This is a genomic window from Lysinibacillus sp. KCTC 33748, from assembly GCF_002237755.1.
Classification (GTDB): domain Bacteria; phylum Bacillota; class Bacilli; order Bacillales_A; family Planococcaceae; genus Lysinibacillus.
In genome coordinates, this window is record NZ_MWSJ01000019.1 from 1 (window position 1) to 96,317 (window position 96,317).

The 96,317-nt window shown below is 35.4% G+C and carries 86 protein-coding genes, 8 pseudogenes and 1 riboswitch; of the genes and pseudogenes, 84 read left to right on the forward strand and 10 right to left on the reverse strand.

Annotated features, from left to right (window positions below; all coding sequences use genetic code 11):
* Positions 1–610: 610 nt before the first annotated feature.
* From B1B04_RS18610 to B1B04_RS18710, 21 genes are all read left to right on the forward strand, one after another.
* Positions 611–1,537, forward strand: a complete 927-nt coding sequence (locus B1B04_RS18610) for a serine/threonine protein kinase (protein ID WP_079562897.1) — start codon at positions 611–613, stop codon at positions 1,535–1,537.
* Positions 1,538–2,074: 537 nt separating this feature from the next.
* Positions 2,075–4,243 carry a transcriptional regulator gene (locus B1B04_RS18615; protein WP_079562898.1) on the forward strand — a complete coding sequence of 723 codons (2,169 nt, stop codon included), beginning with the start codon at positions 2,075–2,077 and terminating at the stop codon, positions 4,241–4,243.
* A gap of 229 nt (positions 4,244–4,472) precedes the next feature.
* A complete protein-coding gene (locus tag B1B04_RS18620) occupies positions 4,473–4,898 on the forward strand; it encodes a membrane-associated protease 1 (protein ID WP_079562899.1) in 426 nt (141 codons plus the stop codon).
* A 92-nt stretch (positions 4,899–4,990) separates the two neighbouring features.
* Positions 4,991–5,425 (forward strand): J domain-containing protein, encoded by a 435-nt coding sequence (locus B1B04_RS18625; RefSeq protein ID WP_079562900.1) that lies wholly within the window; start codon positions 4,991–4,993, stop codon positions 5,423–5,425.
* 37 nt (positions 5,426–5,462) lie between these two features.
* Complete coding sequence (locus B1B04_RS18630) at positions 5,463–6,020, forward strand: FHA domain-containing protein (RefSeq protein WP_079562901.1); 558 nt, start codon at positions 5,463–5,465, stop codon at positions 6,018–6,020.
* Positions 6,021–6,060: 40 nt separating this feature from the next.
* Positions 6,061–6,588, forward strand: coding sequence for an FHA domain-containing protein (locus tag B1B04_RS18635; protein WP_079562902.1), 528 nt, complete (start codon positions 6,061–6,063; stop codon positions 6,586–6,588).
* A gap of 6 nt (positions 6,589–6,594) precedes the next feature.
* The gene (locus B1B04_RS18640; RefSeq protein ID WP_079562903.1) at positions 6,595–7,434 is read left to right on the forward strand and encodes a PP2C family protein-serine/threonine phosphatase; all 840 of its coding nucleotides are present in this window, start codon (positions 6,595–6,597) and stop codon (positions 7,432–7,434) included.
* Positions 7,435–7,483: 49 nt separating this feature from the next.
* Positions 7,484–9,130, forward strand: a complete 1,647-nt coding sequence (locus B1B04_RS18645; protein ID WP_094075114.1) for a serine/threonine protein phosphatase — start codon at positions 7,484–7,486, stop codon at positions 9,128–9,130.
* 1 nt (position 9,131) lies between these two features.
* Positions 9,132–10,409, forward strand: coding sequence for a normocyte-binding protein (locus B1B04_RS18650; protein ID WP_346426999.1), 1,278 nt, complete (start codon positions 9,132–9,134; stop codon positions 10,407–10,409).
* Complete coding sequence (locus tag B1B04_RS18655) at positions 10,400–11,095, forward strand: iron-dependent peroxidase (protein WP_079562904.1); 696 nt, start codon at positions 10,400–10,402, stop codon at positions 11,093–11,095. The genes B1B04_RS18650 and B1B04_RS18655 overlap by 10 nt, the downstream gene beginning before the upstream one ends.
* Positions 11,096–11,118: 23 nt before the next feature.
* Positions 11,119–13,767 carry an acetate and sugar kinases/Hsc70/actin family protein gene (locus tag B1B04_RS18660; protein ID WP_079562905.1) on the forward strand — a complete coding sequence of 883 codons (2,649 nt, stop codon included), beginning with the start codon at positions 11,119–11,121 and terminating at the stop codon, positions 13,765–13,767.
* A 34-nt stretch (positions 13,768–13,801) separates the two neighbouring features.
* Positions 13,802–14,575, forward strand: coding sequence for a DNA and RNA helicase (locus B1B04_RS18665; RefSeq protein ID WP_079562906.1), 774 nt, complete (start codon positions 13,802–13,804; stop codon positions 14,573–14,575).
* 292 nt (positions 14,576–14,867) lie between these two features.
* Positions 14,868–15,509: a hypothetical protein gene (locus tag B1B04_RS18670; RefSeq protein WP_079562907.1), complete on the forward strand. Its 642-nt coding sequence runs from the start codon at positions 14,868–14,870 to the stop codon at positions 15,507–15,509.
* Positions 15,509–17,047 (forward strand): phage baseplate assembly protein V, encoded by a 1,539-nt coding sequence (locus B1B04_RS18675; RefSeq protein ID WP_079562908.1) that lies wholly within the window; start codon positions 15,509–15,511, stop codon positions 17,045–17,047. The genes B1B04_RS18670 and B1B04_RS18675 overlap by 1 nt, the downstream gene beginning before the upstream one ends.
* A 15-nt stretch (positions 17,048–17,062) precedes the next feature.
* A complete protein-coding gene (locus B1B04_RS18680; RefSeq protein WP_079562909.1) occupies positions 17,063–18,160 on the forward strand; it encodes a pentapeptide repeat-containing protein in 1,098 nt (365 codons plus the stop codon).
* Positions 18,161–18,194: 34 nt separating this feature from the next.
* Positions 18,195–18,692 (forward strand): hypothetical protein, encoded by a 498-nt coding sequence (locus tag B1B04_RS18685; RefSeq protein WP_079562910.1) that lies wholly within the window; start codon positions 18,195–18,197, stop codon positions 18,690–18,692.
* 77 nt (positions 18,693–18,769) lie between these two features.
* Positions 18,770–19,168, forward strand: a complete 399-nt coding sequence (locus B1B04_RS18690; protein ID WP_053596527.1) for a DUF4280 domain-containing protein — start codon at positions 18,770–18,772, stop codon at positions 19,166–19,168.
* Between the two features lie 30 nt (positions 19,169–19,198).
* Positions 19,199–24,685 carry a DUF6531 domain-containing protein gene (locus tag B1B04_RS18695; protein WP_079562911.1) on the forward strand — a complete coding sequence of 1,829 codons (5,487 nt, stop codon included), beginning with the start codon at positions 19,199–19,201 and terminating at the stop codon, positions 24,683–24,685.
* The gene (locus B1B04_RS18700) at positions 24,682–25,122 is read left to right on the forward strand and encodes an ankyrin repeat domain-containing protein (protein WP_079562912.1); all 441 of its coding nucleotides are present in this window, start codon (positions 24,682–24,684) and stop codon (positions 25,120–25,122) included. Before B1B04_RS18695 ends, B1B04_RS18700 begins: the two co-directional genes overlap by 4 nt.
* A 390-nt stretch (positions 25,123–25,512) precedes the next feature.
* Positions 25,513–26,247: a hypothetical protein gene (locus B1B04_RS18705; protein WP_079562913.1), complete on the forward strand. Its 735-nt coding sequence runs from the start codon at positions 25,513–25,515 to the stop codon at positions 26,245–26,247.
* A 47-nt stretch (positions 26,248–26,294) separates the two neighbouring features.
* On the forward strand, positions 26,295–28,445 hold the full coding sequence (locus tag B1B04_RS18710; protein ID WP_079562914.1) for a DUF6531 domain-containing protein: 2,151 nt from the start codon (positions 26,295–26,297) through the stop codon (positions 28,443–28,445).
* Positions 28,446–28,665: 220 nt separating this feature from the next.
* Here B1B04_RS18710 and B1B04_RS18715 read toward each other — a convergent pair whose 3' ends face one another.
* The 3 genes from B1B04_RS18715 to B1B04_RS18725 form a co-directional block, all read right to left on the reverse strand.
* A complete protein-coding gene (locus B1B04_RS18715) occupies positions 28,666–28,926 on the reverse strand; it encodes a hypothetical protein (protein ID WP_079562915.1) in 261 nt (86 codons plus the stop codon).
* 360 nt (positions 28,927–29,286) lie between these two features.
* Positions 29,287–29,568, reverse strand: a complete 282-nt coding sequence (locus B1B04_RS18720; protein WP_079562916.1) for a hypothetical protein — start codon at positions 29,566–29,568, stop codon at positions 29,287–29,289.
* Positions 29,565–29,837: a hypothetical protein gene (locus tag B1B04_RS18725; RefSeq protein WP_079562917.1), complete on the reverse strand. Its 273-nt coding sequence runs from the start codon at positions 29,835–29,837 to the stop codon at positions 29,565–29,567. Before B1B04_RS18725 ends, B1B04_RS18720 begins: the two co-directional genes overlap by 4 nt.
* A 63-nt stretch (positions 29,838–29,900) precedes the next feature.
* Here B1B04_RS18725 and B1B04_RS18730 point away from each other — a divergent pair, with 63 nt between their 5' ends.
* The 10 genes and pseudogenes from B1B04_RS18730 to B1B04_RS18770 form a co-directional block, all read left to right on the forward strand.
* Positions 29,901–30,308 (forward strand): hypothetical protein, encoded by a 408-nt coding sequence (locus B1B04_RS18730; protein ID WP_079562918.1) that lies wholly within the window; start codon positions 29,901–29,903, stop codon positions 30,306–30,308.
* Between the two features lie 388 nt (positions 30,309–30,696).
* Positions 30,697–30,855, forward strand: coding sequence for a competence pheromone ComX (gene comX, locus B1B04_RS18735; RefSeq protein ID WP_079562919.1), 159 nt, complete (start codon positions 30,697–30,699; stop codon positions 30,853–30,855).
* A gap of 131 nt (positions 30,856–30,986) precedes the next feature.
* Positions 30,987–33,182, forward strand: a complete 2,196-nt coding sequence (locus B1B04_RS18740) for an ATP-binding protein (RefSeq protein ID WP_346427000.1) — start codon at positions 30,987–30,989, stop codon at positions 33,180–33,182.
* A gap of 305 nt (positions 33,183–33,487) precedes the next feature.
* On the forward strand, positions 33,488–33,778 hold the full coding sequence (locus B1B04_RS26490; protein WP_254864986.1) for a serine hydrolase: 291 nt from the start codon (positions 33,488–33,490) through the stop codon (positions 33,776–33,778).
* Between the two features lie 2 nt (positions 33,779–33,780).
* Positions 33,781–34,785 carry a serine hydrolase domain-containing protein gene (locus B1B04_RS18745; protein ID WP_254864987.1) on the forward strand — a complete coding sequence of 335 codons (1,005 nt, stop codon included), beginning with the start codon at positions 33,781–33,783 and terminating at the stop codon, positions 34,783–34,785.
* A gap of 388 nt (positions 34,786–35,173) precedes the next feature.
* Positions 35,174–35,862, forward strand: a pseudogene (locus tag B1B04_RS18750) (endonuclease V).
* Between the two features lie 77 nt (positions 35,863–35,939).
* Positions 35,940–36,419 (forward strand): SMI1/KNR4 family protein, encoded by a 480-nt coding sequence (locus B1B04_RS18755; RefSeq protein WP_427484167.1) that lies wholly within the window; start codon positions 35,940–35,942, stop codon positions 36,417–36,419.
* A gap of 224 nt (positions 36,420–36,643) precedes the next feature.
* A complete protein-coding gene (locus B1B04_RS18760; RefSeq protein ID WP_079562921.1) occupies positions 36,644–39,508 on the forward strand; it encodes a hypothetical protein in 2,865 nt (954 codons plus the stop codon).
* Between the two features lie 525 nt (positions 39,509–40,033).
* On the forward strand, positions 40,034–41,338 hold the full coding sequence (locus B1B04_RS18765) for a hypothetical protein (RefSeq protein ID WP_079562922.1): 1,305 nt from the start codon (positions 40,034–40,036) through the stop codon (positions 41,336–41,338).
* 450 nt (positions 41,339–41,788) lie between these two features.
* A pseudogene (locus B1B04_RS18770) lies at positions 41,789–42,070 on the forward strand (MFS transporter); the annotation flags it as partial.
* A 91-nt stretch (positions 42,071–42,161) separates the two neighbouring features.
* Here the strand turns inward: B1B04_RS18770 and B1B04_RS18775 are convergent.
* From B1B04_RS18775 to B1B04_RS26255, 3 genes are all read right to left on the reverse strand, one after another.
* A complete protein-coding gene (locus B1B04_RS18775) occupies positions 42,162–43,340 on the reverse strand; it encodes a tyrosine-type recombinase/integrase (RefSeq protein ID WP_079562924.1) in 1,179 nt (392 codons plus the stop codon).
* A 98-nt stretch (positions 43,341–43,438) separates the two neighbouring features.
* Positions 43,439–43,924 (reverse strand): ImmA/IrrE family metallo-endopeptidase, encoded by a 486-nt coding sequence (locus B1B04_RS18780; RefSeq protein WP_240518343.1) that lies wholly within the window; start codon positions 43,922–43,924, stop codon positions 43,439–43,441.
* 193 nt (positions 43,925–44,117) lie between these two features.
* The gene (locus B1B04_RS26255) at positions 44,118–44,480 is read right to left on the reverse strand and encodes a helix-turn-helix domain-containing protein (RefSeq protein ID WP_079562925.1); all 363 of its coding nucleotides are present in this window, start codon (positions 44,478–44,480) and stop codon (positions 44,118–44,120) included.
* 165 nt (positions 44,481–44,645) lie between these two features.
* Here B1B04_RS26255 and B1B04_RS18795 point away from each other — a divergent pair, with 165 nt between their 5' ends.
* The 44 genes and pseudogenes from B1B04_RS18795 to B1B04_RS19015 all read left to right on the forward strand — a co-directional run bounded on the left by B1B04_RS18795 (position 44,646) and on the right by B1B04_RS19015 (position 81,149).
* Entirely contained in the window at positions 44,646–44,873 is a 228-nt protein-coding gene (locus B1B04_RS18795) for a helix-turn-helix domain-containing protein (protein ID WP_079562926.1), read from the forward strand.
* A gap of 26 nt (positions 44,874–44,899) precedes the next feature.
* On the forward strand, positions 44,900–45,220 hold the full coding sequence (locus B1B04_RS18800) for a hypothetical protein (protein ID WP_079562927.1): 321 nt from the start codon (positions 44,900–44,902) through the stop codon (positions 45,218–45,220).
* A 169-nt stretch (positions 45,221–45,389) separates the two neighbouring features.
* Positions 45,390–45,659 carry a helix-turn-helix domain-containing protein gene (locus B1B04_RS18805; protein WP_170939017.1) on the forward strand — a complete coding sequence of 90 codons (270 nt, stop codon included), beginning with the start codon at positions 45,390–45,392 and terminating at the stop codon, positions 45,657–45,659.
* A gap of 161 nt (positions 45,660–45,820) precedes the next feature.
* Positions 45,821–46,042, forward strand: a complete 222-nt coding sequence (locus B1B04_RS18810) for a hypothetical protein (RefSeq protein ID WP_079562929.1) — start codon at positions 45,821–45,823, stop codon at positions 46,040–46,042.
* 285 nt (positions 46,043–46,327) lie between these two features.
* Positions 46,328–46,981: an ORF6N domain-containing protein gene (locus B1B04_RS18815; RefSeq protein ID WP_079562930.1), complete on the forward strand. Its 654-nt coding sequence runs from the start codon at positions 46,328–46,330 to the stop codon at positions 46,979–46,981.
* Positions 46,978–47,961 (forward strand): hypothetical protein, encoded by a 984-nt coding sequence (locus B1B04_RS18820; RefSeq protein WP_079562931.1) that lies wholly within the window; start codon positions 46,978–46,980, stop codon positions 47,959–47,961. Before B1B04_RS18815 ends, B1B04_RS18820 begins: the two co-directional genes overlap by 4 nt.
* Positions 47,951–48,088, forward strand: coding sequence for a hypothetical protein (locus B1B04_RS25750; protein WP_170939018.1), 138 nt, complete (start codon positions 47,951–47,953; stop codon positions 48,086–48,088). Before B1B04_RS18820 ends, B1B04_RS25750 begins: the two co-directional genes overlap by 11 nt.
* A 179-nt stretch (positions 48,089–48,267) precedes the next feature.
* Entirely contained in the window at positions 48,268–48,666 is a 399-nt protein-coding gene (locus tag B1B04_RS18830; protein ID WP_079562933.1) for a hypothetical protein, read from the forward strand.
* Complete coding sequence (locus B1B04_RS18835; RefSeq protein WP_079562934.1) at positions 48,654–48,902, forward strand: hypothetical protein; 249 nt, start codon at positions 48,654–48,656, stop codon at positions 48,900–48,902. The genes B1B04_RS18830 and B1B04_RS18835 overlap by 13 nt, the downstream gene beginning before the upstream one ends.
* A gap of 79 nt (positions 48,903–48,981) precedes the next feature.
* Positions 48,982–49,161, forward strand: coding sequence for a hypothetical protein (locus B1B04_RS18840; RefSeq protein WP_079562935.1), 180 nt, complete (start codon positions 48,982–48,984; stop codon positions 49,159–49,161).
* 495 nt (positions 49,162–49,656) lie between these two features.
* Complete coding sequence (locus tag B1B04_RS18845) at positions 49,657–52,212, forward strand: tetratricopeptide repeat protein (RefSeq protein ID WP_139376987.1); 2,556 nt, start codon at positions 49,657–49,659, stop codon at positions 52,210–52,212.
* A 382-nt stretch (positions 52,213–52,594) separates the two neighbouring features.
* Positions 52,595–53,145, forward strand: a pseudogene (locus B1B04_RS18850) (site-specific integrase).
* Positions 53,146–53,304: 159 nt separating this feature from the next.
* Entirely contained in the window at positions 53,305–53,598 is a 294-nt protein-coding gene (locus tag B1B04_RS18855; RefSeq protein ID WP_079562937.1) for a hypothetical protein, read from the forward strand.
* Positions 53,599–54,015, forward strand: a complete 417-nt coding sequence (locus B1B04_RS18860) for a sigma factor-like helix-turn-helix DNA-binding protein (protein WP_079562938.1) — start codon at positions 53,599–53,601, stop codon at positions 54,013–54,015. It abuts the gene before it with no gap.
* 164 nt (positions 54,016–54,179) lie between these two features.
* Positions 54,180–54,920: a VIT1/CCC1 transporter family protein gene (locus tag B1B04_RS18865; protein ID WP_079562939.1), complete on the forward strand. Its 741-nt coding sequence runs from the start codon at positions 54,180–54,182 to the stop codon at positions 54,918–54,920.
* 565 nt (positions 54,921–55,485) lie between these two features.
* The gene (locus tag B1B04_RS18875) at positions 55,486–56,292 is read left to right on the forward strand and encodes a hypothetical protein (RefSeq protein WP_079562941.1); all 807 of its coding nucleotides are present in this window, start codon (positions 55,486–55,488) and stop codon (positions 56,290–56,292) included.
* A 92-nt stretch (positions 56,293–56,384) separates the two neighbouring features.
* Entirely contained in the window at positions 56,385–56,783 is a 399-nt protein-coding gene (locus B1B04_RS18880) for a hypothetical protein (RefSeq protein ID WP_079562942.1), read from the forward strand.
* A gap of 131 nt (positions 56,784–56,914) precedes the next feature.
* Positions 56,915–57,739, forward strand: coding sequence for a TIR domain-containing protein (locus tag B1B04_RS18885; protein WP_079562943.1), 825 nt, complete (start codon positions 56,915–56,917; stop codon positions 57,737–57,739).
* A gap of 210 nt (positions 57,740–57,949) precedes the next feature.
* Positions 57,950–58,282, forward strand: a complete 333-nt coding sequence (locus B1B04_RS18890) for a hypothetical protein (RefSeq protein WP_079562944.1) — start codon at positions 57,950–57,952, stop codon at positions 58,280–58,282.
* Between the two features lie 203 nt (positions 58,283–58,485).
* Positions 58,486–59,268 carry a hypothetical protein gene (locus B1B04_RS18895; RefSeq protein WP_079562945.1) on the forward strand — a complete coding sequence of 261 codons (783 nt, stop codon included), beginning with the start codon at positions 58,486–58,488 and terminating at the stop codon, positions 59,266–59,268.
* Positions 59,269–59,339: 71 nt separating this feature from the next.
* Positions 59,340–59,870 carry a hypothetical protein gene (locus B1B04_RS18900; protein ID WP_079562946.1) on the forward strand — a complete coding sequence of 177 codons (531 nt, stop codon included), beginning with the start codon at positions 59,340–59,342 and terminating at the stop codon, positions 59,868–59,870.
* A 257-nt stretch (positions 59,871–60,127) separates the two neighbouring features.
* Complete coding sequence (locus B1B04_RS18905; protein ID WP_079562978.1) at positions 60,128–60,391, forward strand: HNH endonuclease; 264 nt, start codon at positions 60,128–60,130, stop codon at positions 60,389–60,391.
* 2 nt (positions 60,392–60,393) lie between these two features.
* Complete coding sequence (locus tag B1B04_RS18910) at positions 60,394–60,702, forward strand: hypothetical protein (protein ID WP_079562947.1); 309 nt, start codon at positions 60,394–60,396, stop codon at positions 60,700–60,702.
* Positions 60,703–60,806: 104 nt separating this feature from the next.
* The gene (locus tag B1B04_RS26580; RefSeq protein ID WP_346427002.1) at positions 60,807–60,986 is read left to right on the forward strand and encodes a hypothetical protein; all 180 of its coding nucleotides are present in this window, start codon (positions 60,807–60,809) and stop codon (positions 60,984–60,986) included.
* A gap of 151 nt (positions 60,987–61,137) precedes the next feature.
* On the forward strand, positions 61,138–62,832 hold the full coding sequence (locus B1B04_RS18920) for a terminase TerL endonuclease subunit (protein ID WP_079562948.1): 1,695 nt from the start codon (positions 61,138–61,140) through the stop codon (positions 62,830–62,832).
* Positions 62,833–62,847: 15 nt separating this feature from the next.
* On the forward strand, positions 62,848–63,993 hold the full coding sequence (locus tag B1B04_RS18925) for a phage portal protein (protein ID WP_079562949.1): 1,146 nt from the start codon (positions 62,848–62,850) through the stop codon (positions 63,991–63,993).
* 1 nt (position 63,994) lies between these two features.
* Positions 63,995–64,720 carry a head maturation protease, ClpP-related gene (locus B1B04_RS18930; protein ID WP_079562950.1) on the forward strand — a complete coding sequence of 242 codons (726 nt, stop codon included), beginning with the start codon at positions 63,995–63,997 and terminating at the stop codon, positions 64,718–64,720.
* A 37-nt stretch (positions 64,721–64,757) separates the two neighbouring features.
* Positions 64,758–65,945, forward strand: coding sequence for a phage major capsid protein (locus B1B04_RS18935; RefSeq protein ID WP_079562951.1), 1,188 nt, complete (start codon positions 64,758–64,760; stop codon positions 65,943–65,945).
* Positions 65,946–65,967: 22 nt separating this feature from the next.
* Positions 65,968–66,285, forward strand: coding sequence for a hypothetical protein (locus tag B1B04_RS18940; RefSeq protein WP_079562952.1), 318 nt, complete (start codon positions 65,968–65,970; stop codon positions 66,283–66,285).
* Between the two features lie 2 nt (positions 66,286–66,287).
* A complete protein-coding gene (locus B1B04_RS18945; protein WP_053596116.1) occupies positions 66,288–66,584 on the forward strand; it encodes a phage head-tail connector protein in 297 nt (98 codons plus the stop codon).
* Positions 66,562–66,945 carry a phage head-tail adapter protein gene (locus B1B04_RS18950; RefSeq protein ID WP_079562953.1) on the forward strand — a complete coding sequence of 128 codons (384 nt, stop codon included), beginning with the start codon at positions 66,562–66,564 and terminating at the stop codon, positions 66,943–66,945. Before B1B04_RS18945 ends, B1B04_RS18950 begins: the two co-directional genes overlap by 23 nt.
* Positions 66,908–67,309, forward strand: coding sequence for a hypothetical protein (locus B1B04_RS18955; protein WP_079562954.1), 402 nt, complete (start codon positions 66,908–66,910; stop codon positions 67,307–67,309). The genes B1B04_RS18950 and B1B04_RS18955 overlap by 38 nt, the downstream gene beginning before the upstream one ends.
* The gene (locus B1B04_RS18960; protein ID WP_079562955.1) at positions 67,306–67,719 is read left to right on the forward strand and encodes a hypothetical protein; all 414 of its coding nucleotides are present in this window, start codon (positions 67,306–67,308) and stop codon (positions 67,717–67,719) included. The genes B1B04_RS18955 and B1B04_RS18960 overlap by 4 nt, the downstream gene beginning before the upstream one ends.
* Positions 67,719–68,312, forward strand: a complete 594-nt coding sequence (locus tag B1B04_RS18965; protein WP_079562956.1) for a phage tail protein — start codon at positions 67,719–67,721, stop codon at positions 68,310–68,312. Before B1B04_RS18960 ends, B1B04_RS18965 begins: the two co-directional genes overlap by 1 nt.
* 281 nt (positions 68,313–68,593) lie before the next feature.
* Positions 68,594–69,385, forward strand: coding sequence for an SDR family NAD(P)-dependent oxidoreductase (locus B1B04_RS18970; protein ID WP_170939019.1), 792 nt, complete (start codon positions 68,594–68,596; stop codon positions 69,383–69,385).
* A 404-nt stretch (positions 69,386–69,789) separates the two neighbouring features.
* Entirely contained in the window at positions 69,790–70,260 is a 471-nt protein-coding gene (locus B1B04_RS18975; RefSeq protein ID WP_240518344.1) for a hypothetical protein, read from the forward strand.
* A 159-nt stretch (positions 70,261–70,419) separates the two neighbouring features.
* Positions 70,420–74,397, forward strand: coding sequence for a hypothetical protein (locus tag B1B04_RS18980; protein ID WP_094075115.1), 3,978 nt, complete (start codon positions 70,420–70,422; stop codon positions 74,395–74,397).
* 55 nt (positions 74,398–74,452) lie between these two features.
* Positions 74,453–74,791 (forward strand): hypothetical protein, encoded by a 339-nt coding sequence (locus B1B04_RS18985; protein ID WP_139376988.1) that lies wholly within the window; start codon positions 74,453–74,455, stop codon positions 74,789–74,791.
* Complete coding sequence (locus tag B1B04_RS18990; protein ID WP_079562960.1) at positions 74,788–77,088, forward strand: hypothetical protein; 2,301 nt, start codon at positions 74,788–74,790, stop codon at positions 77,086–77,088. The genes B1B04_RS18985 and B1B04_RS18990 overlap by 4 nt, the downstream gene beginning before the upstream one ends.
* Positions 77,078–78,253: a GLUG motif-containing protein gene (locus tag B1B04_RS18995; protein ID WP_139376989.1), complete on the forward strand. Its 1,176-nt coding sequence runs from the start codon at positions 77,078–77,080 to the stop codon at positions 78,251–78,253. Before B1B04_RS18990 ends, B1B04_RS18995 begins: the two co-directional genes overlap by 11 nt.
* Before the next feature lie 4 nt (positions 78,254–78,257).
* On the forward strand, positions 78,258–79,595 hold the full coding sequence (locus tag B1B04_RS19000) for a polysaccharide deacetylase family protein (protein ID WP_079562962.1): 1,338 nt from the start codon (positions 78,258–78,260) through the stop codon (positions 79,593–79,595).
* 131 nt (positions 79,596–79,726) lie between these two features.
* On the forward strand, positions 79,727–79,957 hold the full coding sequence (locus B1B04_RS19005) for a hypothetical protein (protein WP_079562963.1): 231 nt from the start codon (positions 79,727–79,729) through the stop codon (positions 79,955–79,957).
* 77 nt (positions 79,958–80,034) lie between these two features.
* Positions 80,035–80,487: a phage holin family protein gene (locus B1B04_RS19010; RefSeq protein WP_481817192.1), complete on the forward strand. Its 453-nt coding sequence runs from the start codon at positions 80,035–80,037 to the stop codon at positions 80,485–80,487.
* Complete coding sequence (locus B1B04_RS19015) at positions 80,487–81,149, forward strand: M15 family metallopeptidase (protein WP_079562965.1); 663 nt, start codon at positions 80,487–80,489, stop codon at positions 81,147–81,149. The genes B1B04_RS19010 and B1B04_RS19015 overlap by 1 nt, the downstream gene beginning before the upstream one ends.
* Before the next feature lie 119 nt (positions 81,150–81,268).
* Here B1B04_RS19015 and B1B04_RS19020 read toward each other — a convergent pair whose 3' ends face one another.
* Together B1B04_RS19020 and B1B04_RS19025 are read right to left on the reverse strand one after the other, a co-directional pair.
* Positions 81,269–82,276, reverse strand: a complete 1,008-nt coding sequence (locus B1B04_RS19020; protein WP_079562966.1) for a hypothetical protein — start codon at positions 82,274–82,276, stop codon at positions 81,269–81,271.
* A gap of 186 nt (positions 82,277–82,462) precedes the next feature.
* Positions 82,463–82,966: a hypothetical protein gene (locus B1B04_RS19025; RefSeq protein WP_079562967.1), complete on the reverse strand. Its 504-nt coding sequence runs from the start codon at positions 82,964–82,966 to the stop codon at positions 82,463–82,465.
* Between the two features lie 277 nt (positions 82,967–83,243).
* On the opposite strand from B1B04_RS19025, the gene B1B04_RS19030 reads away from it, so the two are divergent.
* From B1B04_RS19030 to B1B04_RS19045, 4 genes and pseudogenes are all read left to right on the forward strand, one after another.
* Complete coding sequence (locus B1B04_RS19030) at positions 83,244–84,212, forward strand: MFS transporter (protein WP_240518345.1); 969 nt, start codon at positions 83,244–83,246, stop codon at positions 84,210–84,212.
* 16 nt (positions 84,213–84,228) lie between these two features.
* Positions 84,229–84,885: pseudogene (locus B1B04_RS19035) on the forward strand (amidohydrolase); the annotation flags it as partial.
* A gap of 940 nt (positions 84,886–85,825) precedes the next feature.
* Positions 85,826–86,584 (forward strand): annotated as a pseudogene (locus B1B04_RS19040) (zinc-binding metallopeptidase family protein); the annotation flags it as partial.
* Positions 86,585–86,724: 140 nt separating this feature from the next.
* The gene (locus B1B04_RS19045; RefSeq protein ID WP_079562968.1) at positions 86,725–87,696 is read left to right on the forward strand and encodes a glutaminase; all 972 of its coding nucleotides are present in this window, start codon (positions 86,725–86,727) and stop codon (positions 87,694–87,696) included.
* Between the two features lie 166 nt (positions 87,697–87,862).
* Here B1B04_RS19045 and B1B04_RS19050 read toward each other — a convergent pair whose 3' ends face one another.
* Complete coding sequence (locus B1B04_RS19050) at positions 87,863–89,203, reverse strand: amino acid permease (RefSeq protein ID WP_079562969.1); 1,341 nt, start codon at positions 89,201–89,203, stop codon at positions 87,863–87,865.
* A 161-nt stretch (positions 89,204–89,364) separates the two neighbouring features.
* Positions 89,365–89,441: riboswitch (glycine riboswitch) on the reverse strand.
* Between the two features lie 533 nt (positions 89,442–89,974).
* On the reverse strand, positions 89,975–90,361 hold the full coding sequence (locus B1B04_RS19055; protein ID WP_079562970.1) for a rhodanese-like domain-containing protein: 387 nt from the start codon (positions 90,359–90,361) through the stop codon (positions 89,975–89,977).
* A 613-nt stretch (positions 90,362–90,974) separates the two neighbouring features.
* Here B1B04_RS19055 and B1B04_RS19060 point away from each other — a divergent pair.
* The 5 genes and pseudogenes from B1B04_RS19060 to B1B04_RS19080 all read left to right on the forward strand — a co-directional run.
* Positions 90,975–91,805: a lipoate--protein ligase family protein gene (locus B1B04_RS19060; protein WP_170939020.1), complete on the forward strand. Its 831-nt coding sequence runs from the start codon at positions 90,975–90,977 to the stop codon at positions 91,803–91,805.
* A 202-nt stretch (positions 91,806–92,007) separates the two neighbouring features.
* Positions 92,008–92,799: pseudogene (locus B1B04_RS19065) on the forward strand (ribonucleotide reductase N-terminal alpha domain-containing protein); the annotation flags it as partial.
* Between the two features lie 351 nt (positions 92,800–93,150).
* A pseudogene (locus tag B1B04_RS19070) lies at positions 93,151–93,798 on the forward strand (vitamin B12-dependent ribonucleotide reductase); the annotation flags it as partial.
* A 198-nt stretch (positions 93,799–93,996) separates the two neighbouring features.
* Entirely contained in the window at positions 93,997–94,932 is a 936-nt protein-coding gene (locus B1B04_RS19075; protein WP_170939021.1) for a restriction endonuclease, read from the forward strand.
* 61 nt (positions 94,933–94,993) lie between these two features.
* Positions 94,994–96,121: pseudogene (locus B1B04_RS19080) on the forward strand (hypothetical protein); the annotation flags it as partial.
* Positions 96,122–96,317: the final 196 nt, after the last annotated feature.

Below are 96,317 nucleotides of genomic sequence, written 5' to 3' on the forward strand. Positions count from 1 at the left end.
GCTTCTGAATGGAAAAGGGTAATAAATAGGTAATAAATTAGGGCGTTTCCTGTTCAAAATTGAACAAGAAGCGCCCTATCTTTCTCTATAACGAAATTATTTATAAAAAACGCAAGTTTTTCAGTGCCCTCATAATATATCGGGCTCATGCCTCTTCATTTTGCCTTAAAAAGGATAGGACCACAAGAGTGCCACATAGAACCGTCAAAGTGCCGGATAGGATAATCGCCAAAGCGATGAATAGAACCATCAAAGTCCTGAGAAGAAACAAGCATATCGCCGACTTCAAATTTTGCCAAACCTCAGCATTTGATGTAGAACTACTTAAGAGAACTATTTATAATAAAGGTGTATATTGATATACTTACATTTTTTAGTTAAAATAATGGTCATAACCAAAAATTGCGGATGACATTTGTTAAAACTTATGCCATTTATCTTTTATTAGTAGAAGACTCCTATCTCTAAAGTGGTGAGATGTGCGGATGCGGTCCCCTATCAGTGGGTGTCCAAACACCCACTAAATGACAGGCGAAATCAACCACAAGTTATGGTGATGATGTAACAGAGTGTTCGGAGTTTATGTGTTGAAAGGGATGATTGATCGAAAATGCAAGCGACGACTCAAGTTGAATTGAGCTTACCGATAAACAGTGTTTTGAAAGATACATATAAAATTAAAGAAATACTTGCAACTAGTAAATTGTCTTTTGTTTATATCGTGGAGAATATCAATGAAGGAAATCAGCTAATTATTAAAGAGTTCTTTCCAAATGACATAGCTTTACGGGATTTAGATAATCAAACAGTCGTTAATCGTTTGCCTTCAACAAAGCAGAAATTCGAGGATTTAAAAGCTATTTTTCTAAATGAAGCATGTATTTTGCAGCAAATAAATCATCACAATATCGTCAAATACATAGATCATTTTGAGGGAAATGAATCGATTTATATCGTGATGGAGTATTATGAAGGAACTTTATTAGATCAATATTTAAAAGATTTTCCAATTGAAGATAGGGAGCATGTGTACACGAGTATATTCCTTCCTCTAATTGGTGCTTTAAGCTATTTACATAAAAAAGACATACTCCATCGTGATATTAAACCAAGTAATATAATAGTAGATTCTGAAGGTAATCCATATTTACTAGATTTTGGTTCGGCTATTTTTAATAAAACTGCCGAGAATCATCAAATATTCACTAGCCCAGGGTATTCTCCTTTAGAGCAATACTCGAATAAATCTGAGCAAGGTGTATATACAGATATTTATAGTTTAGCAGCAACATTTTATTATTCTTTAACAAATATTATCCCAATGGATAGCTCACAACGCATTATCGAGGACAAAATTGAGAATGTGAGAAAATATAATGAGAAAGTGAGTATTGTTTTATCTCGAACTATTATGTGGGGGCTGGCAGTGCAGGCAAAAAAACGATGCTCTTCACTTAAGTATTTAGAACTTGCTGTTATTATTGAAAATACTGCCAATAGGATAAAAAGCTATTTTAAACACGGTGGTTCGAAATAACTAGCTTATTCAGAATTGTGATTCTATATAACTATTTTTGATTTAAAATTCATATCTTTTCAACAGCTTATAGACTAGGAGTTTCTACTCAATAAGCTGTTTTTTTTAGTAAAAATAAAGAAAAAATACATTTATTCCTATAAAAAATATCATAAATTTTAACATGTTTATTTTTTACTAAATATACATTTATGGAAATTATTTAACATAATATCCTAATGTAAATATTGACAATAAAAATAAATGTTGTATAGTTACTTGTGATACATAATGTCATCAGTGAAGTGCGCATGTAAAAGAATTATCAGTAATTCTAGATATGAGTGCATGTTGTAAATAAATAATTACATACATACTCATATAGAAAAAAACTACTGATTTTTTTGTTCGAAATTACCATTTTATTACTTAATAGTATCATATTGGGTTATTTTGTGAATTACGATCATATTTTATTTGCTAATCACTAATTGACTATGCTTACTCGAAATCTGTTACAAAAAGGAGGGATGGCTGTATAATCATACGGCCGACTGAATGGAGATTATTAGTCAAACGAACAGAACCATGCTCTTTGAGGAAATTAATCCGGAAAAAATGGATTTAATTACGCTTGTTGGAGATGTAAAAGGAATTGACAGTCTTAGTGATGAAAAAATCAAAGAGATTAATGAAAATCTTCTTGTCAAAAGCTTCGACGAGTTTTTAGATAAGTTTTCTCCGACGGTTTACTCATTCTACAATGCTGCTAACCAAAAGGTTATGTATACATTAAAAAAACCTGAAGGAATTCAAGATGACTGTATTTCTGAAATAGCAATTGACCAAAATAATGATTTTTTAAAGATGTTATTTACCCTCATTGATACGAAAAGAAGTCAGGGCATTGCGAACGTTGACTTTAAGTTTGAAAATTTGCTCGATATGATCTCTCCTAAAAAGGTTATGGACGACATTCGACAAGTCCGAAAAGAAATCCATTACCTATATGGTGAATATGACAAATTAGATGAAGGCGATCCAAAAAAATTGGATACAGGGGACAAGCTAAACCTGATGTTTGAAGTGGCAAGTAGAAATTACAACAATGTCATGGCTATGCTTCCTTTAGCAATTGAAGATATTAAAACGAGACTATTGTTAGGTGCTAATCAGGATGAAGACGAGTCTGAAAAATTACAAATTGGGACACTTTCTATTGGCGACAGTGGTGAATTAAAAATCATTGAGGCACCACAAAATAATAGCTCGGAACTGATGGTTATTGAAGAAAATAGTAACTATGGTTTAAGCACAGTTTTTGAAGAGGACTATGAGGCGATTACAGAATCACCATCCTCTTATGTCAAAGATTTAGTCGTAAGAACGTTCTCTCCATTGCCAGCTGTGAGAGCTGAATTGGATGTAGAGACAGAGGTACAAAACTACAATACTTACTTAGAATTCTATAAGGATGCTAAGGATGAATTTGTAAAAACAGTGAAGCCATTAGTTGAAAAACTATTAGGCGTAAAAATGTACTTTGATCAGTATGCAACTAAAAACAAAGGTATGCAGCCCTCGTTACTTGTAACGAACACAAAGTTAGATATGCTCGTTAAAAGTAATAATCTACCACGATTACGCACGTATTTAAACACGGTTAACTCCAAAAATGACTTTACAGATACGGTATGGTATGGAATTGTCCCTGCACTAGAACTAGAAGCTTCCGGAAAAATGAAAGTAAGTAGAGCTAGATTTAAAGGGAACGATAAGGTTGCCAAGCAAGATGGCAATACAATGGAATCGTTATCCATCCTTCTTGATACTGTGAAAGATTATAAAATACAGATTTTCTTCAACTTCATGGCAGAAGAAGAAACGACATTCAATGGAATTGCTACTGCAGGTATTGATCGCTTGATCGATAAATGCTCAGTGCTTATTCGAAAAGATTATAGTGAGTTTGCTATACCATGTTTACCAAACTTCACTATTATTCCTAAAGATAAATCAGGTGTAATCATTGATACAAGAATGCAGACAACAGAAAATGGAGCTCGATTATCTAAAGAAAAAGAGGATATTTTAAAACTTTGGATAGAGGGCGTTTATGTTGGTGCTAGCTATGTAGCGGCAGGTATTGTCTCAGCTTATCAATGTCCGGAATATTTGAAAGACTCTTTCAAAAACGTTCAGAGAAATAATCCTGGTGTACGCTTCGATATTGAAGCTGGTGATAACTCACTAAGAGCCGTTACAACGATGGCAAAAGAAATCTCAGGATTTACTAATAATATTAAAGATGCCATTAACAGCAGAAGTTTTGGCTTTGTATTCTCATCAGAAAATGCACAGCTTCAAGATAAAGACATTAAACGAATTACAGTGTATAAAGCTAGAAGTTTAGCGATGGAGGAAGATGGATTCGATTCAATCTACAAAACTCAAGTGAGTACGTATATTGAGAGAATTTTACGATTCCAATCTGGTGACTTTAAACACGAAAATATCGTTCGATTCTTTAGTAATAATCCAAGTAGTCAAAAAAGTAAATGGATTAATGATAAAGGCTATGTAAACTCCATTATTCACGATGGAGATGACATCGGCTACATTATCGATGAAAAAACAAGCACTTGTCAGATTGACCTAGTGTTTAACGGTAATGTGAAGAATCTTGAAGTTATGATTACAAAGGCAAGTAGTGCTGTTAAGGCCTAACAAGTTTACACATACACTAAAAATTTTTTTAAGTCGTATGTTTAAGATTTTTTCATAAATCTTTTAACATAAATAGAATCCTCCATTAATTGTAAGGTGAAAACATTACATATTTCTCCATGCTTCATGTATTTGCATTAGGCATAGAGGAATGTATACAACAAGTTATACATTTTCACCCAAAACGATTTTTTGAGACGATTCAAACAAATTTCAGGAGGTAATGAGAATGGGTTTTGTATTAAAAGTAGAAGGATCAGAAGCAATTGAATTAGGGTTAGATAGCATTATGACTGTGGAGTATGAAACAGATACACCAAATGACTCTAACGCACGTTCTACAGATGTAGGAGCAACTTTAAAAGTAAAAGGTAAAATTCTTACTGCAACTGATGGTGATAATTCTGATGACACGATGAAATTAGGATTATGGTCATTAGTACCAGCTGAAAAAGCTGACTGTTACCGTAAAGTAACGTTAGAAGTTATTTCTGCTGATCAAGTAGTAAGAAAAATTCACTTCCCAAATGCTTTCGTTGTTGACTATTCAGAAAAGTATGGTGACACAGAAGGTATTGGTGAATTCTACTTATTCATTAAGCAAAAGAAAGACAAAACAGACTTGGCGAAAATCGAAGGCGGCTACGCTGTTTAAGATTGCTGCTTGATAGCTACTCCACATTATCTAAGGGACTTTCATAGTTCCTTAGATAATTTTGAATAATCCTAATATTGGGGATGAAAAATATGAAAACGCATTATGAAACTTTAGGTGTCAGTAGAGACGCCACGCAAGCACAAATAAAACTAGCTTACAGAAAACTATCAAAAAAACATCATCCAGACGTGAGCGGTGGAAATAAAGAATCAGAAAAGATTTTTTTAGAAGTGACAGAGGCATACAAAGTATTAAAGGATCCAGCTTCAAGAGAAGCATATGATGCTCGACTAGATGGAGCTAGTCAAAGTTGGGGCAGTGGACAGACATCTGAAAAACAGTCTTCACGCCCACAGTCTACTGAAAAAAAGCCAGATTTTAATATGAGCAATATTGAAAAGAACTTTGAGCATTTTTTTGGTTTTAATCCTAAAACAAAGGAAACGGGATCGACCCTTAATAAGAATGCAAAGAAGAATCCACTAGATACAACTGATTTATTTGAACGTTTTTTTAACAAGTAAACGAAGCCATAGCTAGTATGGAGGAGTGTGATACCCAATGGATGCATACACTGAAAATGCAAAGAAACAAATGGTTATAAAAATTATCGATATTATTATTGTCATAATCACCTTCTTTTTCATTCTATACGTATTTGTCATGAATCAGGATTTTATTTTAAAAACAATTATTGGACTAATGCTAGGCATACTAGCAATAATTTATGGCTCTATAAAGTATGAAGCTAGAGATGAAAATAACAATGTGACAAACAAGAAAATTCGAAAATTAGTTCTCCTCAATGATCGAGGAGCTGAAATAGATGAATGGGAAATCGGTGATTCAACGTCATTACTTATTGGGAAAAGTTCCGCTGACAATAAGGCAGATATCGATTTAAATGGTACTGAATATGAATCGCTTATCAACTATGAACATGCCGTATTAAATAATGTTTCAGGAGTATGGTACATAGAGGATATTGATTCGGTAAATGGTGTTGGTATAAAAAAAGCTCATAAGCGCGTTAAAAACAGAATAAAACACGAAAATCCTTACCCAATAGGTAATGGAGACACGATATACATAGCCAATACACGGATTTTAGTGAAATAGAGACAAGTAAATTCGTAAAAATAGACGGGGGATAGCGAAAATGAGTTTGATTAGATGCACAAATGGTCACATGTTTAGTTCCAGAAGACATAGAAATGTATGTCCGTATTGCAACGTAATGGTAGAACAGGAGCAAAGGCCAAGTAGCCAGCAAACAGCTGTAGCAGAGTTAGATGATAAAACAATGCCATACCTTGGAGAAATGGATGGAATTGATCCAGTAACAGGATGGCTTGTTTGTATTGAAGGACCTCAAATGGGTCGAGACTATCGAATTTTATCGGAAAAAAACTTTATTGGTAGAGCTGAGGATATGCACATTCGTATTGTTGGAGACAATTCGATTTCTCAACGTAACCATGCTGTGATTGTTTATGATCCTAAAAAAAGGAATTTCTATCTTCTTCCTGGAGATGCATCAGGCTTAGCTTATCTTAACAATGAAGCGGTTTATACGCCAACAGAGCTAGCAGCGTATGATGTAATTCAGTTAGGCGGAAGTATGTTTCTCTTTATTCCCTTATGTGGTGTTCATTTTGAATGGGAAAACAACAACAGTGAGGGATGATGACGGATGGATCAGAAACTACTGCCATACATAATTGCACTTATTTTTATCGTTGTACTCTTTGCATTATTAATTGTTAGAAACATGCTTGCGCAACAAAATGAAAAAACAAAAATAGCAATCGGAAATGGTCAAACGATTGGCAGACGTGATGAGCAGGATGATTATTTCTCTACAGCAGAAACGAAAGATGGAACAATTGCTGTACTAGCAGATGGCATCAGTGGTTTAGCAAACGGTAGGATGGCAAGTACGGTTGCTGTCAATACATTTATTGAAGAATTTAAAAAGCTTAGCGGTCTAAATGCCCTAGAAAAATTTTTTAAGGAGGCCGCTTTTGCAAGTAATCATATGATTGTCGAAAATTTAAATGGCTCGAACGGTGGTACTACATTAGTGGCAGCCGTTATTGATGATAACGGATTTCTTCATTGGGGAGCCGTTGGAGATAGTGTCATTACCATTTTCCGCAATGGAGAATTTAAGGCCATCAATCAAAAGCATATTTTTGAATCAGTGTTAACTGAGCGTTATATATCTGGTGAAATATCTCAGCTTGAGGTGCAGGAAAATCCTTTGAAAAAGAGACTTATCAATTATTTAGGGTATGAAGGCTTTAAAAATATGGATATCGGAAAAAGTCCGATTCAGCTAAATAGAGGGGATAAAGTATGTCTATTTAGTGATGGCGTCTATGATACTTTAACAGAGGTTGAAATGGAGAAAATTCTCTCTCAGCAAGCTACTCCCTATGATATTGCTCAAGACATGATAAAAGCCGTTGAACAAAAACGCTTAAAAAATCAAGATAATGCAACCATCGTTATTTTAGAAAAAACATGGTAATTATTTTACATGTGTCTTTAAATGAGTCAGTAAATGAGGAGGAGTAATCATGAGAAAGGAAAATAGCAACTTTAAAACAAGCTTTTTATCCGAAGCGGGCTCATTTTTGCAAAATAAAGATTACTTTGCCTATACAGAGCTGGACGATGTTGCCTGCTGGGTAGCTGTAAAAGGGTTAGATTCTGATCAGGAAATTAGTAGTGCAGAGCTTGCTGTAAAGGCAATTTTAGAAAAATTCATGGAAAAGCCATCCATGTCCAGACGGAAAATTAAACATTACTTAAAATATGCACAAGATATTCTTCAAGCTCAAAGCTTAAGGGTGAGATTGAAGGCTAGTATTGTCATTGTCGTCTCGGATTACTCAAAGATGATTGTTGCCGTTGCAGGAAATTCGAGATTATATCATTTCCGTAATGGGACTTTAACGTTTAAAAGCACGGATCAAAGCTTAGCACAAGAGCTAGTGAATGATAGGAACCGTTCGCTCGATATTAGCCAGCATGAGGAAAGAACCAATTTACTAAACTATTTGGGCAAACCAAAAGAGTTCCAGCCTTTTGTTTCAAAGAAAATGAAGTTAATGGATGACGATGTACTAGTGCTTTGTACAGCCGGCTTTTGGGAAGATGTCAATGAAATTGAAATGGCAGATGCGTTGGAAGATGCAAAAGAGCCTGAGAAATACATTGATGTATTAGAAGAGGTCCTGTTAAGCAGGCAAAAGAAAGTGGTCAATAATTACACAGTCGCCGCTATATTTGCTAACAAGGTTTACCAGGAAACAAATAAGAAAAAAATGAAATACATCAAAATGATTGTAGCTGCATTAATCCTAGCTTTGGTCGTAGGTGGAGGCACGATTTTTTATCAGGCAAAGCAAGCTAAAAAAATGGCTGAATTAACCGTTGAGATGAAAGATCATGAAAAGAGCGGAAACCAGTATTTTCAAGATGGAACTTATGATAAGGCACTGCTGGAATATAGTGAGGGCAGAAATGCTGCTAAAAAATTGAAAGATCCAATACATAGAAATGTACTAGCGAGAAAATTAAGAGTTACCGATCTGATTATCAGTGGAGATAAAGCAGCAGAAGAAGGTAAATTTAACGATGCCCTTGAGCAATATGAAAAGGCTAAAAAAGAAGGAAAGCTTATAAAAGACTTTGGGAAAGCAGTAGTTGAACAAAGAATCGCTAATATGGATACCATTGTACAAATTGCTGAAGCTGTGAAAGATGGAGATTTTCGATTTGAGGCAGAGGATTACAATGGGGCTCTTGAAACGTATCAAAAGGCAAGAAAAAAAGCGCTGACAATTGCCTTTACTGGCGAACCTGAAATAAAGACAAAAATAGAAGAAACAGAGGCTAAAATTGCTGAATTGAAAAAGGCCCAGAAGGAATTAAAGGCAGAAGGCTTAGAAAAAAGCGGAGATCAAAGCTATGCACGCCAAGAGTTTGGGAAAGCAATTGAATATTATACACTTGCACAGGAAATTTATCAGGAGACAGAGCTGCTGTCCAAGGTTTTAGGTCTTGAGCGAAAGGTTATGAACGCCAATGATAAATTAAATCCGCCTCCTCAAGCACCAGCCGCCGATACAGCGCCACCTGATCAGGCAGCACCGCCTACGAATGAAGGGACAGCTGCTAGTGAGCCATCTGATGCTGAAGTGATGAAAGAGGGAAAATAAATTGATAAAAGAGCTCATGATTGAACGATTACGCAAAATAGAGGATTTAGAGCAACGTCAACTGCTAAAGGATATTGTAAGTGGCGTTTTTGTAAATTTAATCGACTACCAGGATGAAATGAACAAAAGGCTCGAAGACCGCGTATTCAATGAAATAGATGATGCTGAGAATAGGTTTGATATTTATGTGACGTTAAGTTCTAGGGAGGATGTTGACCCTATTCATGAATGCTTATTCCCGATGCGACCAGCTGATTTAGAAAGTAAATCTATCAATAAAAAAAAACTGCTTGAATCATTTAAAAATAATGAACCTGCAGTGCTGTTCACCTTATTTTTAGCGTGTGATTCCATGCAAATTCAACAGTTAATTGCTGAGCAGCGACGCTTTAATGGAAGGCTAGTAACGACAGAAGGACAAGTAGAGATTAAAGTCAGCCTTACTCAAAATCTGGACTATTTGCAAGAGATAAACAAGCTATATCCGCTCTTCCAAATAAACGGCTTACCATGGAAAACTATTAATCATCCATTCGTCTATAAATTTTTTAATGTCAATTTAGTAGATTGCCCACCTTTAGATGAGAATGCTGAAATTACTGAAATAATCGTTGATTTAGAAGAGTATGAGGACAAAAAACGCCTAAATATCGTTCCGCTATGGAATATTGAACGCCATGAGGTCAAAAATGTCGGGTTTCCGGTCCCTGCTATCGATAAGGTGAATTTTGAACATGTACTTTCCGTACGTAAAATCGGAAACGAGCATGGCTATCTTGTTGAGGCCGAAGAGGATAATGTTCGTTACGTTAAACGCTCAGACAATGAATTAACCATTGTTTCACCCCAGGATAAGTCAGGGGTATGGCAGCTTATCAAAATTGCAAAGATGGAAGATGAGAAGATCGGGAAATTAAATTACGAGCTTGTATCAAATCGAAGAATCGAGCATTTTATACACAAATTCGCTAACAAATATACGGCTACTGTTAAAACGAAGGGTGAAATTACTCGTATGATTAACTCCTTTGAGGCAGCTAATCGATTTGAGCTTGTAGATGTCGAAATAGTGGAATCTTTCTCGGGAACAAGCTTTACGCACTCCGCGAACACGTTCTTAACGGAATTGATAGGAGAAAATAATCATAGAAAAACGATGCTATTAAAGTTTAAGGCGAAAGAGGAGAGAAACTTTATCGCAAACGATATTTTAAGCTTCCTCGTATCAGAAGTGCAACGACATTTCTTCGAATATGAATGTGTAGGTGTGTGGCTATGAACTATATTTGGGATTTGCTCATTAAAGCTGAGGATGAAGGACTTTCTAAAAAGGATATTTATTTTCACCTTGCTGAAGCCTATTCACCTTATATGGAACTAAGTCCACAACTATTAAATACACAGTATGTTGACCAGCACGTTGAAGTTAATCCGTATTATCGCTATTACGGAATTTTTAATGGTCTTTTCCATCCTGATAATAATTCAGATATAGAGTTTAGGGATTATCTTTTAGATACAGGATTGCACTTTTTAGCTGAAATTGATCGTATGCAGGGCATGAATAAGAGAGAGTTCTATATTCGCTTTATCTTTCGGGAAATCGAGGCCGATGTATTTGGTAAATTGGTGCGGGACAATATTCATGCCTTTACGAAAAAGGAGCAAGAAATAGTTGCACTCAATATGATAAGACTGTACAGGACTGGTGAAGAGATTTACTTATTAAAGGATACGCTGAAAAGGCTCTTTAAAAATTGCATGATTTATGTAAAATCGGAGGACCAGGATGAGCTGCTTTTATACATCCGTCAAAAGCAGACAGAACAGAATGAGCGAAAGGTACAGCTTGTACAAGAAATTTTTCTGCCAATAGGCTTTCATATGGAGGTTTATTGGCAATATCATTTTGGCATTATTGATGCTGAGGAAACGATGAAGCTAGATCGAATAGCTCTTTACTAAATAGGGGAAGAGGAGGGATTCCAATGACAACTAAATATTCATATAAACTGTATGCCAATAAGCGTAATACAGAAAAGAAATATATGACCTATACACGAGTAGAACTAATGGAAATGACAACCTTCCAGCTTAGAAATATTTGCTATAAGGAAAAGCTGGTGACTGGGCTTATTAATACACTGACAAGAGACGAGTTAATCGACAAAATTTTAAGATACCGTGGCTCTGAAGAAAACCCTCTTATTAGAGAAAAAAAGGATGGGGGCTTTGAACGAGTAGAAGCGGCTATGCAAGAGTATTTAAAAACACCGATGTCTGACAATGGTGACATTAAAATTCCTGCCAAAATGAGCTTATATAGCGGAATGAAGATTGATAAACCCGATCAGTATTTCTTGGAAACAGGCGGTTTTCTTGTTGAATCTAACGTACTGCTAGTCAATGAGCAGCTGGAACTTTGCGGCATTCTAAATATCCTTAAAGACGACGAAGTCCCAAATCAATACTATTTCGCTGCTGACCAAGCAATTGGAATTCGGAAGACAAACAATAAAAACTACAGCTTTATTTTTTTAAGAAAGCAAGATTCTGAGTATATCTATAAGACGTATTATCAGGAGACCCCACTTCCGCCAACAAATCTTCATTATTATAAAGTTCCAATACCAGATTTAGAGATGAAACAGCTGGAAACAACGAATGCCATTCTTGCGATTGACTTTGGTACAACAAATACAACGGCTGGTGTTTATTTAGAGAGTGATTATGTGTCCTCTCCTTGCAGTCATGATTTATTAAATGACAGAATTCAGCTAAATAGCATCAATTTTGTGCAATTTCCAGACCCACTTCATCAAAACGAATGGATCGAAGTAGTGCCGACGGTCATGACTGTCGCAGATTGCTCAAATGCAGACCAAGTAAACTATCACTACGGCTATGAAGCGTTAAAAATGATGAAAAAAAATAGCTATACATCATTGGCTACGAAATTCCAAGGTATTAAGCGATGGGTTAGTAACTATGCCAAGCTGGAAGAGGTGATGGATGCTAACGGGAATACTGCACTTGTTCCACGAAGCCAAATTTTAAGAGAGTTTATGCTTTATATTATTCGAATGGCGGAGCATCAATTTAAATGTCGCTTCAAGCATTTACATATTTCCAGTCCTGTTAAGCTGAAAACACAATTTTTAGATATGTTTCGTGCGATTTTACCCGAATACCAAATCGAAACTGAGCATGCTCTCGATGAAGGGATGTCGGTTCTTTATAATACAATCGCCAATCAAATAGAGAATGATAGTTTTCTCGATGGCAAGGAATATAAAGCGCTTGTGATCGATTGTGGAGGCGGAACAACAGACCTTTCTTCTTGTAAGTTTCGCATAGAGGACGGCCATATTTCTTACAAAATTGATATTCATACTACCTATGAAAATGGAGATACGAATTTTGGTGGCAACAATATTACGTATCGTATTTTCCAATTTATGAAAATCGTTTTTGCCAACTATTATAGTCGAGGAAAAAATGATTATGATATCGATGCATTAATCGATATTCCTGGTAAGGATATTTATCGATATGTAGACGATCATGGCGTAGAAGCGGTGTACGAGCAATTCGAAAAAGCCTTTGTAGATGCTGAAAATATTATCCCTACACGCTTTAAGGAATATGAAAATCGCACACGTGATGAGTACCTACGTGTTCGCAATAATTATTATTTCTTATGGGAAATGGCAGAAGAGATGAAGAAGGAATTTTTCCGCAAAACAGGTATATTAAGAAGTCGTTTCTATGCGGATAACGATATGCAGCACGATAGTGATTTAAATGTCACAGCAGTAGATCGCTGGTGCCTGTCGTTGGTAGAAAACAATCAATTTAAAGAAGTTTATGACTTCCCAAATGTCTTTTTCAACATTAAAGAAATCAATCATCTCATAAAGGCAGATATTTATGATATCGTGCGAGAGTTTTTAGAGGAGTTTTATGAGAGTGGCATACTGAGTGACTATTCCATCATTAAGTTGACGGGACAATCCTGTAAAATAGACGCATTTCGCGAGGCTTTAAAGGAATTTGTACCAGGACGCAGCATTGAGTTTAGACAAAAGGCTGAAAATATCGGTAAAGTTCCAGAGTTAAAGCTTGCTTGTTTAAGGGGAGCGCTTCGTTATTTAAATGCCAAGAAAATCGGCATGATTGAAACAGAAGTGACGAACCATGCACCAGTTGTCCCTTATGCTGTCAGTGCCTTTACACATAATCGTCAGGAAAAATTACTGATTAGTAGCTTAGAAAGATTGAATCAAATTCACGGTACGATTTCTCGTCCATGGGGAGTAAAAGAGGTGGAGTTCTTCCTCACAGGCAACGACGATCACTCATCGTTTAAATACACTTACTTAAATCGTCAGGAAGATTATGCACCTGTTCTTTATGAGAATATTGCAATGCACTATCAAGATAAAATTCCGCAAGACGAGACGGATTCCATCACGAATGGAGAAGTGAAGTTCTTTGTCTTTGCAGGCGAAGATAATTGGGGCTTCCATGTAGTTCCAGTAGCGAGAAAAGACGAACAACTGTTTATCGGAAGCAAGGAATTCTTTGCCTTTGAAACCGATTTGTCTGAGCTGGATTTCTTTGATGGATTAAAGTAAACAGTGAAAAACAAGAAAAGAGGTGGGTGACAGCTTGTTTGCTAATCAATTTCCACATTTTCAAAAGGGCCGCATTTTAAAGCGAGAAATGCTAGAAAATTTGCGAGATTTCCCAAGAGAATTTTTAGATTTATATTTCCAAGATTATTCTAATGGCATTATTGCTGGTGCCAATATTATCGTAGCAGATAAAAGCCTCATAATAGCGAAAGGCATTATCAAGCATAACGGAAAGCTCTATATGCTACATAGTAGCTACGGGCTTCCTTATGAGGCAACAGGAAGTGAAACAATTTTAAAAGTACGATTTGCTGAAGAAGTGAATGAATTAGATTTTAGAAACTTCATAACAGAAATAGTCCTAGATGATTCATTAGAACTTGCAAATAATGAGCTAGAGTTGGCGCGCTTTAAATTAAAATCGGGTGCAAAACTGCGCTCGGAGTATATTGATTTTTCCGATATTGCGACTGAATACAATACGGTTAATTATCTTCACAGTCAGTATGCAGGTTTTCATAAAAGCACTTATCATCCAATCATTTTGCACTATTTTGCACGAGAGCTGTTAAAAAATCGCCCAACGAATCCGTACGATATAGCTTTTGCTTTAGAGTGCATAAATCAGGAACGGGTTCAACGAGATGCAATCGACTTTTATATTTGCAATCGGCTAGAGCTAGACTACCAAACATTTTCTAATAGTCAAATTCATAAATACTTGAACCGTATTTTATTGGAATCAAAACGAGGTGGTCGTATGACAGGTCACAGTCAAGGGCGACCAAAGCGCATGATTGTTGACTAGCTGATAGTCTACTGATGAAGAAACGTTCAAGAATGGACAACGTGAAATAGCTCAAAAGGAAGCGGTTTTATAAGAAAGATAAACATCGTATGAGGAGCATTCCCTAGGACTTTGTAATATAGATGAGCAGGAAATACCGGTCATTGATTCAGCATGTCATGGAAGGAAAGATTTCGTTTCGTATGCCGAAGCTATTTTCAATCATGTCAGCTGAGTTAGCCTTAATAGGAAAGCAAAAAATGACAAGGCTATGAGATAGAGAAAAAAGAATCGAAACAAAGGAGCGAAAAAAATGAATTTCATGGATGAAGAAGTAATCGAGATGACGAAACATGCAAGGCAGAAGAAACGAATGGAGAACATCGAAAACCAATTATTAAATACTGATATTGTGAAAGCGATTAAAGATGGTCAGCTCATAATTGAAGATGAAACGATTGAGTTTAAAGAAATGAGTTTTTATGAGGATCAAATCCGGATGTGCATGCCTGCAACCTTTGATGTGATGGAGCCTGAATTAATGGATATTAAATATCCGTCCAGTCGTAGACCCGATTATATTTATACAAGCGAAAGTACGTCCATCAATGTCACGCTGAAAATCATGGAACAACAGATAAAAGCAGAGGAATTAGAAGACTTCACAGAGGCCATGAGGAACATCCTTCAAAAGACGCAGCCAACTGCAAAAATGTTGGATAACGGTATGAATGAAGTTAACGATGTACAAATTGGTTACTTTGATTTCATTACGCCAGCACTAGATAACAAGATTTATAATTTAATGTTTTTGTTTATAGTAGGCGAGAATGTGACGATGGGCTCGGTTAATTGTTTGAAAAAAGAGATGAATATTTGGAAACCCATTGCTTACGGCATGATGGAATCTATCTCGGTTGAAAACAAATTATTAGATGGAGAAGGTGTTGTTTGATGAAAAAGGAAACTGCCTTAACGTATAAAGATATCATCGTGATGCCCTATAATATTCGCGTCAATAAAATCGAAATTACGCAACAGATGAATGAGCATGCTACATTGCATTTAACGGGCGTGATTCCAGATGAATTCGAAGATTCCTATGTATATATGACGGATGCAGAAACGGCTATTGAAGTCGTGCAAATCGGCAGTGGTGGACAAACTATTCCGATCTTTAATGGGCTGGCATTAGATGTACAAGTAAAATCAGTTTTGGGCACCTATTATTTGGAGGTTAAAGCAGTTTCGCATACGTATTTGTTGGATGTGAAGAAGAAAAATCAAACTTATCAAAATGCGAGTATGCCCTATAGTGAATTAATTAATGCATGTATTGCTGATCAAAAAGGTGCAGATTTCATGGATTATGCCTCAAAGGGCTCTACTATTGGGTGCTTTACGATGCAATATATAGAGACGGATTGGGAGTTTCTTAAACGAATGGCATCGCGATTCCATACAGGCCTGGTGCCAGATACGGTTCATCCGGCCGCAAAGTTTTACTTCGGTGTACCGTTTCAAGCTGGAGGCACGAAAAAAATGGAGGCCATCAATTATCGAGTTAAAAAGGCGATTGGCAATTTCCTTGTGTCCAGTAAAAATCATCTCGACGGTATTACTGATAGTGACTACATGTACTATGAAGTAGAATCGTTCCAACCATTCAAAATAGGTAATGAAGTGACGTTCCAATCAAAGAAATTGTATGTCTATAAAATCTACTCAACTTTAAAAGATGGCTTGTTCAAGCATATCTACACGCTAACACCTCAGAACGGCTTCAGTGTTCATACTACTTATAATCAAGCTATTATTGGTGCCTCCATTCAAGGGAAAGTAATTGATGTTGCGGGAGACAAAATTCGTATTCATGTCGATTTCGATGAGGGTCAAGAAAAAGATACAGCTTATTGGTTTCCATATTCAACGATCTATGCATCAGAAGATAATACAGGATGGTACTTCATGCCGGAGCTATCTGATAACGTTAGAATCTATTTCCCGGGCAATCGTGAGGATGAAGGGATTGCGATTAGTTCCGTATCAAAAGCACCACCACAATCTGGTTCGATGCTAGCAGCGACGAATCCGCCTAGTCCAGGAGGCGGTGGAAGTACCAGTGCTAGTGGCGGTGGTGGAGGTGGCGGTGGGTCAAGACCTGCACCACCAGAGGATAACCGCCAAGACCCAGCGCGGATGGCTGATCCAGATGTCAAAACACTTAGAACGAAGCACGGTAAACAAATTCTACTTGCACCCGATCGTATTGTCATATCTGGTGGAGGATTAATGATTTCGCTTATGGATGATAATGGGATCTCCATCATAAGTGATAAAAATATTACCTTACAAGCAACAGATAAAGTCGCCATCAATGCGAAGCAAATTATGATTAATGCGACCGAGAAAATAGAGATGATTTGTAAAGACAGTTCAATCAAGATGGAAGACAAAATGGAGATTAAAGGAACAGAAGTACGAGCAAATTAGTGAGGATGTGAACGCATGAAACGAGAAGAAGCATTACAGCATTTTATGGATGAATGCGTGTCAGTTCATATCAGCCGATTACAAGAGAAGGTTGATCGACAGTTTCGCCAAGAGAAGGAAAACTTATTAAAACCAATCATTAACTCGCTTGAACAATTGTTTGCAAATATTGGAAATCGGCAGGGGCAAGGGAAGTTGGCACCAGTTGCCTTTATTCATTTTTCATTGCTACGAACATCATTACTAGATAACAAGTGTACGTATTTGCTAGAAGCCTATGGAGAAAAATGGTACTACGACTGGGGAGAATGCACGGCACAATATGAAGCGGATTGGCTTAGTGAGGCGATTATAGATTTACACAAAACGCTTGAAAAAGAAAGAAAGCCATATCTCTCCATCCAAGCAGCTGACGTTCGAGGAATTATTCAACAGACAGTGATTCTGTTTCATCAGTATATTATTCAATTGGTACGCTATCTCTTCCGTTATCAAAAAGAAAGCGTACCTGAAATAGACTTTAATCGAGCCGCGTGTTTACGATTTCGTGTCGGTGAATATAAAGGATTTAGTGAAGATGTTGCGATCATCGACGAACGAGAACGGGTGCAAGAAAATCTTGTCTCATGGTTAGAGAAAAACGAGATGGACAAATCGTATACGTTTGAAAACTTCTCAAGTCTACAATTACAGCAAAAACACTTCAACGAAATGGACTTTTCCTATGCAAACTTCAATGGCAGTGACTTAGAAGGGGCTTCATTGAAACAAAGTGTTTGCGTCGGTACTAGTTTTGTAGATTGTAGCTTAGCGAATGTTGATTTTTCCTATGCAGGCATTCAAGATGCTGATTTTCGAAATGCCAATTTAGCAGGTGCTAATTTTACGCATGCACAGGGAAAAACGCTGCTGCTTCCCGATGACGAAGTTGCCTGTTACCTAGGTACTGATTTCAGTCATGCGAATTTGGAAAATGCAAAATTTGAGTTTGCGCAGATTGCAGGCGCTAATTTTACAGGTGCTAATTTAAAAGGAGCTACCTTTTTTAAACGCGATCAAGAGAAGTGTCTATTTAGCCCAGACCAGATAAAAGACATTCAGTGGATTCATTAAAAATCAACAGAAATGATAGTTACAGGAGGAAAAGATGGAGTATTTTATTGTTCGGCAAGATCAAAGCATTACAAATCCAATTATTCCTTTCAAAACAGACCTCGATGATAACTTTGTTTGTTCATCTGTATTCGGGGAAGTAATAGAAAAAGAAAACGCGGTATATCTGGATTATTTAGAGAAGCCCCGAAGAATCGTGTCGGATGATTTAAAAGGGTTATTGGTGAAATATGAGGATAACTTAGAATTTACAGCGATTGTCTTTACGGATGTGAAGAAAGGAACACAGCGTGTGCATTGGCTTATGGACATTGTCAAGAAGAACTGTATTTCCGATGAGACGGCTTATTATCCAGACGGACAAATAAAGGAGCTCGTAATTGACCCGAAGAAAGTGGAACTGGATTGTATTTTTCAAGTCGACGGCAAAAAGGAATCGTTCACCATCGTCAATTTAGACGTGGCAGAAAGTATGCTACGACGACCATATCTCGGGATTCAGCTGCAGCGAGTAAAACTACAAAGTCGATAGATCATTCTAATAAATCATTCCAAAACACTGTCGTAGTTTGAAACAGTGTTCAAGCGATACGAAAGGAAGGATATTTAATGGCTCAAGTTGTAGAAAGTTTGGAAACAGAAGGTTCGGAACAAGAGCAATTTAGTTATGTCGTACATGGAGCAATCATTTCATGTGAACATGGTAGCCATCTCAATTATTTAAATTTGCCGCAAGACCATGGCGTTTATATTAAAGAAAAAGCCGTCATGAATGTAGGGGATCGAAACCCTGACAACATCCCAACCTTTGGTGTTTGTTTACAGTTGCAAAAACCATGTACGCCAACATGTTCCATTGATTGGATGGAAGGAATGGAAAATGTCAATATCGAGGGGAAGCAAGCGTTATTAAGCCGCTGCCATACCCAATGCTCAGCAGGTGGAGGCAAAATCGAAATTATTCATGACGGACAAGAGGAAGTAGAAATACCGAAACAAGGTTTTTAAAAGACGAGGTTGATTGAAAGGAGGTAAGTAATGAAATCGCTAGAAGAAAAGGAAGTACACATGGTTAGTACGTATGAGGATCTTGTGCTCGAATGGCCTTATCCACTTATTCATTTAGATAAACTAACTATCAAACATAAGGGCAATGACCATGCGAGGCTGTACTTTACGGGAATGATCGCTGAAGAGCAAGCGCAAAAGTATATTCAGCGGGTCAATCATACAGATGAAGTGGTTGTGAAATTTGGAAAAGAAAGTGCCATATTGTTCTCAGGAAGAATTGAAAATGCAGAGTTGCAGGCATCACAAGGAGTGCACTATGTCTCCGTTGAGGCTGTATCATTTACTGCAGATATGGATATTGCGAAGCGCTCACGTTCTTTTCAAGATGCGAATATGACGTATGTGCAATTAATAAATCACATCGTGAAAGCCTATCCTAACGGGGATTACATCGACCAAGCTTCTAATGGTCAAGCCATTGGTAGTATCGCGATTCAATACTTAGAAACAGATTGGGAATTTATTAAAAGAATGGCCTCTCATTTGCACGCAGTTGTTTTTCCAGATTTAAAAGGAAAAGGTGCTCGATTTTGGCTTGGTACACCTCAAAGTAGGAAAAGTATAACGATCGACCATCTGCCATCTATATTACGTATGGACGTCGATGCGTATCGGTTGATTACTGAAAACGATGGTACGGATGTGAGTGAAGCCGATTATACTTTTTGTGAGTTTGAAAGCACGGAGCCCCATGAGTTGGGCACGTTGGTGCAATTCAAGGGAAGTTCCTATGTTGTAACGGTTAGGGAAACCCATCTTGATGGGGGTGTGCTGAAGTTTCAATATACTGCCCAACCAGAGAAAAGTATTCGTCAACGATTAGCACGCAATTTAGACCTCATTGGCGCAGCATTTACAGGAAAGATCATTGATGTTACACAAAACACCGTTAAAATTCATTTAGATATAGATAAAAGCCAGGACCAAGCAAAAGCACATTGGTTTGCCTATTCAGCAGATGCCAATGGTGTTATGTATTTAATGCCTCAAAAAGGTGCACGTGCTCAATTGCATTTTCCAAGTGCAGTTGAAGAAGAAGCCATCGTTATCAGCTCGGTGCGTGTGAATCCAGCCACACCAGAGGGCGGGCAAAAGCAGACGAAGAAAATGGCGGACACTACCGTTAAATCATTGGCGACCAATGTCGGGAAAGATGTGACATTAGGTGTTGGTGATATTACTTTTAGTGCAGTAGATGGCGTATTGGACTTAAAGATGGATGATGGAGACGGCGTAACATTTCAAAGTAACAGCACCATCATTCTTGCGGCGGATGAAACTCTCGAAATTAGTGGAATGAAAGAGCTAGCCGTAGAGGCGGAAGAATGGATTGCTATATCAGCGAAGGAACAAAGTCATGTGATTATGGCCGCTGACACACAATTAATTAGTACGCTTATTGAACAAGAAGGAATAGAGAAGAAGAGTCAACCACCGAAGTTAAATGAAGAAGCCATCGAAGCAATGAGTAAAGTTGACTTAATTTTCCCGCAAAAGGCAGAAGAGAAAAAAGAGAAAAAAGGCTGGTTTAGTAGTTTAGTAGATGGCGTAAGTGCAGCATTGGATGTTGCTGGATTTATTCCTGTCATAGGTACATTTGCAGATATTGCGAATGCAGGAATTAGCTTGGCAAGAGGGAATTACATGGATGCAGCCATGAACATTGTAGGTGCAGTCCCAGTAGTTGGTGATGCCGCGAAAGCAGCTTACAAGGTCAAAAAAGGGGCAAAACTCTTAGATAAAGCTGCTGATGCTGCAAAAGGTGCTGATAAGGCAATAGATGCTTCAAAAGCTTTAGCAAAAGGGATGAAGGCAGCTTATCCGAAAGTATCTAAAACGTTAGATGCAGTAAAGGGACTAGCGGAACTAGCTAACAAAGCATCTAAGGCTGTGAAGACGGCTGCAGATAAAGTCATTTCTTCGATGGATGAATTGCTCGGTGTGTCGAAGGCAATAGATGGTATGAAGGATATAGCTACAAAAGGGTTAACGAAATTTAATCGTAAAGTATTAATGGATAGTAAATTTAAATGTACACAAGGATTAAGTGAAAAATTTTGTCAATGGGGTTTTGAACCCGTTGATTTAATCACAGGACGTATGGTTTATGAAGATGTCGATTTTGAACTCCCTGGACCTATCCCCCTTTCATGGGAGCGTGCTTGGTACAGTGATAGTAGTCGGGTTGGCTTGTCAGGTCATGGTATGCACTTTACATACGATCTAGCCTTAGAGATATTTGAAGAAGATGACCTGATTGGGATTGTTGTGACGGATGGTCGTGCAGTTGGGTTTCCAATTTTACCAATAAACTTGCCGTATTTTAACAAACGAGAAAGAATGACTTTAACAAATACAGGCGAGGAGTATCATTTGTTTGAGCATGATACACGATTGATTTATGTATTTGAACAAACAACAGAAACAAAATACCGATTAAAAGAAGTGAAAAATGAACAAGAGCATCATATTCAATTTGCCTATAATCTTAAAGGGTTCCTATCTCAAGTAACAGACAGTGTTGGTAGAGTGCTAGAAGTTACGACGAATGAGGTAGGTAGAATGACAGAAGTCGCCTTATGTAACCAGATGAGTCGTGAAGTCTTAGTTCGCTATGATTACAATGATGGTCAAGATTTAATCGAAATACAAGATGCGTTAGGGCAGAATACGCATATAAAATATGTTAATCACTTAATGATGCAAAAAACGGATCGCAATAAAAATAGCTTCTTCTGGCGCTATGATGGGCCAACTACAGGTGCACGAGTCATCAAAACGTGGGGAGATGGCAATGTCCTTGCAGGAGAGCTTTCCTATCACGAGGGCTATAATGAAATTACGAATAGCTTAGGCGATAAAAGTTATTATTATTATAACGAAGATAACCTATGTACGAAAATTGTTCACCCAGATGGTAGTGAAGTCAGCTATCAATATAATGTGGACTTTGAGTTACTGCAAGAAGTAGATGAAGATGGTCGTGTGGAGACATATAGCTATGATGAGTGGGCAAATCCAGTGACGATTACTCTTGCAGATGGCAGTACCTTATCGGCACTATACGATGAAAAAGATAGAATGATTCAGGCAATTAACGCAGAGGGTGGCAGTCGTCAGTGGATTTATAATGAAAATGGGACATTGCAGGCAAATGTTTTAGAAGATGGTACGAAAACGGAATTTTTCTATAATAATAAATATTTAATTAAATCGGTGACAAATGCCCAAGGTCATATGGTAAGCTTAGCTTATGATGCTGATCTGAACCTGAGTCAAGTAACATTGCCAGACGGGACAAGTTCGACATGGGCGTATGACCGTCGTGGTAACTGCACAACAACGACAAATCCACTAGGGGTCACAGAAAAATTCCGTTATGATAAATTGAATCGTCTTGTACGGGCAAACTTATCAGATGGTAACGACGTACAATTGAAGTACAATGCCTATGATGATATCGTATTTGCGAAAGATATTCATACACAAGTAGCCTTTGATTATACTATTCTTGGAAGCTTAATATCCCGAGAACAAGGTGGAAAGAAAGTCAAATTCACCTATGATACAGAGGAGAAGTTAATCGCTGTCATTAATGAAAAAGGCGAAGCGTATCAGTTTGAACGTGATACGAAAGGGAATATCATCAAGGAAATTGGCTTTGATGAGATGGAAAGAACGTATGAGCGAAGTCTGGCAGGATTAGTTCAGAAGATTCAACGTCCGGGTGACCGTTGGACAGCGTATCAACATGACAATTTAGGGAATGTCATTCGGGCAGATTATTATGATGATACCTGGGAAACGTTTGGCTATGACAAAAATGGTTCGTTAATTGAGACTGAAAACGAGCATGTGAATGTAAAGCTGGAGCTAGACCCAGCTGGACAAGTCATCAAGGAGTGGCAAAATGACCATTGGATTGCGAGTACCTATGATGAATTAGGCAATCGTTCACAGATTACAAGTAGCTTAGGTGCAAAAATCGATGTCGCTCGTAATGAAATGGGGAATGTGTCGCAAATCACAGCTTCTCGCTCAGAGCAATCACTTTGGACAGTGTCAATGCAGTACAATGAACTTGGCCAAGAGATTGAGAGAATCTTACCAGGAGATGTCATCAGTAAATGGCAGTATGATGTAACAGGTAGACCAACACATCATCGAATAAGTAGTCAAAACCGCGATACACGAAGACGCGTGTATAATTGGGATGTCAATCATCAATTACGAAGCATGGTAAACGAGTTAACAGGTGTAAAAGTTACCTATGGTTACGATGAATTTAGTAACCTCATCTGGTCCAATCAAGGCGGTCAATTTGATTTCTTATACCGCAGTGTCGATGATGTCGGGAATTTGTATGAAACGAAAGAAAAGACCGATCGTGTTTATGGTGCTGGAAGCAGATTGCTTGAAACGAGAGAGGCAACTTTCACTTATGATGATGAAGGTAATCTGATTCAGAAGGTTGAGAAGAATGGTGATACGTGGAAGTACGAGTACTATGGTAATGGCATGATGTCGAAGGTCATTAGACCAGACAAAACAGAAGTTACTTTCAAGTATGACTCGCTAGGTAGACGGATAGAGAAGTGTTCTGACGAGAAAACTATGAGATTCGTATGGGATGGGAATACTATCCTACATGAGTATTTCTCGGAGGAAGATTCAGGCGAATTTGAAAACCTAGAGGAGTGTTCTTTACAGAGTAAATCTGAAATACCAGACAATTTAGTTACATGGGTGTTTAATGATGAGTTCATACCTTCAGCTAAAATCACGAGTGAAGGTAATTACAGTATCATTAGTGATTATCTTGGAACGCCTGTAGAAGCCTATGATGAAGAAGGTAATAAAGTTTGGTCAGCTGAGCTTGATATTTATGGACGAGTGATGGATTTCACTGGTGAGCAGGATTTCATTCCGTTCCGTTATCAAGGGCAGTATGAAGATGTTCAAACAGGATTGTATTATAATAGATTTAGGTACTACGACCCGGAACAAGGGAATTACACTCAAATAGACCCTATTGGACTTTCGGGTGGAAATCCTACGTTGTATGGTTATGTAAGTGATCCATTATGTGAAGTTGATGTGTTTGGTCTATTAAGACGCCCATATATAAGAAAATCTACTAGAGAAGAAATTGAAAGTAAAGCAAAAATAAAAGATGGTCGTTTTTTAGATAGTAATGAGGGTACGCCAATATCTGGTGGAAAACGACGGAAATATAGTATCGCAGATGGATTGTATGATATTGGTCATAAACCAGGTCATGAGCACTGGCGTGAGGTTGCGAAAGCTGAAGCTGAAGGTTTAACTCAGAAAGAATTTAATGATAGAATGAATAATCCTAATTTATACCATATCGAGGACCCTGTCTTGAATCAATCTCACAAGAACGAAGATAAATCAGGGAAACCGTGTAGGAAAGGAAAGAAAAGAAAATGAATAAATTCGATGATACACAGTTGTATACATTACTAAATGAATCTAATTACGGTAAAATTAATGCGTTTTTACAAAAATACGGTTTGGATAGTGTTGATAGGGACGGGCGTACGTTTTTGATGTCCGCGATTGTCGAAGGGAAGGAAGATATTGTGAATTACCTTGTGGATATTGGATGTAATGTTAATAATAAAGATAAATCGGGATTAACCGCACTGCATTTTGCAGCAATCTATGACAAATATAATATTGTTAAGGTTTTAATAACTCATGGTGCTGAAATTGATTCAGTAGACAACATAGGTAATACTCCTTTATGGAGAGCAATAATGGAAAATAACAACGAAACATCAACAATAAGGTATCTATTAGAGAATGGGGCAGATCCTAATAAGGAAAATAATCGTGGGGTAGCACCAAAAGATTTACAAGAATAGTGCGTTCTACAACCGATTCTATATTATTTGCTTGGAACAATGTATTTTAATAAGTTTTAAAACATATGTAAAGAAGACTTATAAGTACCTTCTTTACATATGTTTTTTATATTAGGAAATGGAAATGGTTTTTCGTATTGACACGAGAAGCAAAAACCTAAAGTAGACCTTGATAGTTTAAAAAGATAATAACTGTTTTATGGTTAAGTTGCATTTTAAAAAGCATGATTTAAAAAACAAATACATATGTTCAATTGAAAAAGTTAAATCTATCAGATGGTAACAAAGTGCAATTAAATTACAATGCCTATGATGATGTCATTTTCGCGAAAGATAACCATACGCAAGTAGCCAGCCACACCGGAAGGCGGGCAAAAGCAGACGAAGAAAATGGCGGACACTACCGTTAAATCATTGGCGACCAATGTAGGCAAAGATGTGACATTAGGTGCTGGAGATATTACCTTTAGTGCAGTAGATGGTGTCTTGGACTTAAAGATGGATGATGGAGATGGCGTAACATTTCAAAGTAACAGTACCATCATGCTTGCGGCCGATGAAACACTCGAAATTAGTGGAATGAAAGAGCTAGCCGTAGAAGCGGAAGAATGGATTGCGATATCAGCGAAGGAACAAAGTCATGTGATTATGGCCGCTGACACACAATTAATTAGTACGCTCATTGATCAAGAAGGTATAGAGAAGCAAAGCCAACCACAGAAATTAAATGAAGAAGCCATCGAAGCTACGACGAAAGTTGATTTAATCTTCCCGCAAAAGGCAGAAGAGAAGAAAGAAAAGAAAGGCTGGTTTAGTAGTTTAGTAGATGGCGTAAGTGCTGCACTGGATGTTGCTGGATTTATTCCTGTCATCGGTACATTTGTAGATATTGCGAACGCTGGAATTAGCTTGGCAAGAGGGAATTACATGGATGCAGCCATGAACTTAGTAGGTGCAGTCCCAGTAGTTGGTGATGCCGCGAAAGCAGCTTACAAGGTCAAAAAAGGGGCAAAACTCTTAGATAAAGCTGCTGATGCTGCAAAAGGTGCTGATAAGGCAATAGATGCTTCAAAAGCTTTAGCAAAAGGGATGAAGGAGCTTATCCGAAAGTATCTAAAACGTTAGATGCAGTAAAGGGACTAGCGGAACTAGCTAACAAAGCATCTAAGGCTGTGAAGACGGCTGCAGATAAAGTCATTTCTTCGATGGATGAATTGCTCGGTGTGTCGAAGGTATTAGACGGTATGAAGGATATGGCCAAGGACGCGCTAAAGAAATTTAATCGTAAAGGATCAAAGAAGCAAAAGTGTACAAATGGGCAGAATAAAAAAAATACCAATACATGTTCAGATCCTGTGGATACAATTACCGGGCGTATGATTTATGAAGGTATCGACTTTGAACTACCTGGACCCATCCCCCTTTCATGGGAACGCGCATGGTACAGTGATAGTAGCCGCATTGGCTTGTCAGGTCATGGTATGCACTTTACATACAATCTAGCCTTAGAAATTTCTGAAGAAGAAGACCTGATTGGGATAGTTGTGACGGATGGTCGCGCAATAGGGTTTCCAATTTTACCAATAAACTTACCTTATTTTAACAAACAAGAAAGAATGACCTTAACAAATACAGGTGAGGAGTATCACCTATTTGAGCATGATACACGATTGATATATGTATTTGAACAAATAACAGAAACAACTTACCGATTAAAAGAAGTAAGAAATGAGCAAGCGCATCATATTCAATTTACTTATAACCTTAAAGGTTTCCTATCCCAAGTAACCGACAGTGTTGGAAGAGTGCTCGAAGTTACTACTAATGAGGCAGGCAGAATGACAGAAGTCGCCTTACGTAACCAGATGAGTCGTGAAGTCTTAGTTCGTTATGTTTACAATGATGTGCAAGATTTAATCGAAATCCAAGATGCATTAGGGCAAAGTACGCATTTAAAATATGTTAATCACTTAATGATGCAAAAAACAGATCGCAATAAAAATAGCTTCTTCTGGCGCTATGATGGCCCAACTACAGGTGCACGAGTAGTCAAAACATGGGGAGATGGCAATGTCCTTGCTTATGAGCTTTCTTATCACGAGGGCTATAACGAAATTACGAATAGCTTAGGCCATAAGAGTTATTACAATTTTAACGAAGATAACCTCTGTACGAAAATTGTTCATCCAGACGGTAGCGAAGAAAGCTATCAATATAATGGGGACTTTGAATTACTGCAAGAAGTAGATGAAGATGGTCGTGTGACGGCTTATAGCTATGATGAGTGGGCAAATCCAGTGACGATTACTCTTGCAGATGGTAGTACTTTATCCTCTAAGTACGATGAGAAGGATAGGCTGATTCAGGCAGTTAACGCAGAGGGTGGAAGTCGTCAGTGGATCTATAATGAAGACAGTACGTTACAGGCAAATATTTTAGAAGATGGCACAAAGACTGATTTTTCCTATAATGAGCAATTTTTAATTGAAACGGTGACAAATTCACAAGGCCATGTGGTAAGCTTAGCTTATGATGCTGATCTGAACCTGAGTCAAGTAACATTGCCAGATGGGACGAGTTCGACATGGGCATATGACCGTCGTGGGAATTGCACAACAACGACAAATCCGCTAGGGGCCACAGAGAAATTCCGTTATGATAACTTGAATCGTCTAGTAAGGGCAAATCTTTCAGATGGTAACGATGTTCAATTAAAGTACAATGCCTATGATGATGTCGTGTTTGCGAAAGATAACCATACGCAGGTAGCCTTTGATTACACCATACTTGGTAGCTTGGTATCTCGAGAACAAGGTGGAAAGAAAGTCAAATTCACCTATGATACAGAGGAGCAGTTAACCGCTGTCATCAATGAAAAAGGCGAAGCGTATCAGTTTGAACGAGATACGAAAGGGAATATCATCAAAGAAATCGGCTTTGATGAGATAGAAAAAATGTATGAGCGAAGTCTGGCAGGGGTGGTTCAGAGAATTCAACGACCAGGTGATCGTTGGACAGCGTATCAACATGACAATTTAGGAAATGTCATTCGTGCTGATTATTATGATGACACTTGGGAAACGTTTGGCTATGATAAAAATGGTTCGTTAATTGAGACCGAAAATGAGCATGTGAAAGTAAAACTGGAGAGAGACCCATCTGGACAAGTAATCAAGGAATGGCAGAATGACTATTGGATTGCGAGTATCTATGATGAATTAGGTAACCGTTCACAGATTACAAGTAGCTTAGGTGCAAAAATCGATGAAATCTTTTTCACCTTTAAATTCTGTAATTTCACCATAAATATCAAGCTCAGCTGACCAAACCTTATTTCCTTTTTCATTATAGGCTACAACAGGCGTTCCAAGATAATCACTAAATATGATGCTCTTGTTCATTTTTTACTTAATTTTAGCTGAAGGTATGAACCATGTAAAGGGGAGGTCATAAGCTCTTTCTTTACATATGTTTTTTATTTAAAAATTTACTATCTTCATCTAAGGGCCATGAGCCGTACTACAACGTGCTTTCACAAACAGATTACTGGTGGACAAACGTTAAAAATGCAAATTTATATATTACACGTGATGACGTTGCACGATTTATTTTATATGCGACGACAAACAATACCCAAAGCGGTGATGCTGCCTTTCTTCTGCTAAAAGATTTAAAAATTAAATTCCCGACATCATCGACACTACGGTGTAAGAAGTCAAGTTGACCGCCTTGATTGGACCAGACGAGGTTACTGAATTCATCGTAACCATAGGTAACTTTTACACCTGTTAACTCGTTTACCATGCTTCGTAATCGATGATTAACATCCCAATTATACACTCGTCTTCGTGTATCGCGCCTTTAACTAATTTTTCGATGGTGTATTGATCTACCTGTCGCATCGTACTGCTCTTGTATCAAGAAAACAATACATCAATACACGAAAAAACAATTCCAATCTAACAAAAAAACATATGTAAAGAAAGAACATACTGATGTCTTCTTTACATATGCTTCGGTATATAACAATCATTTATATCAAGTGATAAATAATAACAGGATGTAGTAAACTTATTACTTTGCGGTATCCCAAATATCAAATTCTTTTTTAGTCATCGCTGGTTGTAATACCAATTATATTCGCTTTGACAGGGAGATTATATCTTACTTGATTATCATTTTACCTACTTTATGAGGTCCTTCACAAATGATAAGTTCCGTATTACTACTTAGTAAGTGTTGTGGTGCATTATCAAATAAAAAACAGACTTCACAGTTATCTATCATTTTATTTTGCGTTGGATTCGTCCTATCAAATTTAATAGCTAAACTCCATATATTGCCGTCATCTAGTATCTCTGTAGTTGGATAATACTCTGTTCCTTTTGGAGGAGCCTTTCTTCCTCCTTCCGCTTCTGAAAACCAATATATTATTGCTTTTTTCATTTGCATCCTCCTAGTGTATTCAGACTTTTATCAGCTCGCACAGAGTTACGGCTCTTTACAGTAACAGAATTATGGTTTAAATCTGCAACTTCAAAGTAAAAGGCTGCTCCTATTCCATCATGTTTACCTGACGCTCTAAACGCTTTATCTACAATATTATCTGGAATATCAACCTCAACTACATAAAATTTAGGGTCTACACCATGCCCCATTCGCTGACCGAATGTAATAGCATCATCAAAACTATCCGCAAACCACTTTCCTGACATTCCATAGCTCAACGGTTGCAAGAAGGATTTCATTGGATTGTAGGTATAAAAGGAGATTTCGTTATGGAAATATACATAAAAGTTTTTGAGAATATGGAGTTTTTTTGTAATACTAAATTGATTGAGATAATTAAAGGTGTTTCGCAAGAAGAATGCGATGATATCCTTGATAGCAGAGATAGTGATGAGTTTTCAAATAAGTGGATGGAGGTATATGCTGAGGTAAGAAAGAAGTTAAAAAATAGTACAGTCGATACTTGGTATATACAAAAAATTGAAAGCTTAAGGGAGAGAACTTTTAAAGCAATATTTGAGCACTCAAAGTCATCCGATCTTGCGGCTTATTTATCAGATGATATTGCATTATTATTAGAGGCATTGCTTTGTGATATTAATAATAGTTGGTTAAATGGACTCTGGAAAGAATATTGTGCAGGAATAATCCCTTGTGGGAAAATACTCTTAGGATAAAGCCATAAGGCAAATTGAATCATTGGGGGAAATTGGACAAGTACTGAAAGTAGTTCCTTTTAAAAAAGATAAATAATGAATCATTGGCGTATTCCAACTTTAAAAGAGTAGAAGGAATACGCTTTTTTATTTTGAAATGATATCAAGTTATGGAAGGTTAAAATAGTGTTAAAACAAAATATTCGGAAAATTAGTACATTTTGTGAAAATGATACATAATCTATCGTTTATTTAGCGAATTGTAGAAAATATTGTTGATTAAACGTAAAGAGATAGTATAATGGGGGTATAGTTACATTTATGGTTATTAATCCCTTGGTAAAAGATTGGCAAAAGGTGTATTCCAGAAAGTGTAGCTATAAAAAAACTAATGAAATGAGGAGATTTTATGATTAATACGATCCAATATTTAGAGCAAAATCCGTCGATGGTAACTTTATTAAAAGAAAAAAAGGCTTCTCTACTTGGTGTTACAGAAATTGAACAAAAGGCAATTCTGGATTCTTTTGATGAAGAGCTGTGTGTTGAAAATCGCCTTTGGTATTAAGTAATATTAAAAGTATGTGGTTTTGGCTTGCTATAGGTATTTATTTAATAATGGGTTTTTACTTATTATATGTAACTTATAGCAAGCCTTTTATAAATATCGAGCTTAAGGAAGAAAATGGAGAATGGTTAGTGGTAGATTCATATTACAAAGATTGGGCTACTGAACAACAAATAGAACCCGGAGATATTATTATAAATGTAGATGGAACAGAGATTAATAATATTTCTAATATCAAATATGATTTCGTATTACGAGCAGCCAATGATTTAACGATAAAGAAATCTAATAGTAGTTTAATCCATATACACATAAAACCACTAGATATTCCCCAACAATTTTATTATGTACTAATAGCACCAACTTTTTATTTTTTTCTTACTCTTCTAATTTCTTTATTTTTGTATTTTAAACAAAAGAATAACCCTTTAGTGAATATACTAATATTTTTTATACTTACAGTTTCATTAGCATATGTTAGTATAGGCGCGTCGGGTAAAATGGATAATATTGGTATTGTGATAAATCGTAGTAGTATGATACTTTGCTTAGTCTTATTAATTCATTTTCTTAGGAAATACTTTTTATTTATGAATTTAAAATGGATTTTTATTGACAATATTAAAGTATTTTATTTACTGCCTTTAATTGCTTTTTTTTCAAGCATTTACAGTGTTTTATATCCTTTCATCAATCCTATATTCTCTAGTCTAACCCTTTGGATATTTTTTATTTTGCTAACTGTAATTCTAGGTATATTGGGAATAAGTTACTTGAAATTTAAAACACCACAATTAAAAATATTTTTAAGTAGTATCATCATCCCGTTTCTACCGTTTTTGTTGCTATATGCGTTGCCAGAAATAATCTTCAATAAACAAGTGCTCTCTGCGGATATTAGTTCTTTATTTCTAATGTTAATACCTTATAGTTTTATTTGCACACAGCTCACTGAACGTATTTTTGATATGGAGTACTTTATTACCCGTTTACGCCATTACTTTAATTTTTCATTTGTTTTTACTAGTTGGCTGTTAATGGGTCTTTATTGGCTTACTGATTTGTCTATGTCAAGAATGACGGAAATTTTCTTTTTTACATTCTTTTCTTTAATAGCACTTTTCTACATTAAAGAGAAAATAGATTATCATAAGCGAAAAATTCTTTTTTCAACAAAAGGGGATTATATCCATCGATTGTATACGACAGTTGATAGTATCGGAAGGGTCGTAAAAATTGAAGACTTACTTGAGAAATTTGTTCGAGAAATCACGGTACACCTTGAGATTAAACATGTTTACATATTAACCTACGATTTGCAAACACATCAAATTACTTCCACAAGGACATCCAAAGAATATACTCAAAATCAAATGAACGAAATAGAGCTTGAGCAACTCCGCTTGGGAGATATAAAGAAGACAGAGCATTTTTATATTGCTTTTATCCACCAAGATATGAATTATAAAAGAATACTAGTCGTAGACCACAATAAATCTATTCATCTAAAGGATGAGGAATTATTATGGCTTGAATTATTGCTTTTATATGTAAATAATTTTATTGAAAATACGAAAATGGTGGAAGATCTATTAGAGCAGTTAAAGCATATGAAAGAGGCTGATAAAAGTCAGTTACCGTGGCTTAATAAGTTACTTTGGCTACGATTTGAACAAGAAAAATATCAATTAGCACAAGAGCTTCATGATACGGTTTTACAAGAGCAACTCCATATTGCTAGGGAGATGGATGTATTTATCCACGCGAAGAAAAAGACGGATATTCAATCGGGTCTTGGTAAGATCCATGAACACATGATTACATCTTTAAATGATTTAAGAGGCTACTGTGAAAATTTGAAGCCGCCATTATTAGATACATTAGGCTTAAATGCTGCGCTTGAGAAGCTTATTCAAAAAGTTCATAAACGTTCTGATTTTGTTTTAATTTATACAATTGATCGTCTATATTTAGAGGATGAGCGTTTAAACTTGATGATTTATCGGCTTTTCCAAGAGTTGTTAAATAATGCTTTAAAACATTCGTATGCCAACACTGTCGAAATTCATCTATTAGAAACAGAACAGGGCTTTGAAATTATTTATGCTGATGATGGTGTAGGATGTAAAATGGAGGAAATCATAATTGCTGATTCAATGGGCATCCGGGGAATGCAAGATAGGGTACAGGCCTTTAATGGTCAGTTTTCTATCAACACCAATGTAGGAGAGGGAATGTCCATTCGAATTAAAGTAATTGAAGCGGATCATACCCATTCTTATGACTACGATACTTATAATAGAAGACCAATTCCTAGTAGAGGATAATATATGAATAGAAAGAAAGACATGAGCTATTTTCGTACCTCCTAATCTTTTCGTAATGTGTAAAATTCACAGTATGAATATGGATTAGGAGGTTTTGCTTTGAAGTATATTTATATAGAGAGGATTTAATATCTTCACGGATATAGAAGAAATGATCCTAAGGTATACATCACAACAAATGAAATTGATTTGAAAAGATAGCCGTTTACTAATCTATACAAGATATGCGGATTTAGTAACTAATCAGGTAAGGAAAATCCATCAATATAAAGAAAGATTAATTATTCTAGTAAGGAGAAACTCACATGCTTTTAGAGGAACGGTTAAATAATTGGATAGATTCTTATAATCGAAACGGTTATTTGAATGGTACTTTATTAATTGCATCCAATGAGAATATTCTTTTAAACAGAGGTTTTGGTATGGCGAATTGGGAGCATAGCGTTCCGAATGTGCCAACAACTAAATTTCGTATTGGGTCACTTACGAAAGCATTTACAGCGTTGGCTATATTTCAATTGCATGAAAAGCAAAAATTGTATATGGATGATTACGTAGGAAAATTTCTACTTGATTATCCGAATGGCAACAAATAACAATCTATCATTGTTTAACTAATAGTTCCGGAGTACCTAATTACACAAATGCCCCTGATTTTTGGTTTCGTACAATGAGACTGCCATCCACATTAAATCAGCTAATTGATTCCTTTAAAGAAAAGGATTTAGAGTTTGAACCTGGTAGTAATTTTGGCTATTCAAATTCAGCGTATGCTTTGTTAACGGCCATTATTGAAAAAGTTTCAGATATGCCTTATGCAAATTACATACAGCAGCATATATGTCATCCATTAGGTATGTATCATACAGGCTGTGATGATGGAATAAAGGTTGTTCCGGGTTTAGCATCTGGCTATTCATTTTGGGAAGAACCAATTCATACAGCGTATGCGGATATGTCATTTCCATTAGGCTCCTATGGTTTATATTCAACTACAGAGGACCTATTTATTTGGGATCAGGCATTAAAATCCTCCAAATTTCTTCGCAAGGAATTAACAGAGAAAATGTTGACTCCAAATATTGAGTCTTATGCTTGTGGCTGGATGGTTTCTGAAATAATGGGGAAAAAATGTGTGCATCATTTTGGAGATATTAGCGGTTTTTCGAGTGATTTCCTTAGATTTGTTGATGATCAAGTTACGATTATCTTTTTAAGTAATATGAATGTTACACCTGTCATGCATTTAAGTAGAGAGATTGCAAAAATTGTTTTTGATAAAAATGTATCTTCACCAGCACCTGCAGTTCCGATAGCATTCATAAAGAAAGAATCAATCGTTGGGCAATATGTAATAGAAAATGAAGACAAAGTACTTACCATTACTATTAAAAATAAAGAACTTTATCTAACAGTCCCCAAGATGTATGGAGATTTATATAAATTTAAACTTATACCATTTAGTCATGACGCTACGAAAACGGCTTTTTTAACCGAGATGATTTATGAACGATTGATATTTACTTATTCATTATCAGGCGAAATAGAGCGTGTGCAATACGTCGATTGTTTTGAAAAAACTTATATGCTTTATAAACAATAGATAGAGCATCAATATTATATTTTGAAACTTAGAATGAGGCATCCCAACTCATTAGTTGAGATGCCTCATTGAATTTATGCATTAAATACGCTTAGCGTGAACACGAAGATACTTTTCGACATCATTGTAAAGTCCTGCTTGGTTTGCGTATTTCACGTAGTTTTTTGCGGTTCTTATGACTTCGATGCGTATCATAGAAGGCCAACTTACTCATAGAAAAAAGACATGAGCTATTTTCATACCTCCTAATCTTTTCGTAATGTGCAAAATTCACAGTACGTGTATAGATTGGAGGCTTTTGCTTTGAGGTGCAACATTTCCATTAACAAATACCCCATTATTTGTATGTCGTGATAGTATATTCATATAGAGAGGAGATGATATCTTCATGGAAATGGAAGATATGATCTTGAATTATACATCGCAACAAAATGAATTAAGGAAGCGTATTTCACTACAAAACAATTTTTCAGCTAATCAAATTAAACTCGTTGCAGGAGTAGATATTGCCTATTGGGGTGAATTAATAATGAATATGGAGCTTGTTGCATCCAAGTTATTGATTTTAATTCCAAAAAGATAGTTGAACAAATTGAGTACATAAATGAAATTACAATACCATATACTTCTGGTTTTTTAGCCTTTCGTGAATTGCCTCTTGTATTAGAGGCTGTTAAAAAATTGAGAACGAATCCAGACCTTTATATGTTTGATGGAAATGGGTATTTGCATAATCGTCATATGGGCATTGCTACCCATGCCTCATTCTTCTTGGAAAAACCGACAATTGGTGTTGCCAAAACTTATTATAAAATAGAGAACACAGATTTTATAATGCCGAAAAATATAGCTGGAGCGTTTACTGATATTGTGATTGCTGGGGTAGTGTATGGTCGTGCTCTAAGAAGTAGAAAGGATGTTAAACCGATATTTGTTTCATGTGGTAACGAGATTGATTTAGATACGGCAATTAATATGACGATGCATTTTATTGAAAAAGATAGCCGTTTACCAATCCCCACAAGATATGCTGATTTAGCAACTCATCAGGCAAGAAAACTACAACGAGATTATTAAAATGAGAGGGATAAAATTTGAAAAGTGAAGCCGAAATTCTATGGAATCGTATCATTGAAAAAAATTCGAAGTTAGAAATGAATGGTAGAGAAGCATTAAACCTTCAGCCTGGTGCAACAGCTGAAGAATTTCAACTAATCGAAACTACATTAGGTATTACTCTCACTGAAGAGATGAAAAGTTTTTATAGTATATTTAATGGGCAAGATTGGTCGCAAGGAGTACTGCCCTTTGCTAGAAATTTAACACTTTCTCCTATTTCTGAAATTATTGATAATTGGGAGTTTCTACAGGAGGAGATTGATCCAGATGATTTGTTTCCAGATATAGAGTATGGTGTTGAGGTTAAACCAACGCTTTGGAATAAAAAATGGATTCCGATTGCTGAAAATGGTGGAGGTGATTATCTTTGTCTTGATACAGATCCAACAAAAGAAGGAGTAGTGGGTCAGGTCTTGTATTTTTGGCATGATTGGGGAAATCGAACAATTGAGGCAAAGGGTCTTTTTGAATTTATAGAAATCTGTTTAAATGAAAAAAATGATTCTGATATTTAATAAGGAGATAAACGACGATGATTCAGTTGATGAAGCGGCAATAGATTCTTCAGTATATAGAGAGTGAAATAAATAGTGTGAAAATCAATGTGAAATCAAAATAGTATTATTTTCTGTATTGGAATAGGAGGAAATACACTTTTTAGAATTAATCTATAAAATGAAGAGAATTATTAAAAATGTAGCCGATATAATTCAATAGATGATAGAGGAGGTATGGAAATTTGAATAAAAAATTACTTTTTACAGCAGCAGCTATTCCAGCGGCTCTATTTGTACCAACAGTTGCAGGAGCGGCGGGAACCGATACAGTTACAGTTACAGGGAAAAATACAGTAAATGAAACGTTAAAAGCTTCTATCGAAAACTTACCAGCAAGTTCAATTGTTAAAGGTTATCAATGGTACTATGTAGGTGGCTCTAATGATTCAACGAATAAACCAATCTCTGGTGCCACAACAGCGTCATTTACAGTACCAGTAGAAGCAGCAGGCAAAGCAGTTTTCGTGGAAGCGACTACAACAGAAGGCAATAAGTATAAGAGTGAACCCCGTTCGATTAATGAACTAAAACTTTCAATAACTAAACCTAGAATTGAAAGTAGTTCAAAATATGCAGTACCTGGTGAATCGGTACAAGTAGGAGGAGCAATTGTAACCGATGATGCTGGGGCAAAGTTACAAAGCAATCAAATTACATATAGCTATCAATGGTTTTATAAAGTTGGTGAATCCTTCACAATAATTGATGGAGCTACTAAAGACACATACAGAATTCCTAATAATGCTTTAACAGATGGCATTACAGATATAATGGTCAAAGTCCAGGCAAAGGTAGGCACTTCTTTGGTAGAATCTGCCGAGTCTGATGTGATAACAATATCTAATGAACCATCCGATTCAATGATTGAAGAAATTAAAACTTTATTAGTAAATGACAACACATATAATGTAACAAGTTTAGAATCTTTTAAGGCTAAAGTAACGGAATTAGAAAGTAAATATGAGGCACTATCGGCTGCAGCAAAGGCGAATGTGAAAAATTATGATGTATTAAAGAGAGCTGCTGTAGATGTAGATGTAATAAGCAAGTTAAATGAGAAAGTAGATAAGGTAAAAGAGATTAATGAAAAAGACCTACCGAAGTATTTAAAAGAAATCGATGAGGCCTATGACAAGTTGGATTTATTACAACGCAGCTTAGATCTAAACGATGCCTTATACAATAGCATTAAAAACATTTTGAAAGATCCTACAGATATCGAAGAATTTAAAGAAGTTAGAAGACTAAATCAGGCAATTGTTGCATTATTAGACTATAAAAGTTCTTTTGTTACGTATGTACCTACTAGCATCGAATCTTTAAAATCAGCAGTAGAAACAATAGAAAAGGATATAGCAAAATTATCTCAAAATTACCGAGCAACTGTTCAAAATCAAGTGATTTTAAGTGATGCTAAATCGGATATCAAAAAGGTCGAACAATTTATTAAACTTTTCGATAAGCTGTCACCTAAAGAGTCACCTAGCAAACAGGTGACTACAGCAAAATCAATACGTACGGCTTATGAAAAACTAACTTATAAACAGCTACAACTAGTACCAACGGAATATAAGCATACATTACTTCAAGCTGAAAACGCAGAAAACAATCAAATAGACAACTTAAATAGAGAGATTGACAGTTATGTAGGCGATGTGGATGACAGTTACCCAATAGATCCATCAAAAGATTCTTGGCAAGGACATGTCAATAATGTAAACCGTATTATTAATGAGTATAAAGGTTTAACGAAAAATTCAGCGGCTAAAATTGTCGGGTATGATAGCTTGATAACTTTACAAAAGGATTTTAAAGCAGCTGAAAAAATTATTAAAGACATGGACGCTTACCAAAAGCTTTCAGAAACACCGGGGGTAGCTGAGAGTAAGTTAAAAACGAACTACACAAATGTATTGAAAGCTTATAATAAGTTAACTAGTTTACAACAGTCACTTGTTTATAATGCAAACGATTTTTTATTAAATACGCCAACAATTACAGTTAACGTAAATGGTAAGGAACCTGCTGATAAAGCGGCTGCATTGGCTTTAAAAGCCGAAGTTGAGAAGCTTGCTAATGTAACGAAATATACATTTGCACAATTCGAAAGTGCTGTAAATGCAGCAACAACAAAATATAAAAACCTATCTTCGGGTGGACGAAAGTATGTTACAAACTATTATTTATTAACAGCCGCCAGTAAAGATCTTTCTGGTGTTAAGTCATTCCATAAAAAAGTGCAAGCAGCACGACAAGAAACAGATGCTGCGAAACAAGCGAAAAAAATTCAAACCGTACAAACTGCATATGCTAAGCTACCAGCAAATCAACAGCATTTAGCCAAACAGCAATATGAAGATTTGCTCAATAATCGTCTAGAAGACGCACCAGATGTCACAACATTAAATAATGAGATTGCAAAAATTGTCTCAAATGATAATGAGACGTATACAGTTTCAATAGAAAAGATTAATGAGCTTTCAATTGAATATAAAAAGCTGAGCTCTAGTGATAAAAAACGTATTACGAATGCGTCGATCTTAACAACAGCGGTTTCCGATGTGAAAAAAGTAGAGTCATTTATGAAGACGTATGAAAAATCATTTACTAGTAATCCAACAACTGTTATTAAAGCTTTTAATAAGCTAACTTCAAAACAAATGAGTTTAGTTAGTCCAGAAATACGACAATCCATTATCGATAAGGATAAAGGTCAACAACAGTCTAATGAAAGTGCTTTGAAATTAGTTGAATCAATTAATTCACTGCTCGTAAATGGTGAATATATTGATGACTTGGAAACGAAAGTAAAAGAAATTCGTACAGCATATGATGCCCTTAGTTCTTCAGAAAAGAGTGTCGTGAAAAATTATTCTAAACTAACACAGGCCGAGAGTGACTTGAAAAAGGTAGCTGATGTACATGCGCTTTACGTACCTTCGACAGACGATAATGCAGCAGCTCGTAAAGCTTGGCAAACTGCGTACGGTAAGCTCTCGAAAAAATTAGAAATTTTATATAATAAAATGTATGTAAACGATTTATAAAACTGTTTAAGCCTAAACCCCGAATAACGAAATTATTCGGGGTTTTAGTATGCGCGATTGGCTTAGTTAGGTGATAAAGCATAAAAGTTTATCGATAAAAATCAAAAGTTAGGCGATAAAACGTGAAAGTTTATCGATAAAAATCAAAAGTTGGGCGATAAAACGTGAAAGTTTATCGATAAAATTCAAAAGTTGGGAGATAAAATATGAAAGTATTCCGATAAAATTAAAAGTTGGATGACGAAACGTAAAAATGTTTGCTACCGCTACGCTTCGGGCAAAAACCATCTGCCACTGCCGCTACGCTTTCGCGCAAAAAACCATCTGCCGCCCAACGCCCCACAAAAGCAACCCGCTTAATTTGACACACTTAATTCATTGATATAAAGTCCACTGGTTAAATTTATCTTATTTATTTGTGTAGAATATCAATTCTTCGATATACTATTTATAGTTAATCTGTATAATAATTAAGAATTGTTTGTCATAACGAAAGTAGTTTGACATAGAAGGTAGGTACTAAAGATGTATAAAATAGGTGTTGTTGGCCCAATAAAATCCGTAAAAAAAATTATCGAATTAGCACATGAAATCGAAGAGGATATGGAGTTTATCCCATATATTTATTCGATTGCTACAGAAACGCAACATCTTGTGGAAACCTACAATCAAGATGTTGATTTTTGGCTATTTTCGGGATACATACCTTATAAAATTGCTAGCCAGACAAGTGTTTCACAGGATAAGCTGGCACATATCATCTTTTCTGAGGCGGCTATTTACAAAGGCTTTTTTGAGCAATCCTATAAAGTAGGGAAAGTTATTGAGAATGTCAGTATTGATATTGTTTCATCACCTGCACAAATGTTGTTAGAAGGGGTAGCAGAGATCGAGAAAAATGTAAGGGACATGTATGTAAAGGAATTTGATGTGGCCATTGATCCGAAAGAATTATTTGATTTCCATTATGACCTATGGCTGAAGGGGAAAATCGATTTTGCGATCACATGTTACCCGTCTGTCGATGAAGAGCTGAAAAAGAAGGGAGTTCCCTCCTATTGGGTATCCCCTACAAAAACAGAAATTTACCATACCGTTCAGCTATTTACCGAAAAAATTAAAACGTCGTATTATAAAGAAACGCAAATAGGTGCTGTCATGCTCGAAATAAAAGAATTCGATTCATTGAAGGAAAGAATGAAACAAGGATATCGTATTCAATATTTAGAATTGCGCATGAAGGAAAACTTACTGCAATTATGCGAACAGATTGATGGTTCCTTAATCGAGGAAGGGAATGGGAGATATACTATTTTCAGTACGAGGGGAGCAATCGAAGGGCAGATTCAATTCATCAAGGAAAAGATGTACCAGCTGTCCATTGAAATGGAGGCAAAGGTTACAGCAGGAATAGGCTTTGCGCAAACGGTATTTAATGCCGAAGTAAATGCGCATAGAGCTTTACGTCAAACGAAAGAACATGAATCGATTGATATTGTCATGATTCAAGATGATGGTACAATGATTGAATCTGTCGGAAATAGCGAGGAGCTATCATATTCCTATCGAGCTGATGATCCTACTATCCTTGAAAAATTAAAAAAAGGCAATGTTAGTATTAAAAACTATACAAGAATACAAGCGCTAGTTCAAAAAATGAGTTGGAAGCATTTTACGACAAAGGATTTAGCCGCACAGCTTCAAATGAGTGAACGAAATGCACAGCGCATTGTGGCAGATTTATGTAGTGTAGGTTTAGCGGAAATTTGTGGAGAAGAATTACAGCATACACGTGGTAGACCAATAAAAATATACCGGCTTGTGATGTAGGTCAAGCGTATAAAATGTCCTAAACCAATGAATGGTTTAAGGGCATTTTTTGTTTGGCGGAAATTTGCGAAATAGAAAATACAGAATTTTTTTAGTTATTATTTGCTTTTGATGAATGTTTAAAAAGTGTAGACAAATCAACAGTTTCCAAGTTTCTATGACGTATGTTAGACACCTTTTTTTGTGCGATTATTTATTAAAAATTTTCAAAATAATATTGTCAATTCATAAAAAGTCGATTATTATACGAATATATAACGAAAATGTCGCTATATATAGGGGCCGATTTTAATAGGGAGAGATAAAAAATAGTATAGGAAAGTTGCAATAGGTATCGAGATGGAAGAATAAGAATTTTAGTTGTCGCAATATTCGAGTAAGTAACTGAATGTCTTTTTCCTTTAATACGATCAATTGCAGCAACGCAGTTTAAACATGGGAGGGATAGTAATGACAACGAATGAAGTAACCAAAAAATCCAGAAATTTAATCCTTGCACTCTTATTTTTAGGATGGTCATTAGGAAATCTAGATCGTTACATCATGAACTATGCAGTGGTATCGATTACGGGTGATTTAAATTTAGATGCTTCTTCCACTGGAATTATTTTAAGTGCTTTCTTTTTAGGTTATGCGATTATGCAAATACCTGGCGGCTGGTTGGCTGATAAATTTGGCGCTAAAAAGATCTTACTTTTTTCAGTAATTATGTGGTCGATATTCATGAGTCTTGCTATAACCCTTTGATTATAGAGGATTACGGGTACTTTTTAGGCTTTGGTTCCCCAAAAAGTACCACAAAATTAAAGAAGTATAATAAAATTTAGAGCAAAACTTTTGATAATATTTGAACAGCCTCTTTTTCTTTTTCTTTTAATGAATGTGCGTAATATACCATTACTGTATTTGGAGTATCACCAATTATTTTAGCTACAACAGGGATAGGAACTCCTTGTCCACACAAGATTGTTGCATAAGAATGGCGAAGTCCATGCGGCGAAATATATTTGGATATTACCTTTTTTTTATAAACACTGATTAAAATGTTGGCAACAAAATTTGTTCCTATACAATGTAGCGTCTTTAAGTTGATAAAAACATAATCTGTATTTTTATGTGAAACTCCTTTTTCTAATTTTTTTTCAATAGACTTCTTTCTATAAGATTCTAATAGTGAACATAAATTTTGTTCAATCTCTACAACACGTATACTATTTTTTGTTTTAGCTTCTCGTTGACCTAAATGGTCACGAGTTTCATAGATATTAATTGTACCTTCCTGTAAGTCAATATCTTTCCAACGTAATGCTGCGGCTTCTCCTTTTCTCATTCCGGTAAATGCAATTGTCCAAATTACTGCCGTTTTGGTCATATCGTCTGCTTTTTTTATGAATTGTAGCAATTTTTTTAAATCATCTTCATTCAAAAAATTTAAATCGTTTTCTTCATTGATACTTTTTTTCTTTTTTTCATTTTCCTTAGATATTGTCATAGATGAAAATCTATTTTTAGGTAAAACTTCATTTCGTACTGCAAGATTTACAGCATCGAGAAATTTACTGTGTGCACTTTTAACTGTATTAACACTTTTGGTTTTTAACAGTTCGTCGATAAACTCCTTTTTATATGTCAAATAGTCTAAATTAGATAATTTGTAACTACCTAGGAGAGGTTTTATATATAAATCAATATTTTGCTTTGCTAATTTCTTTGAAGAGATTGCCCAATCATTTTTTTTCGATTCAAACCATATATCCATCCACTGTGAAACAGTTATATTTTTATTCTCAACAACTTTTAAAAAACTATCAGTCTCACAAATCAATTTAGCTAAAGCAACTTCTGCATCACGGTCCGAATCAAAGCCTTGCTTGTATAATTCTTTTCGTTTACCTAGCGAATCATAATATTTGTACCGATAAGCATATTTTTTTTTATTTTTTGTATCAGTGTAACTATAGATATTATTTCTACGTGTCTTTTTTAATTTTGGTCTAGCCATATACTCACGTCCTTTAATTAACCGGGCAGGTATGTTTCAGGAACTCTGAGTAGGATTTACTTGCATCACTCCTTTCAATATCTTGCAAAATATATGTTTTAAGAACAACAGTAAAGCTGCATTCTATTATTTATGTATTGTGTTACTCTACTTAAAGCAAATTCATATTCAACATTAAATAGCCTTTGGATCATGATAACTGTTGAAAACGTATAATCATTGATTTTTAGCGTATCTAACATAAAACTAGGGATACAAGCATGATACATAAAGTTATTTGCTTTATTCTCTTGATACTCTATCCAAGACCTCGGCATTTTACCTCGATATCCTTGATGTCCGTTATGTTGAAGTACATGAGAAAGTTCATGACAAAATTCCTGCCATTGTTGAGAAACAGTTAAATTCTCATTCAAAGCAATGAATGCTTGAGACCCGATAAATAGGGCCTGACTTGAATTTCTCCAAAAATATACTTTGATTCCTAGAGCTCCGGAAATATTTTGGAAACCTAATTGTTTTGGTTTTTCGATTCCTATTTTTTTATACATTTCTTTAATGAAGTCTTCTGTGTAAGTTGTCATCCAAACATCCCCGTTCATAAATCGTGAGAACAAATGTTCTGTTTAAAGTGTACAACAAAACCCTACTAGCGGGAAAGTAGGGAAAATTGATATTTTTTCTATTTGATGTATAAATTTGATACATTTCCACAAAAAAACTAAAGGATAGTAGTTTGAAATCATTTTAAAAAAAGGCAACTGTAGTGATAGTTGCCTATTTTTTATAGTCGTGCTTAATGATTTCCCAAAAATCTCGAAGTCTTTTCACAGCTTCTTCTTCTGATTCAGGTAGCTCTTTATAAAACACGTTTAATTCTGGATTGTTTGCAAAAGCTTGAAACTCAGCCTCATCTTGTTCATCGTGAGTAAGTGCAGGAGTGTCTGTACGCCCAAGAAGGTAGTCAGTACTTACGCCTAATACATTTGCTAAATTAATTAACTCGCTATCTTTGACAGGTCTCTCATTTAATTCAATTCTATTCATAACACTAACATTCAAGCTAACACGATTTGCAAGTTCACGTTGAGTCCAACCTTTATTTTCCCGTAACGAGATAATTCTTTTTCCTATATTCATAATTTCACCACTTTCAGTGAATTCGTATCTTTAATATATCACGTTTCCATTTTGGAAATAAATAAATTTCTAAATCAGAAATTTTATGCTTGAATTTCTAAAATAGCAATGGTATATTATGTATAAGGTGTTGCTAAAACAGAAATTCTAAGGCGGTGACATATATTGAAAATATTTAATTTGGAGTATGTAAAACAAAGAAGACAAAAGTTAAACTTAACGCTTCAAGAGGTTGCAGATGAGATGGGTATGAAAAATGCTTCTACATACTTAAAGTATGAAAATGGAACATATGCTTTCAAAGCAGAGCAATTACCTTTATTGGCAAATACACTTAAATGTAACACTGAAAATTTTTTTATCGAAAAGATTGCTAAAATAGCAATTTCTTAAGAGTGCAAAAAGTAAGGAGGAACTTTATGATACACAGTCAGCCTAGTGAAAGTATGATTCTTGAAACCATTTTAAAAATGGGGGGCATCACAAAAGAATCTATTGAGCAAACACTTGAAAATTTAATACATGAAGCTGCTCGACCAAAAATACTGTTTTGGGACTTAAAACAAATGGCACAAGCAACTCCATTTTGTGAAAAAACCATTGAGCAAGAGATTATTAAAAAAGATCCACGCTTTAGGCAATACCAGCGTCGTAACGGGCGTTATGGGAAGAAGGTATGGTTATATGAGCCAACTTCCAAATTACTTGTAGAGAACATTATGAATAACTGGGAAATCTAAAAATCAAACACCGGGCGGGTATGTTTTAGGAATTTAGATTTCAGTATTGGTTAAGGGCTTATAAAGAGGTTTGGGCAATAACCTCATATGTATATATTAGTGAATTTTTAATATTTTTCTATGCGTAGCATGCATAATATGCATCCTTTGCATAAAGGTGGTGAACAAATTGAATATTGATATTGGTGGATTAATCAAAAAATGTCGCGAGAGTGCAAAGTTATCACAAGAGGCGTTTGCGGATTTGATGCATACATCTCAATCGACAATTAGTCGTATTGAAAAGAATTTGGTTGTGATTGAAGCAAAATTCTTAGCCAAAGCTGCAGCGATTACAAACTCACAAGATGTAGTAGTTGCTACATTATTTAGCACAGATGCAGCTGTACAGTTCTTGCAAACAATACCAATGTTTATCATGGGAGGTTTTTATGGATAAAATCAAAGACTTAATTATAAAAAACAAAAAATGCAAGCGCATAAGCACCTGCATCTAATTGAACTGAAACTTTGGCGAGGAACAGTTCAAGAACTATTAATTTTTTGTAACTTTATTATGGACAAACTTTCTAAAAAAGTCAACTTGAGGAGGATTTAATTATGAATCGAATTCTGGAACAACTATATAAAAACTTAAATCAAGAAAAGGAATCTTTACATGAGTGTGCTGTTGCGGTTGCAGATTTAAGCAATGGGCAAAATCATGAAGATCATATTGAAAAGCTTATTGCTTATAACCTACAAAAAGGGCGTGTGAGTAGCTTGGAGGATGTTATTCATGAAATCGATAAGCTGAACACAAAACCGTTAAAAGTTGTTTGATTCGTTCTTATCACAGGATTCATAAGCTGTTTGTTTGTGAGTCCGATGATGCGAATGCATCTGAAAGGCAGGTGATCCAGTTGAGGATTGATGTAAAAGCTTGGCTTGCTATGAAACCTGTTGAACAATATATATTTACAGAGCCGTGCGTCAGAATGACGCTACCCTTAAAAATAAGCATAAAAAAGGCTTACAAGCACTGGCATGCAAGTAAGCGGCTAAGAAATTACATTACAGATACTATAACAAAAATCTAATGAAACAGCAAGAAAGGGGAGGCATTTCATGCTACCAGAAATTATTGTGCATGGGAATTTACGCGTTTTAACTAGTGCACAACTGGCTGAATCGTTTAAGACAGATAGCAAGACTATCAATCGCAACTTTCAACGAAATCAAGAACAATTTGAACTAGGTGTACATTACTTTGCTCTAACAGGTGAAGATTTAAAAGCATTTAAAGGCGAACGTCAAAATGACGCTACCCTTAAATATGTTTCGGTTCTTTATCTTTGGACTGAAAAAGGGGCATTTTTACATGCTCAATTTTCTAAGAGTAAGCAGGCTAAAGAAGCATATCGGGCACTAATTAATAGTTATTACACAATGTTAGAGGACAAGCCACAGATTGAGCAAAAACACACTTTGGCAATTAGCCTAGAAGATTACCAACAACTTGAAAGTAGGGTGACAACTTTGGAACAAAGATTACAAGAGGTTACATTGCATTCTGGGGAACAATTACGTTTGCGAAAAGAAGTGAACCTACGAGTTTACGAATTGGCAGGTGATGAAAAGGATGGTAGAAGAGCTCTATTTCGAGCGATATGGTCTGCCATCAAAGAACGTTATCAAGTGGGCTCTTATCGTGACGTGAAGCAACATGAGCTTCAAGATGCATTACGCTTTGTCTCTAACTGGGGAGGTGAAGCATCATGAATCTATTAATTAATGAACCACCTTTGCAAGTGTTACCGACGCTTGCTGCGGAAATCGGATTAAATAACGCAATCGTTTTACAACAAGTACATTATTGGTTACGTGTTTCAACTAACAATCGTGATGGTCATAAATGGGTGTACAAAACTATAGATGAGTGGCATGAGGAGTTCCCATTTTGGTCAAAACGCACACTAGAACGTGTAATTCAGAGCCTTGAAGATTTAGAAATTCTTGTAGCTGGCAATTATAACAAACTCAAAATGGATCGCACAAAATGGTATCGAATTAAGTACGAAACCCTTTGCAAACTGCATGAAAATGCAAGCCGACAAAATGACGGAATGCAACCCGACAAAATGACGGAATCGAAATCGCCAAATTGTCAGGAAGGAAACCGACAAAATGACGTGAACGTTCCCGACAAAATGGCGGTACCAATAACCAGAGAATACACAGAGACTACTACAGAGACTACACAGAGAAAAGGAAACAGTCGCAAACGAGTTTACGACGAATCTTCTGTGCATTACCAATTAGCTAATAGACTCTATCAAAAAATATTGATTGATGACCCAAGTTTTAAACAACCAAACATGAATACTTGGGCTGATAGTATTCGCTTGATGATGGAACAGGATAACAGAACTGTTGAACAGATCGAATATCTAATTGATTGGTCACAAGAGAATCAGTTCTGGAAATCGAATATTCTCTCAACAAAAAAATTACGTGAAAAAGCGACAACGCTTATCCGCCAAATCAAAGCTGATAAAGCAAAAGAGAATAATGTTAATTCACCATCTAATTTTCGTCGACAAGGGCGTACTGAGGTTGTTCCTGAATGGTTCAATAATCGTAATGAGGAGAAGGAGAACGCAAAGGAGACAACTGTAGAAATCGGTCAAGAAATTGATTTTGAAGCCGAACGTCAAAAAATATTAAAAAAGCTAGGGAGTGCTAAAGAGAATGCGAAGTGAACTAGTTTTTATTCTTCACTTAATGACATGGTATTCAGAGCAATACCTTGATAAATTGTCAGACGAAGAACTGAATCGTACTTATGATGCCCAAATGGAAAAGAGCATGAACGAGAGATTGGTGTAAGCAGTGAGTAATCATTTTTATGGACGTAAAGTGGTCAATGCAGTTACACAACACGATTTACAAAAGAAAGTTGCAGATAACGAAAAAAGACAATGGCGTATTGTTGGTAAATTCACAAGACATCACTACAGCGGTCACTGGTGTTGTGTGATGGAGAGACAATCAAAGGAGGGAATGAAATGAATCAAAGAATTGAGCTTTTAAATCAGCAGAATGCATTACACAATCAGCACTGTGTTACCTGTCCAAATCGATATGATCGTAATGCTAAAAGCTGTAAGTCTTGCGACATCTTCATAAAATTCAAACAAATCGGTAAAAATCTGTTAAACCTTCATGATGTTAAAGAGTCTAGTAAAAAAACTAAAAATGATATTTTAGCAGAATCGATGACTGCACATGGCATGGTTTTAACAATAGATCGGTACTTGGATTTGCAGGAGATGGGTTTGAAAAACTATCAAATAGCAGAGTATTACGGCATTACAACCCGAGAGCTAAATGAGTGGAAGGTATGGCAGGGGCTGACTGGTAAACGTGGTCCAGTGTCTAAAAATGATTTAGCATGCAGCAGTTAAGTATCTTCGATTGTCCAGCAGATCAAAAACATGATTTTCAGATTCATGACAGGGTAAAGCTTTTGCTAGTGGATGAGTCAATCAATTGGGAAATCCATAATTATCGAAAATATTACTTTGAGCAGTTGATTGGGGAACTTGGGACAGTGCTTGAGGTTAAGAAAAATACAGTGGCAGTGGAATTTGCTGATGAAGTCATTTTATGTGATGTACATGAATTGGAATGGATAGCGTAGGGTACGGTGGCAACCGTATCCCTACAATTAAGCTCTCTTGCTTAATACAACTAAAGCAATTATACAGGGAGTGGCTTATATGGGCAATATGGGTAATTTAGGCGTGTTAGGTGATGGAGTATACATTGTACAACAAGGGGCAGTTGTAGAGGTTCTGGAGCCTAAAGAGTATGGACAAGATTCTATTCAGTGGCAACATGGAAAGGTGTTTGAAGTGAGCGAAAGTAAGCGCAGACGTGTTGGGGCATTAAAAAAATAGAGAAAAAAACAGGTGACTTTGACTTGAAATTAGTAGCAAATAATAAAAAATTATAGAAAACTATATGTTTGTTTATTTGATAGTAACTCCATTTTGAAAAAATAAAAAATGGAGTTACTCCTTTTTAGAAATATTATGAATAAGTTTAAAATATGATTCTTTGTTTAGGTTGGTTTAATTATCACGTCTACTTTAGTCAAGGTGTAATTGCCTCATATACAAGATACTTTAAAATCATAAATATGAGTTGCTGTCTTTTCTAGAATTCTGAAATGAAGGAAAATTAAATAGAAATGAAGTGATTGATTACAAATTTAGCTTACTGTTTTTGTATTTTAAGGATAGTTTGTTCAATGTTTGGTATAATAATCTTCCGAAGGAAGCATTTAGTTCTTAGTAGATAGAGAAGTGTGTATGTATTGCTTAGGATTCTGCTGTTAATAAGTACTCCTTTTGATTTCTATAATAAAAGTCGCATATAAACCTCCAGGAGAAGTGAGTGAATCGAAAATGTCATCATTGAATCAAAATATACAAACATTAAATAAACTTGTTTACAGTCAACTTAATGAAATAATAAAAATGCTTGATAAAAAATTTAATCTAAGGCTTTACTCTATTGTATTGGATAAAAAAAACAGTTGCAAAGAAATATATAGATTGAAAAAAAATATTACATCATTTAATAATATTGGAGAGCCAGAGATTAGTCAGGACAATCTTAAAGAATTAAATTATATATTTAAGGAATTGCGCTTAGATGCATCTTTTAAAGAAAAAGAATTGAAGACAGAATTCAAAGATTATTTAAATCGTCAAAAATTTCTGAGCTCGATAAATAATTCACAACAAATATTAAATGAATCTCAAGAAAATGAAAAGTTAAGTACTGTTGAAGTAGTTAATAAGACGTCAACCTTTATGCAAGAAGATAATTCAAGAATTTTGTATATGAATAGCTATGAAAAAGAATTTGGGGATGTAATTTATATAATTGAAATCAGAAGTGTAGATATAGAAACTATTGATTTATTCTACAAATATCCTGACTTGAGCTTCTTAAGAATGGTTTTAGATTATTATTTTATTGATTACTTTATTGAGAATCAAAATGATATGTTAAATATGAGTGGAAATAATACAAACAAAAAATATAACGAAGACAGTGTTCACTTTAATAGAAGAATAACGAGACTATATTTTGGAAAAATACAAGAAATATTACTAAAAAAAAGTGAGATTAAAGAAATAATACCTGTATTTGATGTTGAATTGAATAATCAATATTATTTTTATGATATGTTAGAAAAAATTGATGATATTTCAAATCTTACATACGAAGGTAGTAACCCGTTTGGATCCATCTTATTTCTTAATAGAGAAGTGCTATCCAGCGATAATAATCCAATTGTTTATACTATTAAGTTTCAAGACAATTTAATTGCACTAAATGATGCAAAATTAATAAGAAAATTACTTGAATTGACCAATAATGAAAAAGATCTTTATTTAATTTCTGATCATGAAACGATTTATGGTTTAGGAAAAATAAATTGGAGTCAAATAGATGATTATATTTTGCTAAGGGTAGATTTCAAAGGGGTATCTAAATATAATATTAACCTAATAACAACTAAAGAAAATGGATCAAGCAATGGGGATATAGCGGTTAAAAACGGAAGGAAAACATGTCAAATAAATAGGGATTTAGAAATTATTGATAAAAATCTTTTAAAAGTATCTTTTAAAAGCCCTTTAATCGGAGGAGATGGTTTTACTAGTGAAAAATTCAAAAGACTTCTAAAAGATGGAAAATTCCATATGGATGGAGATGTAATTGAATATCTTGAACAAGTAGTATTGAACGCTAAAGAACAAAAACATGGAACAATGGTAGTAATTACTGACTATGAAACTGCTGTTTCTGAACTGAAAACACTGAAAAAGCAGTCAATTCCGATAGAATCTAAACAAAAACAAATTATACCAGAATACATTGAATATCTTACATCTATAGATGGAGCGATATATTTTGATACGAACGGTAAATGTCACGCAATAGGTGTAATCTTAGATGGAATTGCCAAAGAAAATATAGGTGACGCTAGTAGAGGAGCGAGATATAATTCTGCATATCGTTATTTAGAAAAAATTAAAGGATTAAATAAAAAATGCATAATTGTTATCATTTCAGAAGATGGCATGGTAAATCTAATACCTGAGTCAGATGACGAAGAAAAAATATTTGCTTTATTGCAACAGGTGGTTGATTTAATAAATGAAAATAAAGACAAAGAAAAAATAGAAATTGAACTCAATGAAATAGAAGAAATAATAAATAATGATGATAATACTGATTATCAAATATTTTTTAAAGTAGCAGAGGTTTATCGTGGTATGGATAATTACGAAAAGGCCATTAAGTATTACGAAAAGGGAATGTCAGTTGCTGATGGAATCATTATTTTAGTTAAAAATTATAGATACTGGGCTAAATTGCATTTCGATTATGCTAGAGAAACAAAAAATAAGGAACAGCGAATCCATAATTATGAAGAAGCTAAAATTATTTTTGATGAATATCTAGTTAAAGCAAATGAGAATGAGTTAAATTTACATGATTATAACGACTGTGCACTCGTTTATAAATTTCTGGGTGACAATGATACAACAGAAAAGTTAAGAACGACATTTCATCAAAAGGCTCACCTCAATTATTCCAAAGCTATTGAAGTTTCCGATTCTAAAGATATCGGTAATGCATCTCTTTTTTTTAATCGATCGAATGTTCGTAAGGAAATGGGAATGTTTAAAGAATCTCTAGAAGACTTAATTACGGCCGAGTTCATAAAGTCGAGTGAAGTTTATATTAATAGTTTTATGGATTTAATTCAAAGTAACAATGAATGGATAGATTATTGTATTCAAATCATAAATAAGAAAAGAGATAATGATTTAAAAGGTGAAAATTTAATTAAGAAACTCAGAGAATATGGAGATAGCATTAGAGAACAAAGTCCCGAAATTGCTGCATCGTTTGAAAATCTTTAATTAGTTGTTATAAAAGATAAAATAAGTAATTTTCTAAAAGTTTGAAGGAAATTAAAAGTTGATGGATATGGTAGATGAGATAATTAAGCATAATGAGTAATTTGTGTTTTAAACATAGTGTTGGATATTACTAGAATTGATAAACTATATTATGAGTTTAATAGCAGCCTTTACGGAAAATACCGGAGGCACTAACAGACAGGTAATGACCTGTTTTGTTGGTGCCTCTTTTTATTTTATTAATGGGGTAGAGGACATGAGTACGATACAGAGTTAGTACAAAAGGGGTTAAGCAAAGAAGCTAATGCGCAAGCGTCAAAAAGACGCCAACCTAAAGTTATAAATGAGTAAAGGGAGCATTTAGACAGAAAGGGGATTGTTAATGAAAGTTGTTCAACCAATACGTGATCCAGAAAAGGTAAATGCAATGCTTCAATATTTAAAAAGCATGAATGAAAGAGACTATATGCTGTTCTACATTGGGATAAGCGCTGGGCTTCGAATATCAGACATGTTACAGCTCCGCAAAGAGGATGTTACGCTCATATAGACATCGTAGAAAAAAAGACAAATAAACCTAAGCGATTTACGTTACCTCCATATATAAGGAAAGATGTTCAACGATATATTCAAAGTTTGAGCGAAGGTGAGTATCTTTTTAGAAGTCGACAAGGGGACAATCGACCAATTGACAGATCAACAGCCTATAGAATCTTACGAAAAGCAGCAGAGGAATGTGGAATTAGAGAAATGGGGACTCATACATTACGTAAAACATTTGGTTATCATTTCTATTTAAAGTCAAAAGACATAGTGGCATTACAAGCTTTATTCAATCACTCTTCACCTGAAACAACATTGAGATATGTAGGAATCAATCAAGATGTATTGGATAAAGCAATGGACAATTTTAAACCTGATTGGGTGAAGTGATTAAACAATTTCTTTTTTATTTATACAGTACAACATAAAAAAGAGTGCCGTGCACTCATATTGATAAGTAGGTTAAAGCATTGATAATACAGGGTTTGTGATAAAGGGCGAGTGCACCAGTCTATTTATTGAAGTGCGGTAGAGGGGGCAAAAGTAAGAATGACCATAGATGAAGCAAGAGAGCAAATAAAGAGGTTAGAGGACTATATCGAAATGGTTGAAGGGTATGTTCCAGAAACGTTTGAGCAACATGCTATTAAGCTTTATGTCTTGCATGAACATGTAGCAAGAGTTGCTAAAATGTTGAATGAATTAGGTTTTCGTATTGGTAAACGGAAAGTAATTGGAACGGATGTATCGGATATTTTAAGGGACAAGCCAACAGATGAATTACACGAACTAGCGTTGAAGCTATTTAAACAAAACAAGAAAATGGTTAAGGGGCGAGTATAAATGAAGATCATGAAGAACTATGCGGATTTATTACGCATTATAGATATTGTAAAAGCAGAAATTGAAATGCTGGAGGTTGATAAAGAATATTGGATTGGCAAGAATGAGCATTTACCATTTTCCTCAATAGGTGCAGATAAGTATGGTCTTGATGTTGCATCGCAGCGTACCGATCGTTTGAATGGACGTATAGTTTCACTTGAAGAAAAGTTAGAACATTATCAAGCTATTGAAAAAGAGATTCGTGAAAACGTGGAGAAGCTAGAAGGCTTAGAATATAAAATTGCTAAATTACGTTTTATTGATGGTATGACATATCAAGAGATTGCTGATAAGTTAGGATATTCTTACGGCTATATTCGTAAGGTAGTGTCACAAGGTAACAAAGAGGTAACACCAACACTTGTCAAAGCGTGATATATTTACAGATGAAGAAACAGGCAATACCAACTAAATAGACGTTTGCGGAAACGTCAACACTACAAAAGCAACATCTAACAAGGTGTGGCTTTTTATAATGATTGTAGCCAGTATTATTTCTCCGTGGTAATATAATCCTAGAGAATTTTGGGGGAATTATAATGAAGAAAGTCTTGGAAGTTATACTCTGTTTCTTTGTAGGAGTATTTTTATTTGGAATTTTTGCAATCACTTTTCAAGTAATAGGAGGAGATAGTACTAATAAAGCTGCTATAATAGGTGGAGTATTAAGTATGCTGGGGGGCGCAATAGGGGCATTCGGTGCTTATTTTATTGCGAGATGGCAAATGAATGTCTTATTAGAAAGGCAATACGAGAAAGAAAAAAATAAATTAGCTTGGGAAATTAGGGTAAATAAAAAATTAGAGGTAGTACAAATTCTAAATAACAAAATCAATGATTTAGATTTATTTTGGAAGGAATATACAAGTCATAGTGTAGATTTGGGATTATTCTTGGAAAGAATAATTGCTGAGGATCCTGAAATTAAAGAAATAGAATTGTCACGAGATAATTTAAATAAAGGTATGAAATTTATAGAGAAATTAACAGATTTTGTATTTGCATTTAAAATATTTTTCTCTTATAAATCTTTTTACAGTGAAGATTTTCTAAGTTTATTAAATGAAATCGAAGATGATTTAATTGAATCTTATACAATTATTATAGAACTTATACCACATGATCATTTGAAAATAGAATACTCTACCGAAGAATTCTTTAATAACTGGTTTGAGGAAAAGGCTGAACTAGATAAAGAGATTCATGAGTTGAATTCTAAGTTTAATGAACTATTGGAACATCTTATCAGCGAAATATCCGAGATGTTACCAAGTGAGTAATAATGACAAACTTTAAAACTGATTAAGATCGAAACAGTAAATAGATGTGATTTTTGTTTTTCTTCATATTTCTTATAATTACAATCTATCCCATTTATCCTATGATATAGGTAGATGGGAGGTGAATAGTTTGAGTAAGGAAAAGGTTATATCAATGTCGGAAGATAAGGGTACAAATTCTAACTACTGTGATTGCGGAAATAAATTAAGTTACCAATCAGAGTGGTCTAGGTTATCTGATTCGTACGATAGTAATACTCCATCGTATGATTTAATATATCAACGAATATACAAAGAGGATCGCGAGCCGAAATATGTTTGCGATAAATGCGGAACACGCGTATTTGTTGTTCCTGATTACGCTTTAAAATAACTCACGAAGAAAAGTCACACTCACAATGAGTTGTGGCTTTTTATTATGCCTTGAGGGGGTAGATTATTTCGCAAACAAGCATGAGAGGCTACTAAATTGGTAGTCTCTTTATAATTTTTTAGTGACTTTCCTAATACTTTAATTTATCCTTAAAAAAGGATTATTGACTAACATTAGGAAAGTGGGATTAAATTGTTTAAATGGATTGAAAAGAAAGATTTATTTTATTGGCTTCTCTTTGTAATAATGATTTACTTACTGTCGTCAGATATTGGACAGTACGATCGTTTTTTATTAGATAATTGGGCTTTTGCTGGAACGATTGTTTCGATTATTTTAGCTGTTATTGCCATTTTATATACATTTGATCAAAGTTCTACTACAGTAGCTTCAACTAAGAAGCTTGAAGATTCTGCAGATAGAGTTGAGGCAGCAACAAAAGAACTTGAAGGTAACAATATTAGAATAGTTGTAGATGATTTAGAAGATCGACTGAATAAAATTCTCCGAGAAGTGAAACAAGGAATTCAAGATGACATTAATGAAAATATCACAAATCCATTAAGAGACCTTGTAAATTTAGGGAAAGCAACTTCATTTGATAAAAATTTCAATATACTTTCAGATGAAGATTGGAAAAAGTATATATATAATAATATTGTTAAAGAAGATATAAGTACAGAAGGTGTAACAATATTATACGTTTATTATTTATATGTAAATGATAAAATATATTCCCACGAAAAAACAAAAAAGATGTTAGAGAGTATCGGATATGAAAAAAGTCTTATTTTGCTTGGATGTGGAGTTTTGCAAGGCCAAGTTAGATTATTAGCTTCTTTAAATGTGTTGGAATACGCTAAATTCGATGAAGATACACAGGTTGGTAAATTTACTAAATTAAACGAAATGTTGAAAAATGAAATTGAAATGATTGTTAATAAAAAAGAAGAAAAAGTAATACGATTGATGGAAAAATTTGATGATTTATTTAAATGATAAACTATTCAATAGTTTATTATCTTTATATTTCATGTAATGACAATTCATTCCATTTATCTTATGATAATAGTACATAGGAGGTGTATGAAATGCCAAGTATCAGTCGTAAGTATGGTAAAAATTTGTTTAATATTAGTGAAATTATGGAACAATATAAGGATGTAAAGTCCTTAGAAATATTAAATGCTAATGAATTAGATATAATGATTAGTACAACAGAATATGAAATTCAAAGAGCAACATCTAATAAGGGTTTATTTTTATCAACTTTAAGTATTGTATTTGCTTTATTACTTGTATTAGTGACGAATTTCGTGAACATTGGGCCAAAATCTACATATACTGTGACAAATTCTACTGTGCCAACATTTGTATTGATTATTACATATGTAATTTTAATGATAGTTTATTATTTTGTTACAGTGAATAATATTAAAAAAAATTACGATTATTTAAATAAACTTAGGTTTGTAAGAGAAAATAAGTAATTAATTACACAGAGTCACATCTAACAAGGTGTGGCTTTTTATTCTTGCTAATTACTTTTGTTTATCCTCCGAATCATTTACAATATTCATTGTAAAAATAGTTAATTTTAGGATAAAAGGAGTAGATACATATGCAAGTATTTTTAAGTTGGTCAGGTAAAGAAAGTAAGCAGTTGGCTGCAATTTTTAAAGAATGGTTACCAAACGTGCTACAATTTGTAGAACCGTATATGTCAGCCAAAGATATTTCTTTTGGAGAGAGATGGAATAACAATATTACAGGAAATCTCCAAGAATCTTCATATGGATTAATTTTTGTCACACCTTCAAATATTAATGCTCCATGGATCAATTTCGAAGCAGGTGCTTTATCTAAAACGTTAGATTCTAAAGTTGTACCAATTTTGTATAATGCAAACGTTATGATGTTAAATGAAGGACCGTTGAAACAATTTCAATCTGCCACAAACTTGGATAGAGAAAATGTATTTGGTTTATTAAAAAGTATAAATAATGCTAATGAACAAGGGAGTCTAGATGAAAGTAGACTAGTCAAGGCATTTGATATGTGGTGGGGGGATTTGGAGAAATCGATAAATGAGATAGTTGAAGAGACAATATCAGAAGATACTTCAAATGCCGAAGAGCCTAGTGAGAAAGAAATATTAAGTGTTATTTATTCGAAATTAACTGAGCAAGAAAAACTACTCAAAATGAACCGAAACCTTACAAGTCATGATTTTAGTCAAGAAATGGATATAAATGTCCTTCTAGACTTAGAAAATGGGTTAGTGGCTCTTGAAATGTGTGTAAACGAAATAAACGAAGGTGCTTATGACGATGGAGTTAAATTATTTGTAAAGAATGGATCCAAAAATTTAAGTAAAGCTATATCTTATCTTAAAAGAAGATTTAGATTTAATGAATTAAAAGATATACCAAAACCAAATCGATGAAAATTATTTCTAAATGAAATCTACAGGAGTAAATATATATCCTTACAAAGAGATTAAGTCACATCCTAAGATGTGGCTTTTTATTATGCCTAAAGGAAGGAGGAAGGGAATAGTGACTAAATTATTGTTGCTTCTTCTATATTTGATTAAGCAGGGTTCTAATAGGTATTAGAACAAGTAATTACAAAAACACTCAAAGGAGAAGGATAAATGACTAACACACCAAACAACCGACCATTAACAACAGAGGAAACTTACCGAGTGGTAAACGAAATGATGCGTAAAGTATTTAAAGACCCATATGATTTTGAAGATTATATGTATCAAACTATAGGAAATATTCATTTTGATAAAATGAAACCATGGGATGATTTCACAAGCGTTGAAGATGTTTATGAACGAGTAAACAAGAAGATTGAACAAATAACTTTCTTAGAGATGGATGCTATTCTTGCAATAGTGAATAGTGATTTATGGCAAACTCTATTACAAGAGAAGCAAGCAAAGCAGATTCCTAATTGGGATATTTCCACGCCAATTTAGGAAGTGGTAGGATGATGCTTGTGCAAATGGATTAGTGTAACACCTAACATCCAAAGCTGGTAACGTAATGTTATCGGCTTTTTATTATGCCTTGAGGGGGTAGCTTATTTCGCAAACAAGCATGAGAGGCTACATTCGTAAGAGAGTAGTCTTTATTACGTTCCCATGATACTATTAATTTAGTAAATTATGGGGGTTTGAAAGTGGAAAAAGGCGAGAAAAATTTATTGATTTTTTTAAGTGCATTAGCTGGAGCAACATTCTTCGCAGTTATAATTTTAACAATACTTGCATACCAAATTGGTGTTGAAAAACTTGAAGCAGATAATAAAAGCGTTATTATAGGTGGATTGTTTAGTCTTGGTGGAGGTGCAATAGGTGCTTTATCAGCATACTTGATAGCTCGGATGCAATTAACAAAACAATTAGAGTTACAAGATGAAAAAGATAGAAAAAGAATTTTGTTAGAAATAAAAATGAAGAAAGCAGAAGAGGTTCTTGAAATCTTATATCAAACTAGATCAATATATTTTGAGTTACAAGGTTCATGGGCAGGCTATTTATTAGATCAAAATAATTACATGAAAAACTGTGTAAGAAATAAAGAGGAAGTAAACTATGATGATTTTTTAAATAAAGGATTGATAGGGCAACTAGAATTACATAGAGATAGATTTATAAATAAGTATGGTGAGTGTTATATTTATAAGAGCTATTTTAAAGATCTAATCACAAACATAGAAGAATGTCACACCGAATATTTTAAGGATTTAACACTAAATATTAATGGCGTTCTAATGCATTTTTCGGGTACAAATTATAGATATACAAATTATATAGACATGTATAGAGATATAAAGTACTTGATTAAAGAAGTAGATGATAGGTTTGACTTGGTTTATACAAAAATATTGGAACATATTAAATCTTTCGAGGAAGAACTACAAGAACAATATAATAATTTCGAAAACAGTAATAATAATTAGTTATACATATGTCACATCTACAAGGTGTGGCTTCTATTTTTAATAATTGCAGTAAGCATTGGAGATTTATAATGAAAAGAAGAGTTATGAAATTTAAAAACATACGTATTCAGAAATTGGCTGAATTTTATATACTGCTAGGACTATCTATTGTCTTTTCCTTAATATTAACAAAATTATGTATTGAAAATAATAGATTATTCTCTGATATTTTTAATTACCTTAGTGCAGGTGAAATGACGATATTTATAATTGCTTTAGTAGTACTAATACAAGGCCTTTATATCTTCAGTAATCCTGAAACTATCACTCATAGTGAACTAAAAAAGTTACGTGTCATGATAAATTATTTAATTATTCTCACCTTTATATGGAATTTTCATGCCTTTAATAATAAAGGAGGAGAATTTAAAGAAATATATACCTATTATTATGTATGTTTGTTCACTATATTTTGGCTATCGATTTTATATGAATTTACCAAATTAATTAAAGCTATTAAAAGTATTTTAAAAAATAATGTTACTGATAGTAAGGATAGACTTTCTATAGTAATTACTTTAATTGCAACCTTAATTTCTGCAATCGCATTATTTAAATAATATACATATAAGTCATTCCTATTCAGGTATGGCTTTTTATTATGCCTTGAAGACTGTATATCCTATCGACCATCAAATAATCGTAGGCGTTAATCGTGGGGTTATGAATAAGGTGTGCAGTCTTGAAGATATAAAGTCGAAAGCTAAACAGACTATAAAAGCTAATGAGCAAATCATTATAAATTGTGGAGGGCTGAATAATGATTAAAGAAGCACGTAAACAAGAGCTGATAAAGCATATCCTTGATGGTAAGCTTATGAAGTTCTATAAATCAAACGAGTGGATGCAGTTACGACAAGAAGCTTTGAAGCGTGACAACTTTGAATGTCAATTATGTAAAGCAGTTGGTCGCTATCACAAAGCTGAGAATGTTCATCATATAAAAGAAGTAAAGACTCATCCATATCTGTCATTGACTCTAAACAACTTACAATGCTTATGCATTAAATGCCATAACGAAGTACATGATCGTTTGGAAATAACGCGTAAAAATAAATATGCAAATGACGAGAGGTGGTAGGGATGCAAGTTACTGATGGCACATGGACATATGATACAGATGTTATCAATGCTGCAATTACAAATGAGTATCGTGATTGGTATGAGCGAGACATGCTGAATGCTTTTACTCGTTACGCTTACTATCGATACAAACAGATAAGAGATTGTGTCAATACTCGTAAGTGCAAACACATGACGATTGATAAGGTGCGAGAACAATTGAAAATCAATAACAAATTTGATTTCACATGTAATTTGTTATCGATTTCTGCCGAAGAAATTTGGTACATCGTTGACTTCGCTGATCAGCATTTGAAATACGTAAAATAAATACCCCCCGGTCAAAAAATTTCGGCTTTTTTAAGGGATTCGTTCAACGGGTAGGGTTCTGTACTCGCAAATTTTTTTTGGATTTTTCTCGCGTAAGGGGGGGTATGGTGAATAAAAGAAAATTAAATGCGATAAAAAAAGAGTTGATGGCGCTCATCGATAAAAATAGAAATATCGAAGTTGAGAAGGTAGAACGTTATATTAATCTTATAGAGATATATTATATGTTAGATGCAGCGATAGAAGAATTTGGTGTGATGATTACAACAGAAAATGGCTCGTAAAAATTTACCAAACCTAATCCGGCCATCGCAGAGAAAAATAAAATTAATGCTTCGTTAATCGCTCTTGGTAAAGATTTAGGTTTGGATAAACCATTACCGTCACAGACTACAACTAATGGTGGTAGTGATAGTAGAAGTGATTTGACTTAACATGTTGCGACAAAAATATGTAGATGAATATATTTCCCTTTATCGAAAGGGTAAAATCAAGCTTAATAAAGAGCGAGAACTTTTAATTAAATATTTAGAGCGTGATATTTTGTCACGTGATGATTTGTATTTCAATGACGAAATGATTGAGGACTGCATAAATTTTGGGGAGAAGTGGTACTTTCCTCTGAATGCTTATCAGAAGTTCTTAATTGCTTTCGTTTTTTTATTTTTCAAAAAGAATGACCGCGTGTTTTACAGAAAACATTTGTGGATGCTTGGTCGTGGCGGCGGTAAGAATGGATTAATCACGGTTATTTGCAATTTCTTGATTAGCGATTTACATGGTATTAGAGAATATAATATTTCGGTCGTGGCTAATTCTGAAGAACAGGCACAAACATCTGTGGAAGAAGCAGAAAAAACAATCAAACGGAATAGTACGCTACAGAAGTATTTCAAAGCAACAGCTACTAGAATAATTTCCAAATTAACAGATAGTGTTTTTAGATTTAGGACATCTAATGGTAATACAAAAGACGGTTTGCGTGATGGTGCAGTCGTATTTGATGAAATACATTATTTTGAAACAAATAAAGATGTTCGTGTACACATTTCTGGTCTTGGAAAAAAAGCGAATCCACGAGAATTTTATATCGGTACAGATGGTTATATTCGAGATGGTTTTTTAGATAAGCTCAAAGAAAGAGCTATGAATGTATTAAATGGGGAAGCCCGATCTAATGCTTTATTTCCGTTTATCTGTAAGTTAGATGATGAAAAAGAAGTAGATAATCCAGAGCTTTGGGAAAAGGCTAATCCGATGTTGTCTAAACCGCTGAGTGAATATGCACAAGGTCTTCTAGACACAATTTATGAAGAATATGACGACTTAGAAGAAGATCCGTCAAACCGTGAAGAATTTATGACCAAACGCATGAATTGTCCAATAACGGATTTACAAAAATCGGTGGCTTCTTGGGATGAAATCATGGCGGCAACTGAAAATGAAATGCCTGAATTAAAGGGGCATGAATGTATAGGTTGTTTAGATTACGCTAGTATTAGAGATTTTGCAGCATGCGGATTATTATTCCGACCAGAAGGTAATTACGCATTTAAAACTCATTCATTTGTCCGTAAAGAGTTTGCGGATATTTTTTATGCTTATTCAAAGAAGCGGAATGAAAAGGATAACAAAAAAATATTAGCTCCCATTCGCGAATGGGAAGAAAAAGGGCTGCTTACTGTAGTTGACGAGCCGACAATTGGTATTAAACATATCGTGAATTATTTTGTGGAAGCGCGTAAAATCTATAAAATTAAAAAGATTATCATTGATAATTTTAGAGCTGATTTAGTACGAACGGCATTAGAAGATGCTGGATTTGAAGTAGAAGTTATACGTAATCCGAAGGCAGCAGATGCATTACTTGCACCTCGAATAGAAACGGCATTTGCAAATAAGCAAATTATTTTGGGAGATAACCCACTGATGCGCTGGTATACGAATAATGTGCTAGTCATCATCAAAAAGGACGGTAATAAAGAGTATTCAAAGAAAGAGCCAATTCGAAGGAAGACAGACGGATTTGACTGTTTTGTTACAGGTATGTGGAGAGCTGATGAACTACTCGCCACTAAAATTATTACGAAAGAAAATGTTAAACGGGCTATTAAAACTTATAGCTACTAGGAGGTGAAATTAGAAATGTGGCAATGGATTAAACGATTTTTTAAAAAAGGTAAATTAGAGAGTTTGAAAGATTGCTATTATGAGTTATCAGCTGAGTATTATTACAAAAAATTAGCTGTAGAAATATGTGTGAATCTTATCGCAAACGCTTTGTCGCGATGTGAAATAAAAACCTATAAAGAAGGGGAATTGAACAGAGGAAACATGTATTATGCTTTAAATGTGCAGCCTAATCAAAATCAAAATGCAACTGCATTTTTCCATAAAGCTATTCGAAAACTCATTTATGAAGGTGAAAGCTTAATCATCATGGAAAATGACAATTTTTATATAGCTGATAGCTTTAATGTTAAAGAATACGCCTTCTGTGAAAACGTATATTCAGGTATCCAAATAGGTGATTTGACACTTGATAGAAAGTATTCAGAATCCGAAGTTATTCGTTTAAAACTTACAGATACAAAAATATTGTCAGTGATCAATGAATTATACGAATCACATGGGAAAATGATTGAGGCGGCTAAAAGTTATTACAAGCTAAAAAATAATAAGCGAGTATTAATTAAAGGTGATTTTTTAAGACCGCAGGATGACGAAGCGCAAGAGGCGATTGATGACATGTTTGAAAATCAATTGAAGAATTGGTTTGATCCAGACAAGAAAAGTGTGGCTTTCCAACTACAAGAGGGTTTTGAAATTGAAGATATGTCAGATTCAAAAACAGGTTTAACAATAGATAGTCGAGATATAAGTAACCTAGTGGATGATATTTTTAATTATGTAGCGATGGCATTTCATGTGCCGCGCGGACTACTTAAAGGCGATTTGGCTGACATCGATAAACAGACTGATAACTTTATTATGTTTGCACTGAATCCACCTGCTGAAATGATGGAAGATGAATTCAATCGCAAGTCCTATTCAAAAGATGAATATTTGAACCGAACATATTTGAAAATAGATACGTCAAAAATCAAAATTACAGACATTGTACAATTGGCTACAGCCTTTGACAAAATGTTTGCGATTGGGGTTTATACAATTAATGATATTTTAAGTGAGCTTGGCCACGAAACAATTGATGATGAAATTGCAGATAAGCGACATGTTACGAAGAATTATCAAGATGCAGAGACTGCACTAAAAGGAGGTGAAACTTAAAATGAAAAATCGTTTTAAGCAATTTAAAAATCAACAATATGCTGAACAAATCCCGGAAATTAAAAAACAACTTTCAGCGAAAAATATTAACGCATCCACAACTGAAATTGTCATCTATGGCGACATCGGTGAAAGCTGGTGGTACGACTCTATATCAGCAAGTGACATTGACGCCTTATTAAAAGATGTAACGACTGAAAACATTACGGTCCGTATTAACAGTCCTGGTGGCGATGCTTTTGACGGTATCACTATTTACAATCGCTTAAAGGACCACGATGCCAAAGTAAAAATCATTGTAGATGGTTGGGCATGTTCTGCAGCATCTATTATAGCGATGGCAGCGGATGAACTTGTAATGAATACAGGCTCAATGTTGATGATTCACGAAGCATCTACAGGTATTTGGGGAACTAAAAAAGATTTAGAAAAAGAAGCTGAGTTATTATCTAAGCTCGATAAATCTTTGGTAGACATATATATGACGAAGGCAATAGTAGAGCGTGAAGAAATCGAGCAGATGGTCAATAATGAGACATGGTTTACTGCTGATGAAGCTTTTGCAATTGGCTTCGCCTCAACTTCAATTGTGAAAGACTTAGCCGATGACGACAAAACCAAAACAGATGCAGAAGCATTTAAAAATAGCGTTCTTGCTCGATTTAAACAAGAGCCAGCGCCAAAACAAAATATTTTAACAAATTTCCAACGCAACTCAGATGAGTAGGCGTTTTTATTTTACTCAAAAATAGGAGGTCATTTATATGACAGGTATTAAAAATTTAGATAATGAACCAAAAGTTATCGAAAATAAAGAAGCTCAAGTGGCTGCTCTAAAAGCAGCATTTGAAAGTGCTGATCCGAACGAAGTTGCAGCTCGAATTGTTGAAAATTATGAAAGTAATATGCTACATTTCCAAGATTTAATGAACACGACAATTCGCGAGGCCAATCGTGCAAACGAGCAACAATGGGACAATGCTGTATTAGCATCACGAGGCATACGTACATTGACGACAGAGGAAAAGAAATTTTATAACGCTGCAATTGATGTGCAATCATTTGACGGTGTAGCTACATTTGTACCACCAACTGTATATGAACGCGTATTCGAAGATTTAGCAATGGACCATCCATTATTGTCTCGCGTTAATTTTCAGCGCGTCGGTGCAACTACGCAATGGGTAGTGCGTAAAGAAGGGGCCACAACAGCCTTCTGGGGAGATGTGTGCGATGAAATCAAAGAAATGGTTGACCACGGATTTGAAACAATTGAGCAAGGTATGTATAAACTTTCTGGCTTTTTAGTTGTCTGCAAAGCAATGTTCGAACTTGGACCTGAATGGTTAGATCGTTATGTACGTGCATTTTTAACAGAAGTTATTTCAACAGAGTTAGAAAATGTCATTGTTAAAGGGACCGGTAAAAAACAACCAATCGGTATGATTAAAAATTTAGCAGGTGCTATTGTGGATGGCGCATATCCAGATAAGGCTAAAGTAACTTTGAATGTTTTCACACCGCAAGAAATCGGTGAAAAAATCTTGGCACCAACAACAAAAGGCGGTACTCGTAGTTATACGGGCGTATCATTAATCATTAACCCGTTCGATTATGCGACAAAATTATTTGCGTATGGGGCAAAGCAACGCGATGACGGTTCCTGGACACATAATAATTTTGCTATTCCTGGTTTGGAAATCATTCAATCGCCAGCTGTCCCATTGAATACAATGATATCCGGTAAACCGAAAGATTATTTCATGGGGGTAGCTGGTGAAACAAAATTAGAATCTACTGACGTATTACGCTTAATTGAAGATCAACGTTTATATTTAACTCGTCAATTAACAAATGGTCGTCCACTTGATAATGATTCGTTCATCGTATTTGATATTACAAATATGGCTATCAACAACACAGCCACTACAAATACACCAGACACACCTTAATTAAATTGGGAGGGAAATGAACATGATTACAGCAAAAGTAGTAAATCTATTTAAAGCGCTTGAACACAATGGCCATATATATAAAGCTGGTGACACATATCCAGCTGATGGCTTTACGGCAGCTGAGGAACGTGTGTACTTTTTAACGGGTGTGCATCCTAAGTACAAAAAAATCTATCTAGCAGAAGTTACGGTTAACGAGCAGGAAGAACCGAGAGAACAAGTGTCAGAGTTTCCAAAGCACACAGGAAAAGGCTATTATGAGCTTTCTAACGGCACTAAAGTAAAAGGTAAAGAGGAAGCTATTGAAGCTGAAAATGCATTAAAAAGCGGTGTATAACCATGCCTGAATTACTTAAAGAATTAAAAGGTCGTTTACGAATTACTTGGGATGATGAAGATGCTGAATTAGAACGTATCATTAATAGAGCAAAGTCTTACTTAGAAAAATTAACGAGTAAGGCTTTTTCTTTTGAATTGGATCAATGGGAAACAGAGCTACTCCTCGAGCGTTGTCGTTATGTTTACAATAATGCAGCGGATGAATTTGAGAAGAATTTTGCAGATGAACTCAAGCGTCTAATACTACATGTCGCCTTAGAGAAGAGGGCTGTTGATGGTGAACAAGAAGATCCGTGATGTTTTAAACGATGGTTATATTCAATATGGCACAAAGGAAACTGGGCGGTCCGCGAAGAGAAAACGAATCGGTGAAAAATTTGTTCCAATGGGTCGGCTTGCTTATCAAGAAATGTCGTGTCGTGATGAAGATTATGAAATGGCAAAAGTATTAAGTGCTGTTTTAAGCTTGAAAATTCGCACGCTCTGTCCTCCTCAATTACGCAAATTTGATAAAAGTAAATTGAAAGTCATTGTAGAAGGCATAGAGTACGATGTCATAAAGGTAGATAGTGACCGTGAAAAGATGTATCTCTATTTTTATTTGCAGGAGGTGGGAGCACATGAGCAAATCGAAAATCAAGATGCAGGAACAGATTGACGCTTTACTTACAGCGTTAAACACCTTTGATATTCCTGTTTTTGAGGATGATCTAGCAGAGGATGAAGAAACTCAGTTTAAGAAAAAGAACTATCATTTCTTTGTTTATGAAACAGGTGACATGAATAAAAATGATGATAATAAGTCTATCAGTCAAGATGTAGTTATCTATTACTATTCAGAAAACCGTGACGACATTGACGAACGTACGATTGATATTATTACAGAACTTTCTAACTTACCTCGCATGTCTTTGAAACGTACTCAAAAACAAAGATTAAAAAGAAAAGATACGGATAACTATGTTGATAGAGTTGTATTTTTGTATCAACGTAAAATTGTGACTGGGTGTGTTGAATTATGAGGTCACTAGTTGAATTTAACGATTTAACATCTTTGGAAGAAAAAATTAAGGCGTTACCCGGTCGAGCTGAGAAAGCCATTAACCAGGTACTACACACGGATGCTATTGCGATTGCTACAAAAGAAATGTCCAATCTTTTACCCGTTTCAAATGTTGCTAATAAGAGACACGCGAAAGAAAGTAATTGGTCAACAAGTGAGGACCATAATTTGGGGTTTGTTGTGAAAACAAAGGGAGGAGCTGCCAATAAAAAAGGTAGTTTTGGTTACTTGGTTTTCCCTGATGAAGGTCGAGGACCATCGAATCCCTGGGCACAGCATTTTAGTGATCGTTCATTACAGAAATCAACGCCTAAAATTTTAGAGAAATTACATGGCGCATTAGAAGAATTAATAGAGGAGGGCTTATAATGACAAAACAAGTAATTGAGCAATTTGATGCGTGGAATATCAAAAACGCATCGATTCAATTTATGAAAGGAAACCAACAAGAACCAGGTACAAAATTTGGTTGTGTGGGTACGATTGCATCTGAACCTGAGACAACCGTATTATCGAAAAAATGTGGTCGTGCAACAATTGCGGAGAAAACCGTTACATTAAAGCTAAATGTAACAGTTAGTGCCCATGTACCTGTACAAGTATTACGTGACTATTTCGGTTTATCTAATGAGGATTTAAAGCCTGGTATCTATAGTTATGGCTCTAATTCATTAGGTAAAGACTTTGTATTTACAGCTGATGTGGTAGATGAATTTGAGGACCTTACAAAATTAATCGCATTCCCTAAAGCATCTAATGCGGGTGGTTTTACCATCAACATTGATACGTCCCAAGAAGAGTTAGCGATGCTTGAACTAGCATTTAGTGCAGTTGCTGATGCACATGGCCAATTCTACTATGAGGCGATTACAGCTGAGTTAGAAGAACCAGAAATTACAGAAACTTGGCATACAAACTTCACACGAAAATTAGTTGAAAAAACTGAACCAGATACACCTTAATGAGCACCGCCTATTGTAGGTTTGTAAAAAAGAATGTGAAGAAATTTACTTAAACTAACGAAGCAGAATAGTTGAAGAAGGATTTATTTATTCTTAGGAGAACTTATATATTTATTGGGAAAATTAGTAAAGGTGGTTTTCGATTTAATACTTTATGAGTTTCTCGTTACTGTTAGCATCTTGTAATAATGATAACAGTGGTACCGTCTTTAAAGGAGAAGGAGATAAATGGAGTGGGGAATTTTTGAACTATGTTGAGTATTTACTCAGGAGGTGTTATATTGGATGATTTTATAAAAAAATATGGTCCATGGGCAGTTATAACTGGTGCTACATCAGGAACGGGATATCAATTTGCTCACTTATTAGCAGAAAAGGGGGTTCATTTAGTATTAGTTGCACGTGACGAGAGGACTCTTTTACAAACCAAAGAAATGATCAGGAATCAATATCATGTTCAAGTCAAAACAATTGCGACGGATTTATCAACTTCAGATTCTATTTCTGAAATTAAAAAAGTGACTCGACCATTAGAGGTAGGGTTATTGATCAACAATGCCGGTTATAGCATTACTGGGGAATTTCATTGTGAAGATTGGGAGAATCAAAGTAAACTGCTTGAAACCATATTAAAAACCCCTATGGCACTTACACATTTTTTTGTTAATGAGATGGTTAAACGTGGTCGGGGTGGAGTCATTTTAGTTTCTTCTGCAGTTGCTTATACCTCTGTGCCATTATGGAGTGTTTACTCAGCAGGTAAAGCAGCACTGTTAAACTTTGGGGAAACTATATCGCAAGAGTTAAAAAAGTACAATGTTGATGTTTTAACCGTATGTCCCGGAGCAATGAATACTAAATTTCAAGAACGTTCAGGAATTAATACACCCGGCCTTATGGAACCCGAAAAAGTCGCTATTTTGACTCTTAGTTCTCTTGGAGTTAAGACTTCCTTATTACCAGGAATGACGAATAGTATTATTTTTCAAGGGTTAGTACGATTTTTACCAAAGTTTATAAGGTTACCACTAATTGAAAGTCTTATGAAGAAATTCCAAAGGCAAAGTAAGTAGTTTACGGTTACAAATAGATTCGTAAATTCCCATAGATTTTTTATCAGTTAAATGAATAATATGCAAGTGATTTATTGCTTTTATTATTTGCAAAAAAAAGCGTTAGATTACTTCAACTCCCATGAAAGAACTTAATCATCTTTCATTTTCTGTGGTGAAGAGCAGATTTTTGCGCTTCATGGATGGCTAACGGGGTGCTTTAGTTGAAAAAGAGCTGCTAAAAACCCTCAAACTTTTTTATAAAAAACTTAATACTAAATTGCCAAAAAAGAAAGCATGTTGAACAATCTTTATTCAATATGCTTTCTTTTCATTTACTAGAATTACTTTTAATCAAGCTTTAATCCAAACCAAAGCCTCCGAATTGGAGGTGTTTTATTTTTGAATAGATGGAGGAGAATCACATGGAAATTCAAAAGGTAGAGTTAAAAGAGGTAGAAGTTGTAGAGGTTGATGGTGAATTTGAAAAGCGATTTGTTAACAAGAAAATACACCCAGCCTTTTTAACAAACGCTGCCGTGAAAAAAGGTTATGATACAGGCTTGTTAGAATCGAGTCTGTTTGAAGATTTACTGAAAATAAAGGGACTTGAAACGCTTATTACTCAATCTGATGAAGAAGCTTCTCTTGAATTATTAAATGCTTTTGATGAGCAAAAATTAATTGCTGTTATTTATTTAGCTGCAATTGGCGCCAATAAAAATCTTGGATTATCCTTTGATGAATTTTTAGAAATGTACCATTATTCATTAACAGATACAATCCAACTTTATGCTAATTTGATTGTTGGATTAATGAGTGAATCGAATGAATTTGCTAAAGCTTTACACAAACAAACGAAAAAATCCAAAAAAAAACAACACCACCAAAGCTAGTCATCAAGCATGTGGAGGACCTTTACACACTCTACGTATTAATAGCAGGCATCGACCCCGAAACCTTTTGGCATGCTCCAATCGCAACAGTAGAGCGTATTTATGCAAATAAACTGGCATTTGATGGATGGAGTAATAGCCTGATAGGAGAGTGAGTATATGGCTAACAATAACAACGAAGTCAAAATAACCTTCAAGGCATTTAACCAAGAATTTAATAAATCAATGACGGAAATGAACAAAGAAACCACATCATTACGTCAACAGATGAAGCTCCAACAAGAACAGATGAAACACAATGCTTCTGAGACTGAAAAGTTAGAGGCGAAAATGAGTGGTTTACAACAAATTTATGAAGTGGCAAAGCGTAAAACAGAAGAAACCACAGCAACTTTAGCACGTGCAAAAAATCTATGGGGTGAAAATTCAGAGGAAGCCAAAAAACTAGAGGAACAGCTTAAGCGTAATCAAATTGCTGAACAACAAGCAGCCAATGCCATAACAGGAACAGAACAAGCATTACAACGTGCTAAGCAAGCTCAGGCTGATCAAACGGAGTCTTTACGACAATTACAAAATTTATTTTCAGTCACTGGCCAATCGGTTGGTGATTTTTCTGATTTATTGGGGCGAGATTTAACAAGAGCTATCCAAAATAGTTCTGCCAGTGCAAAACAATTAGATACTGCATTCGATAAAATCGCACGCTCATCATTAAATGCAGGTCGTGATATAACAGAGTTGCGAGCATCCATTCGATCGTTAGACAGCGGTTCTTCTGTTGAACAAGTTCGACAAGATTTAGCTCGATTGGGACAAGAAGCAAATGAAGCCGAACAAGAAGTGAATGGTCTTGCGGATAGTTTAAAGTCTATGGCAGGTGCAGCGACTGCGGCTATTGGCGTAGGCACAGCAGTATCAGCAGCATTAGAAAGCGCTAGTTTGGATACATCTATTAAGATTTCTTTTGATGTACCTGAATCATCAAGGGAAACCGTTAGACAGGCTGTGCGAGATGTAGAAGCGTACGGTGTTGATGGAGAAGCCTCACTCGAAGGAGTTCGTAGGCAATGGGCTTTAAATAAAGATGCTACAGATGAGGCTAATCAAGAAGTTGTAAATGGTGCAGCTGTCATTACCCGAGCATATAGTGGGATCGATTTTACTGAACTGATTCAAGAAACGAACGAAGTTGGCAAAGCGCTTGGTATATCCAATATCGAGGCAACCAACTTAATTAGTCGTTTATTGAAAATCGGTTTCCCTCCTGAACAGCTTGATATTATCAGCGAATATGGCGGACAGCTGAAACGAGCGGGCTACAATGCTAAGGAGATTGAAACCATCTTAGCGAGAGCTGCTCAAGAAAAAAGCTGGAATATCGATAACTTGCTAGATGGCTTGAAAGAAGGACGTATTCGCGCTGTTGAAATGGGCAACGGATTGAAAGAATCCATGAAAGACGCCATTCGTGATGTTGTTGGGGATACACAAAAAATGTCAGATGAGCAACTTTCCGCGATGGAAGCCAACTTTTCTAAACAAGAAGATGCCCTAGCAAAATCGCTAAGTAATCGAGAGAAGTCCATCTCCAAGGGTCATGCTCAACAACAAAAATCTTTAGATAAACTGCTTCAAAAAGAGTATGATGCTGTATCGAAGAGTTATGACCAACAACAGAAAGCACTTGAAAAGAAATTAAGTGCTAATTATGATGCCACGGTTAAAAGCTATGAACAGCAACAAAAAGCATTGGAAAAGAGATTAACTGCTGAAACTGAGACATTAACTAAAAATCAGCAAGAACAGTTACGTCAGTTAGAAAAGGCGCAACAAGAAGAGCTGAAAATTTTTGAGAAAAACTCTCAAGCAAAAATAAAGCTCATAGACAAAGAATACAAAGAGCGAATGAAGCTCATTGATGAAGAAAAATATAATCAGTTAAAAGCCTTAGACAATAAAATAGATGCATTAAATGCTAAAACCGAAGCTGAAGATAAAGCCATTAAGAAACAAGAGAACGCACAGAAACGTGCTGAACTAAACTTACGTGTAAATAATGCGAAAACGAACGCTGATCGCCAGAATGCAATGCGAGAATTACGCAATTTTGAAGAACAGTTACGTCTTGAAAAAATCAGAGAAGATCGCAAAGAACAAATTGAAGTTTTAAAAGGTCAAAAGGATTCAGTAAAAGAAGCATCGGATTCTAAAAAAGAAGCGCTTAAAACAGAGACTGAGACTCGAAAAGAGCAACTTTCGGAGCAAATTGCAAACGAAAAAGAATCGTTAAAAAGTGGATTTGATGAGCGGAAAAATGCATTAAAAGAAATGCAAGCAGCCGAAAAAGCAGCCTTGCAAGAACGGCATAACGCTCAAAAAGAAGCTTTTCAACAACGCAAACAAGAGGAATTAAAGGTACTTAGTGAATCTAATAAGGCACAGATTGATGCGTTACGAGAAGTGAATCAGGAGAAATTATCGGCACTTCAAGAGGAACATACTAATCGTAAAGAAGCACTTAATGAGAGATTAAGTGATGAAATGGATGCTGTAAGAGAAGCGCACAAAGCTGAATTAGATTCATTTAAAGCTATGAATGCCGAAAAGTTAGCGATAGCGAAGGACCCTCCTGACAGTGCTGCTGTACAAGCCTTATTCTCTCAGTTAGAGGGATGGGGGAAAGCAATTGCAAAAGGTGGCGAAGAAGGTTCAAAGGCATTTTCTGAAATGGCACAATGGTTATCCCAAATCGAAGATGCTACTTTACGTGAAACGATTGGCGTTGAAATTTTCGGGACTATGTGGGAAGACCAGGGCGAGGCAATTGTTAGTGTGCTAGATGATGTGGCTAATGGACAGATTAGTGTTGCGGATGGTCAAGCAGAAATTAACAAAATGGCGGAGCAAGTCAATGCTGATCCAATGACAGAGTTGAGACAAGCTGTATCAGATGTAAAAGAAGCACTTGAACCGTTGTTAGGTGTTATTGCCGATGTAATATCGAGTATTGCTAGTTTCGCAAAAGAAAACCCAGTGTTAACGTCTACCATTGTAGCTATTGTCGGTGCTATTGGCACATTAGTAGGTGCATTTACCGCACTCAGCCCAGCAGTATACACCATAACCACCTTATTTGGTGGTGGAAAGGGTGGTGCTGGCTTTGCCTCGATTTTAGGTAAACTCATTCCTGTCATTACTAATTTAGCCTCGAAAGTATTACCAGCTTTAAGACTTGCTTTTGGTGCTTTAACAGGACCGATTGGTATCGCGGTCACAGCGTTAACCATAGCCGTTCCGTTAATTATTGAAAACTGGGATTCTATAGCAGAATTCTTCACAGATTTATGGGATTTTATTGTTGGCGTTTTTAAAAAAGCTGGTGGCGCTATAGTCGACTTCCTGAAGGAAAACTGGAAAACCATCCTTGCTGTCGTTACGGGACCAGTTGGCATATTAGTAAAAACGATTGTCGAAAACTGGGACGCAATAAAACGTAAGACAGTTGAAATTTTTACAGGTGTCTCTAACTTCTTTTCGAATATCTGGTCAAAAATTTCCGATGTTGCTAAGACTGTTGTCGACAAAATCAAAGGATTCTTTTCATTCGGTGATTTGCTTGGGAAGGTCAAAGAAAAATGGGATTCTATTTATTCAGCCATTAAGACACCAATAAACAAAGCAAAGGATGCCGTTAAAAAAGCAATAGATGCTATAAAGGGATTCTTTAAATTTGATTTTAATTGGCCAAAGCTCAAGAAGCCTAAATTTAGTATTAAGGGCTCTATCAATCCATTAGATTGGTTCGGTGAAGGGCTTCCTAAAATCGATATTCAATGGCATGCAAAAGGTGGCGTATTTAATAAGCCAACGTTGATTAATACAGGAAATAGATTGCACGGGGTAGGAGAAGCTGGTCCAGAAGCCGTTTTACCTCTTAATGAGCGAGTGTTAGGTGCAATTGGTAAAGCAATATTTGATGCAGCGGGTGGAGGACGACAAGAACCACAAATAATTCATAATAATTATGAACGCATGTTAGAAGGCGCACAATTTATTATTCGCGAAGAAGCTGATGTTAAGAAAATTACACGTCAAATTTATGAGCAGCAGCAACGTGATCGAAAGGGGAAATAGAATGTGTGACATCACATTTAAAGGAATACATTGTTCACAATTGGGGCTTGAGGTTATGGACACCGAAAGGCCCCTTTTTGGTGAATTTAGTGATTCGTTTATTAAATTACCGAAGGTTAGCGGCAGTGTAGTAGTGGCTGATGATAGTGAAAGTGATATTGAAATTCGCATACAATTCCTACTTACACCGTTGCCAGGTCAAACCTATTATGATGCTTGTCGGGCTTTACGTGGTTATTTTAAATCATCACAGAAAGAGCGATTAATTTTTGATGAAGATTCAAAGTGGGCATATATGGCCAAGTTTATTTCTAGTGAAGATTTTGAGCGTATCGTGGATGACGGGTTATTTTGGGCAACGTTCCGTTGTTCACCTGATATGGTGGCTGTATGAGTTACGATATTAAAGTTTTAAATCATAGCAATCTATCGCTTATCGGTACGCTTGAAAATGTTATTAATGCAGAGATTTATGAAGTCATCAATGACCAATACACTGCTGACATACAGATGGCTGAAAATATATTCCCCTCTTTTTTACACTACCCTAATTTAGTGGAAATGGATGGGGATTATTTTATTATTGCGGGTGTAGACAAGCAGCGTGATCGAAGTAAAGCAATTAAGCTGATGCTTGAGCATGTAAGTTATGTGTTAAATAATCCATCGGAAGCGCCATTTGTAGCAGAAGATGAAGAAGAATTTTATGAGGGTTCACCACGGAGTATCATTTCACAATGCTGGGGCATGAACCGATTTCAGATTATTGATTTAGCAGGCGGTTATTATTACTATAGGCCAAGCGCTAAAGGTGGTAGGAGTCGCATTAATGAATTTGCACGCCAAAATGGGTTAGAAGTTGAATATAACAAGTTTGTCATTACGATTCATAACAGACGTGGTGCCAATAAAAACCTTAAGTTAGAGGTAGGGAAAAACATTCAATCGATTACGCAAAAAATTGATTTGGATGAAAATTTTTCGTTTGAATATGCACATGAAGTAGACATTATCGATTTTAGTAAAATGTCTGGCTCTCAACAGCAAGAAATTGCTTCAGCTGAGTTAGGGGATACCGTTCGCATGGTTGATACAGATTTAGCCATTGATGCAACGGAACGTATCGTAGGTAAACGCTATAATCCTTTATTTAAAGAAGTACCGAAGTTGGATGTAGGGCAAGTTATACGTGATATTGTGAATGTCATGAATGAAGATAAGGGATATGAAGAGAAAGAAGACCCTACCTTAAATTACTTTTTGCAGAGCTGGCAAATGGGCAAAATCAATTGTATGGCTCTTGATGGAATCGAACTTGGCGAGGAAGAAATCTTACCTGACAATATATCTACCTCTATTGATTATTATATCCAAGGTGAACTAAAAGGTATGTCTTTAAAGGTTAAGCCACAATACAGTGAGTACCACGTGTACATTAGTGAATGGTATGAGGACAATCAATATGAAGAATACAAACTTGAGAAAATAGCTGATGTCATGAGTAACTGGACATTTCCAAAACCTAAAATGCAAGCAATCAGTATTACCATAAGTGAAGTGCCTCTCGAACAACTTAATCCAGAGATTCATAAAGTAAGAGATTATGCAGTGAAATTCAATAAAGTTTATATTGCCCCGTTACGTGAATTTAAAATTGGTAAGAACAACATGTTAGGCAACAGTAGCTTATTAATTGACACAGAAGGGGAAAATCTAGAGCTTGATGATTTTTCTGTCAAGTTAAAATATCACCTGATGCAAGAGTACGGAGGTATTAAATTATCATTAAGGCCTGAATATAGTAATTATAAAATAAATATTGTGATGTTCGGCTCCGATGGTGTTCCATTTGTGTACGATTACGAAACGATAAGAGATCAGTTGCCCAATTGGAAACTACCGCGTGAAGGTGCAGAATACTTATTAATTTCTATTTCAGAAGTTCCAAATTCACAATTTGATCCAACTGTTCATAAGAATGTGATGTATGGAGTTGCTTTCGAAAAGATACCATTTGAACCTCTTTTCGAGTTACGTATTGGAGAAGTGAATTGTTTACAATTAAATGGTGTGTCAGTACCTGCTAGTCCTTCATTAAATGCTATTCAAGCAGAAATATTTTATAAAGCATTACTCGAACATAATGGATTACGCTTGAAGTTATTAAGAAAATATCGTTCTTATTACGTTAGTATACGTACTTACAACAGTAAAGGTATAAGAACTGTCAGGTCATACGAGAGTATCAAGGATTGGACTTTCCCGCGTAGAAACGTGATGTACATGGTTATTAGCATTCTTGAAAAACCACCATCAGAATTTGACTCATCAAAGCACAGGCAAGCTTGGTATGCTATTAGATTTACAGCACAAAATGATGAGATTGTTGACCCTGGTTTACTTGGACCAACGTATTATTTAGAGTCAGAAACTGTATCAGCAGATAGTGAAGGGGCTGAATTTCTTTTTACAACTTCCTATGATGAAGTAATTAGTGTGACTACGGGGATTGGCCAGGTAGAGCAAGCAGAGCCAATAGCAGCACAATGGGAATTAATGAAAGATGCAGAAGAGAAATATATAGGCGTTAAAATTAATTTGATAGGCTTGGAAAGCGGAAATGTAGATATAAGTGTACAAGCCATGTGTCAAGAGGGAACTGAAGAAGAAGGAGAGGGGGATGATGTTTAGTGGTGGAACTGGTACAAAAGATAACCCATTTTTAATTAAAACTGTACAAGACCTTATCGATGTGAGGAATAAAAATAATGAAAACCCTAAGTATTATTATAAACAAGTGGCGGATATCGATTTATCAGGTGCTGAATGGTTACCAATAGGTGGTCAAGGTAAAGCGTTTTGTGGTACTTATGATGGTGGTGGATATTCGATAAGTAATTTAACAATCACTGAAGATATTGAAGGTCCAGCTTTTATCAGCTCAGCAATAGAAGCAACACTTTTAAATATCACGATGGAAAATGCGTATATTACTAACACGTTATATAGCTGGATAGCTATTTTAGTATCACAAACAAACGATTGTACAATTACCAATTGCCATGTAACAGGTAAAATTGAATGCACAAATGTACGCAGTAATACAGGTGGTCTAGTAAGTTCAGCTGGTACAGGGACCATAATAAATAAATGCTCTGCTAATGTAGATATAACAGCAGGACATGCTGGGGGATTTGTCTGCTATTCCAATGCTGTTATAAAAGATTGTTATGTTACAGGAAAAATTAGTGGCGTACAAGATGAAAATAAGCCAGATGATATGTATATATTGGCTGGTACATTTGCTTACGTTCTATATAGTGGTAATGTTGAGAATTGTTATACAAGTGTAGAGATTTATAACTATTCGTCACGCAGTAAGAACCAGTTGTATGTTTTTTCCGAAAATTACGGTGCTGAAATAATTTCCTGTTATTGTGATGTATCGTTAGGTGTTACTATGCGGGGGTGGACTAGCGATTTAAATTATGTTGAAGGAATGTTTATAAGAGGTACGGATAATAAATTATATGTAAATTACAAATACCAATCCGATAAAGATCGTGATTATTGGGAGCCTGAATGGAATGGTACAGGTCCTCCTTCATGGTGGCCAAAACCTTATTATAGGGCACAACCTATAACAGGTGAAGTATGGTCAAATTTCTGGAAGCAAGTAACAGAAACTCACACCGAAGCACATACAACTACAGAAATGCAAACACAATCAACATTCGAAGGATGGGATTTTGATACGGTATGGACAATAGACGAAGGTAGAGACTATCCTCGATTTAAATTAAAGATTACACAAATAAAATGCAAACGGATGCCATTAACAAACTACAGAAGGTGATAATGTGACAAAATTTAATCAAGTAAAGTTAATCCGTGATGCATCTGGAAGCCCTATACCTAGTCAGTATTGGGATGATGTAAAGCAAACTTTTATAATACCAGGTGGTGAAGGTGTTGATTTTACAAAAAAGAAGCTGATTCGTGATGCAGTTGGCGCAGTCATACCGCAATATTGGGATGGTGACAAGGGTGGATTTGCAGCTATTACATCGGGAAATCTACAGTCTAAAGAAACCATTAACCAGGGAAGATTAATGACAGACTTCTCAAGATGGCTATTGTGGTATGGAGTAGTTTCACAAGATACAGAACATGTTAAAGTCGGACAGTCATCTGTCAAAGTAACTACAAATGATGCCAATACTACATCAGCGAGTAGACTAAGATCAGTACAATTTAACTTATCAAAAACCAAAACAATGATGATACGATTCTACGTAGAAGATGTGAACAAGCTTTCTAATATTGAATTGAGATTATCTTCAGTTGATAATATGGCCAGCTATCTTTCTTGGAAAACGACAAAATGGAAAGTGATTAGTGGATGGAATGAGGTCATGATACCTCTTTCTAAATTGAATGTTGTTGGAAATGAAAGTCTTAATAATACTATTACAACATTACAAATTAGTGTTACTGGCGATCATACATTTGTCGTATTTGATGGAATCTACATCAACAGAAAATCAAAAGGAAATGTATTGCTTCACTTTGATGATGGTTTTATTTCTCAATATACGAACGCTTTTCCCCTTATGTTGGCTAGAGGATTCGTTGGATCAGTCGGTGTCATTAGTGGTTCAGTAGGTACAACGGGATATATGAATTTAGCACAATTAAAAGAGTTATATAATTATGGGTGGGATTTGTTTAATCACACTGTTACACATCAAGATTTATCAACATTGTCAATAAATCGTATTCAGGCAGAATTGGACGTTTGTAGGGAATGGTTAATATCCAATGGATTTTCCAGAACTGCTGATTTTGTAGCGTATCCTTATGGCGGTTATAATAATGACGTTTTAGAGGTCATGAAAAACTATAAATTAGGAAGGTCAATAAGAGAAGAATATGAAATTCTTCCACCAATTCAACCACATCTGCTTAAAACGGTCATTCTATATAACAATGTAGAAGAAAACACATTTATAACTGCGATTGATTATGTAATAGAAACAGGGGCAACGGTGATTTTCCTACTTCATAAAGTAGAAGATGTAAATACAGAGGAGATGAATTATCCAACAGAAAAGTTTAAAAACATGCTTGATTATCTATATTCAAAGCAAGAAGAACTAAATGTACTGTCATGGAGTGAGTATGCAAATATGTTTTAAGAGAAACGCGAGCGAAGCTTAGCGTTATTTTTATTGGTGAAAAATAGGTAAGCCATTATAGCGCATTTGAAAGGTAGTTAAAAACTCTTAATCTGTTTATGATAGGTAAAAAAAGATTAGGAGGGTTAATAATGCAATTTTTAGTTAGATTTACTAAGTTTGTTTTTTACGTATGTTTAGCTATAATTTTAGCTTGTAATATATATGGTGTTGAAACTGTCTTAAGCTTTATACCGAATATAAAAATTACAAAAAATAATGGAGATTTGCAACTTGTATTGGATAAAAAAATATTACTGTTTACTTTTACGCTAGCTATATTAGAAGCTATAGATAATTTCCTCGCGATAAGAAGAAAATAAAAAAAGAATTAAAACATGCCTTCCACAGAATGGAGGGCTTTTATTATGCAAAAATAAGGAGTGACATTATGGGAGGAATGGATTTGGATTATTTAGAAGTAGCGCATTTATATTTATTTGGTGGAGTGAAATTTTTACACCTATTGCTTTTGTTAATGGGAATAGACATTATTACTGGTATTTTTAAAGCCATTAAAAACGGTAACCTGTGGAGCCGTAAATCGTTATTCGGGTATGCTCGTAAGTTATTGATTCTAATCGTTATCATTACAGCAAACATAATCGATCAAGTACTGTCGTTAAATGGGACACTCACATTTGCGACGGTACTTTTTTATATAGCAAACGAGGCTTTGTCAATTGTAGAAAACATGGCGCAACTTGACGTATTGGTGCCTCAACAGTTAGCTGAAAAATTAAAAGTCATTGAGAATCAATCAGAAAAGAAATTTACGAATGAAGTTCTCAATGAATTAGCTGGGAAAGACGTTGACAAAGAGTTGAAGTCGAAAGAGGAGGCGAATAAATAATGACAAGCGTAACAACTACATGTCGAGATCTTGCAGAACTTTTACCATCTGCACAAACAGCATGCCGATTATTGTTCCAAGAATGCTTTAAAGCAGGTATTAAGAACATCTTCATTACTGAAACATATCGCTCCCAGGAACGCCAAAATTACCTATATGCACAAGGGCGAACACGATCAGGACAAATTGTTACATGGACTTTAAACAGTAATCACAAGTCACGTCTAGCGTGGGATATCGCAGTTGGTCCTCCACAAACGTTATATGATGTGACAACGCTCAATCGAATTGGTGCTATCGCACGTAAGCTAGGTATTACATGGGGCGGTGATTGGATAGGGAACATTGACCGGCCTCACTTTGAAGTTAAGTCAAGTTGGGGTATTCCTAAAGGTTACAAGCTTGAAGGACAAGTAATCGTACCAAGCAACAGCAAAATGAAAGTTCAATTAATTGTGGAAGACAAAAAGGAGGAAATTAAAATGACAAATTGGAATCCAGGTTCACCAACTCTGAAAACAGAGGCTGAAAATTATATCGCACGGGCTGTAAAGGATGGTATTATTCAAGCTTCACATTTGAAGGATTTACAAAGTGGAGCAATGACCACTGATCGTTTAGTAGGATTATATATTACCATCCAACAAAGACGAAAACGATAATTAATAATTAAAAGGTATAGGTAAAGACCTAGCATTCACATGTGAATGTGAGCTTAGTCTTTACCAATTGTTAGTTAAGAAGGGTTCCTTTTAAAAATAAATCCCTTACATTAAACGATCTATAGTTTATTCACTGATACTATTTCACCTTTTCTACTTTTATGTCTCATGACACCTAGATATGTACCTACGATTTCCTTTTCTCCGCTTAATTTTAATCTATATATAAATTTATTTTCATCAATAATTTCTATTTCTTTTTCTGCTATATCACTAAAACTAAAGGTCTTTGTAAAACCAAATCTATAGCCTTCAGATAGAAAAAGTTCAGCATTTGATGAAGATTTGAATTGAATTTCATAATATCTTAAAACTTCAGTTTCACTTACTTGTTTTTCTTTAAGCATTTTAAAATCAAATTTCGAAATTATTTTTTCATCTAAATCAAGAATAAGTTGAGAAATTTCGTTCAAAGAGTTTAGAAAATATTCTTCGTCTATACATAACTTTTTATTTAAATATTTATTACCCATCTGATATTTTTTTAAATAAACACTATCAATTTTACCGCCAGCATGTACTAATAAATGCCTATTATCAAATAATTTTTCTAACGTGATTAAATTTATAATCTTAGAATCAAAATTAACCTTTAAAGTATTTTCGATAAATTTGTAAATACTCGATATACCACCTAAAACAACTTTTCGGATTTTTTCTTCTACAATTTCCTCTTTTATTTTTTCTAAATCATCTAATGTAAATTCTAAAATGCTAGCAACTTTTAATTCTTTGACTCTAGGATCTTTAAAGGGATTCTTGTTCAAGATACTAATTTCTTTTAAGACATCTTGGAAATAAATTTCTATAATTGAAACTATACGTATAAGAAGCGATTCTCTTAACATAAAAGGATAATTAACTGACAAGTTTTTCTCCAATTCTCTAGGAGACCTTGAAATAATTTTATCCTTATACCATAATTCATCCCCTAATTTTACGTTTCCTTCCTCTAAATCTATTTTTACTTTTTTTGAATTTTCTTCATAAGAATATATTGTTAATAAATATAATCTTTCTAAACGTCTTAGCTCACTTCGAAAGTGTTTATAAGAAACTGTATTCATTTTTTTACTCCTTAATAATTTTATTTCGCCGTAACGGTATTATTAATAATTTTACTTACTAAACCCTACAGTTTGATCTAGAACGTATTTTCTCGTAACTCTAATTATTCGACACTTTTCATTATAACTATTTTATTAAGTGATTGTTGGAAAGTATATAATAAAAAAAGCACTCATTTGAGTGACTTATTTTGGTTCTGCTTTTAAGATAAGCGTATTATTTTCAATGTCTCCCTTAAATACATAAGAAACATCATTAAGATTATAAGTTCCTGAATGATCTAGCATTTTACTATCCCCTGTGATACCTAGCTTCTCAAATACTGTAAACTGTTGAATTGTTCCAAGGCTGCCATCAACACTCTTAATTAATGCTAGGTAAGCAATTTTTAATTCTTTGTTGTAGACTAATAATGCATCAGATGACGCTGTACCATACACAGAAGTTACTTTATTATCATCGTTTACTTTTACAACGATTGTAATACCTTTCGCTAGCTCGATTTGATAGTTATCGTCAACTAATGTTTTGGATTTCATCTCAATAAAAGAATTACCTTTATTTTTATCAATTATGCTTTTCAAAGTAGACTCGTATTCATCAACAGTGAAGTTAAAACTTTTTTCATCTTTTCCACATGCTACGAGTAATAGTGCTAAAAGTGTTATTAAGTATATTATTTTTTTCATTCTACAAAACCTCCTTGTAATTACCATTTTAGGGAATTGTACCTTCGGTGTACATACAAAAAAACAGACAACTGTAATAAGTTATCTGTTAAACAGTACCTGCCCATAGATTCATTTAGATTTAATAAATGTTCCCCACAAAGTTCCCCAAATACATTCTTTTCTTTTCTTTTGTTTTCTTACATAGATATTAACGGTAATTAAAAAAACGCCAAAAACATTAGCTTTATAAAGTATTTCATAAAAATCAATTCTGTAGTTTTCCGAGCTTATTCATATGTGGTCGATATTCACAGGTTTGACGGCAATAGCTTGGTCTTTAGTTGCGATGATTATCATTCGATTTTTATTTGGTATTGGGGAAGGTGGATTCCAACCATCGAGCTCTAAAATTATTGCGACGATTTTTCCGAGGGAAGAACGAGGGCGAGCGATGTCAATTATGCTTTCCTCTGGAGGCATTGTTTCGTTAATCGTACCTTTACTCGCAGCTTATTTGTTAGGAACAATTGGCTGGCGTACGATGTTTGTTGTCATTGGTGCGATCGGAGCCATTATTGCATTTTTATATTGGAAATATATAAAACTTCCACAAGAGGAAGTAGTGGAAAGTAGTTATGGTAAAGAAAATACTTCTACGAAAGTAAACTTTAAGGAACTTTTTAAGACGCCGCTTATGTGGAATTTAATGATTGCTTATTTCTGTATTTATGCGGTGAACTGGGGATTAGTTTCTTGGATTCCAACATACCTTCAAAAAAATCGTGGACTCGATTTAATGTCGATTGGTTGGGCGCAAACAATTCCAGCTATCACTACTATTATCGGTATTTATGGAAGTGGTTATCTCATTGATAAGTTACCACGAGGAATGGACAAAATCTTAGGTTCAATTTCTTGTGGATTAATTGGTATTTTATTGTACTTCATGTTTACAGCGGAGTCGGTAACGATGTTTATTACTTATCAAACGGTCGTTACTTTATTTATTGCATTTGTTATTACATTACTACCTGCCATTGTGTTAAAGAAATTACCTTCTTCTATTACAGGTTCCGCAATGGGAGTTGCTAATACAGGCGGGCAATTAGCTGGATTTGTAACACCGATGGCAATCGGCTTTATGGTAGATGCTTTTAACGGTTCCTTCGATGCAGCATTTTGGATGTTAATTGGATTTGCAGTTATTTGTATTATTTCGCTTTTAACGTTAAATGATCAAAAAGGAAGTCTTTTGAATTCATAATAGGGGGTATAAAAAGATGAGTGTACATGAAAAAATTTCTTCATTAGTCGAGTCAAAAAGGGATGCTAGTATTCAATTAAGTGATGCTATTTGGGCAGTACCTGAACTTCACTTTCAAGAAAAGAAATCTGTTCAATATATGAAGGCAGCTTTAGAAAAAGAGGGCTTTGCAACAGAACTTGGCATTGCAGGCCTTGATACAGCACTAGTAGGAACGTATGGATCTGGAAAGCCGGTTATTGCCTTTCTCGGTGAATATGATGCACTGCCTGGTTTGAGTCAAAAAGGTGGGGCTACTCATTTCGAACCATTAGAGGACGGAGAAAGTGGCCATGGTTGTGGGCATAACTTATTAGGTACAGGAGCGTTCTCCGCGGCTGTTGCGGTGAAAGATTATTTAGAGCAAAATAATCAATCAGCGACAATTCGTTTCTACGGTTGTCCTGCAGAGGAGAATGGTTCAGGGAAAGCTTATATGGCGAAGGCTGGTATTTTTGATGATGTCGATATTGCAATATCTTGGCATCCTGGTACTTTTACGACTGTAATGACTTGCACCTCTCTTGCAAACTATGCAGTTACGTTTAAGTTTACGGGAAAAAGTGCACATGCAGCAGCAGCGCCACATTTAGGACGAAGTGCATTAGATGCAGTTGAACTTATGAATGTTGGGTAACTAAACTGTTACGATAAATTCAGACAAAACTATACAAATCTGTATAGAAGCATAAATTTATAACAGAATACCCTTCGTATCAAGCAATTGGTGCGAACTCCACGTTAATTGCTTTTAACTCCTAAAGCCTTGTGACCAACGCGGAGCTGGAAACGGCAGACGTAACGGTGTGAAAGCAGAAAAAACAACAAGGATGGCATAAGCTGAAAAAAAATCACTCAGTGTCCGTAAAAGATCATCGTGACAACGGAAAACGGTGGCGCTAAGTGCTTTGGCAATGGATGTTTAGCAGCGAAAGTCCTAAGTCTCTTATGAGACATGGAAGACGTTCAACGACTATCTCCTTGAGGGAGAGTAAAACCGCAAGCGAATGGCGGAAGAAAAATGTGGCTCTTATTAGAAGATAAGATGAAGATATAGTCTGCGCTTATGTGAAAGCATAAGAGGTCTACTCGTGAGAGAAAGACTGCATGAAGGGTTGCGCCTTCGTGTGAACAAGAAAAATATATACAACTATAAAAATGTTAACAACCTCTCTAAACAGGGTAATGTGATTTTATCATAGTGAAAGAGAGGTGGTACACATGGAGTTAATGTCCATTGAGAAATTTGCTAAACAAAAGTTGGTAATTGGTTATTGTCGAGTCAGTACACCATGTCAAGATGAAAAACAATGATCTGGATAAAGATTTGAATGCAAGCATTAATTTAGCAAATTATTCAATCTAAGGAGTTTAACTAAAAACTAAACCTTAGATGTGTACGCTACGATACTGCGGAATTTAAGCCTTTGGAGAGTCATACCAAATGGCAGTAGCTTTTTTGCGAAACCAGACTCGGAGAATAAGGAAGACACAAAACGAAATTCGAAAGATATAAGTTGTGTCACAGTAGAGCTGTTTACATTTTTTAGAAATGTATATGTTTTTCGTATCGGGTGAACTATTTACGCGAACATATCATTCCAGAAGCGCGTGTGCATTATGCGGTTACAAACACAGGGGGATCATCTCCAAATGTCGTTCAACCGTATGCAGAGGTGACATACTTAATTAGAGCACCTAAAAAGCATCAAGTACAAGAGATTTATCAACGTGTTGAAAATATTGCTAAAGGTGCAACATTGATGACTGAAACATCGTTAGAAATCGCCTTTGAGGGAGCAGCGTCCAATCTTATTCCAAATAAAACACTTTATGGTGCGATGCAAAAACAAATAATTGATTTAGGAATGCCTACTTATACAGGAGAAGATGAACAGCATGCCCAAGCTATTTTTAATACATTTACGCCTGAAATTCAGGCATCAGCATTAGTAGGTCTAAAAAAAGATGATGCTATGCAGTTACAAGGTAAAGTTATTGCTGACCACATCCCAAGTGTCCTACCTGAATTTATATTAGGTGGATCAACGGACGTTGGAGATGTAAGCTGGAATGTCCCAACTGTTCAATGTACAACTGTATGTATGGCACTAGGTACACCACTTCATACTTGGCAGGTTGTATCACAGGGTGTTATGCCAATAGCACATAAGGGGATGTTGCAGGCAGCAAAAATTATGGCTTGCACTGCTGTGGATCTAATTGATAATCCAGCACTGATTGAAGAAGCTAAAAAAGAATGGAAGGAACGTCTGGATGGGGAGACTTATGTTTCACTAATTCCAGAAGGTAAAATGCCTCCAAAATTTTAAAAAAGTTATACCAAAAAGAGTCTTCGTAGGGTAAACTATGGAGACTCTGTTTTTGCCTATTATTAAGTTTTTTCTTAGTTAAGTGTACTTATTGAGTAGTTATTGGCGTAAAATGCCGTTTTTTGAAAGGAGATTAGAAAATGCCGACAGAACATAACAATCATAATAATAATCAACTTGCGGCAGAATGGGTGGAACAGTTTCGTCCTTTTGCTAAAGAGGGGCAATGTGCAAGTTATATTCCTGCTTTAGCTGAAAAAGATCCAAATCAATTGGCGATTTCGATTATCGGTACTAATAATGACGAAATGAAAGCCGGAGAGACAACTGAACTATTTACGCTGCAAAGTGTTTCAAAGGTCGTTACATTTATTTTAGCGTGTATGGAACGAGGATTACCTTATGTTTTAGAACGAGTTGATGTTGAACCTACAGGTGACACCTTCAATTCAATCATTCGTCTAGAAAGCCATCAGCCTGGGAAACCTTTTAATCCAATGATTAATGCTGGAGCCATTACAGTATCCTCTATGCTTGACGGAAATTCTCCGCAAGAAAAGGTTTCAAAAATCCTTAATTTTTTAGAGCAAATGGTTGGCAAGGAATTAAAGGTGAATGAAGAGGTTTATCAATCTGAGTGGCAAACAGCAAATCGAAATCGGTCATTAGCCTATTATTTAATGGATTCTGGCTTTTTAGACTGTCCTGTAGAGGAAGCATTGGAGGTTTATTTAAAACAATGTGCGATTGAAGTAAATGTTTCAGATTTAGCAATGATTGGTTTAGTAATTGCCAATGATGGCTATCATCCTCTAACAAAAACACAACTTTTTCCTAAGCAAGTAGCAAAATTAGCAAAGGCATTGATGGTTACTTGTGGTATGTATAATGCTTCTGGTAAATTTGCTGCATTTATCGGGTTACCCGCTAAAAGTGGTGTTTCCGGAGCGATATTGGCGGCTGTACCAAGTCATGCAGGCTTAGATTCACCTTTTCCTGCTGGGAGCGGTATTGGCATATATGGACCAGCAATTGATGACATCGGGAACAGCGTAGCTGGCGTGAATTTACTTAAGCATATCGCTACCGAATGGAATATGAATATTTTTTAATCAATAAAAGAAAGATGACTTCAGTAAATGAAGTCATCTTTTTTACTTCTTTCCGCGGCTTTCTAAACATCCGCCAAGAAAATGCCGTTAATTTGTAATAAAAAAAGCCCTGAATAGCTTCACTTTGCTTAAAGTGTCACTATCCAGGACAATATAATTTAGCGTATTACTTTCTTTTTTTCTTATAAAGAATTAGCAGCAATATAAACCAAATTGGTGTCAATAGTAATGCCGTACGAGTTGCCTCTGAAATGAACATTACTACTAATAGAAATGCAAAGAAGGCAAGTACTAAATAGTTCACGAACGGTGTGAAAGGTGCCTTGAAAATTGATGCTTCATGAAGAGCACGATTTTTACGTTTATAGATGATATGAGAGATTAATATAATACTCCATACCCAGATAAAGCAAATGGCACTAATCGTTGTCACAACACTAAAGGCGTTTTCAGGCATTAATTTACTTAGTAATGCACCTACGGATACAACAATTGCAGATACAACAAGTGCGTTACTTGGTACACTGTTTTTATTGAGCTTTGCAAATGTTGGTGAAGCTTGCTTGTTGTTTCCAAGATTAAAGAGCATGCGGCTTGTAGAAAATAAACCACTATTACCAGCCGAGGCAGCAGATGTTAGAACGACAAAATTAATAATCCCTGCAGCAATTGGAATACCAGCTAGTGTAAATACTTGTACAAATGGACTACTAGAGGCAGACATTTCATGCCAAGGATTAATGCATAAAATAACAAATAGCGCCCCTACGTAGAATAATAAAATGCGTAATGGAATTTTGTTAATGGCAGAAGGAATATTCTTTTTAGGATCGGCCGTTTCAGCAGCGGAAACACCTACTAGCTCGACACCAACAAAAGCGAAAACAACCATTTGGAATGCCATTAGGAACCCGTGTATACCATTCGGGAATAACCCGCCATATGCCCAAAGATTTTCAACGGAAACTGTGCCAGCACCTGTTTGAAAGCCTGTAAATATCATGAATAGTCCAATCACAATCAGTGCAACAATTGTAATGACTTTTATAAGTGCAAACCAAAATTCTAGTTCGCCAAATAGTTTTACAGTTAATAGATTCAACATTAGCAACAGGACTAAACAGCCAATTGCAGGCACCCATTGTGGAATGTCAAACCAATATTGTACATAAACGCCGACAGCAATAATATCTGCCATAGCGGTCATAATCCAGCAGAACCAGTATGTCCAACCGGTAATGTAACCTGCCCAAGGTCCTATGTATTCGGATGCAAAATCAGTAAATGATGTATAGCCAGCATTCGATAATAACAGTTCACCTAACGCCCGCATGACGAAAAATAAGGCAGTTCCGACAATTAGATAGGCGAAGATGATGGAAGGTCCTGCTAAAGCAATGGCTTTACCGGAGCCTAAAAATAAACCAGTACCGATTGTTCCGCCAATCGCAATGAGCTGCACATGGCGATTTTTTAATTCGCGTTTTAATTGTTGTTGTTGTTCCACGTTGCTCCCCCTCAAAGATACGTAAAAACTATGACTGGAAATAAAAAAGAGACTAGTAGTGACACTAGTCTCGTAAACGACAGAATAACAAATACCCATAGCGAATGTTGTATGTAAAAAAGAAAACATTCGTGTGGTATAGCTTTCATGATGAAAGTTAATATTACTCCTCTGTCCTTTTGCCTGAGATAGTGAACCCTTCGGCGACGCAAAATGCGCTCTCTCCAGAACTGCTCCTGCTATAGTTTTATCCATAGCATTCATAGCTTGTATTGTATGTCTTGATGACATTATTTTAAGATATTATACATCCTATCAGTGCTACCATAAATATTCAAGGGTAAATTTCTGTCTTTTTCAGAAAAAAAGAAGATTGGAGTTCGTCTAGGTAAAAATTACACGAAAAATAGTATTTTTAGACATACGTTAAAATAGGGATAATATTTAATGTTTGGTATAAAGGTTAAAAAAGGCGAGGGACGAGTGAGGGAAGCAGCTAGAACTTTGATAAAGGAAGTTGAATGTGATGTGAGCAGTATATTGCCGCACGCGCTACTTTTTTCTGTTCAATAAGTTGTCAGACGTTAAACAATAAATATAATATAGTAGAAACTCAGAATTTTTTGCAAAAAGTAAACCATCTCATAGTCATTTGAGATGGTTTCTTCCTGTTTAAAACAAAGTGAGATAGGTATATATAAATAAATTACCTTAGATTTCGCGAGTATATTTATTTATAGTAGTCACTTATGCCTTAACGACTTTTTGAAATTATTTTTTAGACTTTATTTTACCTGTCCAAGTACGGAAGCCGCCTTGAAGTTGGTAAATTTGGTTGTAGCCACGTTTTTTAAGAAATAGAGCAGCACGTGCGCTACGGCCTGTATTTTGACAGTATAAATATACTGGTAAATCTGGGCGAATTTCTTTGTGACGTTGACGTAGAGTTGTTGAAGGAACATTACGTGCACCAAGAATGTGACCTGCATCAAATTCTTTTTGCTCACGTACGTCGATAAGCTGCGCTTTACGATAGCCTTCAATAAATTGTTCTTGTGTTAGGTTTGTTACGGCTTTTTTTAGTCGTAGGGCATTGATACCGATATATGCAATTACGACTACTAAAATAACACCGATTGTGATAAGTATGTTTAACAAAATTTCTTACCCCTTTCTATCTTCTTTATTATTATAAAAGATGCGCTAGCGATAGTCCAATGAGTTTGATAAAATTAATTAGATTGTGGCTAGAATTAATCTATCTATATGTATGGATGTTATTAGTGAAATGTCACAGAATCATGCTACTCCATTTTTAGATTTGGGTGGATGATACTTCAATAAAGAATAGAACTAAACGCAGAGTGTCAAAATTTTGAGAAACATTAATTTTTGGCTCATCACCATGAGTAGGATGGCATTTGCTAAAACGTATGCGATATATAGGTTGATTGGAGTGAAGGCAGGGCGACTCCTCGGGGATTAGCGATAGGGGAACGAAGGCTAAGAGCATCACATCCTGTGATAACGCCTTCGTGACCAACATCCTGTTGGCCCAAGCGGCTCATCGGTCGTCCCCAGAGAAAGAGCCCGGCCGGAACGGAAATCAACCACTCGCTATAGGGATGAGCCTTATTTTGTACACATTCGCAAAAGGTAAAGCCTCCGGCGGATGTCACGGAATCGAAAAGGATTTCTTTGTGCAAGCACAAAGCCGATTCCCGACGCATTTATGCCGAGGCATAAATGATTAATTGTAGGAGATGAAAATATGACAACTTGGTATTTTCTAAATTCAGGGAAATGTAGCCCATCTTTTAATATGGCATTAGACGAAGCATTACTTGATTGGCATAGTGAAGGTTTAATTCCACCGGTTATTCGTTTTTATGAGTGGGAGCCAGCAACTCTTTCGATTGGCTATTTTCAACAAGCGAAAAGAGATATCAATTTAGAGGCGGTGCGAGAACAAGGGCTAGGCTTTGTTCGTCGTCCAACAGGTGGTAGAGCCGTTTTACATGAACATGAATTGACATATAGTGTCATTGTTTCAGAAAGCTATCCAGATATGCCTGAATCAGTGACAGAGGCATATAGAGTGTTAAGTGAAGGGATATTGCAAGGGTTTCATAATCTAGGTATGGATGCTTATTTTAGTGTTCCTAATACTGAAGAACAAAGAGCGGACTTAAAGAAACCTAAAAGTGCAGTTTGCTTTGATGCGCCAAGCTGGTATGAGCTTGTAGTAGAAGGTAAAAAAGTGGCAGGTAGTGCACAAACTCGTCAAAAAGGTGTTATTTTACAGCACGGAGCTATTTTACTTGATTTAGATCAAGAAAAATTATTATCTGTCTTCAATTTTTCAAGTGAAGAGGCGAAGGCACGTATGCGTAGAAAGATGCCTGAAAAAGCGGTTGCTATCAATAACCTTGTTAAAGAACCTGTGACTATTGCACAATGTGTGACAGCTTTTAGAGATGGTTTTGCAAAATCGTTGCAAATTGATTTAAAACCATTTACACTTTCTGAGGAGCAATTAGAATATGTACATGCACTAGAAGAAAAAAAATATGCATGTGATGATTGGAACTTCAAAAAATAAAAAATGGTATAAGAAAAATATTTTTTTAGCGTTCAACCCTTGTAGTAACAAGCAGTTCGCATTCTGTTCGAAATTGCAAGAGTTGAATTAAAAAACTATATATAGTATCTTTTTTTAAGAAACATACACAATATGTAGTGTTTAACGACACATGATATTGTGTATTTATATTTGTAAAGCAGAAAATAAGGGAGGCAAAACGATGGTACTCACAAATCATCAACCCGAAGTAAACAAATTTGAACAGTTAAACAAAGATATTGAACAATTTCCACAGGTTCATCCCGTAACACCTGATATGCACATTACGCATAAAGGTGTATCAAGACTTGTAATGATCGATCGCTACTCGTTTAAAGATACGGAAAAGAAAACGTTAAAAGCCGGTGATTTCGTCGTATTAACAGTGAAGGCAGATCCAAAATTCCCTGCACGTGGTTTAGGGACAATCCAAAAGCTTGATATGTCTACAAAAACAGCAGAAATTTTGATTGAGGAAGATTACCGTAGTGCTATAGATGATCCGAAAGAGCAAGAAACGGGTGTGATTACGCGTTCAATTGACGTGCTAGAAAAGCCTCTTGAAATATTTTATGAACAAATCGCAAAACGAAATGCAACAGGGCTTGCTGCTGTTGAAAAAACACAAGAGAAACGCCAAGAATGGTTTGAGAAGTTTTATGAGCAACTAGTTTCATTAAAATTCATTCCAGCTGGACGAGTTATTTATGGAGCTGGATCTGAAACGGATGTAACTTTCTTCAACTGTTACGTAATGCCATTTGTAGCAGATTCACGTGAAGGAATAAGTGATCACCGTAAGCAAGTGATGGAAATTATGAGCCGCGGTGGTGGTGTAGGGACAAATGGTTCAACATTGCGTCCACGTAACACTTTAGCTCGTGGTGTAAATGGTAAATCATCTGGCTCTGTATCATGGTTAGATGATATTGCGAAACTGACTCATCTTGTCGAACAAGGTGGTTCCCGTCGTTAAGACTCGGCGACGTAATCTCGTGAATTGCTGGAACACCCTGAGAGCTTTTCTTGCTACAACGTAAACTGTGAAGTTAGGCGTGAATGCTTGAAAAAAGAAAAGATTGGGCAATCAGCAGCGAAGCGTCTATGGAAACGTAGATGAACGTTCAACGACTATTGAAACTTTCTAAGCTTGGCAAAGTATGAAAGAAGTAAATCATATTAGGCGGTGACGCTCTTATGAGGCACGAGACAAAGAACAGTATTCTTTGATGATATAGTCTGATCTTATGTGAAAGCATAAGAGTATGGCAGAAATGACCATACCAGAAAAATTAAATTCATTATTTTTCTGTAACAAAAAATGGGAGCACAAATGATTATGCTGGCAGATTGGCATCCTGATATCGTGGAATTTATTATTTCGAAAATGCAAAATCCACGTATTCTACGATACCTAATCGAAAATACAACGGATAAAACAATTATTCGTCTAGCAAAAGAAAAATTAAACTTTAAACCTCTTTCAACTCAAGAGGAAGCTATGTACCAAGGTATTGTTAACTATAAAGGTATCGAAGGCTTAGGTGGTTTTGATACAGCTATTATTCGCGAAGCGGAAAACAAACTACGCGATGGCGGTACTTATACTGTTCACAATCCAGAGTTTTTAACTGGTGCAAATATTTCTGTAACATTAACAAAAGAATTTATGGAAGCAGTTGAAAATGACGCTGAATTCGAGCTTCGTTTCCCAGCTGTTGAAGAATATACAAAAGAAGAAATGGCTATTTACAACAGTGAGTGGCATAAAGTTGGAGACGTGCGCGAATGGGAGAAAATGGGCTATAAAGTACGCACATACCGTACGATTAAAGCACAGGAATTATGGAATTTAATCAACGTTTGTGCAACGTACTCTGCAGAGCCAGGTATTTTCTTCATCGACAACGCCAATGACATGACTAACGCAAAAGCTTATGGTCAAAGCGTTGTAGCGACTAATCCGTGTGGTGGACTTCGCCTCACGTTAAAAATTGCGGGATAAAGCGGGAAGGCTGAGATGCTAATCCGAACCGAAGGCTAAAGGTAAAACTTCAGTCAGGGGCAACGCATACCCGGTGATCCTACTTAGTAGACTATAACCCGGGCACGAGACCGCAACATTACACATAACAATAGACTGGCCTAATTAGAGAAAGGCTGTAATCAAATGAACAGAGGTTATGCAGGTTTTTATAAATCATACTATTTAAGAAGTTCATATGAGTATGCATATGCCAAATTTCTAGATTATCATTCAATTTCTTGGGGCTATGAAGACAAAGTATTTAATATTGGATTCAAATTTTATAAACCTGATTTTTTCTTCTATAATGATAACGGTGATATTATAAAGATTGTTGAAATTAAGTCTCGCGATATTACGGCGAAAGAAAAAGCTCTAGAAGCTTTAAAGGTTATTGAGACAACTTATGATATTAATTGCGAATTAATTTCTTATGAAGAATTGCTCGAAATGTATAAACTTGTACCATTTTCGTTAACTTCAACGATAACAGAATGGATAGAATCAAAAAATACAACAATAAACAAAGCTAATTATGGTAAGTTCAATGCTCATTTCAATCAACAACATAATGAGCATACTAAAAAAATAATTGGACAGCATACAAAGCGATTGTGGGAATCTAATAGTCCGGCGAAAGCAAGAATGATTGAAGGTTTAAGAAAATCTGGCTTGGCTCAAAAGGGTAAGCAAAAGAAACCTAGGGAACAAAGAATCTGTAAAAGTTGTGGGAGCAAGTTTGAAGTTATTGTTTCTTCATCCAAATGGTTTTGTACTCAATCATGCGCTGGAAGTTCAAATATTCAAGTTGCCACACAAACTTATGTTGAAAAGCGAGCAAAAATTCATCAAGAAATTAAACAGACAGTAATTAAATGGGCAATCGACAATCAAGAAATTATAACTGCAACCCCCTTTAATCAAATAAAATCAACTCTCCAACCATTAATCGAAAGCATTTATCAAGAATTTGGAGTTAAAGATTTTAGAGTAATTTCGAAATCAATCTTTGGGGGAGATAGAGGAAGAAAAGAACTACTTAGGTTTATGAAAAAAGTGTGTAATGAAAATGTATGCTGAACTTACAGGAATTGAACTGTAAGAACTAGAGGATAAAAAGCCTTTAGGATAACAATAATTGGAACAACCACTCGCACCATATTCTGTGTGTAACTTAGCAGCTGTGAACTTAGCGCAGTTTGCGAATAAAGAAGATCAAACGATTGATTTCGAAGCACTTCGTGAAACAGTTCGTGTTGGTGTTCGTATGCAAGATAATGTAATTGATGCTACACCATACTTCTTAGAAGAAAACCGTGTACAAGCTCTAGGAGAGCGTCGTGTTGGCTTAGGCGTAATGGGCTTAGCGGACTTACTAATTTATTGTGAGAAAGAATATGGCTCAGAAGCAGGTAATGAGCTAGTTGATGAAATCTTTAAAACGATTGCTGAGACTGCTTATGAAGCTTCCACAGAACTTGCTAAAGAACGCGACAGCTTTCCATTCCTTGTAGGAGCAACAGAGGAAGAGACAGCACGTTTACGTAAAGCATTCACTGAAACTGGCTTTATGCAAAAAATGCCTGCGCATATTAAAGAGCAAATTTTAGCAACAGGTATTCGCAACTCACATTTACTAACAGTAGCTCCAACTGGTTCGACTGGTACAATGGTTGGCGTGGCAACAGGTCTTGAGCCATACTTCTCATTCACCTATTACCGTTCTGGTCGCCTAGGTAAATTCATCGAGGTAAAAGCAGAAATCGTACATGAATATTTAGAACGTCATCCGGAAGTAGATGAGAATAACCTTCCTGATTGGTTCGTTACGGCGATGGAGTTAAAACCAGAGGCACATGCTGATGTACAATGTATCATCCAAAAATGGATTGATTCATCTATTTCAAAAACTGTAAACGCACCAAAAGGTTATACAGTACAACAGGTTGAAAAAGTATACGAGCGTTTATATAATGGTGGCGCTAAAGGTGGTACGGTCTATGTAGATGGTAGCCGTGATTCACAAGTACTGACACTAAAGGCTGAAGAAAATGATATGGATCAACTGTCATTTGAGGAAGATTTAGTAGAAGTACCAACGAAGCGTCCAGTTGTATTAGTAGATACGATTCAAGCATTAGAATCGACAACAGTTATTGGTTCGGATGTAGGGAATACTTGTCCTGTATGCCGTAAAGGAACTGTAGAAGAAATCGGTGGCTGTAATACATGTACAAACTGTGCAGCACAGTTAAAATGTGGCCTATAAACCGTTTATAAAAAAGATGCGGTGTTTAAAATAAACTCGCGAAGCTTTGCCCCTTTGGATATGATTATCTAAAGGGGCGTTTTTGTGTCGAGTTGGTTTAAAGGTTCTATAATATTTTTTGGGGTATTCGCACAATTCCACGCATAAAAAAAGCACAGATTCACCGATTTATATATACTTGAATTGTCGAGAAACA

Bases quoted from the DNA above. Each gene is read 5' to 3' on its own strand.
- B1B04_RS18890 (WP_079562944.1), top strand. From the start codon at position 57,950: ATGACTAACACACCAAACAACCGACCATTAACAACAGAGGAAACTTAC.
- B1B04_RS18680 (WP_079562909.1), top strand. From the start codon at position 17,063: ATGAAACGAGAAGAAGCATTACAGCATTTTATGGATGAATGCGTGTCA.
- B1B04_RS26580 (WP_346427002.1), top strand. From the start codon at position 60,807: ATGGTGAATAAAAGAAAATTAAATGCGATAAAAAAAGAGTTGATGGCG.
- B1B04_RS18800 (WP_079562927.1), top strand. From the start codon at position 44,900: ATGATACACAGTCAGCCTAGTGAAAGTATGATTCTTGAAACCATTTTA.
- B1B04_RS18625 (WP_079562900.1), top strand. From the start codon at position 4,991: ATGAAAACGCATTATGAAACTTTAGGTGTCAGTAGAGACGCCACGCAA.
- B1B04_RS18730 (WP_079562918.1), top strand. From the start codon at position 29,901: ATGGAAATATACATAAAAGTTTTTGAGAATATGGAGTTTTTTTGTAAT.
- B1B04_RS18630 (WP_079562901.1), top strand. From the start codon at position 5,463: ATGGATGCATACACTGAAAATGCAAAGAAACAAATGGTTATAAAAATT.
- B1B04_RS18920 (WP_079562948.1), top strand. From the start codon at position 61,138: ATGTTGCGACAAAAATATGTAGATGAATATATTTCCCTTTATCGAAAG.
- B1B04_RS18965 (WP_079562956.1), top strand. From the start codon at position 67,719: ATGACAAAACAAGTAATTGAGCAATTTGATGCGTGGAATATCAAAAAC.
- B1B04_RS19075 (WP_170939021.1), top strand. From the start codon at position 93,997: ATGAACAGAGGTTATGCAGGTTTTTATAAATCATACTATTTAAGAAGT.
- comX (WP_079562919.1), top strand. From the start codon at position 30,697: ATGATTAATACGATCCAATATTTAGAGCAAAATCCGTCGATGGTAACT.
- B1B04_RS18950 (WP_079562953.1), top strand. From the start codon at position 66,562: ATGGTGAACAAGAAGATCCGTGATGTTTTAAACGATGGTTATATTCAA.
- B1B04_RS19025 (WP_079562967.1), bottom strand. From the start codon at position 82,966: ATGAAAAAAATAATATACTTAATAACACTTTTAGCACTATTACTCGTA.
- B1B04_RS18775 (WP_079562924.1), bottom strand. From the start codon at position 43,340: ATGGCTAGACCAAAATTAAAAAAGACACGTAGAAATAATATCTATAGT.
- B1B04_RS18640 (WP_079562903.1), top strand. From the start codon at position 6,595: ATGGATCAGAAACTACTGCCATACATAATTGCACTTATTTTTATCGTT.
- B1B04_RS18700 (WP_079562912.1), top strand. From the start codon at position 24,682: ATGAATAAATTCGATGATACACAGTTGTATACATTACTAAATGAATCT.
- B1B04_RS18695 (WP_079562911.1), top strand. From the start codon at position 19,199: ATGAAATCGCTAGAAGAAAAGGAAGTACACATGGTTAGTACGTATGAG.
- B1B04_RS18645 (WP_094075114.1), top strand. From the start codon at position 7,484: ATGAGAAAGGAAAATAGCAACTTTAAAACAAGCTTTTTATCCGAAGCG.
- B1B04_RS18615 (WP_079562898.1), top strand. From the start codon at position 2,075: ATGGAGATTATTAGTCAAACGAACAGAACCATGCTCTTTGAGGAAATT.
- B1B04_RS18720 (WP_079562916.1), bottom strand. From the start codon at position 29,568: ATGAAAAAAGCAATAATATATTGGTTTTCAGAAGCGGAAGGAGGAAGA.
- B1B04_RS19020 (WP_079562966.1), bottom strand. From the start codon at position 82,276: ATGAATACAGTTTCTTATAAACACTTTCGAAGTGAGCTAAGACGTTTA.
- B1B04_RS18905 (WP_079562978.1), top strand. From the start codon at position 60,128: ATGAAGTTCTATAAATCAAACGAGTGGATGCAGTTACGACAAGAAGCT.
- B1B04_RS18910 (WP_079562947.1), top strand. From the start codon at position 60,394: ATGCAAGTTACTGATGGCACATGGACATATGATACAGATGTTATCAAT.
- B1B04_RS18955 (WP_079562954.1), top strand. From the start codon at position 66,908: ATGAGCAAATCGAAAATCAAGATGCAGGAACAGATTGACGCTTTACTT.
- B1B04_RS26255 (WP_079562925.1), bottom strand. From the start codon at position 44,480: ATGAATATAGGAAAAAGAATTATCTCGTTACGGGAAAATAAAGGTTGG.
- B1B04_RS18975 (WP_240518344.1), top strand. From the start codon at position 69,790: ATGGAAATTCAAAAGGTAGAGTTAAAAGAGGTAGAAGTTGTAGAGGTT.
- B1B04_RS18705 (WP_079562913.1), top strand. From the start codon at position 25,513: ATGGCGGACACTACCGTTAAATCATTGGCGACCAATGTAGGCAAAGAT.
- B1B04_RS19030 (WP_240518345.1), top strand. From the start codon at position 83,244: ATGTGGTCGATATTCACAGGTTTGACGGCAATAGCTTGGTCTTTAGTT.
- B1B04_RS18725 (WP_079562917.1), bottom strand. From the start codon at position 29,837: ATGTCAGGAAAGTGGTTTGCGGATAGTTTTGATGATGCTATTACATTC.
- B1B04_RS18980 (WP_094075115.1), top strand. From the start codon at position 70,420: ATGGCTAACAATAACAACGAAGTCAAAATAACCTTCAAGGCATTTAAC.
- B1B04_RS18635 (WP_079562902.1), top strand. From the start codon at position 6,061: ATGAGTTTGATTAGATGCACAAATGGTCACATGTTTAGTTCCAGAAGA.
- B1B04_RS18985 (WP_139376988.1), top strand. From the start codon at position 74,453: ATGGACACCGAAAGGCCCCTTTTTGGTGAATTTAGTGATTCGTTTATT.
- B1B04_RS18670 (WP_079562907.1), top strand. From the start codon at position 14,868: ATGAATTTCATGGATGAAGAAGTAATCGAGATGACGAAACATGCAAGG.
- B1B04_RS18685 (WP_079562910.1), top strand. From the start codon at position 18,195: ATGGAGTATTTTATTGTTCGGCAAGATCAAAGCATTACAAATCCAATT.
- B1B04_RS18940 (WP_079562952.1), top strand. From the start codon at position 65,968: ATGATTACAGCAAAAGTAGTAAATCTATTTAAAGCGCTTGAACACAAT.
- B1B04_RS18675 (WP_079562908.1), top strand. From the start codon at position 15,509: ATGAAAAAGGAAACTGCCTTAACGTATAAAGATATCATCGTGATGCCC.
- B1B04_RS18810 (WP_079562929.1), top strand. From the start codon at position 45,821: ATGAATCGAATTCTGGAACAACTATATAAAAACTTAAATCAAGAAAAG.
- B1B04_RS18900 (WP_079562946.1), top strand. From the start codon at position 59,340: ATGAAAAGAAGAGTTATGAAATTTAAAAACATACGTATTCAGAAATTG.
- B1B04_RS18935 (WP_079562951.1), top strand. From the start codon at position 64,758: ATGACAGGTATTAAAAATTTAGATAATGAACCAAAAGTTATCGAAAAT.
- B1B04_RS19010 (WP_481817192.1), top strand. From the start codon at position 80,035: ATGGATTTGGATTATTTAGAAGTAGCGCATTTATATTTATTTGGTGGA.
- B1B04_RS19060 (WP_170939020.1), top strand. From the start codon at position 90,975: ATGACAACTTGGTATTTTCTAAATTCAGGGAAATGTAGCCCATCTTTT.
- B1B04_RS18960 (WP_079562955.1), top strand. From the start codon at position 67,306: ATGAGGTCACTAGTTGAATTTAACGATTTAACATCTTTGGAAGAAAAA.
- B1B04_RS18840 (WP_079562935.1), top strand. From the start codon at position 48,982: ATGGGCAATATGGGTAATTTAGGCGTGTTAGGTGATGGAGTATACATT.
- B1B04_RS18835 (WP_079562934.1), top strand. From the start codon at position 48,654: ATGCAGCAGTTAAGTATCTTCGATTGTCCAGCAGATCAAAAACATGAT.
- B1B04_RS19005 (WP_079562963.1), top strand. From the start codon at position 79,727: ATGCAATTTTTAGTTAGATTTACTAAGTTTGTTTTTTACGTATGTTTA.
- B1B04_RS18820 (WP_079562931.1), top strand. From the start codon at position 46,978: ATGAATCTATTAATTAATGAACCACCTTTGCAAGTGTTACCGACGCTT.
- B1B04_RS18930 (WP_079562950.1), top strand. From the start codon at position 63,995: ATGAAAAATCGTTTTAAGCAATTTAAAAATCAACAATATGCTGAACAA.
- B1B04_RS25750 (WP_170939018.1), top strand. From the start codon at position 47,951: ATGCGAAGTGAACTAGTTTTTATTCTTCACTTAATGACATGGTATTCA.
- B1B04_RS18610 (WP_079562897.1), top strand. From the start codon at position 611: ATGCAAGCGACGACTCAAGTTGAATTGAGCTTACCGATAAACAGTGTT.
- B1B04_RS18945 (WP_053596116.1), top strand. From the start codon at position 66,288: ATGCCTGAATTACTTAAAGAATTAAAAGGTCGTTTACGAATTACTTGG.
- B1B04_RS18715 (WP_079562915.1), bottom strand. From the start codon at position 28,926: ATGGTAAACGAGTTAACAGGTGTAAAAGTTACCTATGGTTACGATGAA.
- B1B04_RS18620 (WP_079562899.1), top strand. From the start codon at position 4,473: ATGGGTTTTGTATTAAAAGTAGAAGGATCAGAAGCAATTGAATTAGGG.
- B1B04_RS18830 (WP_079562933.1), top strand. From the start codon at position 48,268: ATGAATCAAAGAATTGAGCTTTTAAATCAGCAGAATGCATTACACAAT.
- B1B04_RS18880 (WP_079562942.1), top strand. From the start codon at position 56,385: ATGCCAAGTATCAGTCGTAAGTATGGTAAAAATTTGTTTAATATTAGT.
- B1B04_RS18660 (WP_079562905.1), top strand. From the start codon at position 11,119: ATGACAACTAAATATTCATATAAACTGTATGCCAATAAGCGTAATACA.
- B1B04_RS19045 (WP_079562968.1), top strand. From the start codon at position 86,725: ATGCCGACAGAACATAACAATCATAATAATAATCAACTTGCGGCAGAA.
- B1B04_RS19015 (WP_079562965.1), top strand. From the start codon at position 80,487: ATGACAAGCGTAACAACTACATGTCGAGATCTTGCAGAACTTTTACCA.
- B1B04_RS18855 (WP_079562937.1), top strand. From the start codon at position 53,305: ATGACCATAGATGAAGCAAGAGAGCAAATAAAGAGGTTAGAGGACTAT.
- B1B04_RS26490 (WP_254864986.1), top strand. From the start codon at position 33,488: ATGCTTTTAGAGGAACGGTTAAATAATTGGATAGATTCTTATAATCGA.
- B1B04_RS18780 (WP_240518343.1), bottom strand. From the start codon at position 43,924: ATGACAACTTACACAGAAGACTTCATTAAAGAAATGTATAAAAAAATA.
- B1B04_RS18815 (WP_079562930.1), top strand. From the start codon at position 46,328: ATGCTACCAGAAATTATTGTGCATGGGAATTTACGCGTTTTAACTAGT.
- B1B04_RS18990 (WP_079562960.1), top strand. From the start codon at position 74,788: ATGAGTTACGATATTAAAGTTTTAAATCATAGCAATCTATCGCTTATC.
- B1B04_RS18765 (WP_079562922.1), top strand. From the start codon at position 40,034: ATGTATAAAATAGGTGTTGTTGGCCCAATAAAATCCGTAAAAAAAATT.
- B1B04_RS18885 (WP_079562943.1), top strand. From the start codon at position 56,915: ATGCAAGTATTTTTAAGTTGGTCAGGTAAAGAAAGTAAGCAGTTGGCT.
- B1B04_RS18865 (WP_079562939.1), top strand. From the start codon at position 54,180: ATGAAGAAAGTCTTGGAAGTTATACTCTGTTTCTTTGTAGGAGTATTT.
- B1B04_RS18925 (WP_079562949.1), top strand. From the start codon at position 62,848: ATGTGGCAATGGATTAAACGATTTTTTAAAAAAGGTAAATTAGAGAGT.
- B1B04_RS18860 (WP_079562938.1), top strand. From the start codon at position 53,599: ATGAAGATCATGAAGAACTATGCGGATTTATTACGCATTATAGATATT.
- B1B04_RS18995 (WP_139376989.1), top strand. From the start codon at position 77,078: ATGATGTTTAGTGGTGGAACTGGTACAAAAGATAACCCATTTTTAATT.
- B1B04_RS18690 (WP_053596527.1), top strand. From the start codon at position 18,770: ATGGCTCAAGTTGTAGAAAGTTTGGAAACAGAAGGTTCGGAACAAGAG.
- B1B04_RS18755 (WP_427484167.1), top strand. From the start codon at position 35,940: ATGAATGGTAGAGAAGCATTAAACCTTCAGCCTGGTGCAACAGCTGAA.